Genomic DNA, 112,685 nt, shown 5'->3' on the forward strand with positions numbered 1-112,685 from the left:
GGGGTGTGCAAGGGCTGACGTGCCTTTTTTCACCGTTCAGCACCGGAAAGGCTGAAATGTCCTTTGCCGGCGCTTCCGGAAGCCGAAATCGCAAGGCCTGAAATCGACCGTGCCGCCGCTATTGTCGGACGATTGCCCTTTCCCCGGACGGCTCCTATGGTGCGTTCCAACCCCAACACTTTGAGGAAGCCGCCATGCGCTATCTGCACACAATGGTCCGCGTCGCCGATATCGACCAGTCGCTCGATTTCTACTGCAACAAGCTCGGCCTCAAGGAGGTGCGCCGCTACGAGAACGAGCAGGGCCGCTACACGTTGATCTTCCTCGCCGCGCCGGAAGACGAGCAAAGCGGCATCCATGAGAAGGCGCCGCTGATCGAATTGACCTACAATTGGGACCCGGAGGACTATAAGGGCGGCCGCAATTTCGGCCACCTCGCCTATGAGGTCGACGACATCTACGCAACCTGCCAGAAGCTGATGGACAATGGCGTGACCATCAATCGTCCGCCGCGCGACGGCAACATGGCTTTTGTCCGCTCGCCGGACGGCATCTCGATCGAGCTGCTGCAGAAGGGCCCGGCCAAGGCGAAGGCCGAACCATGGGCCTCGATGCCGAACACGGGCGTCTGGTAAATCCACCCCGATTTGACGGTGGGCAGCTGGCGTTTCGCCCGGCGCTGCCTATCTATCCGCGATTGGCGCCAGCCTCATCCAGGCTGGCGTCTCTTCATCCGCCAGGAGAATTTCATGCTGACCAGCCGCGCCGATGTCACCACCGAACATGCCAGCCGCTACCTGCAGCAGCTCTGCAAGCACTGGTCGCATAAATTCCCGGTCGAGTTCGACCCGCAGCACGGCGCCATCCAGCTCTCGATCGGCCGCACCGTGATGGATGCCGACGATCGGGCCCTGCACATCGCTGTGGCCGCCGACGACGAAGCGTCGCTGGAGCGGCTGGAGAGCGTGGTCGCGGACCATATCAAGCGTTTCGCCTTCCGCGAGGAACTAAGCTTCGATTGGCAAAAGGCCGCCTGAGCCGGAGCAATTCCGGGAAAAGTGCCTCGGACAGTCAGCCGCCGGCCTTGCCGGCCATGTCGAGCAGGGCCAGCACGCTGCGCCAGTTGCGCGCCGTGCCCGGCACCTTCAAGGTACGCGGGATGAGGTTGGCGAACACCGATTTGCCGAGCCCGTCCGGCGCATGAAGATAAAGCACGTCGCCCTTGATCTCGAAGCGCTCGGGGCCGGAGCATTTGTCGGCGAGCCGCTTCGTCTCCTCAGCGGTCGGCTCCCGTTCCAGCGCATAAGCGTGCAGCTTGGTCGGCTCGCCGGCCACCTCGGGATAGGGATTGTCCTTCACCAGCCGCTCGAACCAGCCGGCATCGCGCACCATGATGCGCGAATGAAAACCCCACTTCTTCTCGAAGGCAGCCTCGATCTCCTTGGTCAGCGCCGCCGCGTCTCCCTTCTTCGCCCGGAACACGACATTGCCGCTCTGCACATAAGTCGCGACATCGCTGAAGCCGAGACTTTCGAAAAAGGCTTTGAGCTCCGCCATCTTGACGATGCGGTTGCCGCCGACATTGATGCCGGAAAATAGCGCAACGAAAACCGGGCCCTTCATATGATGAACCCCGCCAGCGTCTCGTTGTCGGTGATATCCTGATATTGCACGCCTTCGGCGTCGAAATTGGCTTTCAGCAGGTCGAAATTGCGCCGGTCCTTGGTCTCGATGCCGATCAGCACCGAGCCGAAATTGCGCGCCGACTTTTTCAGATACTCGAAGCGGGCGATGTCGTCGTCGGGACCGAGCATTTCGAGGAAATCGCGCAGCGCGCCCGGCCGTTGCGGGAAGCGGATGATGAAATACTTCTTCAACCCCTCGAAGCGCAGCGCCCTCTCCTTCACGTCCGGCAGCCGCTCGAAGTCGAAATTGCCGCCGGAGACGACCGCGACGATGGTCTTGCCCCTGATCTCCTTGCGCGAAAAATCCTTGAGCGCGTCGATCGCCAGCGCGCCGGCCGGCTCCAGCACGACGCCCTCGACATTGAGCATCTCGATCATGGTGGCGCAGAGCCGGTTCTCCGGAACCAGGCGCACGGCATCGGCGGTGAAGTCCTTGAGATGGCGCAACGGCTCGCGTCCGATCTCGGCCACCGCGGCACCGTCGACAAAATTGTCGACCTTGGCGAGCTTGACCCGCTTGCCGCCGGCAAGGCTCTCGCGCAGGCTCGGCGCGCCCGCCGGCTCGCAGAACACGAAACGCGGATCGCGATGCTGGTCGGCGAAATAGTGGGCCACACCGGCGGCGAGGCCGCCGCCGCCCACCGGCAGCATGACGATGTCGGGCACGCGCCCGCCCGGCATCTGGGCCGCGATCTCGTAGGCAACCGTCGCCTGGCCCTCGATAATGTCCTTGTGGTCGAAGGGCGGCACCATATGCGCGCCGGCGGTTTCGGTGAATTCGAAGGCGGCGCGGTAGCAATCGTCGAAGAAGTCGCCGACCAGCCTGATCTCGACGAAATCGCCGCCGAACAGCCGCGTCTTGTCGATCTTCTGCTGCGGCGTCGTCACCGGCATGAAGACAACGCCTCGTCTGCCGAAATGGCGGCAGACGAAGGCAAAGCCCTGGGCGTGATTGCCTGCCGAGGCGCAGACGAACAGCTCGGCATTGTTGCCGGCGGCGAGCGCCTTGCGGAAGAAGTTGAACGCGCCCCTGATCTTGTAGGAGCGCACCGGCGTCAGATCCTCACGCTTCAAAAGGATGCGCGCGCCTGTCTTCTTGGACAGGTAATCGTTCTCCTGCAGCGGCGTCTCCGGAAGGATTTCGCGGATCGCCTCGGCGGCAGCGGCGACGCGAGAAGAGAAGCTGTTCAATAGAAGTCCCTCATTTGGTCTCGGCGGTACGCCAGGGCAGCCATATCCCGCGCCTGCAATCTTCCTGCCGCCGTTTTGGCTTTCGCGCAACAGTGCGATGGCCGTCGCCCGACGCTGAGCCAATTTCCGCTGGACACGACTTACTTTAGCCGCACTTCGGCTGTCCGGGAGATTTCCGCGGAGGTGGACGGCCAATCGTGGCCGGAGTGGAATGCCAGTGAAAGTGTCGACGTGCGGTTGAAGACAATTCTGATCATCGCCTTTGCCCTGCTGATAGCAGGCTGCGCGGGCCAGCAGACGCAGGAAATTCTGGGCAGCGTCGTCGTGCCGACGACGGCGACCGAGATCGCCGGCAACCACTCGATCTTCATCGCCACGACCCGCAAGCGCTCCGACGACCCGAACAAGGTTTTTGACGGCGAACGCTCGGCGACCCTCAACTATGCGCGTGTCAACGTCACCGTTCCCCCCATTCACCAGACCGGCCAGATCGAGCGCCGTTCGCGCGGCAAGTCGAACGACCCGACGAAATATTTCATGGCCTCCGAAGTCGTCGGCTACGACACGCAGCCGAAATTCGCCAGCGCCCTCAACACCGACATCGACGCCCGCGGCGGCCGCGTCATGGTTTTCGTCCACGGCTACAACACCGGCTTCGACGACGCCGTCTACCGGCTGACCCAGATCGTCCACGATTCCGGCTATCCGGGCACGCCGGTGCTGTTTTCCTGGGCCTCCGGCGCCAAGACCACCGACTATGTCTATGACAAGGAAAGCGCCGCCGCCGCCCGCGACCAGCTGGAGGTGACGTTGCGGATGCTGGCGCAGACCGGCGCCCGGCGCATCGACATTGTCGCCCATTCGATGGGAACCTGGGTGACGATGGAGACGCTGCGCCAGCTTGCCATCACCGGCGACCGCGATCTCGGCGGCAAGCTCGGCGACGTTGTGCTCGCCTCGCCCGACATCGATGTCGATGTGTTCAAGAGCCAGATGCGCCGCTACGGCAAGCCCGACAAGCCCTTCATCCTGCTCCTGTCGGACGACGACCGGGCGCTGCGGCTCTCCGGCCTGATCGCCGGCGCGCGGCCGCGCGTCGGCGACTATCGGGATGCCGCAGATCTCGCCTCCTATGGCGTCACGGTGGTCGACCTCTCCAAGATCAAGGGCGTCGACAGTTTCAACCACACCAAATTCGCCGACAATCCGATGATGGTGCAGATGATCGGACAGCGGCTGCGCGAGGACGATGGCTTTGCCAGCGATCGTGATGTGACGGACCGCATCCGTCAGCTGGCTGCGCAGTAACCGTATCGGTGCGGGTTCCGCGCCGCAGGGACTTTGAACTGGACCCGGCCGCTCTCTGGCTTTATCGCAGTAGCAAGAGATGTTGCCGCCCTTGGGGGACCCCGGGTGATTGCGCATGTGAAGATCGTTGTCGGCCTTGCCTTCACGCTCGCCCTCGCCGGCTGCGCCGGTCCCACGCATGATCTTCTCAACCGCAAAACAGTTACAGCGCCTGCCTCCGACATCGCCGCCACGCATGAGATCTTCGTCGCCACCACCCGCCAGCAGGCGACCAAGGATCCGCGCCAGGTCTTCGACGGCGACCGTTCGCTGACCACCAGCTACGCCCGCGTCGACGTCACCGTGCCGAAGATCCACCAGGTCGGCGCGATCGAGCGCGCCAAGGGCTCGGCAGACTCCAATCCGGCCAAGCAGTTCACCGCCACCGATGTCGTCCACTATGGCGACGCGCGGCAATTCGCCAAGGCGGTCGGCGCCGACATTTCCATGCGCGGCGACCGTGCCCTGGTGTTCGTGCACGGCTTCAACAACGGTTTCGACGACGGCATCTACCGCATCACGCAGATAGCGCATGACACCAAATATCCCGGAACGCCGGTGCTGTTCTCATGGGCATCGAGCGCCAAGGCGACCGGCTACATCTATGACAAGGACAGTTCGACCGCCGCGCGCGACGATCTCGAGGCGACGCTGCGGATGCTTGCCAAGACACGCGTCAAGAGCATCGACATCATCGCCCATTCGATGGGCACTTGGCTGACAATGGAGGCGCTGCGCCAGCTCGCCATCACCGGCGATCGCGATCTCGGCGGCAAGCTCGGCTACGTCATTCTCGCCTCGCCCGACATCGACGTCGATGTCTTCAAGAAGCAGATGATCCGCTACGGCAAGCCCGACAAGCCCTTCGCCATCCTGCTTTCGGGCGACGACCGTGCGCTGAAGCTGTCGAGCTTCATTTCCGGCGACAAGCCGCGCGTCGGCGACTACGGCAACGCCGCCGATCTCGCCGATTACGGCGTGACGGTCGTCGACCTGACCCACGCCAAGGGCGGCGACGGCCTGAACCATGCCAAATTCGCCGACAACCCGATCCTGGTGCAACTGCTGGGCAACCGGCTGCGCACACCGGCCGGGCTTGCGTCGGACGAGCCCGACCCGACGCAGCTCAACGATATCGGCCAAGGCCTCGGCAAGGCGGTCGGCTCGGTCGCCGAGGTCGTCATCACCACGCCGTTCAGGGTCTTGACCATCGCTACCGGCGGATAGCTGACGCTCAGATAAAAAGATCGACCTTCTGGAACGTCGTCACGTCGACCAGGCCGACGTCCGAGATCCTGAGCTCCGGAATGACCACGAGCGCCAGCAGCGAGTGCTGCATATAGGCGTTGTTGAGCGAGCAGCCGACCTTGCGCATCGCCTCGGTCAGTTGATCGGCCTTGGCCGCGACGATCTCGGCGCGTTCGTCGGACATCAGGCCGGCGATCGGCATCTCGACCAGCGCCAGTTCCTTGCCCTCGGAATAAAGCACGACGCCGCCGCCCACCTCGCTCAGCCGGTTCACGGCCAAGGCCATATCCCCCTTGTTGGTGCCGACGACGATTATGTGGTGCGCGTCATGCGCCACGCTGGACGCCATTGCGCAGTCTTTCACATAGCCGAAACCGGAGACGAAGGCGTTGGTGACGCCGCCCGTGCCGCGATGCCGCTCGACCAGGGCGATCTGGCAGATGTCGTTGCGGCGATCCATGGCGACCAACCCGTCCTCAACCGCCAGATCGGCTTCCAGAGCCCGCGTCGGCGCCTGGTTCTCGATCACGCCGATCACCCGCGCCCGCACCTCGTTGGCGCCCGCCGGCGCGGAAATGTCAAAATCCTTCGCCGCGAGTTTCTTGCCGAGCTTGACCGTGTTCTTCGCGGATTGCGGATAGTCATAGGCGGGGATGTGGATCTCGAGCTTGCCGGCCTTGGCCAGCCTGAGGCCGCGGCCATAGACCTCATCTATGGTCATCCGGGCAAGGTCCGAAACGATCAGCAGATCGGCCAGCCGTCCGGGCGCGATGGAGCCGATCTCGCGCTCCAACCTGAAATGCTGCGCCGTGTTGAGCGTCGCCATCTGGATCGCCGTCACCGGCTTCAGCCCCTGGCTGATGGCATGCCGCACCACGCGATCCATATGGCCTTCATGCACAAGCGTGCCGGAATGGCTGTCATCGGTGCACAGGATGAAGTTGCGCGGGTCGATGCCGCCTTCGGTCACCGCCTTGATCTGCGCTGCGACGTCGTACCAGGCCGATCCCAGCCTCAGCATTGCCTTCATGCCCTGGCGCACCCGCGCGATCGCGTCCTCCGCGCGCGTGCCTTCATGGTCGTCCTCCGCTCCGCCGGCGACATAGCCGTGGAAGGGCAGGCCGAGATCGGGCGATGCATAATGCCCGCCCACCGTCTTGCCGGCCCTGACCGTCTCGGCGATCTCGCCCGACATCACCGGATCGTTGGCAGCGACGCCGGGGAAATTCATCACCTCGCCAAGCCCGATGATATTTTCCCAGGTCATGGCCTCGGCCACGTCGGCGACCGTCAATTCGGCGCCGGCATGCTCCAGCCCCGGCGCCGACGGCACGCAGGACGGCATCTGCACATGCACGTTGATCGGCATCGCGACCGCCTCGTCATGCATCAGGCGCACGCCCGGCAGTCCAAGCACATTGGCGATCTCGTGCGGATCGATGAACATCGAGGTCGTGCCGTGCGGGATGACCGCGCGGCAGAACTCCGTCACCGTCACCATGCCGCTTTCGACATGCATATGCGCGTCGCAAAGGCCGGGCACCAGATAGCGCCCGCCGGCATCGACGACCTTCGTCCCCTGCCCGATGGCATGGCTGGCGTTCGGCCCGCAATAGGCGAAGCGTCCGGCTGCGATCGCGATATCGGTGCCGGGGATGATCTCGCCCGAATGGACGTTCACCCAGCGACCGTTGCGGATGACCAGATCGGCCGGCTTTCGGCCCATCGCGACGTCGACCAGATGTGTCGCCACTTCCGTCCACGGCTTTGGCTTTGCAGCGCTGGTCGGCTTGGCGTTCGTCATGGGCTTGAGTCCTCTGCGTAGGTCACTTTGGCAAATGTCGGCGTCCGGAGCCAGAGCGCCAGGTCGTACACCACTGTTGCAGAGATGCAATTCCGTTTCGCGGCGAATGGGGCTAGTCTGCTTCGAGGAGTCGTTCGAAACCGCCATTTCGGAGCGATCGATGCGTCGACTGACGCTTGCCAGTGCCGGGTTTCTTGTCCTGCTGTCCGGATCCGCCGGGGCGGCGGATCTGGGTGGCGATCTGCCGATGACCGCGGCCGGCTTCGACTGGACCGGCTATTACGCCGGCCTGCAGGCCGGCTATGGCTGGGGCCGGTCCGACATCAGCGTCGAGGGCGGTTCGGTGAAGCCCGATATCGATGGCGGTTTCGTCGGCGGCCATGTCGCGGGGCTCTGGCAGTTCGACCAGGCTGTGATCGGCGCCGAAGCCGATCTGAACTACGCCTCGATCGACGGCACCGCCGAGGCCGGCCCGGCAAACACATTCGGCACCGACATCAAATGGTTCGGATCGATCGATGCCAAGGCCGGCTACGCCATGGATCGCGTGCTGATCTACGGCATCGGCGGCGTCGCTTTCGCCGGCATCGAGACCTCGCAGGCAGCAGGCACGGCCTTTGCCCAAACCCGCACCAGCACCGGCTGGACGCTCGGCGCCGGCGTCGACTATGCCTTGACCAACAATGTCGTCGTCGGCGCACAATACCGCTACTACGATTTCGGCAAGGAGCATTTCGATGCGCCGGACACGTTCGCCGACCGCGACCAGGACGTGAAGCTGCAGACGCTGGGGGTGAATTTCAGCTACAAATTCTGAGGCTTGCGGTGCCGCGAAATGCGCAACACCCGCTTCCGCATCTCTTGAAAATTCAGGTGGCCGGCGCCCGCAGGGGGCGGGGGAATGGGTAGGGGCCTGATAGACGCCGGCCTCGGCGGATCAATCCGCCACGGCGCAAACATTAGCGTTCCCAAGGCAGGCCGTAATAGCGTGATCGCGCCACTTTCCCACCGCCCTGCCCCGCCTAGCGGACATGCTTGGCTGAACGGTCAGGATCGGTCCGAAGCCCTCTTTCCTTCAGGCATGGCCTCGAGACACTCCTCCAGCCGCCGCAGCCGGGCCTTTTGCCAGCGCAACGTGTGGGCGACCTCGTGCAGGTTCCATTTGGCCTTCGAATTGGCGGCCTCGATCAGCCCTCGTTCGAGCCGACCGATCTCCCTGCGCAGCTGCTGCGCCTCCTCCTCCCGCAGTCCCCTGATCCAGCCTGGCCCACGCATGGTTCCACCATCAAAGCCGGCCATAGACTCGCACATAAAGGCTAATGGGATCAGTTCGGAGAAGTTGGCATTTTAAATATCACTAATATTAAATCTGCACTTGAGAACGGGCCGGACGGCGGCACAAAGCGCGGCCGATCCGAAACATGGCTTGACGGCTCATATCTGGCATCTGAAAAGGGCTCGCCTGCGGACGTGGCGGAATTGGTAGACGCAAGGGACTTAAAATCCCTCGATCTCTGATCGTACGGGTTCGATTCCCGTCGTCCGCACCACCCTTCGCTCTTCGACGAGTCCTCCGAAGCCTTGGCGAAGGAGGAGCTTCGGATGGCAGGCCACCTCCAACCGCAATCGGCTCAACCTTTCATCGGGTTGAGCTTCAAATGCTGGATCAGGATGATCGTCTTGGCGTCGACGATGCGGCCGTCGGCGATGCCGGCCAGCGCCTCGTCCAAGGGCATTTCCAGAACCTCGATGTCCTCGCCCTCCTCCGGCGCGCCGCCGCCGTCGGAAATACGGTCGGCCGGCGAATAGCGCGCGGTGAAGAACCAGAGCCGCTCCGTCACGCTGCCCGGGCTCATGAACGGCGAAAACAGCCGCTCGACATCCTTCAGGTGATAACCCAGTTCCTCTTCCGCTTCCTTGCGGATGGCGGTTTCGGGATCGTTCTCGTCGAGCAAGCCGGCGCAAGCCTCGATCAGCGGCTCGTGGTGGCCTACGGCGTAAGCCGGGAAGCGGAATTGACGCACCAGGAGGACGGTCGAGCGCTGCGGATCGAAGGGCAGGATCACGGCGCCGTCGCCGCGATCGTAGGTCTGGCGGGTCTGCGTCTCCCATCGCCCGTCGCGGCGGCGATAGTCGAGCACCGTCTTCTTCAGCACCGCCCAGTCGTCCGAAAGGACCTCCTGCGAACGAATGCGAATGCGATCTTCCATGACGACCTCCGTATTCGTTGCAAAGGCGTAGCGGTGAAAGGTGTCGCAGACAATCCAGGAAACCGACTGGCCTGGTATCCGACTGGCCTCGAAACCGATTGGTCCAGCGGGGGAGTCTCACCGGCTCGTGTCTGGCGCGTCGCGTCGCGACTGCCTAGATAGCGGTATCTCTCCAGGAGCCCGTTTCACATGACGTCATCGCTTTTCCAGCCGATCACCCTCGGCGGCCTCACCTTCCCCAACCGCATCGCGGTTGCCCCCATGTGCCAGTATTCGGCCGAGGACGGCTCGGCCAGCGATTGGCATCTCCATCACTGGATGAACTTGGCAATGTCGGGCGCCGGCATGGTGACCGTCGAGATGACCGATGTCGAGCGACGCGGGCGCATCTCGCATGGCTGCCTCGGCCTCTATTCGGACGACAACGAGGCGGCCGCGAAGCGTACGCTCGACGCCGCCAGACGCGTCGCCGCGCCCGCCACGAAATTCGGTGTCCAGCTTGCCCATGCCGGCCGCAAGGCCTCCAACCGCAAACCCTGGGAAGGCGGCGGTCCGCTGCAGCCGGGCGAAGATCCCTGGCAGACGGTTTCTGCCTCGGCCATCGCGTACGACACGGGCTGGAACCTGCCGCATGCGTTGGAGGAGGACGAGATCCTGGAGCTCATTGCACGTTTTGCGCAATCGGCCGTGCGCGCCGAACGGGCCGGCTTCGACTTTGCCGAACTGCACGCCGCGCATGGCTATCTGATCTTCCAGTTCCTCTCGCCGCTCTCCAACCAGCGTACCGACCGTTGGGGCGGGTCGCTGGAAAACCGCATGCGCTTCGCTCTCGAAATCGCCAGGGCGGTGAGAAAGGCCGTCCCGTCCATGATGCTGGGGGCGCGCCTTTCGGTTAAGGAATGGGTCGAAGGCGGTTTCGACATCGAGGACGCAATCGAGGTGGCCAAGGCGCTGAAGGCCGAGGGCATCGCCTATATCTGCTGCTCCAGCGGCGGCAATTCGCCCCTGCAGCAGGTGCCGCCCGGTCCCGGCTACCAGGTGCATCTGGCGGAGGCCGTACGCAACGGCGCCGGCATTCCGACGCGCGCCGTGGGGCTGATCGACGATCCGAGCCAGGCCGAGGCGATCGTCGCCGACGGCCGTGCCGACATGGTGGCGCTGGCGCGCGCATTCCTCGCCGACCCGCGCTGGGGCTGGCGCGCGGCCGCCGCCTTCGGTGAGGAAATCCATCCCGCGCCGCAGCTGGCACGTTCGGTGACGACGATGCGGCATTGGATGAAGGCCGCCGGCTAAAGCAATTCCAGGGAAAGTGTGACACGGTCAGCCTCGGCGGCTTCGCCGTGGCTTTCCGTCCGAATTGCGTCAAAACAAAACCGGAAATCGGCCGGGTCCTGAGACGTTTGGGCGCAGGATCCTCGCCACAACTGCAACCAATTTGGCCGCTTTACGTTGGCGGCCATGATGGACAACAAACCCTTTGAAAAGCCGGTGGTGGTCGAGCTCGGCCATGTCGGCAAATACCGCCAGATAAGCAGCACCCGCGAGGCCGCCGAGTGCCTGATGACCGTTTGGCCGCTCAATCGCGGCGATCGCCATCGTTATGCTCTCGACACTTGCCTCAAAGCGCTGGAAGGTTATCGTTCGACAGCGGACGCGCGTCGCGCCCTTGTCGAGGCAGCCAGGGAATCGGAAGTTCTGGTTCCCGAAGACAGGCTGCCCGACGGAAAGCTGCACTGAGCACGCTTCTTAACCGGAGGATTCCATGGCGAAGCTGACTTACAAGATCGTCGAGCATGATGGCGGCTGGGCCTACAAGGTCGGCTCGACATTTTCCGAGACTTTCCGCACGCACCAGGAGGCGCTGCGCGCCGCCGAGATCGCCTCGTCCGAACAGCAGGTTGCCGGTACCACCGACGGCATCCAATATGAGGACGCCGAAGGCACGTGGCACGACGAACTCGCCGACGGCCGCGACCGCCCGCAAACCGAAGTCTCCGACTAAGCGAGTTGGAACCCCCCCGCGACCGGCGAAGCCGGAAGGCCTCGCACCGGCCGCTGGTGGCTATGCGGCACTACTTACCGCAGTAGTTATCGTTGACGTTCTGTTGCGAGTTGGCATCCGGACCGGGTGTGTTGTGGGCGCACGGCCCCATGCCACCGGTATTCCCGTAGGTGGTCAGCCCGGAGCCGCCATTGATGCTGCCTGTGGTATAGGGATCTACCTGCTGCCTCGTGTCGGGACGATGATCGCGGTGCCACCACCACCAGTCATCGGATGACTGCGCCATGGCTGCGCCACCCATGGCCAGCACCAGCGCCGAAGCTGCAATGAGTCTTGTAATCATTGGATTCTCCATTCTCTTGATCGCCAAAAAAAACGGGCGCCAAGGCCCTGGCGACACCAACGAAACCCTGGGTTGGGTGCGAAGGTTCCCCTGGAAATTCCGGGTAGGACAGAATGTCCGACACATTTGCGTGACGCCGCGTGAAGAGCCGCGAGCCCCCCGCCAAGGTCAATTGCGGTCAATGCGCGAAAGCGCGCGCGGCGATACGCCGGACGAAGGCGACGACCCGTTCAGGGTCCGTAAATTGCGGCATGCGGCCCAGGCCTTCGATCCGCTCAAAGTCGAGGCCGTCGATCTTGTCCAGCATCGGTTGGCCATGGACCGCCTCGCCGATCACCTGGTCGCCGGTGCCGAACAGAATGCCTGCCGGCATCGCAATTTCGCGGTAAGACCGTTCGATTTCGCCAAGATCCCGTTCCACGGCCACGACATCGGTGGACGTGGCGAAATAGTGGGACGGACGCAGCCCCAGCCATCCGCCGCCGCCGATCATGTAGTCTGCCGGAACCGCTTGCGGCGCGAAAATGAACTGCAGCGTCGGCTGCGCGTAACGGAGGCTGAGCGGTATCGCCACCGTATAGGCCAGGACACGGCGCAGCAGCCGTGACGGAACATAGAGCAGGTCAAATCCCTGACGCCCCCTCGCTTCCTGATGCGTCAGCGGCGAGAGCAGCGCGATGCCGGAAATCGCTGTCGGATGGCCGGTCGCCAGCGCAAGCGCGATGGCCCCGCCGAGCGAATGGCCGACGACCAAAGGCCGCTCCAGGCGCAATTCCTCGATGAAGCGCCGCACGATGTCAGCCTGCTCGGGCAGCCGGCCGGTGGCCCCGGTTGCCCGAACTGAATAGCCCGACCCCGGCCGGTCGAGGGCGATCAGCCGGTAGCCAGGACCGAAGCGGCCGAACAGCGTCTGGCGGAAGTGGTGGAGTTGAGCGCCCAGCCCGTGCACAAAGACGATCGGCCTGCCGTCGCCCTCTTCCACATAGTGGATGCGGTTGCCGTCGATCTCGACGAATTTGCCGCAAGCCGGCACCAGTCTTTCGGCCTTTGCCGCAATCCGCCAGGTCGCAACTGTCACGGCCAGCACGGCAAGCGCCGCCGCGATGAGTAAGCCGACGAGCAACCACAGGACAAACGACATCAGCATGTTTTCACCCCAGCCGACCGACCGCACCATATCCGCAACGGCCGCCGCCACAAGCACTGATCCGGCTTTCGCATTGCGGCCGGCCGCGGGCCGCGTTATCTCAGGCGACCTTTGCTGCCGGAGCCCGCCATGCCTGAAATCGTCACCGCCGCCATGCTCGTCATCGGCGACGAAATCCTCTCCGGCCGCACCAAGGACAAGAACATCGGCCATCTCGCCGATATCATGACGGCGATCGGCATCGACCTGAAAGAAGTGCGCATCGTCCCCGATGAGGAGGACGAGATCGTTGCGGCGGTGAATGCCCTGCGTGCCCGCTATACCTACGTCTTTACCACCGGCGGCATCGGCCCCACGCATGACGACATCACCGCCGACTCCATCGCCAAGGCCTTTGGCGTGCCTTGCGAATACGACGCCAAGGCCTATGCGCTGCTCGAAGCAAGCTACGCCGGGCGCGGCATCGAGTTCACCGAAGCGCGCAAGCGCATGGCGCGCATGCCGCGTGGCGCCGACCATATCGACAATCCCGTCTCGGTCGCGCCGGGCTTCCGCATCGGCAACGTCCATGTCATGGCCGGCGTGCCGTCGATCTTCCAGGCCATGCTCGACAATGTGGTGCCGACGCTCAAGGCAGGCACCAAAATGTTGTCGGCCACGGTGCACTGCCCCTTCGGCGAGGGCCTGATCGGCGGGCCGCTGGCCGAGATCCAGAAGGCGCATCCAGGCACCATCATCGGCTCCTATCCCAAATATGGCGACGGCAAGTTCTGGACCGAGCTCGTCGTCCGCGCCCGCAGCGAGGAAGCGCTCGAGGCCGCGCGCAAGGACGTCGAGGCGATGGTGGCGGGCTTGGCCGAGGCAGGCTGATCCGCGGCTGGAACCAGTCAATGCGCTGAGGCGTTCCCTTGCCGCGCGGATGCGCGGGGTAAACAATTGAGGGACCAGCCATGCGCTTCAAGACGATCGTGGCCATTTTGCAGAACGAACAGGACGCCGAGCGCGTGCTCGATTGCGCCCTTCCGCTTGCCGAAAGATTCGAGAGCCATCTCGTCGGCATCCATGCCGAGGCGCTTCCCGTGCCCTACACATCGGCCACGGGCTTTCCCGACACCGAATTCCTGCAGGTCTCGGCCGAGATGAACAAGGAGCGCGCCGACAAATTGCAGGCCTATTTCCTCAAGCGGATCGAGGAATCCGGCCTCTCCTTCGAATGGCGAAGCCTGGAGAGCTTTTCCGGCGACAGCGCGCTGACCGGCATATCGAGCGTGCGCGCCGCCGATCTGATCATCGCCGCGCAGCGTGACACCGGCGGCGATCCGAGCGCCGATGTCGACACGCTGGTCTACGATGCCGGCCGGCCGGTGCTGGTCGTGCCGCATGACGGCCCGCTGGTGACAACCTTCAGGCGTGTGTTGCTGGCCTGGAACGGCAGCAAGGAAGCGGCCCGCGCGGCCTTCGACGCCCTGCCCTTCATTGCCGAGGCCGACAAGACCGACATTCTCGTCATCGATCCGCCCGAGAGCCTGGACGAATCCCCCGAGGCGGCCGGCGCCGAGATCGCGGCCGCCCTGTCGCGCCACGGCGCCAATGTCAGCGTCTCGGTGCAGAAGTCGGATGGCTCGGCAATCGACGATATCATCCAGTCGAGGATGGCCGAATCCGGCACCGACCTGCTCGTGCTCGGCGCCTACAGCCACTCCTGGCTGCGCCAGCTCCTGTTCGGCGGCGTTACCCGCACGGTACTGCGCAGCACGAATGTAGCCGCTTTCCTGTCGCGGTGACGCCGGAGCAACTCCGGGAAAAGCGTGACACGGTTCTCCGTCCGCGATGATATCTCAGTCGCGCTCTCGAAACGGAGGTCCACCGGTCTCCCGCGGAAGATCGTCGGAAATTCAGGTCGAGGGCCGTCCCACCTGCCGTGGTCAAACATCATCCGAGGACGTCCATCCGCTGTCCCTTGCCAAGAGCAAGGCTTTCCAGCTAATTCCGCCTGCATTCCATTGTTTCTGCGCGCTGATGGCGCGCGCTTGCGGAGTGCGCGAACATGTCCCTTCCCGAAAAAGCCTTTCCCGTCTCCTGGGACCAGTTCCACCGCGACGCCCGCGCGCTTTCCTGGCGGCTGTCCGGCGCCAACAAGGGGCAATGGAAGGCGATCGTCTGCATCACGCGCGGCGGCCTGGTCCCCGCCGCCATCATCGCGCGCGAGCTCGGCATCCGCGTCATCGAGACGGTGTGCGTGGCCTCCTATCATGACTACACCAGCCAGGGTCAGCTGCAGGTCCTGAAGGAGATTTCGCCTCCGCTGCTCGCCGATGACGGAGCCGGCGTGCTGATCATCGACGACCTGACCGATACCGGCAAGACGGCCGGCATAGTGCGCGCGATGATGCCGAAGGCGCATTTCGCGACGGTCTATGCCAAGCCGAAGGGCCGTCCGCTGGTCGACACGTTCGTCACTGAGGTCAGTCAGGACACCTGGATCTACTTCCCGTGGGACATGGGCTTCACTTACCAGAAGCCGATCGCGGACGATCACGCCGGCTGAACGGCCATTTTGTTTTCCAGAGAATCTGCCTTAAACTTGGGTCGTGTAGTCGTGCCAAGGAGCACGACTACTTTGCAGGATTGACTTTTTCTGGTGAGATTTTCCGACGGAGTGAAGTTTTTTACTTTTAAAGCTCATAATTCGCCGTAAGATTCGTAAGGTGGCAAACGATTCTGGAGGCTGGGGCAGCTTCTTACCATGTTGACGAGGCCGAGGACGCACAACCAGATGGCCGAAAGAGTCCGGCGGCTCTTCGGCGTTGCGCCTTGTCGCCTGCAGGTTGCCGCCTTGCCTTGGCGCGAGAGTGAGAACGGCGTCGAGATCATGCTTATCACCAGCCGCGACACCGGTCGCTGGGTGCTGCCCAAGGGTTGGCCCGAGGCCAGGGAACCGCTTTGCGAAGCCGCCGCTCGCGAAGCAGGCGAGGAAGCCGGACTGCGCGGCTCCATATCGCATGTTGAAGCCGGCCGCTATTTCTACGCCAAAGTCCTCGCCTCCGGCGAGGAAGTGCCTTGCGAGGTACTGGTCTTTCCGCTGCATGTCGACCGCGTCGCGGATCGCTGGAAAGAGAAGCGCGCGCGAACGCGCAAATGGGTTGGCCCGAACGAAGCCATCCGGATGGTCAACGAACCCGACCTCTGCCAGATCATTGCCGGCTTCTGCGCCGCGCCGCGCAAGTTCGCCTGACCCGCTCAGGCAAGGCCAAAATCGTCGGAACTGAGCCGGGTCCAACGATCGCCCATCAACCCGCCGATGAAAATGTCGCCGGAGCGGACCGCTTCGATGACCTCGGCGATGCGCGAGCGGACCATCGTGCCCCCGGCATAGCGGAAGAAGACGTCCTTGTGGCCGAAGAGTTGCGGCATGAACCGGTTCTGCGTCTGCCCGGCAATGCCGACGCAGCCCATCTCCCGCGCAGCCGCGATGAGACCGTCCAGCGTCGCTCCCCAATGGGATCCGGATGCCTGGATTTGCAATAGGTTCGCGATGCCGCCGGCCTGGCCGTAGAAGGCGTAGCAGCCCAGCATCCTGCCCGTTTCGTCGTAAGTCCCGCCGAAATGAAGTGGCCCGTCGGCCCGCTTCTCGGCCGCCAGCGCGAGCAGCCGCGGCAACTCCTCGCCCCTCCAACTCGGCCGAAGGGAGTAATCGGTCATGAGGGCAGACAGTCGCTCCGCAAATTGGGCCGCATCGATCGGCTCCCGGTGGATCCGTTGGGATGACGAATGCTGGGCCGATGGCTCGAACCTTCTTCTTGCAAGAGCGTCGAACGCTCTCGCGCAAGGATCGAGCGCCAGGCGAGGCAGCCCGGGCCATTTACGGCGCAGCACGGCGGCGGCCATGGCGCCCGGCCGGAAAATACAGGTCCACTCCAGGCAATGCACCGGCAGCAGCTGATACTTCATCGGGCGCGCGAACGCCAAGGATGTCCGGTTGGCGGAATCGGTCAGGTACAGGTCGAATTCACCCTGATGCAGGGCACGCAGCAATTGCGGGCCGGCCCAACCGTGATCGATGCTGGAGTCGGTCATGAAGGGACCGATGATGGCCGCGCTCAATGCCCTTCCATTGAGTTCATAGCGGGCTTTCAGAACGCCCATGAAGCCACCCAAGCGGCCCTGCGGGTTGATCTGGACAAGCGCCTTGCTCTCATCCCCGTCCAGGTAAAGCCCCCTCATATAGTCCGCCGTCTGCGCGATCGCTCGATCGCGTTGGCGGCGACGATGGCGAAACTTCATCAGGAACAGCGCGGCGACCTGCTCGAGATCCTCGGCGGTTAAAGGCCGAACCGAGCCATGCTGGGATTCCAGTGGCGCAACCACCTGTCCCGGACTCGCGGAAACAAGATTCATCGTGATTACCTATACGAAAGCGCTAAAGGCGGTCGTGCTTCTCAAAGGAAATCTCCGCCTGGTCGGCTTCCTGCAAAAAAAATCCTATAGGCCTTTCTTCTGCCATATCTGATTTTCTGTAAATACATTAAAATCATTGTTTGAATGTACATGAATAGCTAAAAACTAAAATAGAATTTCCTAAAATTTAAATATATATATAGTAATTTGAAAAACATATTGAACCCCTTTAACCGCATGACGGGAGAGCGGTTGCAACCGTATTGCGGCTGATGGCGCCCGGCGGAGGCCGGGCGCCGTCCTTTCCTCAGGCGACGAGGCCCTTGGTCAGCTCGAGCGCCTGACGCTCGAACAGCCGCCGGTAGATGCCGCCGTTCAGCCGGATCAGTTCGTCATGCGAACCTTCCTCGGCAATACGCCCGCGATCGAAGACCAGCAGCCGGTCGAGCGCGCGCACCGTCGAGAGCCGGTGCGCGATCACCAGGGTCGTGCGCCCGACCATCAATCGCTCCATCGCCTTCTGAATCAGCACTTCCGATTCCGAATCAAGGCTCGATGTCGCCTCGTCCAGGATCAGAATGCGCGCGTCGGCCAGGAAGGCGCGGGCGATCGCCACACGTTGACGCTCGCCGCCCGACAACTTCACGCCACGCTCGCCGACCAGGGTTCCATAGCCCTTGGGCAGGCTGGTGATGAAATCATGCGCGCTCGCGAGTTTGGCCGCATGCTCAATCTCGGCCTGGCTGGCGCCGGGCCTGGCATAGGCGATGTTTTCGGCGAGCGACCGGTGGAACAGGATCGGCTCCTGCTGAACGATGGCGATCTGGCTGCGCAACGAAGCCTGCTCGACCTGCGAGATGTCCTGCCCATCGATCAGGATCCGCCCGGCACTCACATCATAAAGCCGCTGGATCAGCTTGACGAAGGTCGTTTTGCCCGAGCCCGAATGCCCGACCAGCCCGATGCGCTCGCCGGCCGCGATATCGACCGAGAAATCGCGGTAGAGCGGCAGAAGGTGGGTACCGTAGTGGAACGTCACCTTGTCGAAGGCGATGTGCCCGTCGCCGATCCGGATCGGGCGAGCGCCGGGCCGATCCTCGATGCCGAGCGGCTCGGACTGGAAGTCGACCAGTTCCTCCATGTCGTTGATCGAGCGCTGCAGGTTGCGGATATGCGTGCCGATGTCGCGCAGATAGCCCTGCAGCACGAAGAACGAGGTTAGCACGAAGGCGACGTCGCCGGCGCTCGCCTGACCCCAGGCCCACAACATGAGGGCAAGACCGATGACCGCCGCCCGCATCACCAGCAGCAGCACCCCTTGTGTGGTGCCGTTGGCAGTGCCGCGCATCCAGGTGCGGCCGGTGCGCAGGCGCCATTTGGCGACGACGCGCGCCAGCCGCGCTTCCTCGCGAGCCTCCGCGCCGAAGCCCTTGACGACGGCGTTGCAGCTCACCGCGTCTGCCAGCGAGCCGCCCAGCCGCGTATCCCAGCTGTTGGCGAGCCGTGCGGCAGGCGCGACATAGCCGAGCGACAGTATCGCCGTGACAGCGATGAACAGCACCGAACCGGCGGCCACCACGGCCCCCATCAACGGCCAGAACCAGCCGAGCAGCAGCGTGGAGCCGACGAGCATGACGACCGACGGCAACAGCGCGATCAGGATCGTGTCGTTGAGCAGGTCCAGCGCCCACATGCCGCGCGTTATCTTGCGCACCGTCGATCCGGCAAAGCTGTTGGCGTGCCAGTCCGTCGAGAAGCGCTGCACCCGATGGAAGGCGTCGGCCGCGATGTCCGACATCATCTTCAGCGTCAACTCGACGATACACAGGAAGGCGACATTGCGCAGCACGACACCAGCCAGCGCCAGCGCGATCAAGGTCGAGAACGCCGTCATCGCCGCATTCCAGGCGACTGCGTCAGTTCCGGCGCCGCTGGCGACGGCATCGACCAAGCGGCCGGAATAGAAGGGTGTCAGCACGTCGGCGAGCGTCGAGAGCAGGAAGGCGCCCATGATGAGCGAAAGCCGCCATGGCTGGCCGCGCCAGTGGCTGAACGTAAAGCCAAGCACGCTGCGAAAGGCGCTTGCGCGCAGGTCGATCTTGAAACGAGCCATGATTTCATACGGGCGCAAACGAGCCCGGTCCCGGTAAAAATCGAATTGGAAAACCCGCGTCCGCGCCCTGCGGCGTCCCTGAAAGCGGGAGGTTCAGTATGGTAGGCCGCCTGCGCTGAGGCGGCGACCGGCAGCGGCAGATGCCTGGTCCGCGTCTGGCTCTCCGAGAAACCCTCGGAGCGCCGGCGCCGACCTAGGCCTCGCGGCCTCGCATAACGATGTCAAATCCTGCCATACGGTCCTCCCGGAAGGGAATCGCGGAAAGGTTGTTATAGGCAGACATCAGCCGATCGCCAAGTCGGCCCGTCGCCAAAACGACATCTGGTCCAAGCACTGCGACGAATTTGCAACAACGGCGGGTTGTGGCCGGGCCTCAGGCAGCGGGTGAGCGATCCAGTCGCATATAGCGCCCTTCCGCCCGGAATCCGAACTTCTGGTAAAGGCTGTGAGCGTCGCTGGTCGTGAGGCTCCAATGAGAGACGGTCTTCATATCGGGATGATCGAGGAGTGCCTGCACAAGCCGTTTTCCGATGCCATGCCCACGACGCTCCGGCCAGACGATGACGTCGGCAAGATAGGCAAAGACCGTGTAGTCGGTGATCGCGCGGGCGAATCCGACCTGCTTGCCATCGAGATAGGCGCCGACGCAGAGCGAGTTGTCGAAGGCGCGGCGGTTGGCTTCGTCGGTTCTGGATGCACCCCAATAGCTTTGCATGAGCAGATCGGAGGTCGCCCGGAAATCGATCCGCGACAGGTCGAAACTGATTTCAACATCCTGCATGCGCGGCGCAATCTCGCGGACTAGCCGCGATCCCGGAACCGGTTGGTGATCGGGTAGCGACGGTCGCGGCCGAAATTCTTCCGTGTGATCTTCACACCGGGCGCCGCCTGGCGGCGCTTGTACTCGGCGATGTAGAGCAGGTGCTCGACGCGCGTCACCGTCGCCCGGTCGTGGCCGCGCGCGACGATGTCGTCGACGCTCATCTCGTTCTCCACCAGGCATTCCAGAATATCGTCTAGCACCGGATAGGGCGGCAGCGAATCCTGGTCGGTCTGGTTCTCGCGCAGCTCCGCCGACGGCGCCTTGTCGATGATGTTCTTCGGGATGACCTCGCCCGACGGCCCAAGCGCGCCCGGCGGCACATGCGAATTGCGCCAGCGCGACAGCGCATAGACCTGCATCTTGTAGAGATCCTTGATCGGGTTGAAGCCGCCATTCATGTCGCCGTAGAGCGTGGCGTAGCCGACCGACATCTCGCTTTTGTTGCCCGTGGTGACCACCATCGAGCCGAACTTGTTGGAAATTGCCATCAGGATCGTGCCGCGCGCGCGGCTCTGCAGGTTCTCCTCGGTGATACCTTCCTGGGTACCCTCGAAGAGCTGGGTCAGCGCGTGCCTGAAGCCTTCGACCGGCTCGGAGATCGGCACGATGTCATAGCGGCAGCCAAGCGCGCGAGCGCAGTCCTCGGCGTCCTTCAGCGAATCCTTCGACGTATAGCGATAGGGCATCATGACGGTGCGCAACCGCTCTTCGCCCAGCGCATCGACGGCCAAAGCGGCGCAGATCGCCGAGTCGATGCCGCCGGAGAGGCCGAGCACCACGTTCTTGAAGCCGTTCTTGTTGACGTAGTCGCGCAGACCCAGCATGCAGGCCCGGTAGTCGGCCTCTTCACGCTCGGGGATCTTCGACATCGGGCCTTCCGAGCAGACCCAGCTGTCTCCCTTTCTTTTCCAGGTGGTGACGGCGACCGCCTCCTCGAACTGGCTCATCTGGAAGGCCAGCGTCTTGTCGGCCCCGATGGCGAACGAGGCGCCGTCGAAGATCAGCTCGTCCTGGCCGCCGAGCTGGTTGGCATAGATCATCGGCAGGCCGGTCTCGATGACCTGGCGGATGACGACCTGGTGGCGAACGTCGATCTTGGCGCGATAGTAGGGGGAGCCGTTCGGCACCAGCAGGATCTCGGCGCCGCTTTCGGCAAGCGTCTCGCACACGGCGATGTCGCCCCAGATGTCCTCGCAGATCGGAATGCCGATGCGCACGCCGCGGAAGTTGACCGGACCCTGCAGTTCCGGCCCGGCCTGGAAGACGCGCTTCTCGTCGAATTCGCCATAATTCGGCAGGTCGAGCTTGTAGCGCTCGGCGATGATCTTGCCGCCGTCGGCGAAGACGATCGAGTTATGCGTGCCGGTCCGGCGCTTCAGCGGCGTGCCGACGATGACGCCCGGCCCGCCATCGGCGGTGTCCTCGGCGAGGTCCTGCGCCGCCTTCTCGCAGGCCTTCAGAAAGGAAGGCTTCAGCACCAGGTCTTCCGGCGGATAGCCGGCGAGGAAGAGCTCGGTGTAGAGCACCAGATCGGCGCCCTGGCGCGCCGCGTCCGCCCTCGCCTCGCGCGCTTTTGCCAGATTGCCGGCGACGTCGCCGACGGTCGGGTTGAGCTGGGCGACGGCAATGCGCAGGATATCGGGAGCGGTCTTGGTCATGGTACGGGATTTAGCGTGGCTGAAATCGCCCCGCAATGGCGTTTGGTTGTGCCACTTGGGATCGATCGAAGATCGTATCCTGACTAATCGGCGGAGCCGATTATGTCCCTGATCGATTGAGGACCGTATCCTGACTAATAGGCGGCGCCGATTATGTCCTTGATCGATTGAGGACCGTATCCTGACTAATAGGCGGCGCCGGCAGAGCCGACTATCTCCCTGATCGACGGACGTCGATCGATCCCAACCACCTAGTCGCCCATATATTCGCGCAGCGCCTCTGCCGAGCGGTTCTCGCCGATCGACATCGCTAGGATGCGCGAGATGTGGCGGCGCGGCAGGCCGGTCTCGGCCGACCATTGGTTGATCTGCGCCTGGATCTTGTCGAGGTCCCGCTTCGAGGTTGGGTTTTCGGCGATGTCGAGGCCGGCATCGCGCAATGCCGCCGCCATGTCGGTAGAGACCACAAACGTGTCCCATTCGAGCCAGCGCAGGAAATACTGGCCGGTGTTGCCGCCGAGCCGGCTGCCATGCTTGGCGAGATACGCGGTCAGGCCGACCTGATCGTCCGCGGGCCAGGAGGCGATGAATTTGCCGAAGCTGCCATTCTCCTTCGAGACGCGATCGACGAAGGCGGCATTGTCGCGCACCGACTTGATCTTCTGCGGATTGCGCACGATGCGGCTGTCGGATGCAAGCTCGTGCCAGAAGTCGTCCGGCTGGAACAGAAGCCGCTTCGGCTCGAAGCCGAGGAACGCTTCCTCGAAACCTGGCCATTTCTGCTCGATGACCCGCCACACGAAGCCGGCGGCGAAAATGCGCTCGGCCATGGTGGAGAGGATGCGGTCGCCGGGGATCTTTGCAACCGCCATATTATCGGGCGCGGGGCCAAGCAACTGCGCCAGCACGGCCTCTCCGCCCTTGCGCTTTGCCGCCCGTGCATGGATTTTCTGGAAATCGAGCATCATTGTCCCCGCTTGTTCGCCGCAATCTATCACTTCACGTCCGGCCCGGCAGCCTCTACCTCTATCGACGCCCGGCCGAAGGAGAGGACAAATGAACAAGATCGTCGAAGATATGGCGAACCGTCTGCTCAAGCGAAAGCCGGACGGTTTCGGTCCGCTCGAGAGCCGCGTGCTCCAGTCGACGCTCGAGCGCACCACCATCACCCGCGACACCAACAAGGCCGTGGCCTTCCACGAGACCTATGGCGACCGTATTGCCGACACCATCGCCAGGATCGGCGGCTCCTGGTCCTTCATCCTGAGCTTCCTGGCCTTTCTTGTTGTCTGGACTGCCGGCAACGCCTGGCTGCTCACCCGCGACGCCTTCGACCCCTACCCTTTCATCTTCCTCAACCTTGTTCTGTCGATGCTGGCGGCTATCCAGGCGCCGGTGATCATGATGTCGCAGAACCGCCAGACCGAGCGCGACCGCATCGACGCCGCCCATGACTACGAGGTCAATCTGAAGGCCGAGATCGAGATCATGGCCCTGCATGAAAAACTCGACGAGCTTCGCCATAGCGAGATCATCGGCATGCGTGACGAAATCCTGCGCATGGCCGAGCAGATCAGGCGCATTGACGAAAAACTGTCCGCGCGGCCCGCAACGGAATGAGCGAGACTATCCATCGCCTCATCGAGCAATACGGGCTGATCGCGGTCTTCCTGGGTTGCGTGGCCGAAGGCGAAAGCGCGGCGATCCTGGGCGGCTTCTTCGCTCATCAGCATGTTTTCGTGCTGTGGCAGACTTTCTTTGCCGCCTTCCTCGGCGCCTTCGCCGGCGACACGTTCTTCTTCACCCTGGGGCGCAGCTTCGCTGAACATCGCTATGTGAGACTGTTGCGCAGGCGTCCGGGCTTCAGCCGAGCCTATCGCCTGCTCAACACCCATCCCAACATTTTCGTGCTGACCAACCGCTATATCTACGGCATGCGCCTGGTCGGCGGCGTCGCCGCCGGCCTGTCGACCGTGTCCATGCCGCGTTTCGTCATCCTGAATGCCATCTCGTCCGCGGTCTGGTCGGCCCTGTTCAGCGGCATCGGCTATGTCTTCGGCCTGGGCGCGGAGGAAATCGTGGGCCAGGCGTTTGCTCGCCATCAGCGCCTGCTCATCGCCCTCGGCGTCGGCATCGTTATCGCCGTGGTCGCCTGGTTGGTAGGCCATCACTTCGCGAAGCGCGAACGCGCCAGGGAAGACCAGGCAGGATCTTGATCAATCCGCGAGGATCAGATCGGCGCGCCGACAAGGCGTTCGATGATGGCGATGCCCCAGACGCCGCCGGCGATCACGATCGAAATCAGCACGGCCAGCGAACCGCAGTCCTTGGCAAGTTGGATGTCGATGTGGAATTCGCGCGAGATTGCGTCGCAGGCCGCCTCGATGCCGGTGTTGAGCACTTCGACCATGATCAGGAGCAGCACAGCACCGATCAGCAGGGCATAGCCGCGCCAGGAAACCGAGATGAACCAGCCGGCCGGCAAGGCGAGCGCCAGCAACAGCAATTCCTGCTGGAACGCCTTTTCGTGGGCGGCCAACTTGCGGAAGGCCCGCACTGAATTGATGAAAGCATCGATCAGCCGCTGCATTCCTCTGCCCCTTTGCGAGTCACCGGCAGGGGATATCGCAATGGTGGGATCAAGGGAATAAGGCAGCCGCTGCAAAATTCATCCGCCCGCGACCTTTATCGACGGCGCCGATTTCTCGAACTGCGGCAACCCGTCCTCGATCGAATAATAATCGCCCTTGTCGCCGACGAAGATGTGGCATTCGCCCCGAAGCCCGCTCGGTTCCTCGAATGAACCAGCCATAACCGAAACATATGCATCGCCTTTCGGCTTCCAGAACAGCACCGAGCCGCATGTCTTGCAAAAGCCACGCTTGGCGAAGTCGGATGCCTCATACCAGGTGAGATTTTCCATGCCTTCGATAACGATGTCGGCGTCCGCTACATTGGTTGCGGCGTAGAAATGGCCGCTCTGCTTGCGGCATTGTGAACAATGGCAATAAATCACGCCGCGTAGCGGGCCCTTCGTTCTGAAACGCACCGCCCCGCACAGGCACGATCCGCTATGATTGTCCATTCCGGCCTCCTTCGACGTCGTCTGCACCGTTCATTGCCGGATAGAATTCCAGTTTTGAGATGACCGGGCACCGGCAAATGCGACACCGAAGCGACGCGTTTCAGAAGCTACCCCTGCACCGCTTTGCACCCTGTGGTAGCAAGGACAATGAGGAAATGCAGGCTATTAAGGAAACTTTAGCAGGACTGCATTTATCGTTCCCACAAGCGATGGTCGTGTTGGGGACGCGCCGTCGCAATTCTGATTCAAATCCCCGCGTGAGCGAACGCCGGCGGTGGCAGGTCTCCGGTCGCACTGAAGGGGCAGTGAACAGACATGAAGCCGGCAGCCATTCCGACCGACAGGAATACCGACATCGCCAGCACCGTCGTGACGACGATGCGACAGCTCGGCGTGCTTGGCCTGCCGCGTAACTATGAAATCTTCTACGAGGCGCTCAGCAGCAGCAATCGCGAACTCAGCCTTGCCGTCGTCTCGTTGAGCAACCGCCCGACCCAGGAAGACCTCGACCGCATCGGACGGAGCTTCTTCCCGCAGCACCACGGCCCCGCCATTGTCGAGCACGCCCGTGAGGTGATGGCCAAGGAGCTCGAGGACATCGCCGCGCTGTTGCGCAGCGAGCGCTCGCATATCGAGAAGTATGGCCGCATCCTCGACGAGACCTCGAGCGGCCTGAGCAATCGCAGCCTGCTTTCGCAAGAACTCCTGCAGAAGATCGCAGGCGCGATGTCGGCCGCCACCAGCTCGACGATCGACCATGGCCGTCAGATCGCCAGCACGCTCAGCGAAAAGACAGCCGAGCTTGAAAGCGTCAAGTCGAAGCTCGAGGAATACAAGCGGCTCGCCGACACCGACCCGCTTACGCAGCTGTGGAACCGCCGCGCCTTCGACAAGGAGATCACCCGGATCTACAACAGCAACCGCGGCATATTGTTCAACGCCTTGATCCTTGCCGATATCGATCATTTCAAGGACATAAACGATCGCTATGGCCACCCGGTCGGCGACAGGATCCTGCAGATCATCGCCGAGATCTTCCAGTCCAGCGTGCGTGCCGACATATTTGTCGCGCGAACCGGCGGCGAGGAGTTCGCGCTTATCGTCGAAGGCGCCAGCGAGGAAGCCACATACGAGATCGCCGAGCGCATCCGCGCGCTAATCGAGCAGACACCGTTCACCGGCAGCCAGACCGGCATGAACTACGGCACCGTTACCGTATCGATGGGCATCTGCATGGCCTCGGAGGCGGAAAACCCCGAGGATCTCTACACCAAGGCCGACCAGGCGCTTTACCGCTCCAAGGTCGGCGGCCGCAACCGTGTGACAAAGCACTCGGCCACGGTCAGCCGGGCTGGCAAAAGCTGGCTGCTTTACAAGAAAGACTGACACACCCCTTTCCAGGCGAATTTTTGTGGATTATATTTTCCACAGAAATGAAAGGGTGCGCTTATGCAACGTCCAGTCGCGGCCGCGACGGCGGCCGAAAATGCCGTCATTACCAAGGCCACGCTGCGCGCGGCCGACCTGCTCGATATCACCGCCAGGACGCTTGCCTTGGTCATCGGCGTGTCGGAAGCAACGGTCTCGCGCATGCGCCGGCAGGAATTCCTGCTTGAACGCGGCACCAAGCCGTTCGAATTGGCGGTGCTGTTCGTGCGCCTGTTCCGCTCGCTCGACGCCATCGTCGGCGGCGACGAGACCGTCGCCCGGGCGTGGCTGAAGAATCCCAACACCACGCTCGACGGCACGCCGCTCGAAAAAATCCTGACGATTGCCGGACTTGTCGATGTCATTGCCTACCTGGACTCCCGGCGCGCTCTCGTCTGAGGCCGTCCGGCTCGAAGGCAAGTACTGGCGAATGGTCGAGGCGCAGCACCGCGTCTCGACCCTTAAGCTCATCGACACGCTCGACGAGCAGGCGCTGCTGGAAGATCTCATCGAGGACACCAAGCCGCATATCCCGCTGGAGTGCCGCCACCTCCATTACCTGTTGTCGACGCCTTTTCGCTATGGCTCCGTTTATCCATACGGCTCGCGTTTTCGCCGCGCCGGTAAGACCAAAGGCGTCTATTATGCCGCCGAGACGGTGCTGACGGCGGTGGCGGAAATGGCTTTCTACCGCTTGCTGTTCTTTGCGGAGTCGCCGGCGACGCCATGGCCGAACGACGCCGCGGAATACACTGCCTTCGCCGCTGCGATAAAATGCGGCCGCGCGATCGACCTGACACGGCCGCCCCTGGATCGCGACGAACAGGCCTGGACGCAGCCCACCGACTACACCGCCTGCCAGGTGATCGCCGATGTCGCGCGCGAAGCCGAGTTGCAGGCGATCCGCTATCGCTCGGTGCGCGATCCCAGGGGCGCCAACATCGCGCTGTTGACCTGCAAGGGCTTTGCCAAGGCCAGGCCGCTGGAGCCGCAGACCTGGCGCATCCGGATCGGCTCTTTCGGCCTGCAGGCGATCTGCGAATTCCCGGAGAAGAGGCTGGAATTCTCACGCGCTGCTTTTGCGGACCCAAGGCTTGCCGGAATGCGCTGGGAGCGCGGCTACTGAACTCCGAAAACTGTATCGAGATTCAGGTCAGGAAGAGCCGAGAATGGTGGCCTCCGAGAACCCGAGCGGAGCGTACTTCAAGTACGTGAGCACCGGAAGCGCAGGAGGCCGCCATTCGCAGGCCGACCTCACCTGAATATCGATACAGGTTTAGGCCAGGATGTTCACCGCACGCGCCGCCACCAGCGCGATGGTCAGGAGCGAGATCATTGCTTCGGCCATCATCAGGAGCTTCGCGCGCTGCGTGAGCGGCAAGGTGTCGGTCGGCGAGAACGCCGTGGCATTGGTGAAAGCCAGGAAGACATAGTCGACGAAGCCCGGCAGCCAGCCCTGTATCTCGCGATCGGGTAGCGTCATTTGCGGAAACAGGAAGTCTGCCTGCGCGCGCTTGACCAGCCCGCAGGTCGGCGGGCCTCCCCGGTCGGTGCTCCAGAACCACAGCGCAAAGACAATCACATTGGTGACCCAGATGTTGAGCGCGTCGACGAGCAGCGTCGTGCCGGCCCCGGCATGCCCTTCCAGCAACGCCCGCACCAGGAAGACCAGCGACCCGCAATTCATGATGCTGATGACGCCGGTCATCACCAATGCTGCGCGGCGGATATAGAGGCGCAATCGGCCGATCGCGTACCAATGCTCATGGTCGACGGCGTTGCGCGTCGCCATTTGCGTCCAGGCCGTCGCGATCGACAGGGGCGCCAGCAGCGCCGCCTCCACTGTAGGGGCCAGCCAGCGCGGACCGAAGGACAGGTTGTTGATGACCAGAAGCTGCAGGCAGATGACGACGAGAACCGCGGCGCGCGCCGACCAGAAATCGAGCCCACGATGATGGATGACGGCATGCTGATGGCGCATGGAGGAACCTGTATTGCTAAAACCGCGGCGCTACGGACGGGCTCCGGCAATGATCGGCCGGCCGGTCCTGCCCGAAGCGCCGGCGACGGGTTCCATCGCAATCTTGGTTTTACAATGTTGCGGAAGAATACTTTTTCGTAAGCTTTTGCTATCGGACTGTTCAGCAATCCATCGGTATGATTTTAGGCCCGTATGTCGAGAACCAGTGAATCCGTGCATGTCTGGCCCGCCGCGGCTGCGGCGGAAGACGATCTGTCTTCCATCTGGAACGGTCTGGTCCGGCATCCATGGCGGTTACTGGCGCTTTTGTGCCTGATCCAGATCGCCTGCTGGACCGTCATGCCCGCGCTCGTCAACGTTGGGCCGCCGCGCGACGTCGTCGAGGGTTTCATGTGGGGACGCGAATGGGTGCTGCTGACCTACAAGCACCCGCAACTCCCCTGCTGGCTGCTCGAGATCAGCCACCTGCTCACCGGCTCGTTCCGCTGGCCGCAATATATGCTGTCGCAGTTGATGATCTCGACGACTTTCGTCCTGGTCTACCTTCTCGCGCGCGACATCATGGGCCCGACCCGGGCGATCGCCGCCGTGCTCTTGATGCCGTCGATCTATTTCTTCGGCTGGCCGACCCCGCAATTCAACCATGATTACGCGCAAATGCCGTTCTGGGCCGCAATCTCATGGTTGCTGTGGCGCTCGGCGCGCGACGGCCGTCCAGGCTGGTGGCTCGCCCTCGGCCTCGTCTCGGGCATCGGGCTCTACGCAAAGTTCTCGACGGCTCTGCTACTGGTGTTCGGTGGTATCTGGATTTTGTACGACGCCCGCGCTCGAAGCCGGCTTGCCACCCCATGGCCATGGCTCGGTCTTGCGGTTTTTCTGGGCCTCGCGGCGCCGCTGGCAATTGCGCTTTTCCGCCTCGATTTCCTGCCGCTGACCTATGCGGAGCATCGCAACGCCTGGGTGCTCGCTAACCGCGCACGGCTCTACTATATCGGCGTTCAGCTTGCAGGGCTTGCCGCTCTTCCCGCCGTTCTTGCTATTTCCGGCCTGCTGCGACGGCGGCCCGACCCGGCACGAGACCCCTTACCGGTCCGCCCTGCCCCCGAGCGGCGCGCGATTGTCTACCTGGCATGGATGGGCCTGGGGCCGGCGCTCCTGATCATGGCCGCCTCGCTGTTTACCGGCACCGGCGAGTCCTGGGGCGCGACGATGTACAATTTGGTCGGCACCCTCGCGGTTGCACTCTTGGGACAGCGCCTGGGCGCGGCCGAGTTGCGCCGACTGACGCTGCTGGCACTGCTATGCGTGGTCGGCGTATCGAGCGCCTATGCGGTGACCCGCTGGACCGGTTGCAACGTCCTCGGTCGCCTGCAGCCGATGTGCTGGCCGGCACGATCGATCTCGCAGACGGCCGAAGCGATCTGGCATGAGACGGTACCAGGACCACTGGGCATCGTCGGCGGCGAGGACGGCGTGGCTCAGCTTGCCGGGTTGGAAGCGGCGGACCAGCCGTCGATTTTCACGACGCTCGACAGGCGCCTTGCCCCCTGGATCACGGACCAGCGCCTGCGGGATCAGGGCCTGCTGCTGGTATGGCCGACCGGTTGGAGGCTCTCCCCGCAACAGCAGGCGTGGATCGCCGGCCTGCCGGTCAAGACCGTGCCGTTCGACTGGTCGCTCAAGGCACCGCCGCTGGAGATCAGCTTTGCCGTCATTCCGCCCGGCAGGACCAGTCTCCCGGGCGATCCGCCCGGACCGCCCGATCCGGAATGACCCGCGACTTGAAGTTTATCAGCCCGACGTCAAGGCGACAGCATCGCCGCCAGCGCCTCCGACGATAGGCGTCAAGCCTCTGTTCAGGCGTTGGCGGCCTGCTTGTGCTGGACCGGATGGCTCTTCTTGAGCAGGTCCGAGACCAGGAAGGCGAGCTCGATCGCCTGATCGGCGTTGAGGCGCGGGTCGCAATGGGTGTGATAGCGGTCCTGCAGGTCTTCCGCCGTGATGGCGCGGGCGCCGCCGGTGCATTCGGTGACGTTCTTGCCGGTCATCTCTATATGGATGCCGCCCGGATGCGTGCCTTCCGCGCGATGAACTTCGAAGAAGGTCTGCACTTCCTTGAGGATGCGGTCGAACGGCCGCGTCTTGTAGCCGGCCGCCTCGATCGTGTTGCCATGCATCGGATCCGACGACCAGACAACGTTGCGGCCTTCCTTCTTAACTGCCCGCACCAGCTTCGGCAGATGCTCGGCGACCTTGTCGGAGCCGAAGCGCGCGATCAGCGTCAGACGGCCCGGCTCGTTTTCGGGATTGAGCAGGTCGATCAATTCCATCAGGCCGCCCGGCGTCAGCGACGGCCCGCATTTCAGACCGAGCGGATTCTTGATGCCGCGGCAATATTCGATATGCGCGTGATCGGGCTGGCGGGTGCGATCGCCGATCCAGATCATGTGGCCGGAGGTCGCGTACCAGTCACCGGAGGTCGAATCGACGCGCGTCAGCGCTTCCTCATAGCCGAGCAGCAGCGCCTCGTGGCTCGTGTAGAAATCCGTTTCGCGCAGCGCGAAATTGGTCTCGGACGTGATGCCCACCGCGCGCATGAAATCCATCGTCTCGGTGATGCGGTTGGCGAGCGATTCGTATTTTTCTCCCTGCGGGCTGTCGGCGACGAAGCCCAGCATCCAGCGATGCACGTTCTCCAGGCTGGCATAGCCGCCCTGCGCGAAGGCGCGCAGAAGGTTGAGCGTCGCGGCGGACTGGCGGTACGCCATCTCCTGGCGCGCCGGATCCGGAATGCGCGAGGAGGCGTCGAATTCGATACCGTTGATGATGTCGCCGCGGTAGCTCGGCAGCGTCATGCCGGCCTTGGTCTCGTTGTCGGACGAGCGCGGCTTGGCGAACTGGCCGGCGACGCGGCCGACCTTCACCACCGGCTGCGCGCCGGCGAAGGTAAGCACCACCGACATCTGCAGGAACACGCGGAAGAAGTCGCGGATGTTGTCGGCGCCATGTTCGGCAAAGCTCTCGGCGCAGTCACCGCCCTGGAGCAGGAAGGCTTCGCCGGCTGCCACGGCCGCCAGCTGCTTCTTCAGCTTGCGCGCCTCGCCGGCAAAGACCAGCGGCGGATAGGTCGCAAGCCGCGCTTCCGTGGCCTGCAAAGCCCCAAGGTCCGGATAGGCCGGCACCTGCTTGATCGGCTTTGCTCTCCACGAATTCGGCGACCATTTCGTCATCGCTGCACCCAACGCCCTTCCAGAGCAACTCCAGGAAAGTGTAACGGCTTTCCGTCCGGAATTGCGTCAAATAAACCGGCGAGCGTGCTTGCCCGCCATTCCAGCCTCGATACGAGGTCGCGGCTCCTTACACGAAGCCGACTGCCTATTCTAGCCGGGTTTTTCAGTGGTGGCGAATGCGTTGAGCTGCTCGGCTTCCAATGTAGACGCCGTTACGCGGCCTTGTCGACGAGCCGCGCCAGTTGCGTCATCACCACGGCCGAGCCGGCGAGCCGCTTCTCCGCGTTCGGCCAGTCGCGGATGAAAACGACGCTATGGTCGGCCCTGATCTTGGCCAGCGATCCCTGCTCGCCGATGAACTTGACCAGCCCGACCGGATTGGGGAACTCGCGCTTGCGGAAATGAATGACGACGCCCTTCGGGCCTGCATCGAGCTTCTCGACATTGGCCTTGCGGCAGAGCGCCTTGATGAAGACGATCTTCAACAGATGCGTCACCTCTTCCGGCAGCGGCCCGAAGCGGTCGATCAGCTCGGCGCCGAAACCGTCGATCTCCTCGGTGGTCTCGAGGTCGCCCAGGCGCCGGTAAAGCGCCATGCGGAGCTGCAGGTCGGGCACGTAGCTCTCCGGGATCATCACGGCGGTGCCGACTGCGATCTGCGGCGACCAGCCGCCGTCCTGCGCCTCGCCGGTATCCTTCACCTCGGCCACCGCCTCTTCCAGCATCTGCTGGTAAAGCTCGAAGCCGACCTCCTTGATATGGCCGGACTGCTCTTCGCCCAGAAGATTGCCGGCGCCACGGATGTCGAGGTCGTGGCTGGCGAGCTGGAACCCTGCGCCGAGCGTGTCGAGCGACTGCAGCACCTTCAGCCTGCGCTCGGCCGTATCGGTGAGCTTGCGGTTCGCCGGCAGCGTGAACAGCGCATAAGCGCGCACCTTCGAACGGCCGACGCGGCCGCGCAACTGATAAAGCTGCGCGAGGCCGAACATGTCGGCGCGATGGATGATCAGCGTGTTTGCGGTCGGGATATCGAGCCCGGATTCGACGATGGTGGTCGACAGGAGCACGTCATACTGACCGTCGTAGAAAGCGTTCATGATGTCGTCGAGCTCGCCCGGCGGCATCTGGCCATGCGCCACCGCCACTTTCAGCTCCGGCACGGATTCCCTCAGGAAATCATGGATTTCGGCCAGGTCGCTAATACGCGGCACGACATAGAAGGAATGGCCGCCGCGATAGCGTTCGCGCAGCAGTGTCTCGCGGATGACCAGCGGATCGAAGGGTGAGATGAAGGTGCGCACCGCCATGCGGTCGACCGGCGGCGTGGCGATCAGCGAGAGCTCGCGAACGCCGGTCAGCGCCAGTTGCAGCGTGCGCGGGATCGGCGTCGCCGACAGCGTCAGCACATGCACGTCGGACTTGAGATCCTTCAGCCGCTCCTTGTGCTTGACGCCGAAATGTTGCTCCTCGTCGATGATCAGCAGGCCGAGGCGCTTGAACGAGATCGAGCTGCCGAGCAGCGCGTGCGTGCCGACGACGATGTCGACCGTGCCTTCGGCGATGCCCTTCTTGGTCTCCGCCAATTCTTTTGAACCAACCAGGCGCGACGCCTGCGCAATGCGGATCGGCAGGCCCGAAAAGCGCTGCGAGAAGGTTTTGAAGTGCTGCCGCGACAACAACGTCGTCGGCACCACGACCGCGACCTGGAACCCCTCCATGGCCGCTATGAAGGCGGCGCGCAACGCAACTTCCGTCTTGCCGAAACCGACGTCGCCGCAGATCAGCCGGTCCATCGGTTTGCCGGCGCCGAGATCATCCAGGACGGAATCGATCGCCGTCTGCTGGTCGTCGGTCTCCTCATAGGGGAAACGGGCGGCGAACTCGCCATAAAGCCCTTCCGCCGGGATCATGGAGGGCGCTGCACGCATCTGCCGCTCGGCGGCGATGCGGATCAATTGCCCGGCCATATCGAGCAGACGCCGCTTCAGCCGTGCCTTGCGCACCTGCCAGGCGCCGCCGCCCAGCTTGTCGAGCGTCGCCTCAGCCGAATCCGAGCCATAGCGCGACAGAAGCTCGATGTTTTCCACCGGCAGGAACAGGCGATCGTCGCCGGCGTAGTGGATTTCGAGACAGTCATGCGGCGCGCCGAGCGCTTCGATGGTGCGCAAGCCGATGAAGCGGCCTATGCCATGATCGGCATGGACGACGATGTCGCCTGCCGACAGCGACGAGGCCTCGGCTATGAAATCGGAGGCCTTCTTCTTGCGCTTGGAACGCCGAATGAGCCTGTCGCCGAGGATGTCCTGCTCGGCGACGACGACCAGATCGTCGGTCTCAAAGCCGGATTCGAGCGGCAGCACGGCAAGGCCCGCCTGCCCCGGCTCTAGCTTTTCGACCTCGGCCAGCGTCGCGACAGCTTTCAGATTACTGAGATGGTGCTCCGCGAGAATTTGTCCGAGCCGGTCGAGCGAGCCTTCGGTCCAGCCGGCGACGACGACGCGGCGACGCGCCGCGCGCTCGTCGGCAATGTGCTTCACGACGACGTCGAAGACGTTGATGTTGGGATCGGCGCGCTCCTCGGCAAAGCTGCGGCCTTGCCGCGAGCCGCCATGGAAGACTTTTTTGCCACCGACGTCGGGGGCGTCGAAGACGGTGAAGTCTATGTCCTCGCGCGGTCCGAGCGACGCCTTGAGGTTTTCGGGCGAGAGATACAGCAGATCCGGCGCCACCGGCTTGTAAGGGACGGCATCCTTGAGCGCGCTGTCGGCCTGCTTCCGGCGTGCCTCATAGTGGTCGAGGATCAGCGTGTGGCGCTCGGCCAAGGCCTCATGGGCCAGATGGTCGAACACGACGGGCGCATCCGGCAGATAGTCGAACACGGTCGCCAGCCGCTCATAGAAGAACGGCAGCCAGTGCTCCATGCCGGCGAAGCGGCGGCCTTCGCTGACCGCAGCGTAGAGCGCGTCGTCGCGCGACGGCGCGCCGAAGGCCTCGATATAGGAGCGGCGAAAGCGGCTGATCGTTTCCGGTGTCAGCGCCACCTCGCTCATCGCTTGCAGCGACATCGACTTGCGCTGCCCGGTGGTGCGCTGCGTCGCGACGTCGAAGACGCGGATCGATTCCAGCGTGTCGCCGAAGAAGTCGAGCCTGAGCGCCTCGCTCCAGCCGGGCGCGAAAAGGTCGAGGATGCCGCCGCGCACCGCGAATTCACCGAGCCCGCGAACGGTCGGCACGCGCTCGAAGCCGGATGTCTCCAGCCTCGCGATCAGCGCGTTCATGTCGATCTGGTTTCCCGGCTTGGCGTGGAAAGTCTGAGCTTCGATCAGCTCGGCCGGCGGGATGCGCTGCAGCAACGCATTGGCGGTGGTGAGGATCACCGCGCGATGCGGTTTCTTGGCCAGCGCGATCATGGCCGAAAGCGCGTCGAGCCGACGCGCCGCGGCGTCTGCGCCGGGCGAAACGCGGTCGTAAGGCAGGCAGTCCCAGGCCGGCAGCTCCAGCGCCGGTAGGCCGGGCGCGGCAAAGGCGAGCGCCTCGATGATCGCTGGCAGCCGCTGGCCGTCGCGCGCGACGAACAGCACCGGCTTGTCGGGCGCGATCTCCTGCGCCGTCTGCACCAGGGCGAAGGCTTCGTAGCCGTCGGCGACGCCGTCGACAACGAACTGGCCGGCGCGGCCCTTGGGCAGGCCAATGGAAGGAATGAGGGTCATGGATATGCGTTTTTCAAAATGTCATGGTCCGGCGCGACGCCAGGATCTTCCGCAGAACCGCGCAGTCGATATCGGGCGAAACTGGGCGCTCGCCGGTGACCATCGGGAAAAATTCGGTGTCGGGAATTTCGAGAAGTCTCTCATATTGGTCGATTTCATCGCCGGTCAAGGCGCCGATCTCGGCGTCGGCGAAGGAACCGAGGATCAGGTCCATCTCGCGCATGCCGCGATGCCAGGAGCGGAACAGGAGCTTGCGGCGGCGCGCGTCCAACCCCTCGCTTGATCGCTGTGTTCCGGTCATGGCGCCGCATCCCTGTCCAAAGCGGCGCATATAGCGTGGATAGAGAGCGGTGTCAGCCTTTGCGCTGCCCTCGTCGCGACATAAGCTGACACGATGCGTCCCACCGTCCTCGATCCCTTGTTCGTTCCGATCACTTCGCTTGCTGGCGTCGGCCCGAAGGTCGGGTTGCTGATCGAGCGTGTCGTGCCGGCCGACCTCGGCGATCGCGCTGCGCGCGCGGCCGACCTTCTGTTCGTGCTGCCCAACACGGTCATCGACCGCCGCAACCGGCCCGGCATCGCGCTGTCGGCCGAGGGCCAGATCGTCACGCTCGAGGTGCGCGTCGACCGCCACCAGCCGCCGCCGCCGCGCGGCAACAGGTCGGTGCCGTACAGGGTTTACGCCCATGACGACACCGGCGAGGTCGCACTGACCTTCTTCCATGCCCATGCCGCCTATTTGCAGAAAATGCTTCCCGAGGGCGAGCGTGTGGTGATCTCGGGCCGCATGGAGTGGTTCAACGGCCGCCCGACGATGGTCCATCCCGACCACATCGCGCCGATCGACGAGGCCGAGGGCCTACCGTTGGTCGAGCCGGTCTATCCGCTCACCGCCGGCCTCTCGGCCAAGGTGCTGCGCCGCGCCATCGGACAGGCGCTTGGCCGCCTGCCAGAACTGCCGGAGTGGCAGGACGATGCCTTCATGCGCCGCCATACATTCCCGTCCTTCAGCGATGCGCTCGCCCGCATCCATTATCCGAAGGATCCGATCGACGTTGCCGTCGAGGGATCGGCCTGGCGACGCCTTGGCTATGACGAATTGCTGGCCGGCCAGGTTTCGCTGGCGCTGGTGCGAGCGAGAATTCGCCGCCTCTCGGGCCGGCCGCTTACCGGCGACGGCCGCATCGTCGAGAAGCTGCGAGCTGCCCTGCCCTACAAGCTCACCCCCAGCCAGGAATTCGCGCTCGGCGAAATCAATGCGGACCTTGCCGATCCCGAACGCATGCTGCGCCTGCTGCAGGGCGATGTCGGCTCAGGCAAGACGGTGGTGGCGCTGCTCGCCATGGCGCGCGCGGTCGAGGCCGGCGGCCAGGCGGCGCTGATGGCGCCGACCGAGATCCTGGCGCGCCAGCATCTGGCGACGATCGCGCCGCTAGCGGAAAAAGCCGGCCTGCGCCTCGCTATCCTGACCGGGCGCGAGAAGGGCCGCGAGCGTGCCGAGACGCTTGCCGGTCTTGCCGGCGGCGAAATCGACATCGTCGTCGGCACGCATGCGCTGTTCCAGGAAAGCGTGACGTTTCACGACTTGGTGCTTGCCGTCGTCGACGAGCAGCACCGCTTCGGCGTTCATCAGCGCCTCGCCATCACCGCCAAGGGCGATGCACCCGATATGCTGGTGATGACGGCGACGCCCATTCCGCGCACGCTGGTGCTGACCGCCTTCGGCGACATGGACGTCTCGAAACTGACCGAGAAGCCGGCCGGCCGGCAGCCGATCCGCACCGTCACCTTGCCGATGGAACGGCTGGATGAGCTGGTCGGCCGCATGCTTGACGCCGTCGCCGATGGCCAGAAGATCTACTGGATCTGCCCGCTGGTCGAGGAATCCGAAGAGATCAAGCTGATGTCGGCGGAGGACCGCTTTGCTTCGCTGAAACCGCTCTTCGGCGACCGGATCGGCCTGGTGCACGGTCGCATGAAGGGTGCGGAGAAAGACGAGGCGATGCGCTCCTTCAAGCAGGGCGAAACGCGCATCCTCATCGCCACCACCGTGATCGAGGTCGGCGTCGACGTGCCCGACGCAACGATCATGGTGATCGAGCATGCCGAACGCTTCGGCCTTGCCCAGTTGCACCAGTTGCGCGGCCGGGTCGGGCGCGGCGACAAGCCCTCCTCCTGCGTCCTGCTCTACAAGGAGCCGCTCGGCGAGACGGCCAAACGCCGGCTCTCGGTGATGCGCGAGACAGAGGACGGCTTCAAGATCGCCGAGGAGGACCTGAAACTGCGCGGCGAAGGCGAGTTGCTGGGCACCCGCCAGTCCGGCACACCAGGCTTCCAGGTGGCGCGCCTCGAGTTCCATGCCGATCTGCTCGAAGCCGCGCGCGACGACGCACGCCTGATCCTGTCGCGCGACCCGGAATTGCAGTCCGAACGCGGCGGGGCGCTGCGGCTGCTGCTTTATCTGTTCGGCCGCGATGAGGCGGTGCGGCTGCTGCGCGCCGGCTGAGCGGTGCCAATCGCCGGGTTGGCGAGGCCGCCTTCGACGGGCTCGCCATTCAGCGTCACCAGCTTGGCTTTGACCTCCGGCGCGACCATGCCGGCCGAGACGATCAGCTTGGCGCCGTCCTCGATCGACATGTCGAGCGGCACGATCTCGGATTTGTGCACATACATCAGGAAGCCGGTAGTCGGGTTGGGCGTGCAGGGCATGAACACCGCGATCAGCGGATCGCCTTCCTGGTCGAGCTTCTGGTTGATCTCCGTTTCCTTGTCGTTGGCGACGAAGACCAGCGACCAGACGCCTTTGCGCGGATATTCCACCAGGCCGACCTGGCGGAACATGTCACCCTTGTTCGACAGCACCGTCTCGAAAATCTGCTTCAGCGAGCCATAGATGCCACGCACCAGCGGCATGCGGCCAAGCAGCCGCTCGCCGAAATTGACAATGGCGCGGCCGACGATGTTCGCCGTCAGGAAACCGATCAGCGTGATCAGCACCAGCGCCACGATCAGCCCGAAGCCCGGAACCGGGAACGGCAGATAGGTATCGGGGTTGTAGCGGGCTGGGATATAGGGTTTTACCCAGGAATCGACCCAGCCGATCAGCGACCAGGCGATATAGACCGTGATGGCCAGCGGCGCGCAGACGATGAAGCCGGTCAGGAAATAATTCCTTAGCCGGGTCATGCCAGAGGTCTTCAGGGCGTCGGACATGAGTTCACCGCGGCGCAGGTTGCAACGCTGAGATTAGTGAACCGCGAGCCGGTTTGGAACTGCGAAGTTTTTAAAGAGCGATCGTCAGGCCGCTGTATCCAGCGGCACGGCGCGATCTACTCCACGGTCACCGACTTCGCCAGATTGCGCGGCTGGTCGACGTCGGTGCCCATGAAGACGGCGGTGAAATAGGCCAGCATCTGGATCGGCAGCGCGTAGATGATCGGCGAGATGATCTCCGGCACTTCGGGCAGGATGATCGTCTCCATCGTCTTGATGCCGGCCTGCGCCGCGCCCTTCTTGTCGGTGATCAGGATGATCTTGCCGCCGCGCGCCGCCACTTCCTGCATGTTCGAGACGGTCTTTTCGAAGATGCGGTCATGCGGCGCAATGACGATCACCGGCATGTTCTCGTCGATCAGCGCGATCGGCCCGTGCTTCAGCTCGCCGCCGGCATAGCCTTCGGCGTGGATATAGGAGATTTCCTTGAGCTTCAGCGCGCCTTCCATGGCCAGCGGAAAATTGGTGTCGCGGCCGAGATAGAGCACGTCCTTGTAGCGCGACAGCTCGCGCGAGATGCGCTCGATCTGCTCGTCAAGCTTCAGCACCCGGGTGGCGTAGCGCGGCGCCTCGGAAAGCTCGCGCACCAGCTGCTTTTCCTCATCGCGCGAGATCGTGCCGCGCGCCACGCCCGCGCGGACCGCGAGCGCAGCCAAGACGGATAGCTGGCAGGTGAAAGCCTTGGTCGAGGCGACGCCGATCTCCGGCCCGGCCAGCGTCGGCAGCACGACGTCGGATTCGCGCGCCATGGTCGATTCGCGCACATTGACGACAGCGCCGATTTTCATGCCGGCCTTGCGGCAATAGCGCAGCGACGCAAGCGTGTCGGCAGTCTCGCCCGACTGCGAGATGAAGAACGCCGCGTCATTGGCCGAAAGCGGCATCTCGCGGTAGCGGAACTCGGAGGCGACATCGATGTCGATCGGCAGCCGCGCATAGCGCTCGAACCAGTATTTGCTGATCAGCCCGGCGAGATAGGCGGTGCCGCAGGCCGAAAGCGCCAGGCGGCCGATCTTGGCGAAATCGAAGGGCAGGTCGAGCGGCTTCGACACCCCCGATGCGAAATCCAAGTAATGCGCCAGCGTGTGCGAGATCACCTCCGGCTGCTCATGGATTTCCTTTTCCATGAAATGGCGGCGGTTTCCCTTGTCGACCATGAAGCTGGTCGACAGCGACTGCTGGCGCTTGCGGTCGACCTGTCTGCCGTCGATGTCGTAGATGGTCACGCTTTCGCGACGCACGACCGCCCAGTCGCCGTCTTCGAGATAGGTGACCGCATTGGTGAAAGGCGCCAGCGCAATGGCGTCGGAGCCCAAAAACATCTCGCCCTCGCCATGGCCGACGGCCAAAGGCGGTCCGTTGCGGGCGCCGACGATCAGGTCCTCGTCGCCCTTGAACATGATTGCCAGGGCAAAGGCGCCGGAAAGCCGCTTCAGCGCCGCATGCGCGGCTTCCACCGGCTTCAGCCCCTTGGCGAGCTCGCGCGCCACCAGATGCGCGACGACCTCGGTGTCCGTCTGCGAAGAGAAAGAGTAGCCGTCGCGGGTGAGTTCGTCGCGCAGCTCGGCGAAATTCTCGATGATGCCGTTGTGGACAATGGCGACGCCTTCGGAAAAATGCGGATGCGCATTGGTCTCGTTGGGCACGCCATGTGTCGCCCAGCGTGTGTGGCCGATGCCGATCGTGCCGTCCAGCGGCTCGTCCTTCAGCCGGCGTTCGAGATTGACCAGCTTGCCCTCAGCGCGGCGGCGGCCGAGCTCGCCCCTTTCGATGGTGGCGACGCCGGCCGAGTCGTAGCCGCGATATTCAAGCCGCTTCAGCGCATCGACGATGAGCGGCGCGACTTGGCTTCGGCCAACGATTCCAACGATACCGCACATGGCGATTGCCCCCGATTCCCAGCAGAAAACCCAGCGCTATCTATGGATTGCCGGCCTGCCGTAAAAGTCACTTTGCGTTTCGTTCCATGTCACCGGGAACGGTTTTGTACCATTGGACATTCTCAGAACGCCCTTGCAATCCGGTTACCGCAAACGCCTTGTCTTGTCGCTTAGACGGTTTGGCGGCGTTCATCACCATGTAAACATTTGTGGCCGGAGCATGTCATCGTTCGAACGACAAATGCCACGCCACAGTTGGCAAAGGCCCGTATGGCGAACGCTCCTTGGGGCCTTGCTGACGCTGATCAAGGCTTTGGGCATGCGCGAATTTCCGCCGCGCCTGCCCGATCAGCCGATTTTCTATCCGGTGCTCACTGAAGCCTCTGCTGTCCAGATCGCCCGCGACTGGAACGTGCAGGCGAGCGGTTCCGGCTTCGTCACGCGGTTTGAGGTCCTGAAAAGCTTCCTCGACGGCTATCGCGTCGAGCACGCCGGCAGCAGGGCGCATCTCGAATATTGGATACCCGCCGAAGACCTGCCTCAATTCAACAAGGCAATCGTCGGCGAGATCGTGGTAACGGCTGCTTTCGGCAAAATCACCGAAAGCACCACCTGAAACGCTATTCCGCCGCAGCCTTCTTCTTCGCCGCAGCGGCGGAAGCGAAGCGCTCGCGCAACTCCTTGCCCTTGCCGGGGATCGTTTTTTGGCGGGCGCGGCCGAAGGCCAGCGCGTCGTCGGGCACGCTTTCGGTGATCACGCTGCCGGAGGCGATATAGCCGCCCTTGCCGATCGAGACCGGCGCCACCAGCGAGGAATTCGAGCCGACAAAGACGCCCTCGCCGATATCGGTGAAGAATTTCGAGTAGCCATCATAATTGCAGGTGATGGTGCCGGCGCCGATATTGGCAGCGGCACCCACGCGCGCATCGCCGATATAGGTCAGGTGATTGACCTTGGCGCCCTCTTCGATCGTCGCCTGCTTGACCTCGCAGAAATTGCCGACCTTTGCCTTGTTTCGAAGGTCCGCGCCGGGCCGCAGTCGGGCGAACGGCCCGACATCGCAATTTGAGGCGATCGTTGCGCCCTCGATATGGCTGAAAGCATGGATCTTGGCGCCCGATGCGATCTTAACGCCCGGCCCGAACCAGACATTCGGCTCGACGAGCGTATCGGTGCCGATCTCGGTATCGTGCGAGAAATAGACGGTTTCGGGCGCGATCAGCGTGACCCCAGACAGCATCGCCTCGCGACGGCGGCGCGCCTGCCAGATCGCTTCCGCTTCGGCGAGCTCGGCCCGGTTGTTGATGCCGAGCGCGCTTTCGAAACTCGCTTCCGTCGCTACCACGTCCAGCCCTTCCGCGCCGGCGATCTCGACGATGTCGGTGAGGTAAAATTCGCCCTTGGCGTTCTTGTTACCGACCTTGTCGAGCAGCCGCAGCGCATGCTTGCCCGCAACCGCCATCATGCCGGCATTGCAGAAGCCGATCTTTTTCTCTTCTTCCGAGCAGTCTTTCTCCTCGCGGATGGCGATGAGATGACCGTCCTTTTCGATCAACCGGCCGTAGCCGGTCGGGCTTGGCGGACGGAAGCCGATGACCGCGACGGCGGCACCCTCCGCCAGCTTCTGCCGCGCGGCGGCCAGCGCCTGCGCATCGATTAGCGGCGTGTCGCCGAACATCACGAGAATATCGTCATAGCCCTTTGATATCGCTTCGCGCGCGGCGAGGACCGCATGCCCGGTGCCAAGCCGCTTCTCCTGCACGAAGGTCTCCGCCTTCGGCGCGAATTTCTGCACCGCCTTGCGCATCTCGTCTGCGCCGTGGCCGATCACCAGCGCCACACCGGTCGCGCCGGCGGCCTCAGCGGCTTTCACGACGTGAGCCACCATCGGCAGGCCGGCAATGGCATGCAGCACCTTGGGCATCGCGCTTTTCATGCGCGTGCCTTCGCCGGCGGCGAGGATAACGGACAGGCAGGTTCTCTGGCTCATGGACGGGCAACCGTATGAAAAGGTTTGAATCAACGCATGTTAGCAGCGCAGGCCATGCTGCACCAATGCGGTTAAATTCCGGTGAGACGGCAAAGCCAACTCTCCAAGTGCGAACGTCGGGTGTGATGACCGATACAAAAGCACCGCCACGGTGGCGTCAGCCGGTTACACAGGTCAGGAAATATCCCCGGCCTGCTGGGGATGCTGCGTCGCAAGCGGGATGGCGAAATTTCGTGAAGGCAAGGTCGAGCTGCGTTTTCCGTTCCACATCGGCGACGGGCGGAGACTGGGAGAGATGGATACCATGCGCGTGGCGCGTCTGGAAGTTGGCGGGACATGGACGCGGAGCGGCACGCGTGCAGGCGCTTGGCCGAGCGGTGCGATGACCGTGCGGCGCCACCTCGCTGCGATCCTGGCTTGCGACGTGGTCGGTTATTCGCGCCTGATGGAGCGCGACGAGCGCTGCACGCTCGAGCGGCTGAAGATCTACCGCAAGGACCTCCTCGAACCGCTGGTCTCCGAGCATCAGGGTCGGATCGTCAAGCTCACCGGCGACGGCATGCTGTGCGAATTCGCGAGCGTCGTCAACGCGGTGACCTCGGCGATGGCGATCCAGCGGACCCTGGCAGAACGCGAGGCGGAGACCCCCGAGGAAGAGAGGATTCGCTTCCGCATCGGCGTCAATCTCGGCGACGTGGTTTGCGAGGAGGACGGCGACCTCTACGGCGACGGGGTCAACATCGCCGCCCGCCTCGAAAGCGTCGCCGATCCCGGCGCCGTTGTCGTCTCGGGCACCGCCTACGACCACCTTCAGGGCAAGCTCGACTGCGGCTTCACGCCGCTCGGCGAGCTGCGCCTCAAGAACATCGAGCGGCCCGTGCGCGCCTACCGCGTCGAGTCCGACGCCAGCGCTGCCCCGCCTCCCCTGCCCGAGAAACCCTCGATCGCGGTTCTGCCTTTCACCAACATGAGCGGCGACCCCGATCAGGAATACTTCGCCGACGGGCTGGTGGAGGACATCATCACGGGATTGAGCCGAGTGAACTCCTTCTTCGTGATCGCCCGCAACTCGTCTTTCACCTACAAGGGCCGGGCGGTGGACCTGCGCCAGGTCGGGCGCGAGCTGGGCGTCCGCTACGTGCTCGAAGGCAGCATCCGCAGGGCAGGATCGCGGGTGCGTATCAGTGGGCAGTTGGTGGACGCGATCAGCGGACACCATGTCTGGGCCGACCGCTTCGAGGGCGATATGTGCGACATCTTCGACCTGCAGGACAAGGTGACCGAGAGCGTCGTCGGCGCTGTCGAGCCGAGCATCCGGCTGGAGGAAATCAAGCAGGCGCGCATGAAGCCGACCGACTACATGAGCGCCTACGACCTCTACCTTCGCGCGCTGCCGCGCTTCTACAGCATGACGCGCGAAGGCTTTGCCGACGTGCGTCGGCTCACCAACGAGGCGCTTAGCATCGACCCCGGCTTCAACTTGGCGAAGGCACTCGGCGCCTATATCCGCAGCATATCCGTGAGCCAGTGCTGGCACGAGCCCGAGGATACCCGGGTCGCCACGCGCATGGCGCGCGAGGTACTGGCGGAAGCGCGCGACGACCCCACGAGCCTGCGCTTCGCCGCGCAGGTGATCGCCTACAGCGCGAAGGACTACGAGATGGCGCTGGCCACGATCGAACGATCCCTGCTGCTCAATCCCAATTCGGCGCAGGGCCATACGAGCTGCGGTTGGGTCAACGCACATTCCGGCCGCCCGCTCGTCGCGATCGAGCACTTTCACAGGGCAATGCGGCTGAGCCCGGTCGACCCCGAGAAGGGCATCGCGCTCTCGGGCATCGGGATGAGCTACCTGATGCTCGAGCGCTACGAGGAAGCGCTGGCATGGGGAGAACGCGCGCTGCAGGAGATGCCGAACTACGGCTCCTCGCACCGGGTGGTGATTATGGCGCTGGTCAAACTCAACCGGCTGGAGGAGGCGCGGGCGGCGGCGCGGCGGCTGATGGAGGCGTTCCCGACCTACACGCTCACCCTGCAGAGACAGATCAACCCATGGCAGGACAAGGTGTTCGGCGAGCGTTACGTCGAGGCGCTGGGCATCTCCGGCGTGCCGGAGTGATCGTCGCGGCGGAAATTCCGGTGAGACGGCGGAGCAGGTGACTCGATGGGTTGTCTGAACATAGTGGTCGCCCCAGGTCTCCATAGCAAATTATGGAACACGAGATAGAGGGCACAGGACCCTTCGATGCTGATCTCACAACGGGTTCACAGCTCGACTCTCTGCCAGCAACTAAACTACCCCAGCCTTCCCAGCACCGGGAAATTCTCCAAGAGCCAATAGGACGCGCTCTGCACGCCGCCAGTGAGGAAAAACACGCCGGCGACGACCAGCAGCGCGCCGATCGCTTTCTCGACACGGCCGAGATGGACGCGGAATTTGCCGAGGAAGCGCATGAAGGCGCCGGAAAACAGCGCCGCGATCAGGAACGGGATGCCGAGGCCGAGCGAATAGGCGGCAAGCAAAAGCGCGCCCTCACTCACGGTCTCGCGCCCGCCGGCCAAAGTCAGGATCGGTCCCAGCACCGGGCCGATGCAAGGCGTCCAGCCGAAGGCGAAGGCCAGCCCCATGACATAGGCCGCGATCATGCTGGCCGGCTTGCCCTGCGACTGGAAGCGCGCCTCGCGCGACAAAAGCGGAATGCGCAGGATGCCAAGGAAGTTCAGGCCCATGATGATGATCAGCACGCCCGCCGCCATCGCCAGCGGTTCCTGCCAGACGCGCAGCAGGCGGCCAATGGTCGAGGCGCCGGCCCCAAGCGCCACGAAGACGGTGGAAAAGCCGAGCACGAAGGCCACGGAAGCATAAAGCAGCGCGCCGCGCGCGCCCTCCTTCGCCGTGACGCTCTGATTGCCGCGGAAATCGTCGACGGAAACGCCGGCCATGTAGCAGAGATAGGGCGGCACCAGCGGCAGCACGCATGGCGACAGGAAAGAGATCGCCCCTGCCCCGACCGCGCTGACATAGCCGATGTCCAATGCCATCCAATGAGTCCGATTGTGCTAGCGACGATATAGCGATGCGGGCACGCCCCTGCCAATCACCATTGTGTGGCAAGTCGCCGCTTCGCCGCAGGAAGAAACAGGCAAACGCGTTGACCGAACAAGCGCGCGATAGCCGCGCGCTTGTTTCAGGAGACTACCGTGAAAGCAATCGCACTCGGGTTTGCCGCGCTACTGCTGGGCACCGCCGCATCCCAGGCCGCCGAAGCCTGGAAGGAAGCCGAAGTGAACGGCACCAGGATCTATATCGACGCCAAGGGCATGACGCTCTATACCTTCGACAAGGACGAGAAGGGCAAGTCCAATTGTTACGACAAATGCGCCGCCAACTGGCCGCCGCTGAAGGCCGAGGCCGACGCCAAGGCCGACGATGAATGGACGATCGTCGACCGCACCGACGGCAGCAAGATGTGGGCCTATGACGGCAAGCCGGTCTATACCTTCGTCAAGGACAAGAAGGCCGGCGACATGGCCGGCGAAGGCGTTGCCGGCGCCTGGCACGTGGTCAAGGCCGACTGAGGCAACGTTGTTGAATGCTCCGGCTGCCGGTTCCCTTGATCCGGCAGCCGGTCGTCTTTTACCGGTCGTCGACCGGGATCGAGGCGTGCATGCCTCCATCCCCAAAAATGTGATTTTTGCCATACACTCTAAGAGTGTATTGCCAGCGGCCGCTTCCCAAATTGGCGACTTCCCCTTGACCGATCGCAAAAGCACGGCCATGTGAGCGACGAAAAGAGTGGGATTTCGTCGCGCGTCGCGGAGTTCTTCCGCCACCTCACAGCTGATTTAAGAGACCTCATGGACGTCGTCGTCGTCGAATCGCCGGCCAAGGCGAAGACAATCAACAAATATCTCGGCAAGAACTATAAGGTTCTGGCCTCCTTCGGCCATGTCCGCGATCTGCCGGCCAAGGACGGCTCGGTGCGCCCTGACGAGGACTTCGCCATGTCCTGGTCGGTCGACACCGCGTCGGGCAAGCGCCTCGCCGACATCGCCAAGGCGGTCAAGGATGCCGACGGGCTGATCCTCGCCACCGACCCAGATCGCGAGGGCGAGGCGATTTCCTGGCACGTGCTCGAAGTCCTGAAGCAGAAGCGCGCGCTGAAGGACAAGCCGGTCAGCCGCGTCGTCTTCAACGCCATCACCAAGGCCTCGGTGCTCGATGCGATGGCCCATCCGCGCCAGATCGACGCGCCGCTGGTCGACGCCTATCTGGCCCGCCGCGCGCTCGATTATCTCGTCGGCTTCACGCTGTCGCCGGTGCTGTGGCGCAAGCTGCCGGGCGCCCGCTCCGCCGGCCGCGTGCAGTCGGTGGCGTTGCGCCTGGTCTGCGACCGCGAATCCGAGATCGAGCGCTTCATCCGCGAGGAATACTGGCAGATTGCAGCCATCCTCGGCACGCCGCGCAACGACAGTTTCGAGGCGCGGCTGACCGCGTTTGCCGGCAAGAAACTGCAAAAACTCGACATCGCCAACAAGGCTCAGGCCGACGACATCAAGGCGATGCTCGAAGGCGCCACCTTCAAGGCATTGTCGGTCGAGGCCAAGCCCACCAAGCGCAATCCCGGCCCGCCCTTCACCACCTCGACGCTGCAGCAGGCCGCCTCGTCAGGCCTCGGTTTCTCGGCCACGCGCACCATGCAGGTCGCGCAAAAACTCTATGAAGGCATGGACATCGGCGGCGAGACTGCCGGCCTCATCACCTATATGCGTACCGACGGCGTGCAGATGGCGCCTGAGGCGATCGAGGCTGCCCGCAGCGCCATAGTCAGCGAGTTCGGCGCCAAATACCTGCCGGAGAAGCCGCGTTTCTACACCACCAAGGCCAAGAACGCCCAGGAAGCCCACGAGGCGATCCGCCCGACCGATTTCAAGCGCACGCCGGCTTCCGTTCGGCAATATCTCGATGCCGACCAGGCCCGGCTTTACGAGCTGATCTGGAAGCGCGCCATCGCCAGCCAGATGCAGCCGGCCGAGATCGAACGCACCACGGTCGAGATCGAGGCGGTCAACGGCGCCCGCACCGCGGAGCTGCGCGCGATCGGCTCGGTCGTCCGCTTCGATGGCTTCATCGCCGCCTATACCGACCAGAGGGACGAGGACGCGGAGGACGAGGAGAGCCGCCGCCTGCCCGAGATCCGCTCCGGCGAGCAGCTTGCCCGCCAGGCGATCAACGCGACCCAGCACACCACCGAGCCGCCGCCGCGCTACTCCGAGGCGTCGCTGATCAAGAAGCTGGAAGAGCTGGGCATCGGCCGGCCATCGACCTACACCGCGATCCTGAAGACACTCGAGGACCGCGACTACGTCACCATCGACCGTCGCAAGCTCGTGCCGCAGGCCAAGGGCCGGCTGCTCTCGGCCTTCCTCGAAAGCTTCTTCGAGCGTTATGTCGAATATGACTTCACCGCTTCGCTCGAGGAGAAGCTCGACGAGATTTCCGACGGCAAGCTCGCCTGGAAGGACGTGCTGCGCGACTTCTGGAAGGATTTCTCCGGCGCCGTCGACGACATCAAGGAACTGCGCGTCGCCGACGTGCTCGATGCGCTCAACGAAGAGCTCGCGCCGCTGGTCTTCCCGGAGCGCGAGGACGGCTCCAATCCGCGCATCTGCCCGAAATGCGGCACCGGCAATCTGTCGCTGAAGCTCGGCAAGTTCGGCGCTTTCGTCGGCTGCTCGAACTATCCTGAATGCTCCTACACCCGCCAGCTCGGCGACGCCGCCAATCCCAATGGCGAGAACGGCAATGGCGAGGACGGTGTCAAGCTGCTCGGAAAGGATCCTTACACCGCCGAGGAAATTACCCTGCGCAGCGGCCGTTTCGGCCCCTATATCCAGCGCGGCGAGGGCAAGGAGGCCAAGCGCTCCAGCCTGCCCAAGGGCTGGACGCCCGACTCGATCGACCACGAGAAGGCGCTGGCGCTGCTGGGTCTGCCGCGCGATGTGGGAAAACATCCCGAAACCGGCAAGATAATCTCGGCTGGCCTCGGACGCTACGGCCCGTTCGTGCTGCATGACGGCACCTATGCCAATCTGGAAAGCATCGAGGACGTGTTCTCGATCGGCCTGAACCGCGCCGTTTCGGTGATCGCCGAGAAGCAGCAGAAGGGCAAGGGTGGCCGCAACGGCGCCACGCCGGCGGCGCTCAAGGAATTGGGCGATCATCCGGACGGCGGCGGCAAGATCGTCGTTCGCGACGGCAAATATGGTCCGTACGTCAACTACGGCAAGGTCAATGCGACGCTGCCAAAAGGCAAGGACCCGCAATCGGTGACGATGGAAGAAGCGCTCGCCCTGATTGCAGAGAAGGAAGCCAAGGGCGGAGGCGGCAAGAAGCCCTTCCGCCGGGCAGCGAAGAAGGGATAGCAGGACGTGGCGCGCAGGATCTCCGGAAGAAGCCACGGCGATCCGCGCAACGCCGACACCAGGGCCAAGGTCAAGGACGACTATCGTCCCTCGCGTGACGAGGTCCTGCGCTACATCGCCGAAAATCCCGATCGCTCCGGCAAGCGCGAGATCGCCAAGGCCTTCGCGCTGCGCGGCGAGGACCGCATCTGGCTGAAGGACCTGTTGCGAGACCTGCAGGATGAAGGCCTCCTCAACAAGGAGCGCAAGCGCCTCACCCGCGCGGGCGCCGTGCCTCATGTCGCGGTGCTCGACATTTTCGGCCGCGACGATGACGGCGTGCTTCTGGCGAATCCGAGCGAATATACCGGCGCCGGCTCGCCCCCCGTCATTGCCATCCGCATCTCGCGCGCCGCCGGAGGCCCGGTCCCCGGCATTGGCGACCGCGTGCTTGCCAAGACTTTCCAGACCGACGATCCGTCAGGCCCTGCTTATACCGGGCGGGTGATGAAGATCTTCGAGAAGCGCAGCGACGCCGTGCTCGGCGTCTTCCGCGTGCTGAAGGATGGAACGTTCCGCATCGAGCCGGTCGAACGGCGCCAGCCGGAACTGATCGTCGACAAGGAATTCCAGAACGGCGCCAGAAATGGCGATCTGGTGGAGGTGGAGCCGGCGCGGGCATCCCGTTACGGACTGCCTCGGGCAAAGGTGCTGGCGGTGCTGGGCTCGCTGAGCAGCGAGAAGGCCGTCTCGATGATCGCCATCCACGCCCACGACATTCCCCATATCTTTCCGGTGGACGTGATTGCCGAGGCCGAAGCGGTGAAAGCGGCGACGCTCGATCACCGAGAGGATTGGCGCGACCTGCCGCTGGTGACCATCGATCCGGCCGACGCCAAGGATCATGACGACGCGGTCTTCGCCACGCCCGACACGGACGAGAAGAATCCCGGCGGCGTTGTCATCACCGTGGCGATCGCCGATGTCGCGGCCTATGTGAGCTATGGAACAGCGCTCGACCGCGAAGCTTTGAAGCGCGGCAATTCGGTCTATTTTCCGGACCGCGTCGTGCCGATGCTTCCTGAACGCATCTCCAACGATCTCTGCTCGCTGCGCGAGGGGGAAGACAGGCCGGCAATCGCCGTGCGCATGACCTTCTCCTCGGAAGGCCGCAAACTCAGGCATTCCTTCCACCGCGTCATGATGAAGTCGGCCGCCAAGCTCGCCTACCCGCAGGCGCAGGCCGCGATCGACGGCGCGCCCGACGACAAGACACGGCCGATCCTCGACGGCGTCCTGAAGCCGCTCTGGGATGCCTATGCCGTACTGAAGCGCGGCCGCGACTCCCGCCAGCCGCTGGAACTCGACCTGCCCGAGCGTAAGATCCTGCTGAAGCCCGACGGCACGGTCGACCGCGTCATCGTGCCGGAGCGCCTCGATGCGCATAAGCTCATCGAGGAGTTCATGATCCAGGCCAATGTCGCGGCGGCCGAGACCTTGGAGAGCAAGAAAGAGCCCCTCGTCTACCGCATCCATGACGCGCCGTCGCTCGCCAAACAGGAATCGCTGCGCGAATTCCTGCAAACGCTCAGCCTGTCGCTCGCGCGCGGCGCGCAGATGCGGCCGAGCCAGTTCAACGGCATTCTGGAGCGGGTGCGCGGTGCCGACAACGAGGCGCTGGTCAACGAAGTGGTGCTGCGCTCGCAGAGCCAGGCGGAGTACTCGCCGAAGAACATCGGCCATTTCGGCCTCAACCTCAGGCGCTACGCCCATTTCACCTCGCCGATCCGCCGCTACGCCGATCTGATCGTGCACCGCGGGCTGATCGCGGCGCTTGGCCTCGGGCCCGGCGGCCTGGCGCAGCAGGAGGCGGACCGGCTGGAAGAGGTCGCCGCGCTGATCTCAGCGACCGAGCGTCGCGCCATGGCGGCCGAGCGCGATACGGTCGACCGACTGATTGCCGCCTATCTCGCCGAGCGCGTCAACGACACGTTCGACGCGCGCATCTCCGGCGTCACCAAGGCGGGACTCTTTGTCCAATTGCCGCAGTATGGCGCCGACGGCTTTATTCCGGTGTCAACTCTGGGCGGCGACTACTATATCTACGACGAAACCGCCCGGTCGCTGTTCGGGGAACGTACCGGCAAGGGCTATCAGCTTGCCGACCGTGTCGAAGTCCGGCTGGTCGAGGTCGCGCCGATGGCCGGCGCGATGCGTTTCGAGATGCTGACCGAACCGAAGCCCCTGCCCGGCTCGAGGCGGTCGTTCCACAAGGCCAAGGGCCGCGCCCGCGCGTCGCAATCGCGTTCGGGACCCCGCGGCAGGAGACGATAATGCCAGGTAACTTTCAAGTGCAAGAACAGGTTTTCGGCGGCGAGCATCATTCGGGCCGCGTCGCGCGTCCCCTGTGGACGGCGATCAAGCGCGGGATACTCGGCCGCTGCCCGCATTGCGGCAAGGGAAAGCTGTTCCGCGCTTTCGTGAAGCCCGTGGACAAGTGCGAGGTCTGCGGCGAGGAGCTGCACCACCATCGCGCGGACGACCTGCCTGCCTACCTGGTCATCGTCATCGTCGGTCACATCGTCGTTGGCGGCTTCATGGCCGTCGAGGCCGCGTCGACGCTGTCGACGTGGCAGCACGCGCTGATCTGGGTTCCGCTGACCATTATTCTGGCCGTCGCACTGCTGCAGCCGGTCAAGGGAGCTGTCATCGGCCTGCAATGGTCGCTTTATATGCACGGCTTCGGCGACGAGAAGGACGAATTCGAGAGCCATTAATTAAGCCAGGCCGCACCGCGGTCGGCCCTGGTGCAAAGGCCGCGACGCGCAAGCCACTTTCGCATCAAGGAAGTTTCCGCTAGGTCGAGCGCATGGAAGGAATGACCAAGGCGGATGTCGACAAGCTCGATAAGGGCCTGGCCGTACGCAGCGGCCGAGCGTTGCGTCCGCGTGATGCGGCGACCCTCATTCTGCTCGATCGCCGGGGCAAGGACGTTCTGGTGCTGATGGGCCGGCGCCATGCCGGGCACGCCTTCATGCCCGGAAAATTCGTCTTCCCCGGCGGCCGCACCGATCCCGCCGACAGCCGCGTTCCCGTCGCTGCCCCTCTGGGTGGTGAGGAAGAAGGCAAGCTGGCCGCAGGCCCCGGCCGTGCCAGCGCGGCGCGGGCCCGCGCAATCGCCCTGTCGGCGATTCGCGAGACCTATGAGGAAGCCGGCCTGCTGATCGGCCGCAAGGGCACCTTCTCGACCGCAAAGCGCGACTGGCAGGGTTTCGCCGAACACGGCGTGATCCCCTCGCTGGACGCGCTCCGCTTCGTCGCCCGCGCCATCACTCCGCCCAATCGCGTGCGCCGTTTCGATACGCGTTTTTTCAGCGCCTGGCGCCACGACGTTGCCGTGGAATTGCCCGGCGGCGGTCCGACGAACGAACTCGAAGAACTCGTCTGGCTGCCGCTTGCCGATGCCCGCAAGGCCGACATCCCCGACATCACCGGCATGGTCCTGGAAGAACTGGAAAGTCGGCTTGCCGAAGATCCATTGTTGCGGCCGGGGGGCGCCGTGCCGTTCTTCCGGCTCGTCCGCAACCGCTTCGTCCGCGAAGTCCTTTAGAAGCAGAGCATTTTGATCTCATGACGGTCGATACCCAACAACAGGGCGACGAACGCGTACACTGGCTGCCAATGGTCGCGGCGATCTCCTCGATCAGCGTCGTCGGCATCGCCATAGGCTTAGGCATGCCGCTGCTCAGCGTCATTCTGGAAAGCCGCGGCCATTCCGCTTCGATGATCGGTCTCAACACCGCTGTCGCCGGCCTCGCCTCGATCGCCGGCGCGCCTTTGGCCACGCCGCTCGCCATGCGGCTCGGCGTCGCCTGGACCATGCTGTTGATGATTGCCATCGGCGCGCTCGCCTTCGTCGGTTTCCATTTCGCGCCGGATTTCTGGATGTGGTTTCCGCTCCGCGTCGCCCTGCACATCTCGCTGACGGTGCTGTTCATCCTTTCGGAATTCTGGATCAGCACCTCGGCCCCGCCGAACCGGCGCGGCCTTGTGCTTGGCATCTACGCCACCGTGCTGTCGCTCGGGTTCGCCGCCGGACCATGGCTGTTCGCCCATCTCGGCAGCACGGGCTTCCTGCCGTTCGGCGTCACCATAGCGCTGGTGACGCTTGCCGCCATTCCGGTGCTTGCGGCCCGCAACGAGAGCCCGAGCATCGTCGCCGACAGCGAAACCAGCCACTTCCTGCGCTACATCTGGCTGGTGCCGACCGCGACCTTCGCCGTGCTTGTTTTCGGCGCCGTCGAGACCGGCGGTTTCTCGCTCTTCCCCGTCTATGGCAGCCGTATCGGCTATTCGGAAGCCGACGCCGCGCTGCTTCTGACAATGATCGGGCTCGGCAATGTGCTTCTGCAGATCCCGATCGGCATGATCAGCGACCGCGTTTCCGACCGCCGCTACCTGCTGCTGGCCTGCGCCACGGTCGGGCTCATCGGCACGGTCTTCATGCCATTCTTCGCACAGAACTGGCATCTGATGGCGACCCTCCTGTTCGTCTGGGGCGGCGTCGTCGCCGCCATGTACACGATCGGCCTTGCCCATCTCGGCTCGCAGCTGTCCGGCCATGAACTGGCATCCGCCAATGCTGCCTTCGTGCTCTGCTATGGCGTCGGCATGGTGCTGGGTCCGCAGGCGATCGGCATCGGCATGGACGCCTTCGGCCCATCCGGCTTCGGCTGGTCGCTGGCCTTCTTCTTCGCCGCCTACATGGCTTTGATCCTGGTCAGGCTGGTGCGCAAGATTCTCTAGGCAATGCCGCTGAAGCGTCGGGCATCCTGACATCACCGTGTCAGCAGCACCCCTGCTATAACCTGCCTCCGACGCGAGGTAGGAGAATTGCGATGGTCGACAGCGGCTTTGAAACCAGATCCCTCAGGATGGAACTGCTTCTGCTCGTCACATTCCAGGCGCCGGCCGCCGATGTCGAGCGCATCATGGAGGCCGTGGTGGCGATCACGCCGCTGCGCATGGGCAAGTATGACGCCAACGCCTATCAGTCGGCGCAAGGCATCGAGCGCTACCGGCCGCTCGAAGGCGCCGCGGCCGGCGCTGAGACCGAACTGCGCCGGCGACCCGGCACCGTCGAGGTGTCGTTCGAGATCGCCGACGACCAGGCACTCGCCGCCCGTGTCGTCGAGGCGATTTTCCAGGCCCATTCCTACCAGGAGCCCGTCATCCGCATCCAGCCACTGCTCGCCAGCCGTTCCAAGGGTCTTGACGACCGCGCCAATCCCAACCGCTGGTGGAACACCACGGGCGACTGGAAAAAGGCGGGGCAATTGGTCGAGCATAACGCTTGAGACGTGGACACGGGCCATGCCGAAATGAGGCGAAGAAGGCGCTCGGGCTTGACTTTCCGGGCGCGTTCTTTATGTGTCGCGCCAAGTTTCCCGCGTCCGGGTGTTTTCCCCGTGCTTCAGCGGCCAAAACTCCACGAACATTAACGGACGAAAATCATGGCCAAAGCCGCAAACATCAAGATCAAGCTTCTGTCGACCGCCGACACCGGGTTCTTCTACGTCACCAGCAAGAACAGCCGTACCAAGACGGACAAGCTCTCGTTCCGCAAGTACGATCCGGTCGCCAAGAAGCACGTCGAGTTCAAGGAAACCAAGATCAAGTAATCTGGTTATCCCGAGAAATCGAAACGCCGCCCTCTGGGCGGCGTTTTTGTTTTAGGAAGGACCGGACGACAAAAAGGGGGCCGGTCGGCGGTTGGCAGCGGTACGAGGAGGCCACTATGTGCCAGCGCCGGCCGGCCGACCCCACGGACCCAGGAGATGCGGCGGACCTGAGCATCATGGGGTATTTTTGGATCGAGCCGGCTACTCTACCCTCGCGCCGGCCTCGTCTTCTGTCTATGCGTCGCAGATTTGCGCAAGACCTCATAAAAATCAACCATTTCTTAACCACCGCTCACGAATCGCTTGGGTTAAGGTAAATTCGTAACCCTGTTGCAGCGCTGGAGAATCGTCGCCTTTATGCCGAGCATGTCTCCCGAAAGTGGAAACCGGTTTCAGGATAAAGACAGGCGCGTGCGGGGTCTGAAAGATCGCGACGCGTTTTAGGCAGCCTTGGCGACCACCCTGTTGCGGCCGCCGCTTTTGGCCTCATAGAGCGCCAGGTCGGCGCGCTTCATCAGCGCGGCGACGCTATCGGTCCCTTTCAGGAGCGACGACACGCCGACACTGACCGTGACCTCGATCGCCTTGCCGTCGGCACCGATGGCAAAAGGTGCCTGTGCGATCTCGGCGCGAATGCGTTCGGCCACCTTCTCGGCGACCGCGCCGTCGGTGTCCGGCATAACCACGACGAACTCCTCGCCGCCGAAGCGGCAGGCGAGGTCGATGCCGCGCACATTCTTGCGCAGCCGCCGGGCAAATTCGCGCAGAACGTCGTCACCGCCGTCATGGCCATGGGTATCGTTGATCGACTTGAAGCGATCGAGATCGGTGATCATCACCGACAAGGGCCGCCGCCGCGCCACGGCGCGATCGAACAGCGTCTGCAGATGGCTGTCGAGGTAGCGGCGGTTGTGCAGCCCGGTCAGCCCGTCGATCACCGCCATCTCGATCGTCTGGGCGACGCTGGCGCGCAACTGATCGTTGTAGCGCTTGCGCCGCACCTGTGTGCGCAGGCGCGCCGTCAGCTCGTGCTGGTCGATCGGCCGGATCAGGTAGTCATTGATGCCAAGTTCCAGGCCACGCAGGATGCGGCCCTCCTCGCCCTCGTCTGCGAGCAGCATGATCGGCAGGAAGCGGGTGCGGTCGAGCGAACGCAGCTGCGAGCAGAGTCTCAGCGCATCGAAGTCGGAGAAGGCGGTCGAGATCAGCACGCATTCATACGCCGTCTCGGCCGCCTGGAAGAACCCCGCATTCGGGTCGGTCGCGACATCGAGCTCGGCGGTGTTGCGCAGCATCTTCTGGATGCGTTCGACGGAAGTTTTGCGCTCGTCGATGAGCAGCACCCGCGGCTTTGCGTCTTCGGCCGCGAAATCGCGGCTCAGAAGTTCCTCGATGCCGATATTGCGCGTGGTCGAGGCACGCAGCCTGAGCTCGTCGGTCAGCGACTTCAGCCTGACCAGGCTCTTGACGCGTGTCATCAACTGCAGGTCGTTGACGGGCTTGGTCAGGAAATCGTCAGCGCCCGCCTCGAGGCCGCGTACCCGGTCCGACACCTGGTCGAGCGCGGTGATCATCACGACAGGGATATGCGAGGTCGCCGGATCGCTCTTCAGGCGCTTGCAGACCTCGAACCCATCCATGTCCGGCATCATCACATCGAGCAGCACGACGTCGACCTTGCCGTTCTCGCAGGTCTCGATCGCATCCGGGCCGTTATTGGCCGTCAGCACCTCGAAATACTCGGCAAGCAGCCGAACCTCCAGCAGCCGCACATTGGCGGGGATATCGTCGACGACGAGGATCCGCGCGGTCATCTCAAAACTCCGGTTCTGCTGGTCTCGGGCATCAGGCGTCGCCCAGATAGGATTTGATCGTCTCGATGAAGCGCGGCACCGAGATCGGTTTGGAAATATAGGCCTCGCAGCCGCCCTGGCGGATGCGCTCCTCATCGCCCTTCATGGCGAAGGCGGTGACGGCGATAACGGGGATCGAATGCAATTCGTCGTCTTCCTTCAGCCATTTGGTCACTTCCAGGCCGGACACTTCCGGCAGCTGGATGTCCATCAGGATGAGGTCCGGCCGGTGCTGGCGCGCGAGATCGAGCGCCTCCAGGCCATTGCGCGTGCGAACCGTTTCGTAACCGCTGGCTTCGATGAGGTCCCGAAAGAGCTTCATGTTGAGCTCATTGTCCTCGACGATCATCACCTTCTTAGCCATCAGTTTCCCGTCCCGACCGCCCTCGAAGCCGAAGGCCGTCGCAATGCGTCCCCTTCGGACCGCACCCAACCCGTTTCCACTCTAGCCCAATATGATTGACGAAACGGAAACCGGAGGTTGGAAAGCTGCACCAATTCCACCTTCGGACGTTGCATGGGAAAGAGCGGAGGCTTGCCGCAAGCGACGCTTGCCGTTACTCCGGAAGGAGACTCGAAAAAATCCACCATTGCAAAGGTAACGATGGCGAACGCAGCGTCAATGCGCGAGGAAGCGGAAACCATTGCCGTCAAGGCCCTGGCCTTCGTCGCCGCCGACCCGGAGCTTCTGCCCCGCTTCCTGGCGATCACCGGCATCGAGGCGAACTCGATTCGCAGGGCCGCAGCTGAGCCAGGCTTCCTTGCCGGCGTTCTGCAATTCATCCTGGCGCACGAACCGACGCTGCTGCGCTTCGCCGAGGAGACCGGCACGCCGCCTGCCGCCGTCGGCAAGGCGCTGCGCGCCCTTCCGCTCGGCGACGACGATCACGAGCGCTCGACATGAGCGACGATTCCGAGACGGCGCGGCAGATCGAAGAGCTTGCCGCCGACGATCGGCCGCTGCTGGTGCTCGATGTCGACGATGTCGTGCTCGAATTCGTCCGGCCCTTCCCGCATTTCCTGAAAACGCGCGGCTTCGGGCTGACGCTGGCTTCCTTCCGCCTCACCGGCAACATCGCCGAGACGGTGAGCGGGCGGCTGATAGAGCAGCCGGAAGTGACGGCGCTGCTCGGCGATTTCTTCGACGCCCAGGCGGATTGGCAAAGCATCACTGACGGCGCGGCGGATGCGCTCGCGATGCTCGGCCGAAGCGCCGAGATCGTCATGCTGACCGCCATGCCGCACAAGCACCGCGCCGTGCGCCGCGCGCATCTCGATGCGCTGGGGCTCAACTACCCGCTGCTGACGACGGAGATGGCCAAGGGACCGGCCATTGCCAAACTGCGCGGCCTTAAAAGTCGGCCCGTCGCGTTCGTCGACGACCAGCCTTCCAACCTGGTTTCGGCGCGCAACTCCGTGGCGGATGCCCATCTCTTCCATTTGATGGCTGACAACTCGCTGCGCGCCTTCCTGCCGCCGACGCCGGAAGACATTATCTCGGTCGACGACTGGCGCGATGCGGCGCCAAAGATCGCGGCCGCGCTCGGGCTTTAACCCAAGCGCTCAGGGCTTCAGCTTCGCTCCGGCCCCACCATTGTCGCCGCCGTCCGAATCGTCTCCGCCGGTGGAATCATCCGTTCCGTCCGCGCCGTCATCGCCTGAATTGTCATCCTGACCCGCGCTGTCGTCCTGGGCGGCGTCCGGTCCCTTCAGCATCGCGCCGTTGACCGTGACCGATCCATCGGCCTTGGTGTTGATCGTCCACTCCAGCCGGCCATCCGGCAGCGTCTTGCCAAAGCCTTTGACGGCTAGGGCAAAGGGGAAGGCCTGCGCCATCTGCTCATCGCTTTTGGCGGCTTCCTTCAAGGCATCGACGATCTTGTCATAGCCGGCGACATCGACGGTCACGCTCGCATCGGGTTTCTCGCCGGGAAAGGTCATCTCGCCTTCCAGCGCAACTTCGATGGCGCCGTTCTTCACTGTGCTGTGCCCGATCACGACCTTCGGATTCTTGGCCTTGAAATCGGCGACCAAAGCTTTGCCGAATTCGTCCGACAGCGGCGGATTCTTATTGAGATCAAAGGCTTCGATCGCCTTTTTCGCCATCGTATCGAGATCGATATTGGCGCCGCCGAAATGCAGGTCGATGTCGGTGGGCAGCAATGGGGCGGTCCATTCCGGCAGGGTCTGATGCGGGATCGTCAGACCGGCAGCCTTGATCGCGTAATCGACCTTGCCGTTCTGGGAGATGCCGTCCATGCCGAATGCGGTGCTGAATTGCGTGGCGCCGAACTTGCCGACAGGGCTGTCGACCTCGAAATTCTTGAAGCCGTAATTGCCGTCGATCCTTTCCCAGATGGGCAGCGCGGCCAGCATCAACGATTTGAGCTCAGCCTGGTTGGCCTTGAGCTTGGCTTCATCCTCATTGGCCACGGCAAAGGCAAGCAGGTCGAGCAGCGGCTTCGTCCGCACGCCCTTGCCGTTTGCGTCCACCGAAAGTTCCGGCGTCTTCAAGGTGAGCGGAAAATTCATCCCGCTGTCGGGATCGTTCACCTTGATCATCTCGACGAAGTCCGAGACTTTCTGCGTGGCCGTGAAGTCGACGCCGCCATTGGCGGATTTGGTCGCGGTAACGGTGGCGGTGCCGGCGCCAGTCGAGACATCTGCCTGCTGCTTGGCTTGCCGCGACGTCATAGTCATTCCGGCCAATGAGCTGGTCGCGCTGGTGAAGGCGGCGAGGGCCGGATCGTAGATGCTGGTCAGCTTGCCGTCCTTGATCGTGAACTCCATGCTCTGACGGCCTTCCGGTCCTTCGAACTCGAAGGATGCGCCTTGCGAGAAATTCGACGAGACGTCCCAGGATCCGTCGCTGCGCGGCTTCACCATCAGCGCGTATGGCGCCATGTCGAATTTCAGGAGCTTCTGTTCCGGCAACGCATTGACGAGCGCCTTGACGTCAAGCGCAATCTTATAGGCGTCGCCCTCGACCGAAACCTTGAGCACGCCCTTGTCGAAGGCCTGCTTGCCGAAATAGCGCGCCAGATTGTCGGAAAGATCTTTGGCGCCTTGATTGTCGACGGTCTGGGCAAAAGCCGGCGCGCTGAGCGCGAGGGCAAAGGCAAATGGCAAAATACGCTTCACGTCAGTTCTCCGTGATTTCGGAAGACGAAATATTCATGCTTCTGGTAGGCAAGAAGCGTAACAGCCGCAAGACGCCGACTGTAGGCCAAAAGCTCATTCGGCTAAAGCGCCAGGCGCATCAGCGCCCAAAGCACAAGGCGCATCAGTACCTAAAGCACAAGGCGCATCAGCGGCCGGCCGGGCTTGCGCTCCACCAGCCTCTCGAAGCCGGCCTTCTCGAACACCCGCGACGAGCCTACGAAAAGCCCGATCGAGCGCGAATCGCGCGACAGGTCGATCGGGCAGGCTTCCAGCAGCCTGGCTTTATTCTCGCGGGCGAAAGCGATGCCGCCCTCGACGAGGCGATGCGTGATGCCCCGCCCCCTCGCCCTGGCGCGGATGAAGAAGCAGGAGATCGCCCAGACGGCCGGGTCGCCGGCATCGGCGGGATCGACCGGGGCCGAGCCCCTGCCCTGATTGTTCCACTCGGGGATGTCGGCGCGCGGGCCGACCTGCATCCAGCCGACGGCCTTGCCCTCCTCGAGTGCCAAGAGTCCCGGCGGCGGGCCCGTTTCGATTCGCGCCTTGATGAGATCCTTGTTGCGCTCCTTGTCGCTGGCGCGGCGCTCCGCCGGCGACAACCGGAAATGCGTGCACCAGCAGCCGTAGCAGGCGCCCTGCTTCCCGAACAGGTCCTCGAAATCGGGCCAGCGTTCAGGAGTCAGCGGTGCGATGGTCGTGCTCATGCGTTCTCCCCAGGCCAAGCTTGTTGCCAGCCTTGCGCTGTCGTACCATTGCATTTGTTCTCTTTATGTTCGCAGCGATGGCGGCTCCTGTCAACAATCCCGAACACGGTTTTTGCCGTGACTGCCTGGCGCTCCAGCGCGGCGAGACGCGTCGCTGCGATCGCTGCGGCAGCCCGCGCCTTGTCCGCCATGCCGAGCTCTACCGGCTGCGGATCGCCCATATCGATTGCGACGCCTTCTACGCGGCGGTCGAGAAGCGTGACAATCCCGCGCTGAAGGACAGGCCTGTCATCATCGGCGGCGGCCGGCGCGGCGTCGTTTCCACCGCCTGCTATATCGCCCGCATCCAGGGCGTCCGCTCGGCCATGCCGATGTTCAAGGCGCTCGAACTGTGCCCCGAAGCGGTGGTGATCCCGCCCGACATGGAAAAATATGTCGGCGTCGGCCGCCAGGTGCGCGCGTTGATGCAGGCGCTGACGCCGCAGGTCGAGCCGCTGTCGATCGATGAGGCCTTTCTCGACCTCGCCGGTACCGAGCGGCTGCACGGCATGCCGCCGGCGCTGGTGCTGGCGCGCTTCGCGCAGACGGTGGAAAAGGAGCTCGGCATCACCGTTTCGGCCGGCCTCTCCTACTGCAAGTTCCTGGCGAAAATTGCCTCGGACCTCCGCAAGCCGCGCGGCTTTTCCGTGATCGGCGAAGCCGAGGCGCCAAGCTTCCTCGCCGCGCAGCCGGTGACGATGATCTGGGGTGTCGGCAAGGCGCTGGCCGCGACGCTGGAGCGCGACGGCATCCGCATGATCGGGCAGCTGCAGCGCATGGAGCGCGGCGACCTGATGCGCCGCTATGGCGTGATGGGCGACCGGCTCTACCGCCTGTCGCGAGGCGAGGACGACCGCCCGGTCGATCCGGACGGCGATGCCAAGAGCGTCTCGGCCGAAACCACCTTCGACAACGACATCGGAGCCCTGGCGGAGCTGGTGCCGGTGCTGCGCGGGCTGTCGGAAAAGGTCTCGGCGCGACTGAAGAGATCCGGCATCGCCGGCCGCACCGTGGTGCTGAAGCTGAAGACGCAGGATTTCAAGATACGGACCCGTAACCGCCAGCTCGGCGACCCGACGCGCCTGGCCGACCGCATTTTCCAGACCGGGCTCGACCTGCTGCGCCGCGAGGCCGACGGCACAAAATTCCGCCTGCTCGGAATCGGCGTCAGCGACCTCTCCGACGACCAAAAGGCCGATCCGCCGGATCTGGTCGACGTGCAGTCGCGCAAGCGCGCGCTTGCCGAAGGCGCGATGGACACGCTGCGCGACAAGTTCGGCAGGAAAGCCGTCGAGACCGGCTATACATTCGGCAAGGGCCGCGCCGCCAATCCGCCCGAGCCGCTGGAAGATTGAAGGGTCAGGTCCGCTTGAGGTCGATCCGGCTCGTCACCACCATCTTGCCGGTTGCCGGATCCATGTCGGTCACCGTCATGCGCATATTGTCCGGCCCGATCTTTTCTACGGTCAGCTCCGCATTGCGGTCGCCATTGACGACTTTCGCCCAGTGGATGTCGAGGTTGATTGCGTCGCCCTTGCGGCTTCCGCTGAGCCCGGCAGGTCCGCTGCGCGAACCTATGTAAGTGCCAGTGTAGCTCGCCCCGTCGACCTTCAGGTCGGCGCGGATTTCCCGCGACATGATCAACAACGTACGACAGGTGCCGTCAAGCGAGAGCGAGTCCGCCGTCGCGTCCGAAGTGAAGTTGCAGTTGATGTTCATCACCGGCGTGTTCGTTCTGATCCTGACCATCCCCTTACCGGAGAACTTCCCCTGCAGCGATCGCAGGAAAGCCGCCTCGTCGGCATGCGCGCCCGTCGCGCAGAAAAAACAGGCGGCGGCCAGCAAAGCGGCGGTCGATTTCATCAAGACGTTTCCCTCTCGCGATCATGCGCCCTCCGACGGAAGGCGTGGACTTAACGGGTGCTCAGCCGCCAGGTTCCGCCGCCGCGATGACGATTTTTTGACGCCCGCTCCGCTGGCCCAGTGGAATGACGCCACTAACGGTTGCGGCCCGGGTTCGGGCTTGCGACATAGGGCTCAAATGGCGCCCGCTCCCTCTATCCCAAAAGCCGCGTTCTGGATGGCTCTGTCAATCGCCTCGATGCTGGCGATGTCGGTTGCCGGCCGCGAGACGACGGCCGAGCTCAACGTCTTCCAGGTGCTCGAGCTGCGCTCGGTGATCGGTTTCTTCATCCTTTTGCCGCTGGTGATGATGAGCGGCGGTTTTGCCGCGATGCGCAGTGAGCGCCCGTTCGCCCATATCGTCCGCAACATGATCCACTATACCGGCCAGGCCGCCTGGCTCTACGCGCTGACGCTCATTCCGCTCGCCGTGCTGATCTCGATCGAGTTCACCACGCCGATCTGGACGGCGATCCTGGCGGTCAGCTTTCTGGGGGAAAGACTGTCCCGGTCGAAGCTCACGGCGATCGTGCTTGGCCTGATCGGCGTGCTCGTCATCGTGCGCCCCAGCGCCGGCTCGATGGATCCCGGCCACCTCGTCGTCTTGGGCGCCGCGGTCTGCTTCGGCATCTCGATGGTGCTGGTCAAGTCGATGACCAAAACCGAAAGCGTGGTGCGCATCATCTTCTGGATGCTGATCATCCAGTCGGCGGTTGGCCTGATCCCGGCTCTCTACAGCTGGCACAACCCTTCGCCAGGGCTCTGGCCATGGATCTTCGTCATCGCCTTCACCGGCATGTCGTCGCATTTCTGCCTGGCCCGTGCGCTGGTCCATGCCGATGCCACGATCATCTCGCCGATGGACTTCCTGCGCGTGCCTCTGACGGCGCTGGTCGGCTGGCTGCTCTACCATGAGCAGATCGACGTCTTCACCGCGGGTGGCGCGGCTCTGATTCTCGCCGGCAATTTGCTCAACCTGCAGAAGAAGACGCCGCGGGTGGCAGAGGCGGAGGCGGCAACGCCCTGAGCTCGGGTGTGTTGAGATTCAGGTCAGGCCAAGCCGAAAATGGTGGCTTTCGAGAACCGGAGCGGAGCGGACATTCGGGTCCGTGAGCACCGGAAGCGCAGAAAACCAGCATTTGCAGGCTGGCATCACCTGAATATCAACACAACCTAGACCAGCTCCACGTCCACCACGCCCTGCACCGCGCGCATGGCGGAGGCGATCTGCGGCGAGACGCGATAATTACCCAGACCGATCTCAATCTCGCCCTGCGCCTCTCCCTTGAGAACGATGATGCTGACTTGACTGTCGCCACGCTGTTTGAGTTGCGATTGAATGATTGACGATGGTCCATCGTCCCTGACAAAGATGCGCAGCGCTTTCTGGATGCGGCTGGCTTCGTCGTCCAGTGATTGCACCGAGTTGATGCGCAGGTTCACGCCCTCAGGCCTGTCTTCGGCCGCAACCATAATCACCACCGAACTGCCGGGCTCCAGCATGTCGCGATACTGCGCCAGGCCTTCGGAAAACAGTACGGCCTCATACTGTCCCGTCGTGTCGGAAAACTGCACCACGCCCATCTTATTGCCGGTACGGGTCTTGCGCTCCTGCTTGGAGGTGACCGTGCCGGCAAGACGCCCAGCGGCGGCGCCGCGTTTGACCGCAGCCGAGAATTCCGCCCAGTTCTGCACCCGCATCTTCTGCAGCGCGGACTTGTACTCGTCGAGCGGATGCGCCGAAAGATAGAAGCCGACGATCTGGAATTCACGGTGCAGCTTGTCGGCGGCAAGCCACGGATCGGTCGCCGGCAGGTTGAGAGCCTGCGACTGGCTCCCAAGCGAAGCGCCGAAAATGTCAGCCTGGCCGGAGATGGCGTTTTGCTGCGCCAGCGACGCCAGGCCCATCATCCGCTCGACGCCGGCCATCATCTGCGCGCGGTCGTGGCCGAAGCAATCCAGCGCGCCCGCCATGATCAGGCTTTCGAAGACGCGCTTGCCGACGATCTTGGGATCGACCCGCTCGCAGAAATCGGCAAGGTTCTTGAACGGCTTTTCGCCGCGCTTCTCGACGATGTGCTCGACCGCCGCGTCGCCGACGCCTTTCAGCGCCGCCAGCGAATAGAAGATCTTGTTCTCGCCGACCTCGAAGGGACGGAAGCTCGACATCACCGACGGCGGCACCACCTCGATGCCGAGGCGCATGGCGTCCTGGCGGAAATCGGCCAGCTTGTCGGTATTGCTCATGTCGAGCGTCATCGACGCCGCGAGGAACTCGACCGGGTAATGCGCCTTGAGATAGGCGGTCTGGTAGGAAACGACCGCATAGGCCGCGGCGTGCGACTTGTTGAAGCCGTAGTCGGCGAACTTGGCCAGGAGGTCGAAGATGAAATCGGCCTGCGGCTTTGAGACGCCGCGCTCGACCGCGCCCGTGACGAAGCGCTCTCGCTGCTTGTCCATCTCGGCGCGGATCTTCTTGCCCATGGCGCGGCGCAGGAGGTCGGCTTCGCCGAGCGAATAGCCGGAAAGCTCCTGCGCGATCTGCATCACCTGTTCCTGGTAGACGATGACGCCTTGGGTCTCCTTCACCAGATGGTCGATCTTGGGATGGATCGAGGCCATCTCCTCCTCGCCATGCTTTCTGGCGTTGTAGGTCGGGATATTCTCCATCGGGCCGGGGCGATAGAGCGCCACCAGCGCGATAATGTCCTCGATGCAGTCCGGCCGCATGCCGATCAGCGCCTTGCGCATGCCGGCACTTTCAACCTGGAACACGCCGACCACCTCGCCGCGCGACAGCATCGCGTAGGTGTCGGGGTCGTCGAGCGGTATCTTGGCGAGATCGATGTCGACGCCGCGCCGCCGTATCAGCTTCACTGCCGTTTCCAGCACCGTCAGCGTCTTCAGGCCGAGGAAGTCGAACTTCACCAGCCCCGCCTGCTCGACATATTTCATGTTGAACTGGGTGACCGGCATGTCCGAGCGCGGATCGCGGTACATCGGCACCAGTTCGGACAGCGGACGGTCGCCGATGACGATGCCCGCGGCATGCGTCGAAGCATGGCGGTAGAGGCCTTCGAGCTTCTGCGCCGTGTCGAGCAGCGTCTGCACGATCGGCTCCTTCTCCGCCTCCTCGGCGAAGCGCGGCTCGTTGGCGATGGCGTCCGCCAGCTTGACCGGATTGGCCGGGTTCTGCGGCACCATCTTGGAGAGCTTGTCGACCTGACCGTAAGGCATCTGCAGCACGCGGCCGACATCGCGCAGCACCGCGCGCGCCTGCAGCGTTCCGAAGGTGATGATCTGCCCGACCTGGTCGCGGCCGTATTTCTGCTGGACGTAGCGGATGACTTCCTCGCGCCGGTCCTGGCAGAAGTCGATGTCGAAGTCCGGCATCGACACCCGGTCCGGATTGAGGAAGCGCTCGAACAGCAGCGAGAAACGCAGCGGGTCGATGTCGGTGATGGTGGTCGAATAGGCGACCAGCGAGCCGGCGCCCGAACCGCGCCCCGGCCCGACGGGAATGCCTTGCGCCTTCGCCCATTTGATGAAGTCGGCAACGATCAGGAAGTAACCCGGGAACTTCATCTTCTCGATGATGCCGAGCTCGAATTCGAGCCGCTCGCGATATTGCTCGACCGTGTAGCCGGGCGTCGGCCCGTGCGCGGCCAGCCGCGCCTCCAGACCTTCGCGCGCCTGCCGGGCAAGCTCGGCCGCCTCCGCCTTCTCGGCTGCGTCCTTGTCGGCGGCATCGGCGCCGGTAAAGCGCGGCAGGATCGGGCTGCGGGTCTTCGGATAGTAGGAGCAGCGCATTGCGATCTCGACCGTGTTGTCGATCGCTTCGGGCAAGTCGGAAAAGAGGCGCGCCATCTCTGCCTGCCCGCGCAGGAAATTGTCAGGCGAAAGCCGCCGGCGGTTGTCGGCGGCAACCACCGAGCCTTCGGCTATCGCAATCAGCGCGTCATGCGCCTCGTAATCCTCGCGTTTGGAGAAGAAGGCCTCGTTGGTTGCGACCAGGGGCAGGTCATGCGTATAGGCAAGGTCGACGGTCGATTTCTCGACCATGCGGTCGTAGCCGGCGACCCGCTCCAGCTCGACATAAAGCCTGTCGCCGAACAGGCCTTTGAGGAACAGCAACCGCTGTTCAGCGAGGTCGCGCCGGTCCGCTTTGAGCGCACTGCCGATCGGACCGCGCGGCCCACCGGTCAGACAGATCAGCCCGTCGCACTGATCTTCCAGCATAGCGCTGGTCAGATGCACCGGCTCGCCTGGCGGCGTCTCCAGATAGACCTTGCTGATCAGCCGCACGAGATTGCTGTAGCCGTCCTCACTGGCGGCGATCAGAACGACCGGCGACATGTCCGGGCCGTGGCGGCGGCGGTCGCGCTGGCCGTCGCTCACCTCGCCGGAAAAGGCCAGATCGATCTGGCAGCCGATGATCGGCTGGATACCTTCCTTGACCGCCTTCTGGGCGAATTCGAGCGCGCCGAACAGGTTATTGGTATCGGTGACCGCGATCGCCGGCGCCTCGTCCTTGACCGCATGGCCGACGATCGCGCCAAGCTGAAGCGCGCCTTCGAGCAGCGAATAGGCCGAATGCACGCGCAGATGGATGAACCTACGCGCCGGCGTTTCGGGCCGGCTGGCCTTCACTGCCGCTTCGCGCTGCAAAGGATCGCGTGGAAGTCGTTCATCCGCCATGTTTTTTCACGCTGTGCCAAGACTCATCGGTGCAGATGTATTGTCCCGGACGGGGCCATGCCAGTCCAGCACAATCGACCGCGACACAGGCTTGCGTCCCGCACCGCCCTTTGTCAGGCAAACTCCATGATCACCGCATCGACCGCCAGGCTGTCGCCGGGCTTCGCGTTGAGCTTGGCTATCGTGAGGTCGCGTTCGGCGCGCAGCACGTTTTCCATCTTCATCGCCTCGACCACGGCCAGCGTCTCGCCGGCCTTGACTTCCTGCCCCTCCGCCACGGCGATCGAGACGACGAGACCAGGCATCGGGCAAAGCAGCATCTTCGAGGTGTCGGGCGGCAGCTTCTCCGGCATCAGCCTTTCGAGCTCAGCGATCCGCGGCAGCATGGCGCGTGCCGTCACCGACATGCCTTTCCAGGCGATGCGCAAACCGTTCAGCGTCGGACGGATCTGCGCCGCGACCTTGTCGGCGCCGATCGTGCCCTGCCAGATCGCGTCGCCCGGCCGCCAGTCCGAGGCGACGGTCAGCGGCTTGCCGCCATCGATCGACAGATCGACCTCCGTCGGGATGGAAATCATGCCGTCGACGATCTCGACCGGCAGATAGTCAGCGCCGATCTTTACCACCCAATCGCGCTTGAGATGTCCTGAATGCGGCGCCAGCCGGCCGCTGAGGCGGTCGAGCCGGTCGCGGCGCAGCAGTTCGATCGCCGTTGCGACGGCGGCGAATACCGCCCTCTCCTCGCCATCCGGCGCGACCGGCGAAAAACCGTCCGGATATTCCTCGGCGATGAAGCCTGTCGACAGCCGCCCCTCGCGCCAGCGCGGATGCTGCATCAGCGCCGAAAGGAACGGGATGTTATGCTCGATGCCGTCGACGATGAACTTGTCCAACGCCTCTGACATGGCGTCGATGGCTTCCAGCCTTGTCGGCGCCCAGGTGCAGAGCTTGGCCACCATCGGGTCATAGAACATCGAGATTTCCGAGCCTTCGGTGACGCCGGTGTCGTTGCGGACCACGACATCGCCGAACCTGCCTTCTTCCGGCGGCCGGTATCGCGTCAGCCGGCCGATCGACGGCAGGAAGTTGCGGAAGGGATCCTCCGCGTAAAGGCGGCTCTCCACCGCCCAGCCGTTGAGCTTCACGTCGCTCTGCTTGATGCCGAGCTTCTCGCCGGCGGCAACGCGGATCATCTGTTCGACCAGATCGATGCCGGTGACCAGCTCGGTCACCGGGTGCTCGACCTGCAATCGCGTATTCATTTCAAGGAAATAGAAATTCTTGTCCTTGTCGACGATGAACTCGACGGTGCCGGCGCTCTGGTAGTCGACGGCCTTGGCCAGGGCCACCGCCTGCTCGCCCATCGCCTTTCTGGTCTTGGCATCGAGGAACGGCGACGGCGCTTCTTCCACCACTTTCTGGTTGCGGCGCTGGATCGAGCATTCGCGCTCGCCGAGATAGACTGCCGTGCCATGCGCGTCGGCCAGCACCTGGATTTCGATATGGCGAGGATCGATGACGAACTTTTCGATGAAGACGCGGTCGTCGCCGAAGGAGCTTTTCGCTTCCGAACGCGCCCGCTCGAAACCGTCGCGCACCTCCGATTTGCTCCAGGCGATGCGCATGCCCTTGCCGCCGCCGCCGGCCGAGGCCTTGATCATCACCGGATAGCCGATCTCGCCGGCGATCCTTTCGGCATGGTCGGCGTCTTCGATGACGCCCAGCCGTCCGGGCACGGTCGAGACCTTGGCCTCGTTGGCGAACTTCTTCGATTCGATCTTGTCGCCCATGGCCTTGATAGCCTTGGACTTCGGCCCGATGAAGACGATACCCTCCTTCTCAAGCGCCTCGCAGAAAGAAGCGCGCTCTGACAGGAAGCCATAGCCCGGATGCACGGCTTCCGAGCCGGTTTGTTTGCAGGCGGCGATGATCTTCTCAGGCAACAGATAGCTCTGTGCCGCCGGCGGAGGCCCGATATGCACCGCTTCGTCGGCCATTTCGACATGCATGGCATCGCGATCGGCATCCGAATAGACCGCAACAGTGGCAATGCCCATATTGCGCGCCGTCTTGATCACGCGGCAGGCGATCTCGCCGCGATTGGCGATCAGGATCTTCTTGAACATTCGGATGTCGTCCTCCGGCGAAGCGGTCCAGTTCTATGGACAATTCCGGTGCGCCTCAAGAGCCCACGGCCGGCTCCCACGGCTGGCACCGATTGCAGGAACCGCGCCGAAAAACGTCGCAAGAGACGTTGGCCGCCAGCGCGGAACTCGCTAATGTTATCCCAACACCAAAGGGGCGGCAGGCTGGCATTCGCTACCGACAGCTTGCCGTTAGCTGAAACTTACAGATCGCTTGGGAGGAGTGCCTCATGAAAACGCGTGCCGCCGTAGCCGTTGCCGCCGGAAAGCCGCTGGAGATCATGGAGGTGGACCTCGAAGGGCCGCGCGAAGGCGAGGTGCTGGTCGAGGTCAAGGCGACCGGCATCTGCCACACCGACGAGTTCACACTGTCGGGCGCCGATCCGGAAGGGCTGTTCCCGGCGATCCTCGGCCATGAGGGCGCGGGCATCGTGGTGGATGTCGGCAAGGGCGTGACCTCGGTCAGGAAGGGCGACCATGTCATCCCGCTCTATACGCCCGAATGCCGGCAGTGCCCGTCCTGTCTGTCGCGCAAGACCAATCTCTGCACCGCCATCCGCGCCACGCAGGGGCAAGGGTTGATGCCCGACGGCACCTCGCGCTTCTCGATGGGCAAGGACAAGCTCTTTCACTACATGGGTTGCTCGACCTTCTCCAACTTCACCGTGCTGCCGGAGATCGCGGTGGCCAAGGTCAATCCCGACGCCCCCTTCGACAAGATCTGCTACATCGGCTGCGGCGTGACCACTGGCATCGGCGCGGTCATCAACACCGCCAAGGTCGAGCAGGGCGCCACCGCCGTGGTCTTCGGCCTCGGCGGCATTGGCCTCAACGTCATCCAGGGCCTTCGCCTTGCCGGCGCCGACATGATCATCGGCGTCGATGTCAACAACGACAAGAAGGCCTGGGGCGAGAAATTCGGCATGACGCATTTCGTCAATCCGAAGGAGATCGACGGCGACATCGTGCCTTACCTGGTCAACATGACCAAGCGCGGTGCCGACCAGATCGGCGGCGCCGACTACACCTTCGACTGCACCGGCAACACCAAGGTGATGCGCCAGGCGCTGGAAGCCTCGCATCGCGGCTGGGGCAAGTCGGTCATCATCGGCGTTGCCGGCGCCGGCCAGGAGATTGCGACCAGACCCTTCCAGCTGGTCACCGGCCGCACCTGGATGGGCACCGCCTTCGGCGGCGCGCGCGGCCGCACCGATGTGCCGAGGATCGTCGACTGGTACATGGAGAAAAAAATCCAGATCGACCCGATGATCACGCATACGTTGAAGCTGGAGGACATCAACAAGGGTTTCGACCTCATGCATGAGGGCAAGTCGATCCGCAGCGTCGTGGTTTACTAGTGAAGGAAGTTCGAATTCGCTTCATCGACCACGAGAAGTCGACGATCCATCGGATACAGAACTTCGGCGAGGATCTGTGGCGCAGTTTTCGGGAGAACAAGCACGTCGAAATCGACCTGGAGGAGATCGATCGCGCGAAAGACGAAATCGCCTATCTCGTGCATAGCAGGTTCTTGAGGAGGAGCTTGAGCGAGGTGCACCGACTGCTGAAGGTGCACTTCATGGAAGGTGAGGTGGTCATCGACACAGGGTCGGCATGACCAAAAAATGGGAGGAAACGGGAATGGCTGAAAAACTGCATCATTCGATCGACAATGGCTTGCCGAGGGAAAGCGCATCCTTCTCCGGCGGCACGCTGGTTTGCCTATGCACCAGCAATCCGGTGAAGGTGAAGGTCAAGGGCCAGATCGCCCACAATCATGCCTGCGGCTGCACCAAGTGCTGGAAGCCGGAAGGCGCCATCTTCTCGGTGGTGGCCGTTGCCGGCACCGGCGACGTCACCGTCACCGAAAACGGCGACAAGCTCAAGGTGGTCGACCCCTCGGCGCTGATCCAGCGCCATGCCTGCACAAGCTGCGGCGTCCACATGTACGGCCCGGTCGAGCGCGACCATCCCTTCAAGGGCCTGTCCTTCATCCATCCCGAACGTTTCGAGGAGGATGGCTGGTCGCCGCCGGGCTTCGCCGCTTTCGTGTCGTCGATCATCGAATCCGGCGTCGATCCGAGCCGCATGGACGGCATCCGCGGCCAGCTGAAGTCGATCGGACTCGAGCCCTATGACTGCCTCAGCCCCGGCCTGATGGACTATATCGCCACTTGGACAGCCAAGAAGTCGGGAGCCTTGGCGGCCTGACAAATCTCGCGATTTCTGCCATGGGGCTGGCTGACACGCCGGCCCCATATTCGTTTGGAAGTAACGATGCCCGAGCCCATCATCTATGTCGATGCCGATGCCTGCCCGGTGAAAGCCGAGGTCGAGAAGGTCGCGGAGCGCCACGGCGTCGTCGTCACCTATGTCTCCAATGGCGGCCTGCGGCCGTCGCGCGATCCGATGATCCGCAACGTCGTCGTCTCCAAAGGCGCGGATGCGGCCGACGACTGGATCGCCGAGAACGCCAGGGCAAACGATGTCGTGATAACGGCCGACATCCCGCTTGCCGCGCGCACGGTGGCGCTCGGCGCGCATGTGCTCGGCCCTACCGGCCGCCCCTTCACCCCGGAAACCATCGGCATGGCGGTGGCGATGCGCGATCTCAAGCAGCATCTGCGCGAGACCGGCGAAAGCCGGGGCTTCAATGCCTCCTTCACACCGAAGGACCGTTCGCAGTTTCTGGGCGAGCTCGACCGCATCTTGCGGCGCGCGCTCAAATCCGTCACACCGGACTGATCCAACGTCTTCAAGGGCCTCGGGCCATGGGTGACGATCTCAAGACGCCGATGCATCGGCACATGCAGTTCGCCCTCGCCGCGGCCATCGGTATCGTGGCACTGCTGCTTGCCTTGTTGCTGCGCTGGCCGCTCCCCTACTCGATCGGCGCCAATGTGTTCTTTGCAAGCTATATCGCCCTGGTGCTGACCCTGATGCCGAGCCTTACCGGCCGCTATCTCCGCAAGAATGCGCGCGCGACCGACCTGCCCGTGCTGCTGATCTTTGCCGTCACCCTCTTTGTCGTCGGCGCGGCCATCGTCTCGCTGTTCCTGCTGATCAACCGCAAGGATGCCGCGCATCCGCTGCAGCTCGCCTTCGCCATATTGTCGATCCCGCTCGGCTGGTTCACAATCCACGCTATGGCGTCGCTGCACTACGCGCACGTCTATTGGAAGGATGGCGACGGGATCGACGAGAAAACCCACAAGAAGATGCCGGTCGGCGGCCTCGATTTTCCGGGCGGCAAAAGGCCGGAAGGCTGGGATTTCCTCTATTTCGCGACGGTCATCGGCATGACGGCGCAGACGGCGGACACGGCCGCCACCACCTCGCAAATGCGGCAGGTCGTGCTTGTTCATTCGATCCTGACCTTTTTCTTCAACACGGTGATCGTCGCGGCGGCAGTCAATCTCGCGGTCAGCCTGGGCTCTCCGTAATAAATCCGTGATCGCATGAAACATTGCCTTGTGCGGCGACGTATTGAGGGGGAGACAATGACCTGAGAAGCCGCTTGCTTGAGGCGGCCGGAGGCAAGATGGACACTGTTGCCAACAACCATTCCGCCGTCGAGGCGGACGGCAAGGACACGACCCTCATCTACCGGCAATCGCGCTGGACGCGGTTGACCCACTGGATCTGGGCTTTCTCGCTGTTCTTCATGCTGCTTTCCGGCCTGCAGATCTTCAACGCGCGGCCGCAGCTCTATGTCGGCAAGCAGTCCGGCTTCGAGTTCAACAACACGATCCTCCAGATCGGCGCCGAAAACACCGCCAACGGCCCGCGCGGCTTCACTGAAATCTTCGGCCATCGCATCGACACAACCGGCGTGCTCGGCTGGTCGGGTCCCCCGGGACAAGAGACGCCCCGCGCCTTCCCTTCCTGGGCCACGATCCCGTCCTATTACGACCTCGGCACTGCCCGTGTCGTGCATTTCTTCTTCGCCTGGATCCTGACCACCACCCTGCTCATCTGGCTGATCGCCAGCCTGGTCAACGGCCATATCCATCGCGATCTTGCCCCTCGCGTGTCAGACCTGCGCAAGCTGCCGCGCGACATCGTCGATCATGCGAAGCTGAAGTTCCACCACACGCGCGAATACAACACGCTGCAGAAAATGGCCTATGGCGGCGTGCTCTTCGTGCTTTTGCCGCTGATGATCGTCACAGGCCTCGCAATGTCGCCGAGCATGAATTCAGTGCTGCCCTGGCTCAACGAAATCCTCGGCGGCAGGCAGACGGCGCGCACCATCCACTTCACCGCCATGGTGCTGCTCGTGCTTTTCTTCATCGTCCACATCCTGATGATCCTCGCCGCCGGCCCGATCAACGAGCTGCGTTCGATCATCACCGGCTGGTACCGCACCGACCCGCCTGCGAAGCACGTTGAGCCGACCGAGAGGAGCGCCTGACATGGCAAAATTCCAGATCAGCCGCCGCAAATTCCTCACCTCCGCCAGCCTCGGCCTGTCCGGCATCGCGCTGTCGGGTTGTGACGTATTCGACAGCGGTCTCGGCATCGGCGGCGGACTGCGCAGCTTCCTCGAAAATGCCAATGGCCTGACCTGGCGCGCGCAGCGCCTGCTTGCCGGCCGGGACGCGCTGGCGCCGGAATTCACCGAGGCCGATATCCGCCAGCCGCAACGGCCGAACGGCGTCACGGCGCCAGACGACGACACCTACAAGGGCCTGCTCGCCAACAATTTCGCCGACTGGCGGCTGGAGGTTGCCGGCCTCGTCGAAAAACCGCTGTCGTTGACCCGCGAGCAGCTTCAGAACATGCCGAGCCGCACGCAGATCACCCGCCACGACTGTGTCGAAGGCTGGAGTTGCATCGCCAAATGGACCGGCACGCCGCTGTCGCTGGTGCTGGATCAGGCCGTGGTCAAGCCGCAGGCCCGCTATGTCATGTTCCACTGCCTCGACACGATCGAGCAAAGCCTGTCCGGCGACATCAAATATTACGGCACCATCGACCTGATCGACGCCCGCCACCCGCAGACGATTCTTGCCTACGGCCTGAACGGCAAGCCCCTGCCGGTCGAGAACGGCGCGCCGCTGCGCGTGCGGGTCGAGCGCCAGCTCGGCTACAAGATGCCGAAATACATCTACAAGATCGAGCTGGTCGACAGTTTTGCCAATGTCGGCGGCGGCCGCGGCGGCTACTGGGAGGACAATGGCTACGACTGGTATGGCGGGATTTGACGGCCCTCGCCTGCAGGCCGAGCACGATCTAGCGGCCGCCGAGCTTGGTGTCATCGAGGAGCGTCTCGACAACGACAACCGGCGGCTGACCGGTCGTGGCGACGACCGTGCTCTCGTCTTTGCGCTGCGCGATAAGCAAGGCCGCGCCGTCGGGGCGGCCGCCGGCTATTCCTGGGCGGGCATTGCCGAGCTCACGCTGATGTGGGTCGACGAAGCCTATCGAGGCCTTGGCCACGGCAGGAAGCTGCTCGATGCCTTCGTCGCGGAAGCCGCCGCGCGCGGCTCGCTGCGGATATGGGTTTCGACCCACGACTTCCAGGCGCCTGGCCTGTACGAAAAGGCCGGCTTCGAGCGCATGGCCGAATTGACCGGCTGGCCCGAAGGCCATTCCAACATCATTCTTTGCAAGACGATTGCTGGAAACGCCTAAGCCACTTTCTCAAGCAGCGGTTTCAGCGTCGGATGGATTTCCGGCGCCGCGTGCTTGATCAGCGTCAGCAGCGCGCGCTCGTTGTCGCGCAGCGGCCGCTGGCCGCCGCCGACACGCTCGGCAAGCCATTCGGCCTCGCTGGCGTCGATCGTCTCGGCGCGGCGAGCAAGCGCTTCAGCGGCCCGGTTCCTGGCTTCCCATTCGGCCTCGATATCGCCGGGCGAATGATAGGCTTCGAGGATCGCCGCGAAACCACCCGAGACCATCCGGCTGAAGAAGCCGCCAAGCGTCGGCGCTGCCTCGTCGAGGAAGTTCTCGTGGCGCAGCGCCACTTCCCGCGTCGGCGGCTCGTAGCCGGTCGAGCACATGACGTGGTTGGCGATCGCCTTGACGAAGAGGTCGCTCCAGGACGGATCGTTGTCGGCTGCCGCGGTCCGGTCGTTGATCCTGAACAGGACCTCCGCCTCGGCCTTGCTGATGGCGATGTTGCCGTCGCCGCCATAGGCATAGAGGATGCGCCGCAGCAGATCGACCTCGGCCTTGGCGATATGGCCGGGAACCAGGCCGCCGCCATGCATCAGCGGACCCTTGCCGTCGATTACCGCATGCGCGACCTGTTCCAGCGCATAGGCCGAGAGCTCGCTGGGGGAGGACCTCGCTTCCTCCAGCACATGCACTAGCAGTTCAAGCTCGGTGCGGCCGTCGACTATGCCGTCGCGCGAGACGGTTCGGACCAGCCAGTCGGCATTCTGCTCGGAGATATAGCCCTCCGGCTTTTCTTGGTGGACGATGTAATCGGTCACCGCCTCGACGAAGAACGGCGCCCATTCGCCGCATTTGTCGCGCGCCGTCTGGTCGAGCGCGAACAGCGCCTCCGCCTCGCCGCGACTTACCACACCGTCGGCGAAGACCTCGCGCCGCAGCATCGTCACGTCTTCGGCCGTGATCTTGTTCTTCGAGGTCAGCCCCGCCACCGGAGCGCTCATGATCAATTCGCCCATTTGCCGTCCCTGCCCGTCGCCCGTTGCCGGCGAACTGAGTGCGTTACCCCGCCAAGCTTTATCAGCATTGTCTTGAGAACCGGCAAACGGCGTGGTTAGCGAAGCCTTGTCGGCCAATCCATGTCGCTGAAAAGCAGGGCGCGCTTAAAATGTCGCTGGGAGGTGACAAGGTGTCGCCGACGGGCTATGGATGACACGTCGAGGACTCAGGCGACTGAGTCCTACCTGTTTGCGGGAGAGAGCAGCGCAAGCTGTCGCCGAAGGGGAAATCGCCCGAAATCTCTCAGGCAAAAGAACCGTGGACGGGAAAGACAACTCTGGAAAGTCGGGAATCTTCCCGCGCCGAAGGTGTAAGCGCTGCCGACAGAGTTACGGGGCGCGAGTCTCTCAGGCTTCAGACAGAGGGGCACGACTAGGCCGCCAATGGCGGTCGATCGCCGTGCGACTCTGGAGAAGACATGACAGGCCAAGACACCAAACACCTCCCCCTTGAGGATTTGCATCAGGCCGCGGGCGCGCGTTTCGGCGCCTTCGCCGGCTGGTCGATGCCGCTCACCTATCCGCCCGGCGTGATGAAGGAGCATCTTCACACACGCGAGCATGCCGGCCTGTTCGACATCTCGCATATGAAGCTGTTCGAGGTCTCCGGTCCGGGAGCCACTGCCTTGTTGAACCGCGCCTGTCCGCTCGATGCCGGCGCGCTGGAAATCTCGCAGTCCAAATACACCTTCTTCCTCAACGAGGCTGCCGGCATCATTGACGACCTGATCGTGACGCGCCTGGGCGATAACCGGTTCATGGTGGTGGCCAATGCCGGCAACGCGGTGGAGGACGAGAAGCATCTGCGCGCGCTTGCTGCCGGTTTCGATGCCAGGGTCGATCCGCTCGACCGCGTCTTCCTGGCGATACAGGGGCCGGACGCCTGGGCAGCTTTGGCGCGGGCCGGCATCGAGACCGGCTCGCTGCTTTTCATGCATGGGGTCGAGCCCCGGCAAAACTGGTTCATGAGCCGCTCCGGCTACACCGGCGAGGACGGGTTCGAGATCGGCCTGCCGGAAGCGGACGCACGGGATCTGGTCGCCAGGCTGCTGGGGGACGAGCGCGTGCAGTGGATCGGCCTTGCTGCCCGCGACAGCCTGCGGCTCGAGGCCGGGCTCTGCCTGCACGGCCAGGACCTGACGCCCGAGATAGACCCGGCAAGCGCGGGATTGATGTGGGCAATTCCCAAGGAAGTTCGCGCTTCCGGTGATTTCATCGGCGCCGACGCGCTGCGCTCGATCCTCGAGCGCGGGCCGTCGCAAAAGCGCGTCGGCCTGAAGCCCGATGGACGCCAGCCGGTGCGCGCGGGCGCGGCGTTGATCGATGCCGACGGCCATCCGGCCGGTCATGTCGCTTCGGGCGGCTTCGGCCCCTCGGCGGGCCACCCGGTCGCTATGGGCTATGTCAACACCGCGCTGGTCAAGGCCGGCATGAAACTCTTCGCCGATGTCCGCGGGGCGAAAATTCCGGTGGATGTCACGCCCCTGCCCTTCACCCCACATCGCTACCGCAAAGGATGATTTCCAGATGGCAAAGACCTATTTCACCGAAGACCATGAGTGGCTGCGCGTTGACGGCGGCGTCGCTACGGTCGGCATCACCGACTATGCGCAGGAACAGCTCGGCGATCTCGTTTTCGTCGAGCTGCCGGAAATCGGCCGCAAGCTCGCCAAGGGCGATACCGCCGTCGTGGTCGAATCCGTCAAGGCGGCCTCGGACGTCTACGCGCCGGTCGACGGCGAGATCACCGAAGCCAACGCCTCCCTGTCGGCCGACCCCTCGCTGGTCAATTCGGCCGCGACCGGCGACGGCTGGCTCTGGAAGATGAGGCTGGCCAACGAAAGCCAGCTCGACAGCCTCATGGATGAAGCCGCCTACAAAGCCCATATCGGCTGATATCAGGATCCTGGAAATGACCGCAGCAGCTATTCCCTTCTCGGCCCGCCACATCGGCCCAGGCGTCAACGACGTCAGGGCGATGCTCGCCGTCATCGGCGTTCCATCCGTCGAAACGTTGATCAGCCAGGCCGTGCCGAGATCGATCCGCCTCGACCTGCCGCTCAACCTGCCCGCTCCGGCGAGCGAAGCCGAAGCGCTGGCCGAATTGTCGGCGATCATGGCGAAGAACACGGTGCTGAAGAGCTTCATCGGCGCCGGCTATCACGGCGTCTTCGTGCCGCCGGTCATCCAGCGCAACCTATTCGAGAACCCGGCCTGGTACACGGCCTACACCCCATACCAGGCCGAGATCAGCCAGGGCCGGCTGGAGATGCTGTTCAACTTCCAGACCCTGGTCGCCGAGCTCACCGGCCTGCCGGTGGCGTCGGCCTCGCTGCTCGATGAAGCGACCGCCGTCGCCGAAGCCGTCGGCATTGCCCTGCGCCACCACCGCGACAAGCGCACCAAGGTGGCGCTTGCCGGCACGCCGCATCCGCAGACGCTGGACGTCGTGCGCACCCGGGCCGAGCCGCTCGGCATCGAGGTCGATGGCGAGACGATCGACGACAACACCGCCGCCCTGCTCGTCTCCTGGCCGGACACGTTCGGCGTCTATGGCGACCACAAGGCGGCGGTCGAGAAGGCCCGCGCCGCCGGCGCGCTGGTCGTCTTCATCGCCGATCCGCTGGCGCTGACCCTGACGGATGCGCCGGCGAAGCTCGGCGCCGACATCGCCGTCGGTCCGATGCAGCGCTTCGGCGTGCCGATGGGCTTCGGTGGTCCGCACGCCGCCTATTGCGCCGTTTCCGACAGGCTGACCCGGCTGATGCCCGGCCGCCTTGTCGGCCAGTCGACCGACACCAAGGGCCGCCCCGGTTACCGGCTGGCGCTGCAGACGCGCGAGCAGCACATCCGCCGCGACAAGGCCACCTCCAACATCTGCACCGCGCAGGCGCTGCTGGCCAACATGGCGACGGCCTATGCGATCTGGCACGGCCCTGCCGGCCTGCAGGCGATTGCCGGGCAGGTCCATAGCCTTGCCGACCGTCTTGCCGCGGGTCTCAGGGCAGCAGGCGTTTCCGTGCTCGGTACAAGCCGCTTCGACACCGTGACCGCGGAGGTGAAGGGCAAAGCCGCCTCGATCGCAGAAGCCGCCGAGAAGACCGGCAGGCTGCTGCGCGTCATCGATGCCGACCATGTCAGCATCGCCTTCGACGAGACCTCCACGGAAGCCGATCTCGAGGCGATCGCTGCCCTGTTTGGCGCCAAGCCCGGCGCGGCTGAAGGCAGCTCCATGCCGGGCAAGCCGCGCGGCAAGGAGTTCCTCACCCAGCCGGTCTTCCACGACAATCATTCCGAAACCGAGATGATGCGCTTCCTGCGCCGTCTGGCCGACAAGGACCTGGCGCTCGACCGCACCATGATCCCGCTCGGCTCCTGCACCATGAAGCTCAACGCCGCCGCCGAGATGATGCCGGTGAGTTGGCCGAGCGTCGCCAATCTGCATCCCTTCGCGCCGGCCGGCCATTCGGCGGGCTATCACAAAATGGCCGCCGACCTGGAGGCATGGCTGTCGGAAATCACCGGCTTCGACGCCGTCAGCCTGCAGCCCAATGCCGGCAGCCAAGGCGAATATGCCGGCCTGCTCGCCATTCGCGCCTATCACCGCGCGCGCGGCGAAGGCCACCGCACCATCTGCCTGATCCCGTCTTCCGCGCATGGCACCAATCCGGCAAGCGCCGCGATGGCCGGCATGAGCGTCGTCGTCGTGCGTTGCCTGGACGACGGCAATATCGACATGGACGATCTGCGCGCCAAGGCCAATGAGCATTCCAAGAACCTCGCGGCGCTGATGTTCACCTACCCTTCGACGCATGGCGTCTACGAGGAAGGCGCGCGTCATCTGTGTGCGCTGATCCACGAGCATGGCGGCCAGGTCTATTTCGACGGCGCCAACCTCAATGCCCTGGTCGGCCTCGCCCGTCCCGGCGACATCGGCGCCGACGTCTGCCACATGAACCTGCACAAGACCTTCTGCATCCCGCATGGCGGCGGCGGCCCGGGCGTCGGTCCGATCGGCGTCAGGGCGCATCTGAAACCCTATTTGCCGGGCCATGTCACCGAAGGCTCGGCGCATGCCGTGGCGGCGGCGCCCTTCGGCAGCGCCTCCATCCTGCCGATCACTTGGATGTATATCCGCATGATGGGCGGCACCGGCCTGAAGCAAGCGACGGAGACGGCGATCGTTTCGGCCAACTATGTGGCGACACGGCTCGCGCCACACTACCCGCTGCTTTACAAAGGCAGAAGCGACCGCATCGCCCATGAGTGCATCCTCGACACGCGCGTTCTCAAGGAGAGCGCCGGCATCAGCGTCGACGACATCGCCAAGCGCCTGATCGACTACGGCTTCCATGCGCCGACGATGTCGTTCCCGGTTGCCGGCACTCTGATGGTCGAGCCGACCGAGTCCGAGCCTAAGCGTGAGCTCGACCGGTTTTGCGAGGCGATGATCGCCATCGCCGCCGAGGCGGCGAAAGTGGCGAAGGGCGAGTGGCCGTCCAACGACAACCCGCTGGTCAACGCCCCGCACACCGCGGCGGAAGCGCTTGCCGGCGAGTGGAAGCATCCCTATTCGCGGCTGGAGGCGGCCTATCCGGCGGGCGACGCCGATCTGGCCGCGAAATACTGGCCGCCGGTCTCGCGCATCGACAACGTCGCCGGCGACCGCAACTTGGTCTGCTCCTGTCCGCCGCTGTCGGAATATCTCGGCGCGGCCGAGTAGCGTCTGCTCAGGCAGACTTCAGGGCCGGCCCGGCATCGGGCTGGACCGCTCCGTCCTGAACGACGACACGGTTGCGCCCGGCACGCTTGGCCGCATAAAGCGCGGCGTCGGCCTGCGCCAGCACCTCATGGAGCGGACGGCCCGCGATCGACCCGAAACCCATGCCGCCGCTGACACTGCTGCGCAGCGGCCCGCGATGGGTCGCGACGACCTCGGTGCCGAAAGCGACGCCGATCCGGCTTGCAATGTCATGCGCTTTTTCCGGTGTCACGCGCGACATGACGAGCGCGAATTCCTCGCCGCCCAGCCGGAACGCGTCGATCCCTGTCCTGCCATATTTCCTGATCACCGCCGCGAAGCGGCAAAGAACCTGGTCGCCAACGGGATGACCGAAGACGTCGTTGGTCATCTTGAAATGGTCGAGATCGAACATGGCGATCGCCATGAACGGACCGAAGCTGCGCTCGCCGTAAAGCTCGGTGAGCGCCCTGCGGTTCATCAGGCCGGTCAGCGGATCGGTCATGGTTTCGGCCTTGAGCTCGATCTGCGCCTGCAGATGGTGCAGTGAAAGCGTCAATGCGCCGAGGCCGGTCATGCAGGCGACCGCGACGACGGAGTTCAATCGCTCCGCCCAATTGTCGGGCGCAGCGCCGAGAACCCATTGCTCTTGCGTCAGCAACGCCAGGCCGCACAGCACGAAGGACAAGCCGCAGGCGCCGCTGAGGAACGAAACGACGAGCAATATCCGGCGGTCGTGATCCCCCTTCATCCAGAACATCGCCCCGATCGCCGCAAGCAACGCCGTCACGGCCGCATAGGTGATCTGAAAGCCGATGCCGTCGAAACCGAGAAAGGTGAAGATCGCGCAGGCAGCCATCGCGGCCAGCGTCGGCACGATGGCGCGGCGGTAGTCGCGAAAGCCGAGATACTGCATCGCCGACAGGCAGAGGACCAGGAAACCCAGGGTCAGCAGCGCGAGCACGACCTGGCACAGCCAGGGATCGGCATTCTTGGTATAGCGCCAGAACGCGACGACATGGGCGACGAGCACGAGGATGCCGCAGGCGACCGTGAGCACGAAGCGCGCCCTCGGTGTGGCGAGCCAGATCGCAAACATAGTGATGCTGAGGCATGTACCCGACAGCGCCGCCGCGAGCAGGAGCGAACTGAAATCCAACATCCTGAAGAACTGCCTCTAGCGGGTGCCCGTCGCTCCTCAATGTAGACTGGCGGCGCCCGGCGCAAACCGTTTTCGGCGGACACCCAACGCTACCTCGACACAGGGTTTACAAAGCGTCGACATGTGAGGCGAAATCCCATGACGGCACACGGAATACGCGAAGCGGGAGCAGGATCAGCCCTTGTCGAGCAGCGCCAGATTGGCATCGACCACTGTCTGATCGGCCATGCCGGCCTTGGCCTCGAGCAGCAGCGCGCGCGCTTTTTTCTTGTTGCCGCGCAGAAGCTGCGAATAGCCCATATTGTTGACGATCTGCGGCTTGCGCCCGGCGACCTTCAACAGCTGCATATAGGCGCGATCGGCGAAGTCGAAGCGGCCAAGCTCGTCATAGGATGCGGCAAGCCCCATCCAGGCCTCGGCATTGTCGGACTTGAGCTCGACCGCCTTGCGGAAATGCTGTTCGGCAAGGCCGAAATTCGCCTCGCGGAACTGCGCCTTGCCTTCAACGAGGTCGTTGGCGCTTACGTCCTTGGCTACCGGCTGGATCGCCGTGGTCTTGGTCGTGTCGACATCGTTGTTCGTCGTGCAGCCGGTAATCATCAAGACGGCCGCCAATGCCGCCGCTGCCCTGGGAAGTCTCTGACGCATGCCCCTGCCCCATCGCCCGATTTGCCGGGTCGTTCTTCAGGAAAAACGATACAGGACAGCGATTAAGCTTCGGTGCCGAAATGCAGATAAAATTCGGTTGCGCGCCAAGGAGGCGTTAACCACGGCTATGTCCTGGATTCAGGTCAGGCCGAGTCGAAAATGGCGGATTCCGAGAACCGGGGCGGAGCGCAGGAAGCTGCCGTTTGCAAACCGGCCTCAGCTGAATACTCAATGCGCGGTCAGCTTCACGATGATCGGAATGATAGCGATCATCAGCACCACCGGCAGGATACAGACCGTCACCGGGACCGACATCTTGGCCGGCAGGGCATGCGCCTTCTCCTCGGCCAGCGACATGCGCTTGTGCCGCATTTCGTCGGAAAAGACACGCAGCGAGCCCGACAGGCTGGTGCCGAGTTCCTTGGATTGCTGCAGCAGCGTCGCGAAGGAGCGAACCTCGTCGAGGCTGAGGCGGTCGGCAAGCGCCTTCAGCGCGTCGTCGAGGCTGCGCCCGGCCCGCAACTCCAGCGACACCAGGATCAGGTTCTGGCTGAGCGACGGATAGGTCCTGGCAAGCTCCCTGGAGACCCGCTCGATGCCGGCCTCCATGCTCATGCCGGCATCGGAGCAGACGATCATCAAATCCATGAAATCGGGAAAGCCGTTGCGGTATTCGCGCATCTTTTCCCGAATTTTCTGCATCAGCACCAGGCCAGGCAGGAAATAGCCGCCGGCAGCCGACAGGATAATGAAGGTCCAGCGGCTGGTCATGGTCGACTCGGCGCTTGCCGCCCAGTGATTGACCAGGAATGCGCCGAGCGCCGCGCCGACCAGCGCGGCGAAACGGATGAGGAAGAACGTGCCGACGGCGCGCGGTTCCATGTAGCCGGCCTGGATGAGCTTCAGGCGCAGCCGCGCGACATTTTCCGGATCGCTCTTGGCGTAGAACTCCTGTGCCCGTTTCACCGCCTTCTCGCGCACGGCATTGGTGCTCTTCTTGGGCGCGGGCTCCGCCTGCTCGGCCGGTTGCAATGTCTCCACCTTCAGCCGGCGCTTGACCTCGCCGCGATCGCCCTTAGCGAGCACCAGCGGCCAGGCGACGGCGCCGCCGCCCAGCACAAGGAGCAGCACGGCGAACGGCACCAGCGAGGTCGGCGCGAGCGAGGCGAGGAAGCGGATCACGTCTTCCATCTCAGAACCTGAAATTCGACATCTTGAACATGATGGCGTTGCCGAGCAGCAGCCAGATGATGGAGCCGCCCATCATGTACCAGGTCTTCGGCACGTCCCAGACATCCTGATAGAACTGCGGCATCAGCACCATGATGGCGGTGAACAGAAGCACTGGCACCGCGGTCAGGATGTAAGCCGACATGCGCCCTTCCGTCGAAATGGCGCGCACCTTGCGGCGCAGCTTGCCGCGGTCGCGGATCGTCGCCGACAGGCCATCGAGGATCTCGCGCAGATTGCCGCCCGAACTGCTCTGGATCGAGACCGCCGTGACGAACAGCGGCAAGTCCTCATGCCCCACCCGGTCGAAAAGATTGTTCAACGCCGAGACCAGGTCGGAGCCGTAGGTCACCTCGTCGGCCACGACGCCGAACTCGGTGCCGATCGGATCGGCCATCTCGCGCGACACCATGGCAATCGCCACCGGCACCGGATGGCCTGCCTTCAGCCCGCGCGTGATCAATTCAAGCGCCTCAGGCAGTTGCATCCCGAAACGCTTGTGCCGGCGCTTGCGCATCCAGCGCAATGCCATGACCGGCAACACCGGCAACAGCAAGAGAAGCAGGATAAGGCCGAACAGGAGCGGCAAGCCCTTCCAGATCGCCACGAGCGCCAGGGCGAGAGCGATCCCCGATGTGATCGTCAGGAATTTCGGCAGCGGCGTGCTTATGCCGGACTGCGTGCGCAGGGCGCGGAAGCGGTCGAGGGAAAAGATGGAGGTGCCGCCGTCGATCCCGCGTTCCTTGCGCAGTTGGATCAGCACCTGCTCCTGGCTGATCTTGTTCTCCGCGAGCTTCATGCGGCGGTTGATGGCCGTGCGCTTGTCGCTGCGCCCGGCATAGAGCAGATAAAGGCCTTCGGCGATCATGATGCCGGTGAGCGCCGCCGCGGCGTAGACGACGTAGACCGGGCTGAATCCCTCGAACACCGGCCTAGTCCTGCGGCCGGCCGGGTTCGAAATACTTGCCCGGGAATTCGATGCCCATGTTGCGCAGGTCCTCGAGGAAGCGCGGGCGGATGCCGGTCGCCTCGAAGTGGCCGAGGATCTTTCCATCCGCCTCCATGCCGGTGCGCACGAAGCGGAATATCTCCTGCATCTGGATGACGTCGCCTTCCATGCCGGTCACTTCGGCGACGCTGGTCACCTTGCGCTTGCCGTCGGAAAGGCGCGTCAGCTGGACGATGATGTCGATGGCGCTGGAAATCTGGCTGCGGATCGACTGCACGGTCATCGGCATGCCGGTCATCCCGAGCATCTGTTCCAGACGCGAGATGGCATCGCGCGGCGTGTTGGCATGGATGGTGGCCATCGACCCTTCATGGCCGGTGTTCATCGCCTGCAGCATGTCGAAGGCTTCCTCGCCGCGACATTCGCCGAGGATGACGCGGTCGGGGCGCATGCGCAGCGCGTTCTTGACCAGGTCGCGCTGCTTCAATTCGCCCTGGCCCTCGATGTTGGCCGGACGCGTCTCCATGCGCGCGACATGCGGCTGCTGCAATTGCAGCTCGGCCGCGTCCTCGATGGTGATCAGGCGCTCGTCTTCCGGAATGAAGGCCGACAAAGCGTTGAGCATCGTCGTCTTGCCCGTGCCGGTGCCGCCGGAGATGATCGTGGTCTTGCGGGCATGCACCGCCGCCGCCAGCACCTCGGCCATGTTCTGGGTAATGGCGCCGAATTCGACGAGCTTGTGCAGGCCGAGCTTGTTCTTGGAGAACTTGCGGATCGACACCAGCGGGCCGTCGACGCCGACGGGGCGGATCGCCGCGTTGAAGCGCGAGCCGTCGAGCATCCGGGCGTCGACCATCGGCTGCGATTCATCGACGCGGCGGCCGACTGCGGCGACGATTTTATTAATGATTCTAAGCAGATGCGCCTCATCCTTGAACGGGATGTGGACCTGCTGCAGCTTGCCGCGTTTTTCGACGAAGCAGTTCTGGTGGCCATTGATCAGGATATCGTTGATCTCGGGGTCCTTGAGCAGCGGCTCCAGCGGGCCGAGGCCGACCATCTCGTCGACGATGTCGTCGACCAAGGCGTCGAGCTCGGCATTGTTGATTGCCATCCGCTCCTGGCGCGTCTTTTCCGAGACGAAATCATGCACCTGCCGGCGCATTTCATCCCGGGGCAGCCGCTCCAGCGCCACGAGGTTGATCTCCTCGAGCAGCATGCGATGGATGCGCACGCGTGCGTCCAGCACCTTGTTGGCGCTCTTTGCGGGGGCTGCCTCAGGCCTGGGCGGCGCCGGTTTGCGGGTCGTCGGGATGATCACTGCATTGTGCGTGACCGGCGCGGGTTCGGGCGCCCGCTGCGGGCGGACGTCGCGGCTCTGCAGGTTGGAGAAGCGGCTGGTCATCCTGCCTTCCTCTTCAGCAAGCCTTTGCCCAGGCCGAACAGCGACCTCGACTTGGCGATCGTCTGGACGGCCTCCTCGGGCAGGATGATCTTCTTCAGGTCGTTGACGACATTGGCGTTGGGGTCGATGGCGTGCAGCGGTACGCCGCGGTCGACCGCCTCGCGCACCAGCCGGTAATTGTTGGAGATGCCGCCGACGAAATGCTCGCCGAGTATCTCCTGAACGTCGGCCTGCTTGATGCCGTTGTCGAACATCTTCTGCTCGAAGCGGTTGACGATGACGTTGGGCTTCACTTCCTTGCCGGCGGTCTCATACACGGCCTGGATGAGACGCTGCGTATGGCGCAGGCAGGGCACCGTCATCTCGGCGACGATATAGAGCTTGTTGGAACCCAGCAGCACCGTCTCGGTCCAGGGGAACCAGGTGCGCGGCATGTCGATGACGACATTGTCGAAATAGGCCGCCACGAGGTCGAGCATGCGCACCACGACATCGGTCTTGAACGAGCGCATGTCCGAGGGTCGCGTCGGCGCGGCAAGCACGCACAGCCCGCTCGCATGCTTGGACAGCATCACGTCGAGCAGTTGCCGGTCGAGGCGCTCCGGCTGGTTCTCGATTTCGGTGATGTCGAAGCGCGGTTCGAGGTCGAGATATTCGGCGCAGGCGCCCTGCTGGAAATTGAGGTCGACGACGCAGGTCGAGGCGCCCCGCATCACCGAATGATGCAGCTGGAAGGCCGTCTGCAAGGCGAGCGTGGTGGTGCCGACACCGCCGGCTGCCGGCATGAACGTGTAGATGTGCGATTCGGTGTTCTCTTCCCGCCCCGGTCCTTGCAGCGCACGGATGACGGAACGCACGAGGTCGGCCGTGGTGATCGGCTTGACCAGGAAATCGGCGACCTTGAGCTGCACCAGGATGCGTACCGCCGCCGCGTTGAATTCCTGGGTGACGACGACCACCGGAACGCTGCCTTCCAGCCGCCGCATGACGCGCTGCAGCGACTCGATTTCCTCGAGCTTGGCTGCATCCATGTCGACGATGACCGTGCCGAAGTCCGCCTCGAGGATCTCGCCGCGCAGTTCGTTGACGCTCTTTTCCAGCGTCAAGAGCTCAATGACCTCGGAGGCCGCGAAAGCCGTCCGCGTGTCCTGCAAGAACGTCCTGTCCGTCGAAACGAGCAGGATCTTCTTGGTCTTGCTACCAGATGCCATCCTCGCCAGCCCATCAATTCGATGTTGTTGATGATGTCGTCGGTGACGACACGGAGCCGGCCTTCGCACCGACGGCAGCGCTCTCGGAGCCCGGACGCTGGGCTGGCACCAGGAGCCTTGTGTTCTGGACGCCGTACTTCCAGGGATCGACCATCTGCATGGCGGTGTTGGACGCCTGCGCGTTGCCGGCCGCCAAGGTCACCCCTTCGGCGCGTACATAGTCGTCGCTGGTGCAACCGCCGGCGAAACCGGCGAGCAGCAGAGCGATGCAAACGGGGATGCGCATGGCCTTAATCCTTTGGCAGATCGAGGAAGTGGCCGGACGTGGCGGCAGCCACCGGGCGGGCGGCGCTGCCGTCAGCCAGCGCCACCGGACGCTTTGACGCCGAGGCGTTCACTTCCTCGGTGTTGTTCAGGAAATAGTCGGCGGGACTTGCCGGCTGGGTGCCGTCGGTCGGCTCGACCATCTTCTTCGAGGGATCGACCGGCTTGACCAAGTAGGGCGTGACGATGATCACCAGATCGGTTTCGCGCCGCTGATAGGACTTCGAGGAAAACAGCGGGCCGAGCACCGGCAGCTTGCCGATCCCCGGCACCCGCGATGTCGTGATGTCGTTCTGCGACTGCAGGAGGCCGGCGATCATGAAACTCTGGCCGTTCTTGAGGTCGACCGATGTCCTGGCGCGGCGCACGATGAAGGCCGGAATGGAAATGCCGCTGCTGACCTGGATGGAAGCGGACGGGTCGATCGAGGACACTTCCGGCGCGATGTCGAGGCTGACCAGCCCGTCCTTCAGCACCGTCGGCGTGAAATCGAGGCCTACGCCGTACTTCTTGTAGGTGACGCTGATCTTGCCATTGTCTTCGGAAACCGGGATCGGGAATTCGCCGCCGGCAAGGAAGCTCGCCGTCTGGCCCGAACGCGCGATCAGGTTCGGCTCCGCCAGCCGTCGCGCCAGGCCGCGTTCCTCCAGCGCCTTGATGGCGATATCGATGGAAACGCCGTTCGACAGCAGGCTGCCGATGATCTCGCCTGTTCCCGCTGCTGTCAGGTTTCCTCCATCCGGATTCAGCACGACTTTGCGGTTGCCGATGCCATAGGCGAAATTGGCGGCGTATTTGGCGCCGAGGTCCTGGCCGGCCTGGCGGTTGATCTCGACGAATCGGACGTTGAGCTGAACCTGCTGCGAGGACGAGATGTTGACCGAGTTGATGACTTCCTCATTGCCGGAAAAGCGTGACGCAATCTTGCTGGCTTTGTCGGCGGCGACCGCATCGTCGGCTTCGCCCGACAGCACGACGCGCCCGTTTGCCGAGCCGACCTTGATCTTGGCGTCGGGCACGCTGGCGCGGATGGTGCTGGCCAACTGGTCGGTATCCAGCGTCACCTCGATGTCGATGGTGCCGACAAGCTGCTTGTTCTGGTCGAACAGGGCAATGCCGGTGGTACCCAGGTTGTTGCCCAGCACATAGAAGGATTTGTCGGTCAGCGGGTTGACGTTGGCGATCTCCGGATCGCCGATGACGATCTGGTAGAAGGCGGCGCTCGTCATGATCGTCTTCGGCTTGCCCTTGGCGACCTTGATCGAGGCGTTCTTGTTCGCCGAGACATAGACGACGTCATTGCCCGCCCTTGCCGGCGCGGCGACGGCAAGCACTGTCGCCGCCAGCGCAATCACGCCGAGAAGACGCCATCCCCCGGTCGTCCGAAATGTATCAAACCCGAACATCTTGCCCCGTCCCCGCCGGTCCCCACCGGCTATTGCTGCAGTTCCTGCGGCGGTTGCCGCGAAGGAACCTTGTATTCCTCGACCTTGTCGCCGCGCGTCACGATCACCGTCTTGAATTTCGGCTCGTCCTGGTCCTTCGTCACCGCATTGACGAGCGAGGCGGCGCTCGCCTGCGCATTTGCGGCAACCGAACCGCCGAAGGACGAGATGGTCGTCAGCCCGCTTTCGCTGGCGCTGGCGTCGGCGGCCGACCGCAGCGACAACGACAGCGTGCCGACGGTGCGGGCAAGCGCCACCTTCTGCGCCCCGTCGTTGGTCACCTCGATGGTCACCGAATTGGCGACTTGCGGCTCGGTCTTGCGTTCATCGGCGCCCTGTCCGACCGAGAGCACCTTGGCATCGGAGACAACGATCTCGGACGTGACGGTCGAGCCGGCAGCCCCTTGAGCATTCTTGGACACTTCCTGGATGTCCCCAGCATCGCGCGTCAGCACGACGTCGACGCGGTCTCCCGGCGTGATGAAGCCGCCGACGCCGGCGATCTCGTCGGTGCGGATGGTGACGGCCCGCATTCCCGCCGACAGCATGTTGGAAAGCGTGGCGCGGCCGTTCGGTCCCGACAGCTTGGTGAGCAGCACCGGTTCGTTGACCTCGATCGGCGACAGCACGACCCGGCTGCCGTCCGCAAGCAGCTTGTCGATTGTCGGGAAAGCGCCCTGCGGTAGTGAATCCTGCGGCCACGGAATCTCGGCGAGTTGCGGCCGTCCAAGCTCCATGCCGTAGCGCAGCGGCGCTTGCGCCACCACGATGGTCTTGAACTCGACCTTGGGCTGCTGCGGCGCCACGACGACCTTGACCTCGGCCTGAGCCTTCGCCTGGCTCTTGACCCAGAAATCCGCCGCAAAGATCGAGATCGCGCCGAAAACGGCGGCGATGCCGATCATGGTTATGGCCCTGCCCCTCACAATGGAACCCCTGACGCCCGTGGTCTTTTGTTGGTTGGGCCTCACGCTAGGCGTTAATGTTAAAGAATCAGGAATCCCGCGACCCGCCAACCGCCCTATTTCGGCCGGCTTGGTTATCGAATGGTTTTAGAATAAGAGACAGTTTGAATCCCTGAACGGAACAGGAACTCGTTCGCCCGCCAAAAGCGTGGCAGTATCCACGAATGATTCGCATTACCGGACGCTAGGCCTCGCATGGACGACAACAACGACCTCTTCGGCAAGATGGAAAAGCCGGCACAGCAAGTGCGCGCGCCCTCGCGGCCCGCCGATCCGCTGGTGCAGGCGGCGAAGCGTACGACCGCCACCCGCGACGGCAGCGAGGGCTACAGCGCCGCCGATATCGAGGTGCTGGAAGGGCTCGAGCCGGTGCGGCGCCGTCCTGGCATGTATATCGGCGGCACCGACGACAAGGCGATGCATCACCTGTTCGCCGAGGTCATCGACAATTCGATGGACGAAGCGGTGGCCGGCCACGCCACCTTCATCGACGTCGAGCTTTCCGCCGACGGGTTCCTGACCGTCACCGACAACGGCCGCGGCATCCCGGTCGATCCGCATCCGAAATTCAAGAAGCCGGCGCTCGAAGTCATCATGACCACGCTGCATTCGGGCGGCAAGTTCGACTCCAAGGTTTACGAGACCTCCGGCGGCTTGCACGGCGTCGGCGTCTCGGTCGTCAATGCGCTGTCCGACCACCTCGAGGTCGAGGTCGCGCGGGGTCGTCAGCTCTACCGGCAGCGTTTTTCGCGCGGCGTCCCGGTCAGTGGATTGGAGCATCTCGGCGAGGTCCACAACCGCCGCGGCACGAAGACCCGCTTCCATCCCGACGAGCAGATTTTCGGCAAGGGCGCCGCCTTCGAACCGGCGCGCCTTTACCGCATGACGCGCTCGAAGGCCTATCTGTTCGGCGGCGTCGAGATCCGCTGGACCTGCGATCCGTCGCTGATCAAGGACAAGGATCAGACGCCGGCAAAGGCCGAGTTCCATTTCCCCGGCGGCCTCAAGGACTATCTCAAGGCGACGCTGGGCGACGAATTCCAGGTCACGCGCGAGGTTTTCGCCGGGAAGAGCGACAAGCAGGGCGGCCACGGTTCGCTCGAATGGGCTGTGACCTGGTTCGGCGGCGACGGTTTCCTCAACTCCTATTGCAACACCATTCCGACCCCCGAAGGCGGCACGCATGAGGCCGGCTTCCGCAACGTGCTGACGCGCGGGCTGCGCGCCTACGCCGACCTCATCGGCAACAAGCGAGCTTCGATCATTACCACCGATGACGTGATGATCTCGGCCGCCGGCATGCTGTCGGTGTTCATCCGCGAGCCGGAATTCGTCGGCCAGACCAAGGACAGGCTGGCGACGATCGAGGCAATGCGCATCGTCGAAAACGCCCTTCGCGACCCGTTCGACCACTGGCTGGCGGACAATCCGCAGGAAGCCTCCAAGCTTCTGGAGTGGGTCATCGCGCGCGCCGACGAACGCGTGCGGCGCCGGCAGGAAAAGGAAGTCTCGCGCAAAAGCGCGGTGCGCAAGCTGCGCCTTCCGGGAAAGCTTGCCGACTGCACGCAGAACGCCGCCGCGGGCGCCGAGATCTTCATCGTCGAGGGCGACTCGGCCGGCGGCTCGGCCAAGCAGGCGCGCGACCGTGCCAGCCAGGCAGTGCTGCCGCTGCGCGGCAAGATCCTCAACGTCGCCTCCGCCGGCAACGACAAGCTTGCTGCCAACCAGCAGATTTCCGATCTCATCCAGGCGCTCGGCTGCGGCACGCGTTCGAAATATCGCGACGAGGATCTGCGCTACGACCGCGTAATCATCATGACTGACGCCGACGTCGACGGCGCGCACATCGCTTCGTTGCTGATCACCTTCTTCTATCAGGAGATGCCGAACCTGATCCGCGGCGGCCATCTCTACATGGCCGTGCCGCCGCTCTATTCGATCCGGCAAGGCGGCAAGGTCGGCTATGCCCGCGACGACGCGCACAAGGACGAACTGCTGCGCACCGAGTTCACCGGGCGCGGCAAGGTCGAGATCGGCCGCTTCAAGGGCCTGGGCGAGATGATGGCCTCACAGCTCAAGGAGACCACGATGGATCCGAGGAAGCGCACGCTTTTGAGGGTCGACGTGATCGACGCCGAGCAGGCCACCAAGGATGCCGTCGACGCGCTGATGGGCACCAAACCCGAGGCGCGCTTCCGCTTCATCCAGGAGCGCGCCGAATTCGCCGAGGCGGACGTGCTGGATATCTGATCGCCTACCGGTCCATAACAGTCTCCTGCACGGAGAACCGGTGTGACCTGGACGCGGTTTAAAGAGCTTGTCGAGACGCCCTTAAGCGGTCTGACGCAGCCGACCCGTTCGGACTGGGTTTTTGCCCTGCGCACGGTTTCGGCCGGACTGGTCGCGCTGCTTGCCGCCTACGCGCTGAAGCTCGATCATCCGCAATGGGCGATGATGACGGTGTTCATCGTCGCGCAGCCGGTCGCCGGCATGGTGCTGGCAAAGGGCTTCTACCGGCTGCTCGGCACGCTGGCCGGCGGTCTCGCTGCAGTCGGCATCACATCGCTGTTCGGCGCCGACCCGTGGCTGCTTGTCACCGTGCTGGCGCTCTGGATCGGCGTCTGCACCCTGGTCTCGTCGCTGTTGCGCAACCCCGAAGCCTATGGCGCCGCGCTTGCCGGCTACACGGCGATGATCATCAGCCTGCCGGCCCTCGGACAACCGCATATTGTCGTCGACCTTGCCGTCGCGCGTTGCGCGGAGATCGTGCTCGGCATCGTCTGCGCCGGCGTGACCAGCCGGTTGATCCTGCCAAAGCTCGCGGCCGACGCTATCATTTCCAGGTTGAAGCGCAGCATCCTCGACCTTGCCGAATATGCTGGCGGCGCCTTTTCCGGCGGCGACCCGGCGAGCCTCGCCGCGCTCCAGCGCAAGCTGATCGCCGATGCCCAGACGCTCGCCGAGATGCGCACCTATGCGCGGCTGGAAGCGCCGAGCTTCGCCACCCGCGCCCATCCGGTGCGGCGCACGATCGGTCAGCTTCTGTGGGCGCTTTCGGCGGCGCGCGCATTGCACAGCCACCGCAGGCCGAAGAACGCAGCGCTCATTCCCATGCGCAGCGAATTGAAAGCCTTCGTCGGTGAACTGGCGGCGACGCCCGGCGCGCTCGATGACACAGGGCCATGGGTGGCAAGGCTCGACGCGATCGCGAGCAAAGCCAGGGAGATGCCCGAACTGCCCAACGATACCGGCTCCAACGATAACGGCGAAGACAAGGTCGGCACCATCACCCGCCTGACCATCGCCGGCGATTTCGCCGAGGCGCTGAAGCAGGTGATGCGCGGTCTTGACGCGCTTCGTTCGCCTGTCTCCCGCAAATCGAGCGAGCGGGGCCAGCCGGCGCTGGTTGTCCACCGCGACTACCAGGCCGCATGGCGCAATGCCGTGCGCGCCGCGCTGGCGACGTTGCTCGTGGCGATCTTCTGGCTGACGACCAGATGGTCGGAAGCGGCCGGCACCGTCATCCTCGTCGCCGTCGTCTCCAGCCTGTTCGCATCGCGCCCGGATCCCGTGCAGTCCGCCTGGGGTTTTTTCACCGGCACGCTGATCGCGCTGCCTTTTGCCTTCCTTGTCGGCCAGGTCGCGCTTCCGGCGCTGCCGGGCTTCGGCTGGTTCACACTCTTCGTCGTGCCGATCTTGGTGCCCGCGGCGCTCGGCATGGCCAATCCGCGCCATGTCGGCGTCGCCACCGCCTTCGCCATCAACTTCCTCGCCTTCCTCAGCCCGCATCAGCAGATGATCTACGATCCCGGGCCGTTCTTCGCCGGCTCGGCCTCGATCCTGGTCGGCATTCTGATTGCCATCGGTGTCTTCATCGTCGTGCTGCCCGCCGATCCCTGGATCACCGTGGAGCGCATCTCGCAGGCGATGCGCGAGGACCTGGCCCGGCTTTGCCTGCATGAGCGCATTCCCCGCCGTTCGGCCTTCGAAAGCCTCGCCTATGACCGGATCAATCAGTTGATGCCGCAGGTCCAGCAGACGGGCCGCAAGGGCGATCCCATTCTCGGCGGCAGCATCGCGGCCGTCACCGTCGGACTGGAAGTGCTGCGGCTGCGCCACGCGCAACTGAACTCCGCCGTCCCGCACGAAACAGTCGAGTCCATCGGCAATTTCCTGCGCGGCCTGGCGCGCGAATTGCTGTTTCGGCAACTGGGCGAGCCGCAGACCGCGACCATCGCGGTGGCGAGGCAATACGCGGCCAGCATCGCCCAACGCAGCGATCGGCTCGAAATGCTGCAGATCGCCGCCTCGCTGCGCATCATTGCCGCGGCGATGGAAGATTACCCGGATTTCTTCGCGAGGGGTCGCGCTTAACCACCTCGGGACCTGTCTGGTTTGGGCCCTTTCCGGGCATAGGTCCTTGCTGGACTGGTCGACACCTTTTAGGTTGGACACATGGCGCTCAAGCGGATGGACAATGTCGGAATCGTCGTCGATGACCTCGACAGCACGGTTGATTTCTTTCGCGAGCTCGGCCTTGAACTCGAAGGGCGTGCCGCGATCGAAGGAGAGTGGGCCGGGCGTGTCACTGGGCTCGGCGACCAGCATGTTGAGATCGCCATGATGCGCACGCCGGACGGCCACAGCCGGCTCGAGCTGTCCCGCTTTCTCAGGCCGCCTGTCATTGCGGATCACCGCAATGCCCCGGTGAACGCATTGGGCTATCTCCGGATCATGTTCGCCGTGGACGACATCGACGACACGCTAGAGAGGCTCCGCAAGCGCGGCGCTGAGCTCGTCGGCGAAGTCGTCCGGTACAAGGACGCGTATCGCCTTTGCTACATCCGTGGACCTGAAGGCCTTCTCATCGGCCTCGCCCAGGAACTCAGCTGAGACGTGATATGTGTCCTTAGGCGGCGGCGATGGCCAGCGCGTGCCCACGCGCGTTTTCACGCAGGGCGTCGAGATGGATCGACTTCACCAGCCCTGCGAGATCGCCCTCGGCCGCTTGGCCGCCGAGCTCTTTCAGCATCAGCCAGCTCACTTCCTGAACGCCGGCGACACGCCGGCCATTGGCGACCTCGCGCCAGACTTTCAGCGCCCGCAGGATGATGCCATGCGTGGCCGGCGCAAGCCCGGCGCTGCGGAACAGCGCCTGCAGCGCAACGTCGTGCCCGCCGGCGAGAAGTGCCGTCACCCGTTGCTCGGATTGTCGGGCTAGAGCCACCAGGGTCGAGCCGAAGAAGTCCACCTTGCCATGTGCGATGGTGCGGATGATGAAACCGGCGGTGAGGTCGCCGCGCAGCCGCAGATGCTCGATCAGTGCGGCATGCTCCTCCATGCGCGTTCCCTCGATCAGCGTGACCGAGGCTTTCACGCAGGCATCGCGCATGACGCGATCAGCGCGCGCCGCCCCCATCATCGCCAGCACCAGCGGCGAACCTTTCAAGGTCTCGCCGAGCTTGACCAGCAACATGTGCCGGCAGTCGGCCGGCAGGCGCCGATCGGCAATCAGCGCCTCGCGCACGAGCGGCAGGTGGCCATGCCGCTCGGCCATGCGGCGGAAGCTGAGCGAAGCAATCTCGGCACCGCTGTTGCTAATCAGCACGGCGCAGGCTTCCGGTTCGCCGATCTCGGCGATTGCCGCCGCAAGCGACATCGACACCACCGGACGGTTGGCAATCAGCTTCTGCGTCGCCTTCTGGCCGCAGGCGACGCGCTCGACCAGGTCGGCATCGGTAAGCAGCGGCGAACGCGCGAGCACCAGCGCCGCCACTTCCGGCTGGTCGGCGGCCAGAGCGCTGATCACCTGCGGCGGCGCGTGATGGCTCATCGACAGCGCCTCGGCAAGCGCCAGGCGCACCTTGGACGAAGCGTCGTCCAGAAGCAGCGTCAGCGCCGCCTCGGCGGCACAGCGATCCTCGAACGGCAGATCGGAGTTGATATAGGCGCGCGCCAACGCGCTCGCGGCGGCGGCACGCTCGGAAACCCTTGCCGTATCAATCCATTTTAGAAAATGCGAAACAACCATACCGACCAGCTGCGCCCTTGCCGGAAAGGTCCCGGCCCCGTTGTGAACGGTAGGCTGCAAATGGTTTACGAACGGTTCACCATGTTTCTTAACCGGCTTGATGGGGGCGCCGCCAACGCCTATCAAGCAAGGACATCGGAGGAAATCGAACCATGGCCGGGCTTTATCTGGAAGAGTTTGTCGTCGGCCATGTCTTCCGCCACACGCTGCGCAAGACCGTGACCGAGAGCGACAACATGCTGTTTTCGGTGATGACGCTTAACCCGCAGCCGTTGCACATCGATTTCGACTTTGCCGCGAAAACCGAATGGGGCAAGCCGCTGGTGAATTCGCTGTTCACGCTCGGCCTGATGATCGGCATCTCGGTGAACGACATCACCGTCGGCACCACGGTCGCCAATCTCGGCATGAAGGAAACGGTGTTTCCGTACCCCGTCTTTCACGGCGACACCATCCGGGTCGAGACGACGGTCATCTCCGTGCGTGACTCCAAATCGAAACCCGATCGCGGTATCGTCGAGTTCGAGCACCGCGCCTACAATCAGAACGACATTCTTGTCGCCAAATGCACCAGGCAGGCGATGATGCTGAGGAAGGCGGCCTGATGCGCTCGCTGCTCTTCGTGCCCGGCGATTCCGAGCGCAAGCTGGAAAAGGGATTCGAGGCCGGCGCCGACGTGGTCATCGTCGATCTCGAAGATTCCGTTGCCCCCGCCAGCAAGGCGGCGGCGCGCGCGACCGCGGCCGGGTTCATCTCGAGTCAAAGAGACCGGACGGGTTCGGCAATCTATGTGCGGGTCAACGATCTTTCCACCGGCCTGACAGACGCCGATCTCGCGGCGCTCGTCGTGGCGAAGCCCGACGGCATCATGCTGCCGAAGTCGAACAGCGGGCAGGACGTCCAGCAGCTGGCGTCAAAGCTTCGAGTGCACGAGGCCGAGAACGGGCTTCCGGACGGCGCCATAAGAATCCTGCCGATCATCACCGAGACCGCGGCGGGCGTGCTGGCGGCGGCGAGCTATGCCGGCGCAAGCGCGCGGCTTGCCGGCCTGACCTGGGGCGCGGAGGATCTGTCCGCGGCAATCGGCGCGCGCGCCACCCGCGACGAGAGCGGCCGCTACACCGACGTGTTTCGCCTGGCGCGGACCATGACCATTCTGGCGGCCGGCGCGGCCGAAGTCGCCGCCATCGACACCATCTTTCCCGACTTCCGCGACATGGCCGCCCTCGAGAAGGAATGCTGCGAGGCCGAGCGCGACGGCTTTACCGGCAAGATGGCGATCCATCCGGCGCAGGTGCCGGTCATCAATGCCGCCTTCACGCCGTCCGCCGAAGCGGTCGCGCGATCGCGGGCGATCGTCGATGCCTTCGCGGCGGCGGGAAATCCGGGCGTCGTCGGCATCGACGGCAAGATGTACGACAGGCCGCATTTGCGTCTGGCCGAGCATTTATTGGCTCGCGCCCGAGCGGCGGGCAGCCTTGCCTGAGGTTACCAGACCATCGGGATCAGCTTGTAGCGCACGCGCGCGGCATAAACGTCATAGCCCTGCAGGCCGGTTCGCAACGTCTTTTCCTCGATGAAGGTGCGGATGCCGAGCAGGACGATGAAGACAAGCACCGACGCCAGTCCCCACCAGGAACCAAGCAGCAGCGCCGTGCCGGCGAAATAGAATATGGCGCCGGCATACATCGGATGGCGGACATAGCTGTAGGGACCTGTCGTGATTACCTTCTGTCCGCGCTCGTCCTGGATCTTCACGACAGGCGCCGCGAAGCTGTTTTCCAGCATAGTGAGATAGCAGATCCAGATGCCGGCGAGCAGGACCAGCACGCCGACCAGTTGTACCCAGACGGGAGCTGCCGACCAGCCGAAACGGATATCGAGCCCCATCAGGACCAGCCAGGCGAAGATACCGAGCAGCAATATGCCGAGCACAATCTTGTCGGCCGCGGTCTGGGTCTTCTGGATCGGCGGGCGGAGGCGCTCATTCATCAGGCCTGGATCGCGCCGGGCGAGCGCGACGCCCATGGTCAGGCTCAGCCCGACCATCACGACCACATACACCCAAGCTCCGGTCCAGTGCAGCGTGCCGGCCGACAGAAACAGCAGCACGCCCATGATGCCGAACCATACGAATGTCTGGAAAACCAATCTCGAGATCATGACCAACCTTCCGTGACGTCCCCCACCACTATTGGCCGCCCGCTGCCGCCGTTCCTCCGAAAACCCGCAAAAACACCTAACCGGCCCAGGGACCGGCGTAATCGCCATAGAGCTTTGCCGGATCGGGCCGCGGCCGCTCCGGCGCCGGCCCCTGATACGAGCCGATATGGACGAAGCCGATGACACGCTCCTGCGGCGACAGCCCGAGGATCGCCCTGCCCTCCGGAACGTCGGAATACCAGTTGCTGATCATGTTGGTGCCATAGCCCAGCGCGTTCGCCGCGATCATCAGGTTCATCGCCGCCATGCCGCCCGACAGGAACATCTCCCATTGCGGGATCTTCGGGTTCTCCTTCGGCACCGACACGACGCCGATCACCAGCGGCGCGCGCGAGAAGCGCGCCAGTTCCTGGTTGCGCCGGCCTTCCGGCAGCGGCCCCTCGCGCTGTTCGGCAAGTGCTGCCAGCTTCTTGCCGATCTCGATGCGCGCCTCGCCGCGATAAAGGATGAACCGCCATGGCTCGAGCCGGCCGTGGTCGGGAACGCGCGAGGCGGCTGCGATCATCGTCGCGATCTCGGCATCGCTCGGCGCCGGTTCCTTGAGGTCGGGTATCGGCGCGGAATTGCGGGTGAGCAGGAAGTCGATGATCGGCGACGCCATGGGCGCAAGTCTCCTAAGCATTCAATAGCATTCAATTTTGAGCTGAAGCACGCCATCGGGAGGTCGGGCGGCTCGGGCGGTGGCGTTTTGCGCCGGATAAGAAGCCGCCGCGCAAGGCGGCGCGCTTCTAGAGCATGATGCCGAAAAGTGTGAAGCGGTTTTCGGACGACATCATGCCCTACTTCTTTGACTTAGAGCCGGATTCAGATTTCAGGTCAATTCGACCTGAAATCATCCGGCCCTAGGCCTTGAAATTGCCACCGCCTTGGGCTTCAACGCAAGGCATGTTTGAGGGGATCTTGCGCCTTTTCGTGATCGCACTCGTCGCTGCGTTGTTCGCGGTGCCGGTTTCCTTCGCGCTGGCCCAGAACGCCAACGACATCGGCGACATCAAGCTTCCAGGCATTTCGAGCTACGCAACGCCGAAGGCCGGGACGCCGCTGGCGCTCGGCAACGGCGGCGCCATCACGCTGTCGGCGCAGTTGACCGACAAGGGCGCCGACATCACCCGCGGCATCGTCTGGCGGGTTTTCAGGCCGCAGCCCGCCAGTGATGGCAAACTGCCGATGGTAGCATCCGCCCATGGCGGCACGGCCGTGTTCCAGCTCGACCCCGGCAGTTATCTTGTCCATGCCTCCTACGGACGCGCCGGCGCCACCAAGCGCATCACCGTCGGCAAGGAGGCAAGGCGCGAAAGCCTTGTGCTCGACGCCGGCGGCCTTAAGCTTGACGCGGTGACGTCCGGCGGCGCGCCCATCCCGCCGAAGAAATTGCGCTTCTCGATCTATGAAGGCCAGGCCGCGGCCAATGGCGACCGGGCGCTGATCGCCCCCGACGTCGCGCCGAACACCGTTGTGCGGCTGAACGCCGGCACCTACCACGTCGTCTCCACCTATGGCGCGGTCAACGCCGTGATCCGCTCCGACATCCGCGTCGAGGCCGGCAAGCTGACGGAGGCGACCGTCGAGCACCGCGCTGCCGAGATGACGATGAAGCTGGTGCGCGAGCCCGGCGGCGAGGCCATCGCCGACACGTCCTGGTCGCTGCTCAACGAGAGCGGCGATCCGATCAAGGAAGCGGTCGGCGCCTTCGCCTCGATGGTGCTGGCCGAAGGCCAATACACCATCATCGCCAAGAACCGCGACCGTATCTACCAGAAGGATTTCACGGTCGTTGCCGGCCAGAACCAGGAAATCGAGGTCGTGGCCAACGAATCCTCAGCCATCGACCCCGAGGAAGGCGCGGACTGATCGGGCTGATCAGGCCGCCTTGCGCATCCGCTTCGGCAGGAACGGCACGCGGCCACGCTGCGCGGAAGGCGTCGCCAGATCGAAGACCGCGCGATAGAGGCGATCGAGCAGCGCCTTGCGGTCGCGCAGCGGCTCGAGGTCGCTCCATCTCAGCACGTCGCCGATGCGCACCTCGATCGCCTTGCCCGACAGTCGGGCGAATTCGCGGATAAGCAAGGAGGTGCGCAGCGTCAGCGACGCCTTGCCTATGAACTTCGCCACGCGATTGTCGCGCTCGGCCATATTCATCGGGCCGCTGACGAGATGGAACAGGCGGCCGTTCTGGCCGGAGAAATGCATCGGGATGACCGAGGCCTTGGCGTCCTGGACGAGCTTGGCCGGGAACATCTTCCACGGCAGGTCGATGGCGCGGCCGAAACCCTTCGGCGCCGTGGCGACGCCGCCGGCCGGGAACACGACGATAGTGACGCCTTCCTTCAACAGCCGCACCGCTTCATGGCGCACAGCCATGTTGTTCTTCAACGCTTCCTTGGTCTCGGAAAAATCGATCGGCAGCGAATAGGGCTCCATCTCGCGGATCCTGAGCAGATCCTTGTGGATCATGACCCGGAACGGCCGGCCGAGCTGCTCAGCCAGCGACAGCACCGCAATGCCGTCGCCGATACCGAAGGGATGGTTTGCGACGATGACCAGCGGCGTGTCCGGCAGCGCTGGCGGCGGCCATTGCACGGCGTTGCGGACCTTGACGTCGATCAATTCCAGCATGCGGCTGAATACGCGGTCGCCTGTCGGCACCACCTGGCGGCGCCAGAAATCGTAGAGCACGGCGAAGCGGTCGCGCCCCGAGAGGCCCTCGACCGAATGGATGAACCAGCGCGTCAGCACCGGTTGATGCGGGTTGGCGTAGGAAAGCTCGGGAAACCGTCTTTCCCGCAGTTTCAACTTGAGCATGGCGGCTCGTTACAAGGCTGGCGTGACAGGCATATGAAAATGGCGGTGGACACGCCACCGCCATTCAAGGAAGCGCTGGTAAGTCACGCTGCGCGACGCTTGCGGTCGGGCGAGACCGCCTCGTCGGTGAGAGACTTCACGGCATCCTCGAGCTTCAGCGATTCCTGGTCGCGGGAGCCAAGCCGGCGGACATTGACGGTTTCCTCTTCCGCCTCGCGCCTGCCGCAGACGAGGATGACCGGCACCTTGGCGAGCGAATGCTCGCGTACCTTGTAGTTGATCTTCTCGTTGCGCAGGTCGGCTTCGGCGAGCAGCCCCGCGGCCTTCAGCCGCTCGACCACATTCAAGGCGTACTCGTCCGCATCCGAGGTGATCGTCGCCACCACCACCTGCAGCGGCGCGAACCACAGCGGGAAATGGCCGGAATAGTTCTCGATCAGGATGCCGAGGAAGCGCTCCATCGAGCCGCAGACGGCGCGATGCACCATCACCGGCTGCTTCTTCTCCGAATCCGAGCCGATATAGAAGGCACCGAAGCGCTCCGGCAGGTTGAAGTCGACCTGCGTGGTGCCGCATTGCCATTCGCGGCCGATGGCGTCCTTCAGCACATATTCGAACTTCGGCCCGTAGAACGCACCCTCGCCCGGATTGATCGAGGTCTTGATGCGGTTGCCGGAGCGCGTGCGGATCGTCTCCAGCACATTGCTCATGATCGCCTCGGCATGGTCCCAGGCCTCGTCGGTGCCGACGCGCTTGTCCGGCCGGGTCGACAGCTTCACGCTGACCTCCTCGAAGCCGAAATCAGCATAGGTGGACAGGATCAGGTCGTTGATGCGCAGGCATTCGGCCGCGAGCTGCTCCTCGGTGCAGAAGATATGCGCATCGTCCTGCGTGAAGCCGCGCACGCGCATCAGCCCGTGCAGCGCGCCCGACGGCTCGTAGCGATGCACATTGCCGAACTCCGCAAGCTTTACGGGCAGTTCGCGGTATGACTTCAACCCATGCTTGAAGATCTGCACATGGCCCGGACAGTTCATCGGCTTCAGCGCGAAGACGCGGTCGTCGTCGGTGTCGTCGCCGGCGACCGTGACCTTGAACATCGCATCACGGTACCAGCCCCAGTGTCCGGACGTCTCCCACAGGCTCTTGTCCAGCACCTGCGGCGCATTGACTTCCTGATAGCCGTGCTCGTCGAGGCGGCGGCGCATGTAGTTGATCAGGTTCTGCACCATCTTCCAGCCCTTGGCGTGCCAGAAGACGACGCCCGGTCCCTCTTCCTGGAAATGGAACAGGTCCATCTCGCGGCCGAGCTTGCGGTGGTCGCGCTTCTCGGCCTCTTCCAGCAGGGTCTGGTAGGCATCGAGCTGCGCCTGGTCGGCAAAGGCTGTGCCGTAGATGCGCGTCAGCATCGGATTGTTCGAGTCGCCGCGCCAATAGGCGCCCGCCACCTTCATGAGCTTGAAGGCATTGCCGATCTGCCCGGTCGAGGCCATGTGCGGACCGCGGCACAGGTCGAACCAGTCGCCCTGTGCGTAGATTTTGAGGTCCTGGTCCTCCGGAATCGCGTCGATCAGCTCAAGCTTGTAGCGCTCGCCCTTCTCGGCGAAGACCTTCTTCGCCTTCTCGCGCGACCACACTTCCTTGGTGAACGGCTTGTTGCGCTGGATGATCTCGCGCATCTTCTTTTCGATCACCGGAAAATCGTCCGGCGTGAACGGCTCGTTCCTGGCAAAGTCGTAATAGAACCCGTTCTCGATAACCGGCCCGATCGTCACCTGCGTTCCCGGCCACAGCTCCTGCACGGCCTCGGCCAGCACATGCGCCGCATCGTGGCGGATGAGCTCCAGCGCGCGCGGATCCTCGCGGGTGATGATCTCGACCTTGCCGGACGTGCCGAGCGGATCGGAAAGATCGCGAACGATGCCGTCGAGGCTATAGGCCACAGCCTTCTTGGCCAGCGACTTGGAGATCGATTCGGCAAGACCGGCACCGGTCAGCGCCGCGTCGTAGTCGCGGACGGAACCATCGGGAAATGTCAGGGAAACGGAATTCGGCATCAGGGTTCTCCTATCCAGTCCCGCAAACGAGCGCGGGTGGTGAAATGCATGTCGCTGGATGCGTTGCGGCTTGCAGAGGGTTAGCCGGAGGCGTCCGGCGCGGCAGTCTTTTATGAGGAGTTTCCGCCGCCGTAAAGCCGCCAGCCATCTATTTGATAGGCTGTTCTATTTGATGAGGTCGGGCAAATCCTTCAGGAACGCCGCCCGCGTCGCGAGACCCTTCGGCTCTCCGGTACGCTTGGCATCGACGACCAGCCTTGCAAAGACGATGCGGCGGCTCCCCTTCTCGGCCCAGCCGACGAACCAGCCGAGCGAGTGCTTGCCGTCCTGGCCGAGTCTGGTGCTGCCCGTCTTGCCTCGCACCGTCCAGTCCCCTGCCGCGAAGGTCGGCAGGATCGCCCTGGTCATCTCATGCGCCTTCGCTGACACCGGCATCTTGCCGGCGAGCAGCTGGCGCAGAAACGCCGTCTGCTCGACCGGCGATATTTCGAGCGAGGAATTGATCCAGGATTGCGTCAGCCCGTTGTCCTTGCCGGCATCGCCCGAGACGTCCTTGTTGCCATAGCCGAATTTCGCCACATAACCGGCGAACTTCTCGGCGCCGAGATGCCGCGTGATCTCGCGCGAATACCAGACGATGGAATCGCGCTCCCAGATCGTCGGATCGACGGTCTTCTGGTCGCGCTTCGCCGCCTTGAACTCCGGCTTGTACTCCCAGCTCGGCGTATGCTCGTCGCTCAGGATGCCGGCATCGTAGCCGATCAGCGCCAGGGGCACCTTGAAGGTAGAAGCCGGGCTGACGCGCTGCTCGCAGACGCCGTCCTGGTAAAGTGTTGCGCCGCTTTGCTGGTCCTGGACCAGCGTGCAGTGGATGTCGCCGAGCGGCGCCGATTGCGCCCGCACCGGCAAGCCCAGCATCCAGGCCAGCAGGAAAAGGACGATGGCGAAAATGAAAGGATAGCGGTCCATCTGGCGCATGGCGAAGTCACTCCGGAATGAGATTGCAGGAGCGGCTTAGCGAGGCGACTTGTCTCGATTTTGTCTCAAATTCGCAGTGTTCGTGCAGCTTCGCGTTAACCCTACCGGATCGTTAAAATCCGCGTCGCGCGGGACGGCGAAGCGATCAGATTTCGGGCTCGCTGTGCCTTTTGCCGATCCGCCAATAGCGCCAGGGCATGAACCAGACATAGCGCTGGGCAAGCACCTCCGGCACGCGGTCGATGCCATGCGTCCCAAACGGCCCGCAGCGCAGCACCCGGAACAGTCCCATCCAGCCGCCCGCCCACAGGCCATGGCGGGCAATCGCCTCATGCGCATATTCGGAGCAGGTCGGCAGATGCCGGCAGCTGTTGCCGACAAAGCCGGACAGCGTCAGCTGGTAGAGACGCACGAGCGAGGTCCCCAGGATGCGCCCGGGCGTCTTGCGCCAAGGCCCCGGCCAGTTGCGCCCGCGCTGGATTGGCCGGCCACCATGCGTATGTTCGGGATGGTCGCCCACCCGCATCTCCGCGGTTGTTTTGCTACGCGATAGATGTGTCCTTCCGACCTCGAACGCAACGCCTTTTCCCCTCACGGCCTGCGGCGACGGACAGGATGCCGGTCGGCCACTGGCGCATGGAACTGCCGGGCCTTTTCTCGCACCAGCCGGGGTGCCGGCTCTTGTCGCGCCACTGAAACGTCGCGATCAGCATGACATCGCTCAGAATGGCCAGGAACTGGTTCATGGCAGTGCTCCTTTGAGCACCGATTAGACTGCCGCTGGCCTTCCGCCTCAAACGAGTATAATTTCCGCTTCGGATAACCTGAGGTTATGCGATATGAAGCGTGGCCGGCTGCCGCTGACGGCGCTCAGGAGCTTCGAATCTGCCGGCCGGCACCTTAGTTTCAGCCTGGCGGCCGAGGAGCTTTATGTCTCGCAGGCCGCGATCAGCCGGCAGATACGCGAGCTCGAGACCTTTTTGGGCAGACCGCTGTTTCTGCGCCTCCATCGCCGCGTCGAGCTGACGGATGCCGGGCAAAAGCTGCTCGACCGATTGGTCAGAAGCTTCGACGACATCGACCGGGTGCTATCGGAGCTTACGGCCTCGCCGGCGCAGGCCGTGGTCCGTATAAGCGTCGAACCCTCGCTTGCCGCCGTATGGCTGGTGCCACGGCTCAATCGCTTCCGCCAATTGCGGCCTGATATCGATGTGTCGCTGGAGGTCGATCCGCGCCTGATCGAGTTCCGCAGCGATCAGCCCGAACTCGCCTTGCGTTTTAGCGCCCACGCCACGTCATGGCCGCGTAGCGAGGCCGAGCGCCTGGCCTCGACTGTCGATTCACCGGTCCTGTCGCCGGCGCTGCTCGCCTCCGGCCCTCCGCTGAAAAGGCCGATCGACCTTCGCCATTACACGCTGCTGCATGAGGAAAACCGCCAGGGTTGGGCGCGCTGGTTCCAGGCCGCCGGTGTGCCCGCCGACGCAGTGCCCGCGCGTGGCCCGATGCTGGCCGACATCTCGCTGTCGAAACAGGCCGCGCTGCTCGGACATGGCGTGGCGCTCGGCGATCTCTTGCAGATCGGCGACGAACTTGCGTCAGGCACTTTGATCAAGCCGTTCGATATCGATGTGGCTTCCGGCGCCTACTGGCTGGTGGCCAGGAGCCTGCGGAATCTGCCGGAACCCGCCAAGGCATTTGCCGACTGGATACGAAGCGAATTCGCCGTGACCAGGGAAGCGGCCTGACCGCTGCGCTCAAGCCGCCTGTTCGGCGCGCTTCTTCTCGATCTGGCCGATCGCGTCGACCACCGCGTCGAAGGTCAGCATGGTCGAGGCATGGCGCGCCTTGTAGTCGCGCACCGGCTCCAGATATTTGAGGTCGGCGAAACGGCCTTCCGGCGGCGCGCCGTTCTCCTTCAGCATCTTCAGCATGGTTTCGCGCACGGCGCGCAATTCGTCGGCGCTGGCGCCGACCACATGCTGGGCCATGATCGAGGACGAGGCCTGGCCGAGCGCGCAGGCCTTCACGTCATGGGCGAAATCGGTCACCACGTCACCGTCCATCTTGAGGTCGACGGTGACGGTCGAGCCGCACAATTTGGAATGCGCCCTGGCCGTCGCGTCGGCATCGTCGAGCCGGCCGATCCGCCCAATATTCCCGGCGAAACCGAGAATTTTCGCATTGTAGACGTCGTCGATCATATTTTTCCAGTCCGTCGCCGCCAAGCGAACAGGCTTTGCCGCTCTCGCGTCTTCCTTTCGCGCCGCTCGAACCATATATAATGATCGCAGTCGGGCATCGACAAGGCGACGAAAAAGCCGTTGTCGCTACTCATCTGTTCACGCCGCTTGCGGGATGGAAATGGGCGATTTTCACCCAAAAGGTCGTGGTCCGTTCAACTCGTTCCACCTTTGAGTGGGACTACGGGAGACGCCTTTATGGATGCCGTCATCAAGAAAATCATGCCCCCGTCCGAATATTTGGAAAAGCCCGTCACCGACCGGCCGAGCGAAGCCGAGGTCGAAGCCGCCGTGCGCACGCTTTTGCGCTGGACCGGCGACAATCCGGACCGCGAAGGCCTGGTCGACACGCCCAAGCGCGTCACCAAAGCCTTCCGCGAAATGTTCAACGGCTATGACATGTGCCCGGCCGATGAGCTTGGCCGCACCTTCGAGGAAGTCGCCGGCTATGACGATCTCGTCATCGTCAGGAACATAAAATTCCATTCGCATTGCGAGCATCACATGGTGCCGATTATCGGCAAGGCGCATGTCGGCTATCTGCCTGACGGCAAGGTCGTCGGCCTATCGAAGATCGCGCGCGTCGTCGACATCTTCGCGCACCGGCTGCAGACGCAGGAGGCGATGACCGCGCAGATCGCAGGCGTCATCCAGGACGTGCTCAACCCGCGCGGCGTCGCCGTCATGCTCGAGGCCGAGCATATGTGCATGGCCATGCGCGGCATCCGCAAGCAGGATTCGACCACGCTGACCTCCACCTTCACCGGCGTCTTCAAGGACACGCCGGAGGAGCAGGTCCGCTTCGTCACCATGGTGCGCGCCGGCGGCTGATCGCCGGCCATCGCCGGCCACTAGAAAGAAAGATCTACCGGCGATGTCGGCACTGCAATTCCCCAAAGCCCCATCCGATAAGAAATCGCTGGAGGAAGGCTCCGTCCTTTCTCCGCGCTTCGATGCGGCCGGCCTCGTCACGGTCGTCGTCACCGATGCCGGCGACGGCATGCTCTTGATGGTCGCACATATGAACGCCGAGGCGCTGGCGCTGACGCTTGAGACCGGCATTGCTCATTACTGGTCGCGCTCGCGCAAAGCGCTGTGGAAGAAGGGCGAGACCTCGGGGAATTTCCAGCAGGTCGTCGAGATGCGCACGGATTGTGACCAAGACGCGATATGGTTGCGCGTCAAAGTGTTGGGCCACGACGCAACCTGCCACACCGGACGGCGTTCTTGTTTTTATCGGACGGTGGGGCTCAGCGACGGCAAGGCGGTGCTTGTCGGCGATGGCAGCAAGCCGCTGTTCGATGCGAACCAGACGTATCGGAAGCCGGTGTGAACCATTCGATATTCACAAACCATTCAGATTCACTATTCTCAAATATCCTTTTGGTAGAAGGGATATGGGACAAGGGAGATCATGATGCTCGAATGGGCGTCATTGCGCAGCAGACCTGACGTTCGGGAGGCCAATGGCCCGGCATCGTCCGGCGGCGCGTCTGACCCGACCTCTCAGAAGAAAATCGGCATTTCGCTGGCGCTCGGCGGCGGTTGCGCCAGGGGCTGGGCCCATATCGGTGTGCTGCGCGCGCTCGACGAGGCCGGCATCGAAGTATCGATGATTGCCGGCACCTCGATCGGCGCGCTGGTCGGCGGCTGCTACCTTGCCGGCAAGCTGGACGAGCTGGAGGAGTTTGCCCGAAGCCTGACCAAGCGGCGCATCTTCGGCCTTCTTGATCTCAATCTGCGCGGCAGCGGCCTGTTCGGCGGCATGAAGCTCGACGCGCGGCTGCGCGAGCATCTGGCCGGCGTCCGCTTCGAGAACTTGTCGAAGCCCTTTGTTGCCGTCACTTCGGAAATTCGCACCGGCCATGAGATCTGGCTGTCGAATGGCTCGCTGATCACCGCCATGCGCGCCTCCTACGCGCTGCCGGGCGTTTTCGAGCCGGTAAACTGCAACGGCCGCATCCTGGTCGACGGCGCGCTGGTCAATCCGGTGCCTGTGTCGGTCTGCCGCGCCTATGAGCAGCCGCTCGTGGTCGCCGTCAACCTGCACTACGACCTGTTCGGCCGCGCCGCCGTGATAAAGCACAGCGCCGGCGAACTGGTCGTGGAGAATGACGCGCCGAGACTCGGCCAGCCCGAGCATCAGGCCCATCATACCCGCCTTGGCATCACCGGCGTGATGGTCGAGGCGTTCAACATCATCCAGGACCGGATTTCGCGCGCCCGGCTGGCCGGCGACCCGCCGGACATGTCGCTGCAGCCCAAACTCAGCCATATCGGCCTGACCGAATTCCACCGCGCCGACGAGGCGATCAGCATCGGCTACCAGGCGACGAAGGCGCAGATCAGCGAACTGACCCGGCTGCAGTCCGTTCTGGTGTGAATTCCGCTACTTCCTCTACACAGTGATTTGGAAAGATTCCGGGCTTGTCGGGCAAGTCTATCAATGTCCGTTGCCATAGTCAGCGCAAACGCTGGCCATGAGCTGAAGGCTCCTGAACCTCGTCATTCCAGGGCGGAGCAAGGAGCGAAGCGACGCGCGCAGACCCTGGAATCCATGCCGTTACCTGGACCGAGGTGTGCAACGGTGCAGAATTCTGGATCGCCGCGGCGCTTCGAGGCCACGGCATGGATCCTCGGGTCTGCGCGCGTCGCTTCGCTCCTTGCTCCGCCCGTGGATGACGACCGCGATAGGCGTCTCGGCCAATCGCCAAGGCATGGGATCTGCCAACGCACACTAACCAACCGGTCAAAACGTCTGTGTCAAGGTACTACTGCGTCGTTAAGCGAGTGCCGCATCGCTGATGCGGAACTGCACCATGCGGTTGCCGTTCCAGTAATTGCCCGACAATGAACCGGCGATATGCACGGTCCTGCCCCTGTTCTTAAACAGGAATTCGCCGAGCGCGGTGTCGACCGCACGGAACGCTATGGCTTGGATGTTGCCGCCGCTTTGCGACTGCAGATCCACGCGGATGTGGTTGGTGCCGATCGCGCGCGCGTCGGCCAGCCGATGGCGCGGCAGCACGAATACCGGCGCGATGTGCCCGGCCCCGAATGGCCCGGCTTTCTCCAGCGCGTCGAGTAGCGCGATCGTGGCGCCCTCGGCGGCCAAGGCGCCGTCGATCGCCAGGCTCTCCTCGTTCTGCAGCCGGAACACGTCGGCCGCGGCGCGCTCCTCAAAAAAGGCGCGCAGTTCGCCGAGCTTGGAGCGCTCGACGGTGATGCCCGCAGCCATCGCGTGGCCGCCGCCCTTGACGATCAGCCCGGCCTCGGCAGCCTCGCGCACCAGCCGGCCGAGATCGAAGCCGGTCACCGAGCGGCCGGAGCCCGTGCCGATGCCGGTCGAGTTGAAGGCGATGGCGAAGGCCGGCCGGCGCGCATGATCCTTGAGCCGCGAGGCGATCAGCCCGACGATGCCCGGATGCCAGCTGTTGCTGGCGGTGACGATGACTGCCGGACCGTTGCCGCCCGCAAGCTCCGCATCGGCCTCGGCGCGCGCCTGCGCCAGCATCTCCTGTTCCATCTGCTGGCGTTCCTGGTTCAGCCGGTCCAGCGTCTCGGCAATGCCTGCCGCCTCGACGGGATCGTCGGTGGCCAGAAGCCGGCTGCCGAGCGCGGCATCGCCGATGCGGCCGCCGGCATTGATGCGCGGGCCGATCAGGAAGGACAGATGGAAGGTGTTGATCGGCTCGCCGATGCGCGAGACCCGCGCCAGTGCCGCCAGCCCCTCATTCTTCTGCTGGCGCAACACCTGCAGCCCCTTGACGACGAAGGCGCGGTTGACGCCGGTGAGCGGGACCACGTCACAGACCGTCGCCAGCGCCACCAGATCGAGCATCGAAAGCAGGTCGACCGGTGCGGCATTCGGCAGCCTCTCGCGCAGCACTTTGGCCGTCTGTACCAGGCACAGGAAGACGACCCCGGCGGCGCACAGATGTCCCTGCCCCGACAGGTCGTCCTCGCGATTGGGATTGACCACGGCGTCCGCCGCCGGCAACGGGCCGCCGACCTGGTGATGATCGAGCACCACGACATCCGCGCCGGCTTGCCTGGCCGCGTCGATCGAGGTCGCGCTGTTGGTGCCGCAGTCGACGGTGACGATCAGCTTCGCGCCGCGCGAGATCAAGTCCCGCATCGCTTCCGGATTGGGCCCGTAGCCTTCGAAGATGCGGTCCGGGATGTAGATTTCGGACGGCACCGAAAAATGCGTGAGAAAGCGTTTGATGAGCGCCGACGAGGCCGCGCCGTCGACATCATAATCGCCGAAGATCGCCACTTTTTTGTGGGCGACGACCGCATCGGCCAGCCTCGCCGCCGCTTTCTCCATATCGGTCAGCGATGCTGGATTCGGCAGAAGCTCGCGAATGGTCGGATCGAGGAAGCGCGCGGTCTGCTCCACGCTGACGCCGCGCCCGGCAAGCACTCGCGCCACGATGTCGGGCACGCCATGGCCCTGCGCCATGGCCAAGGCGGCCATGTCCTGGCGCTCGGTCAGCCGGTGTTCCCACGAAACACCGGTCGCCGACTGCCTGACATCGAGGAAGAACCGTTTCTCGCCCGTCATGCGACGCGCCGTCTGCACATCATCATTGCGCAGATATCAATATGCGACGGCCGGAGCAATTGCGGGGAAGCGGGCAAACCGGGAAAGGTGTGGAACGTTTTCCTCGAATTGCGGCAAAACGCCCGGACGAAGCGAAATCAGAACTTATCCAGATCCTGGTGACGCGCCTTGATCTCGCGCACCGTGCGCGAGGACGACCGCAGCACGATGGTGTGCGTGGTGATGAAAGTGCGGCCGAACTTCACCCCGTCGAGCAAATTGCCGTCGGTGACGCCGGTCGCCGCGAACAGCACGTCGCCCCGCGCCATGTCCTGGGCGCGATAGATCCGCTTCGGGTCGGAAATGCCCATTTGGTGCGCGCGCGCCACCTTCTCCGGCGTGTCGAGGATCAGCCGGCCCTGCATCTGTCCGCCGGTGCAGCGAAGTGCGGCCGCCGCCAGCACGCCCTCCGGCGCGCCGCCGGTGCCGAGATAGATGTCGATGCCGGTCTCGTCCGGATCGGTGGTGTGGATGACGCCCGCGACATCGCCGTCGCCAATCAGCCGGATCGCGGCGCCCGTGGCGCGCACGGCGTCGATCAGCCTGGCGTGACGCGGCCGGTCGAGGATGCAGGCGGTGATGTCGGAAATCGCCACGCCCTTGGCCTTGGCCAGATTGGCGAGGTTTTCCTCCGGCGAGGCGTCGATGTCGATCAGACCTTCGGGATAGCCGGGGCCGATGGCGATCTTGTCCATATAGACATCGGGCGCGAACAGCAGGCTGCCCTTTTCCGCAATCGCGATTACGGCAAGCGCGTTGGGCAGGTTCTTGGCGCAGATCGTCGTGCCCTCGAGCGGATCGAGCGCGATGTCGACGGCCGGACCCTTGCCGGTGCCGACCTCCTCGCCGATATAGAGCATCGGCGCCTCGTCGCGCTCGCCCTCGCCGATCACCACCGTGCCTTTGATGGCCAGCCGGTTGAGCTCCTGGCGCATGGCATCGACCGCCACCTGATCGGCAGCCTTCTCATCGCCGCGCCCGCGCAGCCTTGCCGCCGCGACGGCGGCCCGTTCAGTGACGCGCACGACTTCCATCGTAAGGATCCGGTCGAGACCGGCGGTGATGTCCTGGGCTATGTTCATGGAGAGAAATTCCTCGTGAAACTCAACCTCCCGCCAGAGGTGGGCTTCTTCTGACAAAGCTCCATGACAACGGCAAGACTTGCCCCGTCAATTTTTGAAATGACAGCAAAATCAATCGATTGAAGACGAAACCGGACTTGGTTTATTCCGCCCGCTCGATGCGGATCACCTGCGGCTTGTCGGTCAGATGACCGTCCTTGGTGATGCCTTCGACGGCCTTGCGCACCGCCGCTTCCGTCGTCTCGTGGGTAACGAGGATGACCGTCTTCTGCGCCTGCGTTTCCGCGCCGGCCGCCTGCTGGACGATCGATTCCAGCGAGATGTCGTTGTCGGCCATGCGTTTGGCGATGGCCGCGAAGACGCCCGTGCGGTCATGCACGGTCAACCGGATGAAATAGCCGCCGGCATGGCTGCGCATCTGCGCTTTCTTGTAAGGCTTCAATTCCTTCGCCGGCCAGCCGAAGACCGGGCCATGCTGGAAGCCCGGTCGGCTCTTGGCGATGTCGGCGATGTCGCCGACGACCGCCGAGGCGGTGGCATTGCCGCCCGCGCCAGGACCCGAGAGCAAGAGCTCGCCCAGAATATCGGTCTCGATCGCCACCGCGTTTGTGACGCCATGCACCTGCGCGATGACCGACGCCGTCGGCACCATGGTCGGATGGACACGCTGCTCTATGCCGCTATCGGTGCGCTGCGCGACGCCGAGCAGCTTGATGCGGTAGCCGAGATCGCCCGCCGCGCGGATGTCGGCTTGGGTGATGTTGGCGATGCCTT

The 112,685-nt window shown here is 63.8% G+C and carries 105 protein-coding genes, 1 tRNA gene and 1 riboswitch (1 of these 107 only partly in view); of the genes, 55 read left to right on the forward strand and 51 right to left on the reverse strand.

Going from position 1 to position 112,685, the window contains the following annotated elements; translation table 11 throughout:
- The first annotated feature begins 194 nt into the window (after window positions 1-194).
- The gene (gloA, locus tag LB526_RS14110) at window positions 195-635 is read left to right on the forward strand and encodes a lactoylglutathione lyase (protein ID WP_095765146.1); all 441 of its coding nucleotides are present in this window, start codon (window positions 195-197) and stop codon (window positions 633-635) included.
- A gap of 114 nt (window positions 636-749) precedes the next feature.
- On the forward strand, window positions 750-1,037 hold the full coding sequence (locus LB526_RS14115; RefSeq protein WP_224628097.1) for a DUF2218 domain-containing protein: 288 nt from the start codon (window positions 750-752) through the stop codon (window positions 1,035-1,037).
- Window positions 1,038-1,071: 34 nt separating this feature from the next.
- Here the strand turns inward: LB526_RS14115 and LB526_RS14120 are convergent, their stop codons facing one another.
- Together LB526_RS14120 and ilvA are read right to left on the reverse strand one after the other, a co-directional pair.
- A complete protein-coding gene (locus LB526_RS14120; protein WP_224543786.1) occupies window positions 1,072-1,623 on the reverse strand; it encodes a DUF1697 domain-containing protein in 552 nt (183 codons plus the stop codon).
- Entirely contained in the window at window positions 1,620-2,876 is a 1,257-nt protein-coding gene (ilvA, locus tag LB526_RS14125; protein WP_224628098.1) for a threonine ammonia-lyase IlvA, read from the reverse strand. Before ilvA ends, LB526_RS14120 begins: the two co-directional genes overlap by 4 nt.
- A gap of 231 nt (window positions 2,877-3,107) precedes the next feature.
- Here ilvA and LB526_RS14130 point away from each other — a divergent pair, with 231 nt between their 5' ends.
- Window positions 3,108-4,184 (forward strand): alpha/beta hydrolase, encoded by a 1,077-nt coding sequence (locus LB526_RS14130; protein ID WP_140840540.1) that lies wholly within the window; start codon window positions 3,108-3,110, stop codon window positions 4,182-4,184.
- Window positions 4,185-4,301: 117 nt separating this feature from the next.
- Window positions 4,302-5,450, forward strand: a complete 1,149-nt coding sequence (locus LB526_RS14135; protein WP_224628099.1) for an alpha/beta hydrolase — start codon at window positions 4,302-4,304, stop codon at window positions 5,448-5,450.
- Window positions 5,451-5,457: 7 nt separating this feature from the next.
- Here the strand turns inward: LB526_RS14135 and ade are convergent, their stop codons facing one another.
- Window positions 5,458-7,275 (reverse strand): adenine deaminase, encoded by a 1,818-nt coding sequence (gene ade / locus LB526_RS14140; RefSeq protein ID WP_224628100.1) that lies wholly within the window; start codon window positions 7,273-7,275, stop codon window positions 5,458-5,460.
- A 160-nt stretch (window positions 7,276-7,435) separates the two neighbouring features.
- Here ade and LB526_RS14145 point away from each other — a divergent pair, with 160 nt between their 5' ends.
- A complete protein-coding gene (locus LB526_RS14145; protein WP_224628101.1) occupies window positions 7,436-8,092 on the forward strand; it encodes an outer membrane protein in 657 nt (218 codons plus the stop codon).
- Window positions 8,093-8,322: 230 nt separating this feature from the next.
- On the opposite strand, the gene LB526_RS14150 is transcribed toward LB526_RS14145, so the two are convergent.
- Window positions 8,323-8,574 (reverse strand): hypothetical protein, encoded by a 252-nt coding sequence (locus tag LB526_RS14150; RefSeq protein WP_224525483.1) that lies wholly within the window; start codon window positions 8,572-8,574, stop codon window positions 8,323-8,325.
- Window positions 8,575-8,739: 165 nt separating this feature from the next.
- Here LB526_RS14150 and LB526_RS14155 point away from each other — a divergent pair.
- Window positions 8,740-8,825 (forward strand) — tRNA-Leu (locus LB526_RS14155).
- Window positions 8,826-8,906: 81 nt separating this feature from the next.
- Here LB526_RS14155 and LB526_RS14160 read toward each other — a convergent pair.
- Window positions 8,907-9,485 (reverse strand): NUDIX domain-containing protein, encoded by a 579-nt coding sequence (locus LB526_RS14160; RefSeq protein WP_095765140.1) that lies wholly within the window; start codon window positions 9,483-9,485, stop codon window positions 8,907-8,909.
- A 189-nt stretch (window positions 9,486-9,674) separates the two neighbouring features.
- On the opposite strand from LB526_RS14160, the gene LB526_RS14165 reads away from it, so the two are divergent.
- The 3 genes from LB526_RS14165 (at window position 9,675) to LB526_RS14175 (ending at window position 11,487) form a co-directional block, all read left to right on the forward strand.
- Complete coding sequence (locus tag LB526_RS14165) at window positions 9,675-10,778, forward strand: NADH:flavin oxidoreductase/NADH oxidase (RefSeq protein WP_224628102.1); 1,104 nt, start codon at window positions 9,675-9,677, stop codon at window positions 10,776-10,778.
- Between the two features lie 165 nt (window positions 10,779-10,943).
- On the forward strand, window positions 10,944-11,222 hold the full coding sequence (locus tag LB526_RS14170) for a DUF982 domain-containing protein (RefSeq protein ID WP_095765138.1): 279 nt from the start codon (window positions 10,944-10,946) through the stop codon (window positions 11,220-11,222).
- A gap of 25 nt (window positions 11,223-11,247) precedes the next feature.
- Window positions 11,248-11,487 carry a DUF2188 domain-containing protein gene (locus LB526_RS14175; RefSeq protein WP_095765137.1) on the forward strand — a complete coding sequence of 80 codons (240 nt, stop codon included), beginning with the start codon at window positions 11,248-11,250 and terminating at the stop codon, window positions 11,485-11,487.
- A gap of 70 nt (window positions 11,488-11,557) precedes the next feature.
- Here the strand turns inward: LB526_RS14175 and LB526_RS14180 are convergent, their stop codons facing one another.
- Together LB526_RS14180 and LB526_RS14185 are read right to left on the reverse strand one after the other, a co-directional pair.
- Complete coding sequence (locus LB526_RS14180) at window positions 11,558-11,830, reverse strand: hypothetical protein (protein WP_224525477.1); 273 nt, start codon at window positions 11,828-11,830, stop codon at window positions 11,558-11,560.
- Between the two features lie 178 nt (window positions 11,831-12,008).
- The gene (locus LB526_RS14185; protein WP_224628104.1) at window positions 12,009-13,028 is read right to left on the reverse strand and encodes an alpha/beta fold hydrolase; all 1,020 of its coding nucleotides are present in this window, start codon (window positions 13,026-13,028) and stop codon (window positions 12,009-12,011) included.
- A 78-nt stretch (window positions 13,029-13,106) separates the two neighbouring features.
- Between LB526_RS14185 and LB526_RS14190 the strand changes: the two genes are divergently transcribed.
- The 4 genes from LB526_RS14190 (at window position 13,107) to LB526_RS14205 (ending at window position 16,212) form a co-directional block, all read left to right on the forward strand.
- Window positions 13,107-13,847 (forward strand): competence/damage-inducible protein A, encoded by a 741-nt coding sequence (locus LB526_RS14190; protein ID WP_224628106.1) that lies wholly within the window; start codon window positions 13,107-13,109, stop codon window positions 13,845-13,847.
- Window positions 13,848-13,927: 80 nt separating this feature from the next.
- Window positions 13,928-14,761, forward strand: coding sequence for a universal stress protein (locus LB526_RS14195; RefSeq protein ID WP_224525470.1), 834 nt, complete (start codon window positions 13,928-13,930; stop codon window positions 14,759-14,761).
- Between the two features lie 263 nt (window positions 14,762-15,024).
- Entirely contained in the window at window positions 15,025-15,525 is a 501-nt protein-coding gene (gene gpt / locus LB526_RS14200; protein WP_095765134.1) for a xanthine phosphoribosyltransferase, read from the forward strand.
- Between the two features lie 198 nt (window positions 15,526-15,723).
- Window positions 15,724-16,212, forward strand: a complete 489-nt coding sequence (locus LB526_RS14205) for an NUDIX hydrolase (RefSeq protein WP_095765133.1) — start codon at window positions 15,724-15,726, stop codon at window positions 16,210-16,212.
- A 5-nt stretch (window positions 16,213-16,217) separates the two neighbouring features.
- Here LB526_RS14205 and LB526_RS14210 read toward each other — a convergent pair whose 3' ends face one another.
- From LB526_RS14210 to LB526_RS14230, 5 genes are all read right to left on the reverse strand, one after another.
- Window positions 16,218-17,375, reverse strand: coding sequence for a hypothetical protein (locus LB526_RS14210; RefSeq protein WP_140840283.1), 1,158 nt, complete (start codon window positions 17,373-17,375; stop codon window positions 16,218-16,220).
- 307 nt (window positions 17,376-17,682) lie between these two features.
- A complete protein-coding gene (locus LB526_RS14215) occupies window positions 17,683-19,488 on the reverse strand; it encodes an ABC transporter ATP-binding protein (RefSeq protein WP_224628108.1) in 1,806 nt (601 codons plus the stop codon).
- Between the two features lie 373 nt (window positions 19,489-19,861).
- On the reverse strand, window positions 19,862-20,269 hold the full coding sequence (locus LB526_RS14220) for a GNAT family N-acetyltransferase (protein WP_224628109.1): 408 nt from the start codon (window positions 20,267-20,269) through the stop codon (window positions 19,862-19,864).
- A 20-nt stretch (window positions 20,270-20,289) separates the two neighbouring features.
- Window positions 20,290-21,969 (reverse strand): NAD+ synthase, encoded by a 1,680-nt coding sequence (locus LB526_RS14225; RefSeq protein WP_224628112.1) that lies wholly within the window; start codon window positions 21,967-21,969, stop codon window positions 20,290-20,292.
- Between the two features lie 251 nt (window positions 21,970-22,220).
- Window positions 22,221-22,934 (reverse strand): DNA-3-methyladenine glycosylase I, encoded by a 714-nt coding sequence (locus LB526_RS14230; protein WP_224628200.1) that lies wholly within the window; start codon window positions 22,932-22,934, stop codon window positions 22,221-22,223.
- Between the two features lie 91 nt (window positions 22,935-23,025).
- Between LB526_RS14230 and LB526_RS14235 the strand changes: the two genes are divergently transcribed.
- Both LB526_RS14235 and LB526_RS14240 read left to right on the forward strand, forming a co-directional pair.
- A complete protein-coding gene (locus tag LB526_RS14235) occupies window positions 23,026-23,589 on the forward strand; it encodes a DUF1003 domain-containing protein (protein ID WP_140840289.1) in 564 nt (187 codons plus the stop codon).
- Window positions 23,586-24,185, forward strand: a complete 600-nt coding sequence (locus tag LB526_RS14240) for a DedA family protein (protein ID WP_140840291.1) — start codon at window positions 23,586-23,588, stop codon at window positions 24,183-24,185. The genes LB526_RS14235 and LB526_RS14240 overlap by 4 nt, the downstream gene beginning before the upstream one ends.
- A gap of 14 nt (window positions 24,186-24,199) precedes the next feature.
- On the opposite strand, the gene LB526_RS14245 is transcribed toward LB526_RS14240, so the two are convergent.
- Together LB526_RS14245 and LB526_RS14250 are read right to left on the reverse strand one after the other, a co-directional pair.
- The gene (locus LB526_RS14245; protein WP_224628114.1) at window positions 24,200-24,559 is read right to left on the reverse strand and encodes a diacylglycerol kinase; all 360 of its coding nucleotides are present in this window, start codon (window positions 24,557-24,559) and stop codon (window positions 24,200-24,202) included.
- 78 nt (window positions 24,560-24,637) lie between these two features.
- A complete protein-coding gene (locus LB526_RS14250) occupies window positions 24,638-25,054 on the reverse strand; it encodes a GFA family protein (RefSeq protein ID WP_224628116.1) in 417 nt (138 codons plus the stop codon).
- Between the two features lie 315 nt (window positions 25,055-25,369).
- On the opposite strand from LB526_RS14250, the gene LB526_RS14255 reads away from it, so the two are divergent.
- From LB526_RS14255 to LB526_RS14265, 3 genes are all read left to right on the forward strand, one after another.
- Complete coding sequence (locus LB526_RS14255) at window positions 25,370-26,440, forward strand: GGDEF domain-containing protein (RefSeq protein WP_224628118.1); 1,071 nt, start codon at window positions 25,370-25,372, stop codon at window positions 26,438-26,440.
- 63 nt (window positions 26,441-26,503) lie between these two features.
- Window positions 26,504-26,881: an antitoxin Xre/MbcA/ParS toxin-binding domain-containing protein gene (locus LB526_RS14260; RefSeq protein ID WP_027166494.1), complete on the forward strand. Its 378-nt coding sequence runs from the start codon at window positions 26,504-26,506 to the stop codon at window positions 26,879-26,881.
- Complete coding sequence (locus tag LB526_RS14265) at window positions 26,841-27,608, forward strand: RES family NAD+ phosphorylase (RefSeq protein WP_224628120.1); 768 nt, start codon at window positions 26,841-26,843, stop codon at window positions 27,606-27,608. The genes LB526_RS14260 and LB526_RS14265 overlap by 41 nt, the downstream gene beginning before the upstream one ends.
- Window positions 27,609-27,758: 150 nt before the next feature.
- Here the strand turns inward: LB526_RS14265 and LB526_RS14270 are convergent, their stop codons facing one another.
- Window positions 27,759-28,463: a hypothetical protein gene (locus tag LB526_RS14270; protein ID WP_140840299.1), complete on the reverse strand. Its 705-nt coding sequence runs from the start codon at window positions 28,461-28,463 to the stop codon at window positions 27,759-27,761.
- Window positions 28,464-28,676: 213 nt separating this feature from the next.
- On the opposite strand from LB526_RS14270, the gene LB526_RS14275 reads away from it, so the two are divergent.
- Complete coding sequence (locus LB526_RS14275; RefSeq protein ID WP_224628122.1) at window positions 28,677-30,236, forward strand: glycosyltransferase family 39 protein; 1,560 nt, start codon at window positions 28,677-28,679, stop codon at window positions 30,234-30,236.
- An 83-nt stretch (window positions 30,237-30,319) separates the two neighbouring features.
- Here LB526_RS14275 and LB526_RS14280 read toward each other — a convergent pair whose 3' ends face one another.
- The 3 genes from LB526_RS14280 to LB526_RS14290 form a co-directional block, all read right to left on the reverse strand.
- A complete protein-coding gene (locus tag LB526_RS14280; RefSeq protein WP_224628123.1) occupies window positions 30,320-31,693 on the reverse strand; it encodes a class II 3-deoxy-7-phosphoheptulonate synthase in 1,374 nt (457 codons plus the stop codon).
- Between the two features lie 212 nt (window positions 31,694-31,905).
- On the reverse strand, window positions 31,906-35,403 hold the full coding sequence (gene mfd / locus LB526_RS14285) for a transcription-repair coupling factor (protein WP_224628125.1): 3,498 nt from the start codon (window positions 35,401-35,403) through the stop codon (window positions 31,906-31,908).
- A 13-nt stretch (window positions 35,404-35,416) separates the two neighbouring features.
- Window positions 35,417-35,704 (reverse strand): succinate dehydrogenase assembly factor 2, encoded by a 288-nt coding sequence (locus LB526_RS14290; protein WP_140840305.1) that lies wholly within the window; start codon window positions 35,702-35,704, stop codon window positions 35,417-35,419.
- 93 nt (window positions 35,705-35,797) lie between these two features.
- Between LB526_RS14290 and recG the strand changes: the two genes are divergently transcribed.
- Entirely contained in the window at window positions 35,798-37,909 is a 2,112-nt protein-coding gene (gene recG, locus LB526_RS14295) for an ATP-dependent DNA helicase RecG (protein ID WP_224628126.1), read from the forward strand.
- Here recG and LB526_RS14300 read toward each other — a convergent pair.
- Both LB526_RS14300 and glmS read right to left on the reverse strand, forming a co-directional pair.
- Window positions 37,861-38,616 carry a DUF502 domain-containing protein gene (locus tag LB526_RS14300; RefSeq protein WP_224628128.1) on the reverse strand — a complete coding sequence of 252 codons (756 nt, stop codon included), beginning with the start codon at window positions 38,614-38,616 and terminating at the stop codon, window positions 37,861-37,863. The genes recG and LB526_RS14300 overlap by 49 nt on opposite strands.
- Window positions 38,617-38,732: 116 nt before the next feature.
- The gene (gene glmS, locus LB526_RS14305; RefSeq protein ID WP_095765116.1) at window positions 38,733-40,556 is read right to left on the reverse strand and encodes a glutamine--fructose-6-phosphate transaminase (isomerizing); all 1,824 of its coding nucleotides are present in this window, start codon (window positions 40,554-40,556) and stop codon (window positions 38,733-38,735) included.
- Window positions 40,557-40,857: 301 nt separating this feature from the next.
- Here glmS and LB526_RS14310 point away from each other — a divergent pair, with 301 nt between their 5' ends.
- Window positions 40,858-41,172 (forward strand): hypothetical protein, encoded by a 315-nt coding sequence (locus LB526_RS14310; protein WP_224628201.1) that lies wholly within the window; start codon window positions 40,858-40,860, stop codon window positions 41,170-41,172.
- A gap of 4 nt (window positions 41,173-41,176) precedes the next feature.
- On the opposite strand, the gene glmU is transcribed toward LB526_RS14310, so the two are convergent.
- On the reverse strand, window positions 41,177-42,547 hold the full coding sequence (gene glmU / locus LB526_RS14315; RefSeq protein WP_224628130.1) for a bifunctional UDP-N-acetylglucosamine diphosphorylase/glucosamine-1-phosphate N-acetyltransferase GlmU: 1,371 nt from the start codon (window positions 42,545-42,547) through the stop codon (window positions 41,177-41,179).
- Window positions 42,548-42,767: 220 nt separating this feature from the next.
- Between glmU and LB526_RS14320 the strand changes: the two genes are divergently transcribed.
- Window positions 42,768-44,666 carry an adenylate/guanylate cyclase domain-containing protein gene (locus LB526_RS14320; RefSeq protein ID WP_224628132.1) on the forward strand — a complete coding sequence of 633 codons (1,899 nt, stop codon included), beginning with the start codon at window positions 42,768-42,770 and terminating at the stop codon, window positions 44,664-44,666.
- A gap of 176 nt (window positions 44,667-44,842) precedes the next feature.
- On the opposite strand, the gene LB526_RS14325 is transcribed toward LB526_RS14320, so the two are convergent.
- A complete protein-coding gene (locus tag LB526_RS14325; RefSeq protein ID WP_224628134.1) occupies window positions 44,843-45,589 on the reverse strand; it encodes a cytochrome c biogenesis CcdA family protein in 747 nt (248 codons plus the stop codon).
- Between the two features lie 159 nt (window positions 45,590-45,748).
- On the opposite strand from LB526_RS14325, the gene LB526_RS14330 reads away from it, so the two are divergent.
- From LB526_RS14330 to rpmG, 8 genes are all read left to right on the forward strand, one after another.
- Window positions 45,749-46,126 carry a hypothetical protein gene (locus LB526_RS14330; protein WP_224628136.1) on the forward strand — a complete coding sequence of 126 codons (378 nt, stop codon included), beginning with the start codon at window positions 45,749-45,751 and terminating at the stop codon, window positions 46,124-46,126.
- 279 nt (window positions 46,127-46,405) lie between these two features.
- Window positions 46,406-48,973, forward strand: a complete 2,568-nt coding sequence (gene topA, locus LB526_RS14335; RefSeq protein WP_224628138.1) for a type I DNA topoisomerase — start codon at window positions 46,406-46,408, stop codon at window positions 48,971-48,973.
- A 6-nt stretch (window positions 48,974-48,979) separates the two neighbouring features.
- Window positions 48,980-51,286, forward strand: a complete 2,307-nt coding sequence (rnr, locus tag LB526_RS14340; protein ID WP_224628140.1) for a ribonuclease R — start codon at window positions 48,980-48,982, stop codon at window positions 51,284-51,286.
- Entirely contained in the window at window positions 51,286-51,729 is a 444-nt protein-coding gene (locus tag LB526_RS14345; RefSeq protein ID WP_224628141.1) for a DUF983 domain-containing protein, read from the forward strand. Before rnr ends, LB526_RS14345 begins: the two co-directional genes overlap by 1 nt.
- 92 nt (window positions 51,730-51,821) lie before the next feature.
- Complete coding sequence (locus LB526_RS14350) at window positions 51,822-52,562, forward strand: NUDIX hydrolase (RefSeq protein WP_140840325.1); 741 nt, start codon at window positions 51,822-51,824, stop codon at window positions 52,560-52,562.
- 20 nt (window positions 52,563-52,582) lie between these two features.
- Window positions 52,583-53,758 (forward strand): MFS transporter, encoded by a 1,176-nt coding sequence (locus LB526_RS14355; RefSeq protein ID WP_224628142.1) that lies wholly within the window; start codon window positions 52,583-52,585, stop codon window positions 53,756-53,758.
- Window positions 53,759-53,850: 92 nt separating this feature from the next.
- A complete protein-coding gene (locus LB526_RS14360; RefSeq protein ID WP_224601585.1) occupies window positions 53,851-54,309 on the forward strand; it encodes a hypothetical protein in 459 nt (152 codons plus the stop codon).
- A gap of 156 nt (window positions 54,310-54,465) precedes the next feature.
- The gene (rpmG, locus tag LB526_RS14365) at window positions 54,466-54,633 is read left to right on the forward strand and encodes a 50S ribosomal protein L33 (protein ID WP_006201775.1); all 168 of its coding nucleotides are present in this window, start codon (window positions 54,466-54,468) and stop codon (window positions 54,631-54,633) included.
- A gap of 440 nt (window positions 54,634-55,073) precedes the next feature.
- Here the strand turns inward: rpmG and LB526_RS14370 are convergent, their stop codons facing one another.
- Both LB526_RS14370 and LB526_RS14375 read right to left on the reverse strand, forming a co-directional pair.
- Window positions 55,074-56,447, reverse strand: a complete 1,374-nt coding sequence (locus LB526_RS14370) for a PleD family two-component system response regulator (protein WP_224628144.1) — start codon at window positions 56,445-56,447, stop codon at window positions 55,074-55,076.
- Window positions 56,448-56,478: 31 nt separating this feature from the next.
- Window positions 56,479-56,850 (reverse strand): response regulator, encoded by a 372-nt coding sequence (locus tag LB526_RS14375; protein WP_027166515.1) that lies wholly within the window; start codon window positions 56,848-56,850, stop codon window positions 56,479-56,481.
- Window positions 56,851-57,090: 240 nt separating this feature from the next.
- Here LB526_RS14375 and LB526_RS14380 point away from each other — a divergent pair, with 240 nt between their 5' ends.
- On the forward strand, window positions 57,091-57,390 hold the full coding sequence (locus LB526_RS14380) for a DUF3572 domain-containing protein (protein WP_224543752.1): 300 nt from the start codon (window positions 57,091-57,093) through the stop codon (window positions 57,388-57,390).
- Window positions 57,387-58,040, forward strand: coding sequence for a hypothetical protein (locus LB526_RS14385; RefSeq protein WP_224543750.1), 654 nt, complete (start codon window positions 57,387-57,389; stop codon window positions 58,038-58,040). Before LB526_RS14380 ends, LB526_RS14385 begins: the two co-directional genes overlap by 4 nt.
- A 9-nt stretch (window positions 58,041-58,049) precedes the next feature.
- On the opposite strand, the gene LB526_RS14390 is transcribed toward LB526_RS14385, so the two are convergent.
- Together LB526_RS14390 and LB526_RS14395 are read right to left on the reverse strand one after the other, a co-directional pair.
- Window positions 58,050-59,627, reverse strand: coding sequence for a hypothetical protein (locus LB526_RS14390; protein ID WP_224543748.1), 1,578 nt, complete (start codon window positions 59,625-59,627; stop codon window positions 58,050-58,052).
- 149 nt (window positions 59,628-59,776) lie between these two features.
- Window positions 59,777-60,352, reverse strand: coding sequence for a GNAT family N-acetyltransferase (locus LB526_RS14395; RefSeq protein ID WP_224543747.1), 576 nt, complete (start codon window positions 60,350-60,352; stop codon window positions 59,777-59,779).
- Window positions 60,353-60,417: 65 nt separating this feature from the next.
- Here LB526_RS14395 and LB526_RS14400 point away from each other — a divergent pair, with 65 nt between their 5' ends.
- Window positions 60,418-61,746: a DNA polymerase IV gene (locus LB526_RS14400; RefSeq protein WP_224628147.1), complete on the forward strand. Its 1,329-nt coding sequence runs from the start codon at window positions 60,418-60,420 to the stop codon at window positions 61,744-61,746.
- A 4-nt stretch (window positions 61,747-61,750) separates the two neighbouring features.
- Here LB526_RS14400 and LB526_RS14405 read toward each other — a convergent pair whose 3' ends face one another.
- Window positions 61,751-62,254, reverse strand: a complete 504-nt coding sequence (locus LB526_RS14405; RefSeq protein ID WP_224628148.1) for a hypothetical protein — start codon at window positions 62,252-62,254, stop codon at window positions 61,751-61,753.
- Window positions 62,255-62,432: 178 nt separating this feature from the next.
- On the opposite strand from LB526_RS14405, the gene LB526_RS14410 reads away from it, so the two are divergent.
- Window positions 62,433-63,320 carry a DMT family transporter gene (locus LB526_RS14410; protein ID WP_224628149.1) on the forward strand — a complete coding sequence of 296 codons (888 nt, stop codon included), beginning with the start codon at window positions 62,433-62,435 and terminating at the stop codon, window positions 63,318-63,320.
- A 146-nt stretch (window positions 63,321-63,466) separates the two neighbouring features.
- Here the strand turns inward: LB526_RS14410 and dnaE are convergent, their stop codons facing one another.
- Both dnaE and LB526_RS14420 read right to left on the reverse strand, forming a co-directional pair.
- Window positions 63,467-66,991, reverse strand: a complete 3,525-nt coding sequence (gene dnaE, locus LB526_RS14415; protein ID WP_224602670.1) for a DNA polymerase III subunit alpha — start codon at window positions 66,989-66,991, stop codon at window positions 63,467-63,469.
- A 113-nt stretch (window positions 66,992-67,104) separates the two neighbouring features.
- Window positions 67,105-69,117 (reverse strand): acetyl/propionyl/methylcrotonyl-CoA carboxylase subunit alpha, encoded by a 2,013-nt coding sequence (locus tag LB526_RS14420; protein WP_224628150.1) that lies wholly within the window; start codon window positions 69,115-69,117, stop codon window positions 67,105-67,107.
- Window positions 69,118-69,365: 248 nt separating this feature from the next.
- Between LB526_RS14420 and LB526_RS14425 the strand changes: the two genes are divergently transcribed.
- The 8 genes from LB526_RS14425 to LB526_RS14460 all read left to right on the forward strand — a co-directional run bounded on the left by LB526_RS14425 (window position 69,366) and on the right by LB526_RS14460 (window position 74,772).
- Window positions 69,366-70,493, forward strand: coding sequence for an S-(hydroxymethyl)glutathione dehydrogenase/class III alcohol dehydrogenase (locus LB526_RS14425; protein WP_224628151.1), 1,128 nt, complete (start codon window positions 69,366-69,368; stop codon window positions 70,491-70,493).
- Window positions 70,493-70,753 carry a hypothetical protein gene (locus LB526_RS14430; protein ID WP_224628152.1) on the forward strand — a complete coding sequence of 87 codons (261 nt, stop codon included), beginning with the start codon at window positions 70,493-70,495 and terminating at the stop codon, window positions 70,751-70,753. The genes LB526_RS14425 and LB526_RS14430 overlap by 1 nt, the downstream gene beginning before the upstream one ends.
- Window positions 70,754-70,776: 23 nt before the next feature.
- Window positions 70,777-71,346, forward strand: coding sequence for an S-(hydroxymethyl)glutathione synthase (gene gfa / locus LB526_RS14435; RefSeq protein WP_224511451.1), 570 nt, complete (start codon window positions 70,777-70,779; stop codon window positions 71,344-71,346).
- Between the two features lie 66 nt (window positions 71,347-71,412).
- On the forward strand, window positions 71,413-71,880 hold the full coding sequence (locus LB526_RS14440) for a YaiI/YqxD family protein (RefSeq protein ID WP_224628153.1): 468 nt from the start codon (window positions 71,413-71,415) through the stop codon (window positions 71,878-71,880).
- A 26-nt stretch (window positions 71,881-71,906) separates the two neighbouring features.
- Entirely contained in the window at window positions 71,907-72,578 is a 672-nt protein-coding gene (locus tag LB526_RS14445; protein ID WP_224628154.1) for a DUF1345 domain-containing protein, read from the forward strand.
- A 98-nt stretch (window positions 72,579-72,676) separates the two neighbouring features.
- On the forward strand, window positions 72,677-73,549 hold the full coding sequence (locus LB526_RS14450; protein ID WP_224628155.1) for a cytochrome b/b6 domain-containing protein: 873 nt from the start codon (window positions 72,677-72,679) through the stop codon (window positions 73,547-73,549).
- 1 nt (window position 73,550) lies between these two features.
- The gene (locus LB526_RS14455) at window positions 73,551-74,342 is read left to right on the forward strand and encodes a molybdopterin-binding protein (RefSeq protein ID WP_224628157.1); all 792 of its coding nucleotides are present in this window, start codon (window positions 73,551-73,553) and stop codon (window positions 74,340-74,342) included.
- The gene (locus LB526_RS14460) at window positions 74,314-74,772 is read left to right on the forward strand and encodes a GNAT family N-acetyltransferase (protein ID WP_224628158.1); all 459 of its coding nucleotides are present in this window, start codon (window positions 74,314-74,316) and stop codon (window positions 74,770-74,772) included. The genes LB526_RS14455 and LB526_RS14460 overlap by 29 nt, the downstream gene beginning before the upstream one ends.
- On the opposite strand, the gene LB526_RS14465 is transcribed toward LB526_RS14460, so the two are convergent.
- Window positions 74,769-75,773: a hypothetical protein gene (locus LB526_RS14465; RefSeq protein ID WP_224628159.1), complete on the reverse strand. Its 1,005-nt coding sequence runs from the start codon at window positions 75,771-75,773 to the stop codon at window positions 74,769-74,771. The two genes, LB526_RS14460 and LB526_RS14465, sit on opposite strands and share 4 nt — an antisense overlap.
- A 222-nt stretch (window positions 75,774-75,995) precedes the next feature.
- A riboswitch (glycine riboswitch) is annotated at window positions 75,996-76,082 on the forward strand.
- Window positions 76,083-76,231: 149 nt separating this feature from the next.
- On the opposite strand from LB526_RS14465, the gene gcvT reads away from it, so the two are divergent.
- The 3 genes from gcvT to gcvP are packed head-to-tail and all read left to right on the forward strand — an operon-like array spanning window position 76,232 to window position 80,535.
- A complete protein-coding gene (gene gcvT / locus LB526_RS14470; protein WP_224628160.1) occupies window positions 76,232-77,332 on the forward strand; it encodes a glycine cleavage system aminomethyltransferase GcvT in 1,101 nt (366 codons plus the stop codon).
- 7 nt (window positions 77,333-77,339) lie between these two features.
- Window positions 77,340-77,708, forward strand: a complete 369-nt coding sequence (gcvH, locus tag LB526_RS14475; RefSeq protein WP_095765085.1) for a glycine cleavage system protein GcvH — start codon at window positions 77,340-77,342, stop codon at window positions 77,706-77,708.
- Window positions 77,709-77,724: 16 nt separating this feature from the next.
- The gene (gcvP, locus tag LB526_RS14480) at window positions 77,725-80,535 is read left to right on the forward strand and encodes an aminomethyl-transferring glycine dehydrogenase (RefSeq protein ID WP_224628161.1); all 2,811 of its coding nucleotides are present in this window, start codon (window positions 77,725-77,727) and stop codon (window positions 80,533-80,535) included.
- A 7-nt stretch (window positions 80,536-80,542) separates the two neighbouring features.
- On the opposite strand, the gene LB526_RS14485 is transcribed toward gcvP, so the two are convergent.
- The 9 genes from LB526_RS14485 to cpaB all read right to left on the reverse strand — a co-directional run bounded on the left by LB526_RS14485 (window position 80,543) and on the right by cpaB (window position 89,832).
- Window positions 80,543-81,715, reverse strand: a complete 1,173-nt coding sequence (locus LB526_RS14485; RefSeq protein ID WP_224525376.1) for a GGDEF domain-containing protein — start codon at window positions 81,713-81,715, stop codon at window positions 80,543-80,545.
- A 174-nt stretch (window positions 81,716-81,889) separates the two neighbouring features.
- Window positions 81,890-82,363 carry a hypothetical protein gene (locus tag LB526_RS14490; RefSeq protein WP_095765082.1) on the reverse strand — a complete coding sequence of 158 codons (474 nt, stop codon included), beginning with the start codon at window positions 82,361-82,363 and terminating at the stop codon, window positions 81,890-81,892.
- Between the two features lie 228 nt (window positions 82,364-82,591).
- A complete protein-coding gene (locus tag LB526_RS14495) occupies window positions 82,592-83,554 on the reverse strand; it encodes a type II secretion system F family protein (protein WP_224525374.1) in 963 nt (320 codons plus the stop codon).
- A gap of 1 nt (window position 83,555) precedes the next feature.
- Window positions 83,556-84,521 carry a type II secretion system F family protein gene (locus LB526_RS29715; protein WP_095765080.1) on the reverse strand — a complete coding sequence of 322 codons (966 nt, stop codon included), beginning with the start codon at window positions 84,519-84,521 and terminating at the stop codon, window positions 83,556-83,558.
- Between the two features lie 4 nt (window positions 84,522-84,525).
- Window positions 84,526-85,947 (reverse strand): CpaF family protein, encoded by a 1,422-nt coding sequence (locus LB526_RS14505; RefSeq protein WP_140840376.1) that lies wholly within the window; start codon window positions 85,945-85,947, stop codon window positions 84,526-84,528.
- Window positions 85,944-87,158 carry a CpaE family protein gene (locus LB526_RS14510; protein WP_095765078.1) on the reverse strand — a complete coding sequence of 405 codons (1,215 nt, stop codon included), beginning with the start codon at window positions 87,156-87,158 and terminating at the stop codon, window positions 85,944-85,946. Before LB526_RS14510 ends, LB526_RS14505 begins: the two co-directional genes overlap by 4 nt.
- A 13-nt stretch (window positions 87,159-87,171) precedes the next feature.
- Entirely contained in the window at window positions 87,172-87,444 is a 273-nt protein-coding gene (locus tag LB526_RS14515) for a hypothetical protein (protein ID WP_140690575.1), read from the reverse strand.
- Between the two features lie 4 nt (window positions 87,445-87,448).
- A complete protein-coding gene (locus LB526_RS14520) occupies window positions 87,449-88,888 on the reverse strand; it encodes a type II and III secretion system protein family protein (RefSeq protein WP_224525373.1) in 1,440 nt (479 codons plus the stop codon).
- Between the two features lie 29 nt (window positions 88,889-88,917).
- Complete coding sequence (gene cpaB / locus LB526_RS14525; RefSeq protein WP_224525372.1) at window positions 88,918-89,832, reverse strand: Flp pilus assembly protein CpaB; 915 nt, start codon at window positions 89,830-89,832, stop codon at window positions 88,918-88,920.
- 255 nt (window positions 89,833-90,087) lie between these two features.
- Here cpaB and parE point away from each other — a divergent pair, with 255 nt between their 5' ends.
- The 3 genes from parE to LB526_RS14540 all read left to right on the forward strand — a co-directional run bounded on the left by parE (window position 90,088) and on the right by LB526_RS14540 (window position 94,785).
- Window positions 90,088-92,142 carry a DNA topoisomerase IV subunit B gene (parE, locus tag LB526_RS14530; RefSeq protein ID WP_224525371.1) on the forward strand — a complete coding sequence of 685 codons (2,055 nt, stop codon included), beginning with the start codon at window positions 90,088-90,090 and terminating at the stop codon, window positions 92,140-92,142.
- A gap of 42 nt (window positions 92,143-92,184) precedes the next feature.
- Window positions 92,185-94,266, forward strand: a complete 2,082-nt coding sequence (locus tag LB526_RS14535; protein WP_224525369.1) for an FUSC family protein — start codon at window positions 92,185-92,187, stop codon at window positions 94,264-94,266.
- Window positions 94,267-94,347: 81 nt separating this feature from the next.
- The gene (locus LB526_RS14540) at window positions 94,348-94,785 is read left to right on the forward strand and encodes a VOC family protein (protein ID WP_224525367.1); all 438 of its coding nucleotides are present in this window, start codon (window positions 94,348-94,350) and stop codon (window positions 94,783-94,785) included.
- A 16-nt stretch (window positions 94,786-94,801) separates the two neighbouring features.
- Here the strand turns inward: LB526_RS14540 and LB526_RS14545 are convergent, their stop codons facing one another.
- On the reverse strand, window positions 94,802-95,923 hold the full coding sequence (locus LB526_RS14545) for a DUF2336 domain-containing protein (RefSeq protein ID WP_224525365.1): 1,122 nt from the start codon (window positions 95,921-95,923) through the stop codon (window positions 94,802-94,804).
- A gap of 152 nt (window positions 95,924-96,075) precedes the next feature.
- Here LB526_RS14545 and LB526_RS14550 point away from each other — a divergent pair, with 152 nt between their 5' ends.
- Window positions 96,076-96,528, forward strand: coding sequence for a MaoC family dehydratase (locus LB526_RS14550; RefSeq protein WP_224543712.1), 453 nt, complete (start codon window positions 96,076-96,078; stop codon window positions 96,526-96,528).
- Entirely contained in the window at window positions 96,528-97,409 is an 882-nt protein-coding gene (locus LB526_RS14555; RefSeq protein WP_224543710.1) for an HpcH/HpaI aldolase/citrate lyase family protein, read from the forward strand. Before LB526_RS14550 ends, LB526_RS14555 begins: the two co-directional genes overlap by 1 nt.
- A gap of 2 nt (window positions 97,410-97,411) precedes the next feature.
- Here LB526_RS14555 and LB526_RS14560 read toward each other — a convergent pair whose 3' ends face one another.
- Both LB526_RS14560 and LB526_RS14565 read right to left on the reverse strand, forming a co-directional pair.
- A complete protein-coding gene (locus LB526_RS14560) occupies window positions 97,412-98,086 on the reverse strand; it encodes a methyltransferase family protein (RefSeq protein ID WP_224628162.1) in 675 nt (224 codons plus the stop codon).
- Between the two features lie 76 nt (window positions 98,087-98,162).
- Window positions 98,163-98,747: a nitroreductase gene (locus LB526_RS14565; protein ID WP_095765068.1), complete on the reverse strand. Its 585-nt coding sequence runs from the start codon at window positions 98,745-98,747 to the stop codon at window positions 98,163-98,165.
- A 284-nt stretch (window positions 98,748-99,031) separates the two neighbouring features.
- On the opposite strand from LB526_RS14565, the gene LB526_RS14570 reads away from it, so the two are divergent.
- Window positions 99,032-99,997: a hypothetical protein gene (locus LB526_RS14570; protein WP_224543706.1), complete on the forward strand. Its 966-nt coding sequence runs from the start codon at window positions 99,032-99,034 to the stop codon at window positions 99,995-99,997.
- Window positions 99,998-100,006: 9 nt separating this feature from the next.
- On the opposite strand, the gene LB526_RS14575 is transcribed toward LB526_RS14570, so the two are convergent.
- From LB526_RS14575 to LB526_RS14595, 5 genes are all read right to left on the reverse strand, one after another.
- Window positions 100,007-100,948 carry a lysophospholipid acyltransferase family protein gene (locus LB526_RS14575; protein ID WP_224543704.1) on the reverse strand — a complete coding sequence of 314 codons (942 nt, stop codon included), beginning with the start codon at window positions 100,946-100,948 and terminating at the stop codon, window positions 100,007-100,009.
- 83 nt (window positions 100,949-101,031) lie between these two features.
- On the reverse strand, window positions 101,032-103,005 hold the full coding sequence (thrS, locus tag LB526_RS14580; RefSeq protein ID WP_095765065.1) for a threonine--tRNA ligase: 1,974 nt from the start codon (window positions 103,003-103,005) through the stop codon (window positions 101,032-101,034).
- 165 nt (window positions 103,006-103,170) lie between these two features.
- On the reverse strand, window positions 103,171-103,983 hold the full coding sequence (gene blaOXA / locus LB526_RS14585; protein WP_224628163.1) for a class D beta-lactamase: 813 nt from the start codon (window positions 103,981-103,983) through the stop codon (window positions 103,171-103,173).
- Window positions 103,984-104,128: 145 nt separating this feature from the next.
- Window positions 104,129-104,509 carry a membrane protein insertion efficiency factor YidD gene (gene yidD, locus LB526_RS14590; protein WP_224543702.1) on the reverse strand — a complete coding sequence of 127 codons (381 nt, stop codon included), beginning with the start codon at window positions 104,507-104,509 and terminating at the stop codon, window positions 104,129-104,131.
- Between the two features lie 16 nt (window positions 104,510-104,525).
- Window positions 104,526-104,729, reverse strand: coding sequence for a hypothetical protein (locus LB526_RS14595; protein ID WP_224525342.1), 204 nt, complete (start codon window positions 104,727-104,729; stop codon window positions 104,526-104,528).
- Between the two features lie 93 nt (window positions 104,730-104,822).
- On the opposite strand from LB526_RS14595, the gene LB526_RS14600 reads away from it, so the two are divergent.
- Window positions 104,823-105,728 (forward strand): LysR substrate-binding domain-containing protein, encoded by a 906-nt coding sequence (locus tag LB526_RS14600; protein WP_224628164.1) that lies wholly within the window; start codon window positions 104,823-104,825, stop codon window positions 105,726-105,728.
- A gap of 9 nt (window positions 105,729-105,737) precedes the next feature.
- On the opposite strand, the gene LB526_RS14605 is transcribed toward LB526_RS14600, so the two are convergent.
- Window positions 105,738-106,184, reverse strand: coding sequence for an iron-sulfur cluster assembly scaffold protein (locus LB526_RS14605; protein WP_140627330.1), 447 nt, complete (start codon window positions 106,182-106,184; stop codon window positions 105,738-105,740).
- Between the two features lie 237 nt (window positions 106,185-106,421).
- On the opposite strand from LB526_RS14605, the gene folE reads away from it, so the two are divergent.
- The 3 genes from folE (at window position 106,422) to LB526_RS14620 (ending at window position 108,606) form a co-directional block, all read left to right on the forward strand.
- Window positions 106,422-107,054, forward strand: a complete 633-nt coding sequence (folE, locus tag LB526_RS14610; protein ID WP_224511395.1) for a GTP cyclohydrolase I FolE — start codon at window positions 106,422-106,424, stop codon at window positions 107,052-107,054.
- A gap of 43 nt (window positions 107,055-107,097) precedes the next feature.
- Window positions 107,098-107,556, forward strand: coding sequence for a phosphoribosyl-AMP cyclohydrolase (gene hisI / locus LB526_RS14615; protein WP_224628166.1), 459 nt, complete (start codon window positions 107,098-107,100; stop codon window positions 107,554-107,556).
- An 84-nt stretch (window positions 107,557-107,640) separates the two neighbouring features.
- Window positions 107,641-108,606, forward strand: a complete 966-nt coding sequence (locus tag LB526_RS14620; protein ID WP_224525335.1) for a patatin family protein — start codon at window positions 107,641-107,643, stop codon at window positions 108,604-108,606.
- Between the two features lie 399 nt (window positions 108,607-109,005).
- On the opposite strand, the gene recJ is transcribed toward LB526_RS14620, so the two are convergent.
- The 3 genes from recJ to LB526_RS14635 all read right to left on the reverse strand — a co-directional run.
- On the reverse strand, window positions 109,006-110,790 hold the full coding sequence (gene recJ, locus LB526_RS14625) for a single-stranded-DNA-specific exonuclease RecJ (RefSeq protein WP_224628167.1): 1,785 nt from the start codon (window positions 110,788-110,790) through the stop codon (window positions 109,006-109,008).
- 137 nt (window positions 110,791-110,927) lie between these two features.
- On the reverse strand, window positions 110,928-111,911 hold the full coding sequence (gene glpX, locus LB526_RS14630; RefSeq protein ID WP_224628168.1) for a class II fructose-bisphosphatase: 984 nt from the start codon (window positions 111,909-111,911) through the stop codon (window positions 110,928-110,930).
- A gap of 142 nt (window positions 111,912-112,053) precedes the next feature.
- Window positions 112,054-112,685 carry the 3' end of a homoserine dehydrogenase gene (locus LB526_RS14635; RefSeq protein WP_224628169.1) on the reverse strand. 682 nt of this gene lie beyond the right edge of the window, so the window shows 632 of its 1,314 coding nt (coding positions 683-1,314); the start codon falls outside the window, past its right edge; its stop codon occupies window positions 112,054-112,056.

It is taken from the genome of Mesorhizobium sp. CA6 (genome assembly GCF_020165035.1).
Classification (GTDB): Bacteria; Pseudomonadota; Alphaproteobacteria; order Rhizobiales; family Rhizobiaceae; genus Mesorhizobium.

What these genes read in the sequence shown, in the direction of transcription:
- LB526_RS14515 (WP_140690575.1), bottom strand. Translation starts at nt 87,444, where the DNA reads ATGCGCATCCCCGTTTGCATCGCTCTGCTGCTCGCCGGTTTCGCCGGC.
- dnaE (WP_224602670.1), bottom strand. Translation starts at nt 66,991, where the DNA reads ATGGCGGATGAACGACTTCCACGCGATCCTTTGCAGCGCGAAGCGGCA.
- LB526_RS14400 (WP_224628147.1), top strand. Translation starts at nt 60,418, where the DNA reads ATGTTCGCAGCGATGGCGGCTCCTGTCAACAATCCCGAACACGGTTTT.
- LB526_RS14250 (WP_224628116.1), bottom strand. Translation starts at nt 25,054, where the DNA reads ATGGACAATCATAGCGGATCGTGCCTGTGCGGGGCGGTGCGTTTCAGA.
- LB526_RS14260 (WP_027166494.1), top strand. Translation starts at nt 26,504, where the DNA reads ATGCAACGTCCAGTCGCGGCCGCGACGGCGGCCGAAAATGCCGTCATT.
- LB526_RS14240 (WP_140840291.1), top strand. Translation starts at nt 23,586, where the DNA reads ATGAGCGAGACTATCCATCGCCTCATCGAGCAATACGGGCTGATCGCG.
- LB526_RS14495 (WP_224525374.1), bottom strand. Translation starts at nt 83,554, where the DNA reads ATGGAAGACGTGATCCGCTTCCTCGCCTCGCTCGCGCCGACCTCGCTG.
- blaOXA (WP_224628163.1), bottom strand. Translation starts at nt 103,983, where the DNA reads ATGCGCCAGATGGACCGCTATCCTTTCATTTTCGCCATCGTCCTTTTC.
- LB526_RS14425 (WP_224628151.1), top strand. Translation starts at nt 69,366, where the DNA reads ATGAAAACGCGTGCCGCCGTAGCCGTTGCCGCCGGAAAGCCGCTGGAG.
- LB526_RS14545 (WP_224525365.1), bottom strand. Translation starts at nt 95,923, where the DNA reads ATGGTTGTTTCGCATTTTCTAAAATGGATTGATACGGCAAGGGTTTCC.
- LB526_RS14440 (WP_224628153.1), top strand. Translation starts at nt 71,413, where the DNA reads ATGCCCGAGCCCATCATCTATGTCGATGCCGATGCCTGCCCGGTGAAA.
- LB526_RS14325 (WP_224628134.1), bottom strand. Translation starts at nt 45,589, where the DNA reads ATGGCATTGGACATCGGCTATGTCAGCGCGGTCGGGGCAGGGGCGATC.
- LB526_RS14595 (WP_224525342.1), bottom strand. Translation starts at nt 104,729, where the DNA reads ATGAACCAGTTCCTGGCCATTCTGAGCGATGTCATGCTGATCGCGACG.
- LB526_RS14170 (WP_095765138.1), top strand. Translation starts at nt 10,944, where the DNA reads ATGATGGACAACAAACCCTTTGAAAAGCCGGTGGTGGTCGAGCTCGGC.
- LB526_RS14620 (WP_224525335.1), top strand. Translation starts at nt 107,641, where the DNA reads ATGCTCGAATGGGCGTCATTGCGCAGCAGACCTGACGTTCGGGAGGCC.
- LB526_RS14270 (WP_140840299.1), bottom strand. Translation starts at nt 28,463, where the DNA reads ATGCGCCATCAGCATGCCGTCATCCATCATCGTGGGCTCGATTTCTGG.
- LB526_RS14150 (WP_224525483.1), bottom strand. Translation starts at nt 8,574, where the DNA reads ATGGCCGGCTTTGATGGTGGAACCATGCGTGGGCCAGGCTGGATCAGG.
- folE (WP_224511395.1), top strand. Translation starts at nt 106,422, where the DNA reads ATGGATGCCGTCATCAAGAAAATCATGCCCCCGTCCGAATATTTGGAA.
- cpaB (WP_224525372.1), bottom strand. Translation starts at nt 89,832, where the DNA reads ATGATCGGCATCGCCGCCGTTTTCGGCGCGATCTCGATCTTTGCGGCG.
- glmU (WP_224628130.1), bottom strand. Translation starts at nt 42,547, where the DNA reads ATGAGCCAGAGAACCTGCCTGTCCGTTATCCTCGCCGCCGGCGAAGGC.
- LB526_RS14420 (WP_224628150.1), bottom strand. Translation starts at nt 69,117, where the DNA reads ATGTTCAAGAAGATCCTGATCGCCAATCGCGGCGAGATCGCCTGCCGC.
- LB526_RS14280 (WP_224628123.1), bottom strand. Translation starts at nt 31,693, where the DNA reads ATGACGAAATGGTCGCCGAATTCGTGGAGAGCAAAGCCGATCAAGCAG.
- LB526_RS14195 (WP_224525470.1), top strand. Translation starts at nt 13,928, where the DNA reads ATGCGCTTCAAGACGATCGTGGCCATTTTGCAGAACGAACAGGACGCC.
- parE (WP_224525371.1), top strand. Translation starts at nt 90,088, where the DNA reads ATGGACGACAACAACGACCTCTTCGGCAAGATGGAAAAGCCGGCACAG.
- LB526_RS14300 (WP_224628128.1), bottom strand. Translation starts at nt 38,616, where the DNA reads ATGTCCGACGCCCTGAAGACCTCTGGCATGACCCGGCTAAGGAATTAT.
- LB526_RS14370 (WP_224628144.1), bottom strand. Translation starts at nt 56,447, where the DNA reads ATGACCGCGCGGATCCTCGTCGTCGACGATATCCCCGCCAATGTGCGG.
- LB526_RS14460 (WP_224628158.1), top strand. Translation starts at nt 74,314, where the DNA reads ATGGCTACGACTGGTATGGCGGGATTTGACGGCCCTCGCCTGCAGGCC.
- mfd (WP_224628125.1), bottom strand. Translation starts at nt 35,403, where the DNA reads ATGACCCTCATTCCTTCCATTGGCCTGCCCAAGGGCCGCGCCGGCCAG.
- LB526_RS14450 (WP_224628155.1), top strand. Translation starts at nt 72,677, where the DNA reads ATGGACACTGTTGCCAACAACCATTCCGCCGTCGAGGCGGACGGCAAG.
- recG (WP_224628126.1), top strand. Translation starts at nt 35,798, where the DNA reads ATGCGTCCCACCGTCCTCGATCCCTTGTTCGTTCCGATCACTTCGCTT.
- glpX (WP_224628168.1), bottom strand. Translation starts at nt 111,911, where the DNA reads ATGAACATAGCCCAGGACATCACCGCCGGTCTCGACCGGATCCTTACG.
- LB526_RS14550 (WP_224543712.1), top strand. Translation starts at nt 96,076, where the DNA reads ATGGCCGGGCTTTATCTGGAAGAGTTTGTCGTCGGCCATGTCTTCCGC.
- LB526_RS14225 (WP_224628112.1), bottom strand. Translation starts at nt 21,969, where the DNA reads ATGACCAAGACCGCTCCCGATATCCTGCGCATTGCCGTCGCCCAGCTC.
- thrS (WP_095765065.1), bottom strand. Translation starts at nt 103,005, where the DNA reads ATGCCGAATTCCGTTTCCCTGACATTTCCCGATGGTTCCGTCCGCGAC.
- LB526_RS14385 (WP_224543750.1), top strand. Translation starts at nt 57,387, where the DNA reads ATGAGCGACGATTCCGAGACGGCGCGGCAGATCGAAGAGCTTGCCGCC.
- LB526_RS14505 (WP_140840376.1), bottom strand. Translation starts at nt 85,947, where the DNA reads ATGACCAGCCGCTTCTCCAACCTGCAGAGCCGCGACGTCCGCCCGCAG.
- LB526_RS14540 (WP_224525367.1), top strand. Translation starts at nt 94,348, where the DNA reads ATGGCGCTCAAGCGGATGGACAATGTCGGAATCGTCGTCGATGACCTC.
- ade (WP_224628100.1), bottom strand. Translation starts at nt 7,275, where the DNA reads ATGACGAACGCCAAGCCGACCAGCGCTGCAAAGCCAAAGCCGTGGACG.
- glmS (WP_095765116.1), bottom strand. Translation starts at nt 40,556, where the DNA reads ATGTGCGGTATCGTTGGAATCGTTGGCCGAAGCCAAGTCGCGCCGCTC.
- LB526_RS14255 (WP_224628118.1), top strand. Translation starts at nt 25,370, where the DNA reads ATGAAGCCGGCAGCCATTCCGACCGACAGGAATACCGACATCGCCAGC.
- gloA (WP_095765146.1), top strand. Translation starts at nt 195, where the DNA reads ATGCGCTATCTGCACACAATGGTCCGCGTCGCCGATATCGACCAGTCG.
- LB526_RS14220 (WP_224628109.1), bottom strand. Translation starts at nt 20,269, where the DNA reads ATGCAGGATGTTGAAATCAGTTTCGACCTGTCGCGGATCGATTTCCGG.
- hisI (WP_224628166.1), top strand. Translation starts at nt 107,098, where the DNA reads ATGTCGGCACTGCAATTCCCCAAAGCCCCATCCGATAAGAAATCGCTG.
- LB526_RS14405 (WP_224628148.1), bottom strand. Translation starts at nt 62,254, where the DNA reads ATGAAATCGACCGCCGCTTTGCTGGCCGCCGCCTGTTTTTTCTGCGCG.
- LB526_RS14510 (WP_095765078.1), bottom strand. Translation starts at nt 87,158, where the DNA reads ATGGCATCTGGTAGCAAGACCAAGAAGATCCTGCTCGTTTCGACGGAC.
- LB526_RS14320 (WP_224628132.1), top strand. Translation starts at nt 42,768, where the DNA reads ATGGCGAAATTTCGTGAAGGCAAGGTCGAGCTGCGTTTTCCGTTCCAC.
- LB526_RS14360 (WP_224601585.1), top strand. Translation starts at nt 53,851, where the DNA reads ATGGTCGACAGCGGCTTTGAAACCAGATCCCTCAGGATGGAACTGCTT.
- gcvT (WP_224628160.1), top strand. Translation starts at nt 76,232, where the DNA reads ATGACAGGCCAAGACACCAAACACCTCCCCCTTGAGGATTTGCATCAG.
- LB526_RS14490 (WP_095765082.1), bottom strand. Translation starts at nt 82,363, where the DNA reads ATGCGTCAGAGACTTCCCAGGGCAGCGGCGGCATTGGCGGCCGTCTTG.
- LB526_RS14160 (WP_095765140.1), bottom strand. Translation starts at nt 9,485, where the DNA reads ATGGAAGATCGCATTCGCATTCGTTCGCAGGAGGTCCTTTCGGACGAC.
- LB526_RS14215 (WP_224628108.1), bottom strand. Translation starts at nt 19,488, where the DNA reads ATGGCTCGTTTCAAGATCGACCTGCGCGCAAGCGCCTTTCGCAGCGTG.
- LB526_RS14345 (WP_224628141.1), top strand. Translation starts at nt 51,286, where the DNA reads ATGCCAGGTAACTTTCAAGTGCAAGAACAGGTTTTCGGCGGCGAGCAT.
- LB526_RS14210 (WP_140840283.1), bottom strand. Translation starts at nt 17,375, where the DNA reads ATGAATCTTGTTTCCGCGAGTCCGGGACAGGTGGTTGCGCCACTGGAA.
- LB526_RS14375 (WP_027166515.1), bottom strand. Translation starts at nt 56,850, where the DNA reads ATGGCTAAGAAGGTGATGATCGTCGAGGACAATGAGCTCAACATGAAG.
- gpt (WP_095765134.1), top strand. Translation starts at nt 15,025, where the DNA reads ATGTCCCTTCCCGAAAAAGCCTTTCCCGTCTCCTGGGACCAGTTCCAC.
- LB526_RS14395 (WP_224543747.1), bottom strand. Translation starts at nt 60,352, where the DNA reads ATGAGCACGACCATCGCACCGCTGACTCCTGAACGCTGGCCCGATTTC.
- rpmG (WP_006201775.1), top strand. Translation starts at nt 54,466, where the DNA reads ATGGCCAAAGCCGCAAACATCAAGATCAAGCTTCTGTCGACCGCCGAC.
- LB526_RS14205 (WP_095765133.1), top strand. Translation starts at nt 15,724, where the DNA reads ATGTTGACGAGGCCGAGGACGCACAACCAGATGGCCGAAAGAGTCCGG.
- LB526_RS14455 (WP_224628157.1), top strand. Translation starts at nt 73,551, where the DNA reads ATGGCAAAATTCCAGATCAGCCGCCGCAAATTCCTCACCTCCGCCAGC.
- LB526_RS14175 (WP_095765137.1), top strand. Translation starts at nt 11,248, where the DNA reads ATGGCGAAGCTGACTTACAAGATCGTCGAGCATGATGGCGGCTGGGCC.
- LB526_RS14520 (WP_224525373.1), bottom strand. Translation starts at nt 88,888, where the DNA reads ATGTTCGGGTTTGATACATTTCGGACGACCGGGGGATGGCGTCTTCTC.
- LB526_RS14485 (WP_224525376.1), bottom strand. Translation starts at nt 81,715, where the DNA reads ATGTTGGATTTCAGTTCGCTCCTGCTCGCGGCGGCGCTGTCGGGTACA.
- LB526_RS14265 (WP_224628120.1), top strand. Translation starts at nt 26,841, where the DNA reads ATGTCATTGCCTACCTGGACTCCCGGCGCGCTCTCGTCTGAGGCCGTC.
- topA (WP_224628138.1), top strand. Translation starts at nt 46,406, where the DNA reads ATGGACGTCGTCGTCGTCGAATCGCCGGCCAAGGCGAAGACAATCAAC.
- LB526_RS14555 (WP_224543710.1), top strand. Translation starts at nt 96,528, where the DNA reads ATGCGCTCGCTGCTCTTCGTGCCCGGCGATTCCGAGCGCAAGCTGGAA.
- LB526_RS14245 (WP_224628114.1), bottom strand. Translation starts at nt 24,559, where the DNA reads ATGCAGCGGCTGATCGATGCTTTCATCAATTCAGTGCGGGCCTTCCGC.
- yidD (WP_224543702.1), bottom strand. Translation starts at nt 104,509, where the DNA reads ATGCGGGTGGGCGACCATCCCGAACATACGCATGGTGGCCGGCCAATC.
- LB526_RS14380 (WP_224543752.1), top strand. Translation starts at nt 57,091, where the DNA reads ATGGCGAACGCAGCGTCAATGCGCGAGGAAGCGGAAACCATTGCCGTC.
- LB526_RS14445 (WP_224628154.1), top strand. Translation starts at nt 71,907, where the DNA reads ATGGGTGACGATCTCAAGACGCCGATGCATCGGCACATGCAGTTCGCC.
- gcvP (WP_224628161.1), top strand. Translation starts at nt 77,725, where the DNA reads ATGACCGCAGCAGCTATTCCCTTCTCGGCCCGCCACATCGGCCCAGGC.
- LB526_RS14180 (WP_224525477.1), bottom strand. Translation starts at nt 11,830, where the DNA reads ATGATTACAAGACTCATTGCAGCTTCGGCGCTGGTGCTGGCCATGGGT.
- gfa (WP_224511451.1), top strand. Translation starts at nt 70,777, where the DNA reads ATGGCTGAAAAACTGCATCATTCGATCGACAATGGCTTGCCGAGGGAA.
- LB526_RS14560 (WP_224628162.1), bottom strand. Translation starts at nt 98,086, where the DNA reads ATGATCTCGAGATTGGTTTTCCAGACATTCGTATGGTTCGGCATCATG.
- recJ (WP_224628167.1), bottom strand. Translation starts at nt 110,790, where the DNA reads ATGACGGGCGAGAAACGGTTCTTCCTCGATGTCAGGCAGTCGGCGACC.
- LB526_RS14465 (WP_224628159.1), bottom strand. Translation starts at nt 75,773, where the DNA reads ATGGGCGAATTGATCATGAGCGCTCCGGTGGCGGGGCTGACCTCGAAG.
- LB526_RS14565 (WP_095765068.1), bottom strand. Translation starts at nt 98,747, where the DNA reads ATGGCGTCGCCGATCATCGACTTCCTGCTCACCCGCAATTCCGCGCCG.
- LB526_RS14350 (WP_140840325.1), top strand. Translation starts at nt 51,822, where the DNA reads ATGGAAGGAATGACCAAGGCGGATGTCGACAAGCTCGATAAGGGCCTG.
- gcvH (WP_095765085.1), top strand. Translation starts at nt 77,340, where the DNA reads ATGGCAAAGACCTATTTCACCGAAGACCATGAGTGGCTGCGCGTTGAC.
- LB526_RS14355 (WP_224628142.1), top strand. Translation starts at nt 52,583, where the DNA reads ATGACGGTCGATACCCAACAACAGGGCGACGAACGCGTACACTGGCTG.
- LB526_RS14410 (WP_224628149.1), top strand. Translation starts at nt 62,433, where the DNA reads ATGGCGCCCGCTCCCTCTATCCCAAAAGCCGCGTTCTGGATGGCTCTG.
- LB526_RS14600 (WP_224628164.1), top strand. Translation starts at nt 104,823, where the DNA reads ATGAAGCGTGGCCGGCTGCCGCTGACGGCGCTCAGGAGCTTCGAATCT.
- LB526_RS14115 (WP_224628097.1), top strand. Translation starts at nt 750, where the DNA reads ATGCTGACCAGCCGCGCCGATGTCACCACCGAACATGCCAGCCGCTAC.
- LB526_RS14575 (WP_224543704.1), bottom strand. Translation starts at nt 100,948, where the DNA reads ATGCTCAAGTTGAAACTGCGGGAAAGACGGTTTCCCGAGCTTTCCTAC.
- LB526_RS14230 (WP_224628200.1), bottom strand. Translation starts at nt 22,934, where the DNA reads ATGCTCGATTTCCAGAAAATCCATGCACGGGCGGCAAAGCGCAAGGGC.
- LB526_RS14290 (WP_140840305.1), bottom strand. Translation starts at nt 35,704, where the DNA reads ATGACCGGAACACAGCGATCAAGCGAGGGGTTGGACGCGCGCCGCCGC.
- LB526_RS14190 (WP_224628106.1), top strand. Translation starts at nt 13,107, where the DNA reads ATGCCTGAAATCGTCACCGCCGCCATGCTCGTCATCGGCGACGAAATC.
- LB526_RS14120 (WP_224543786.1), bottom strand. Translation starts at nt 1,623, where the DNA reads ATGAAGGGCCCGGTTTTCGTTGCGCTATTTTCCGGCATCAATGTCGGC.
- LB526_RS14570 (WP_224543706.1), top strand. Translation starts at nt 99,032, where the DNA reads ATGTTTGAGGGGATCTTGCGCCTTTTCGTGATCGCACTCGTCGCTGCG.
- LB526_RS14165 (WP_224628102.1), top strand. Translation starts at nt 9,675, where the DNA reads ATGACGTCATCGCTTTTCCAGCCGATCACCCTCGGCGGCCTCACCTTC.
- LB526_RS14235 (WP_140840289.1), top strand. Translation starts at nt 23,026, where the DNA reads ATGAACAAGATCGTCGAAGATATGGCGAACCGTCTGCTCAAGCGAAAG.
- LB526_RS14145 (WP_224628101.1), top strand. Translation starts at nt 7,436, where the DNA reads ATGCGTCGACTGACGCTTGCCAGTGCCGGGTTTCTTGTCCTGCTGTCC.
- LB526_RS14605 (WP_140627330.1), bottom strand. Translation starts at nt 106,184, where the DNA reads ATGATCGACGACGTCTACAATGCGAAAATTCTCGGTTTCGCCGGGAAT.